The sequence below is a fragment of the Pedobacter gandavensis genome (genome assembly GCF_032678465.1).
Lineage (GTDB): Bacteria > Bacteroidota > Bacteroidia > Sphingobacteriales > Sphingobacteriaceae > Pedobacter > Pedobacter gandavensis_B.
The window spans coordinates 173,014-274,037 of record NZ_JAVTSK010000008.1 but is presented as its reverse complement, the minus strand read 5'-3'; the positions used below and the strand labels follow the sequence as shown (position 1 = coordinate 274,037).

Below are 101,024 nucleotides of genomic sequence, written 5' to 3'. Positions count from 1 at the left end.
TAATATAGACCCTATAATTGTATCTCATGCCTAACTGCATGTCACACAGCTGTAAAATACAAAAAACACTAGCGTAAAAGACTTACACACCATGCGCAGATCCTTTGGTGCTTTTAAACTGCCCTTATTAGGAATTTGGTGGTTACCGTCATTGCCTGATGATTCGCCTGTAGTTTCAAAGTCGGTTTCCCTGGTTTGCCGATAGTTCTTTGAACCAGTTGCCTCCTTAACATATAAAATTCCAGGTGGCCAAGTTTACCGCTAAGCCATTCATGGATGGCCATTTTTTAATACTACCATAACTTAAAAGCTATTAGTTTGATTAAACTCAGATGCACATTACATAACCATTACACAATATTTAAGCACTACATAAGCAGACAAGTCTCATTCAAAAGCACTAAATTAACAGGGGTTCGGATGGGGTTGGCATAGGGCTTATCACTCGATCAAAAATTTGAAATTTTTACGCGAAAAAATTCGGAAGCACTCTAACAGTCCTTCGGAATAAAAGAATTTAGATGAAGTAAAAAATAGACTTTATTAGGAAGCCATACAGGCGAAAGCCCTAGCAGCCTACTCATAACTCACGCTCAAAACTCCATTAAATCAAACACCATTCAGAGGTCAGTGCTTGCCCAATTATACAATTTAAGGGCGCTTTTAGATAAAAAGTACTACCGAATGATAACTAACGAATAACCGCACGATATCATCTGGATTCATTGCTCATCAGAAAATGAGTCTAAAAATCTTCTGATGAGCTATGAATCAAATTTTAGCAAAAAATGGATTTAAGGGATAATTTCAAATTCTTCTTTTAGCTTAATGTCTTCAGAAGAATGGCCAATCATTACACGGAACTTACCTGGTTCGACGTTCCAGTTCATGTCCTTATCAAGAATAGCAAGATCATCAGGATTCAACACAAATTTTACAGTTTTACGTTCTCCTGGCAAAAGAGTAACTCTTTCAAAGCCACGAAGGTCAGAGTCGTAAGTGGTTACGCTGCTCACCATATCTTTAAGATACAATTGAACTACATCATCACCTTTACGTTTTCCTGTATTTTGTACGTCAACACTAACCTGAATAACAGAGCCTGCCTGTTTCGTTCTTTGATTCACCTTAAGATTTGTGTATTCAAAAGTGGTGTAACTTAATCCATAGCCGAAGGGATATAAAGCACCGTTTACACTGGTTTTACCATATCCATTATTTCCACTACTTGGTTGTCCGGCTTGAGAAGCTGGCTTAAAAGGAAAATTATATTCCAGCTGACCAATTGACTTAGGAAAGGTAATGGGTAACTTACCGCCTGGGTTATAATCGCCAAACAAAGTTTCTGCGATAATATTTCCGCTTTGCGGACCAGGGAACCAGGCTTCTAATATTGCCGACAGATTTTTATTCTCCCAGTTTATAGTTAATGGTTGTCCATTGATCATCACCATCACAACTGGCTTACCTGTAGCATGCAAAGCCATTAACAATTGTAATTGTCGGCCAGGAAGATTTAAACCAGTCCTGGTCAGACTTTCCCCAACACGTTTCTCATCCTCACCAACTACAGCAATAATTACATCGGATAATTTCGCCTCTGCAACGGCAGCATCAATATCCGCCTGCTCTGCAGCAGATAATGGTGTTGGAATAATTTCACTTTCCGGCCAGGTAGGATCAATAATGTCACAACCTTTCATATAATTTACAATAGCTGCAGAACCCACATACTTTTTTAACCCGTCCAACACCGAAGTAATCGCATTATTTGAGGGGCCATACCTGCTGGTAGTATAATTTTTTTCCACTGCTAGGGGCCCAGTAACCATAATTCTCTTCAGATTTTTGAGTGCTAAGGGCAAGAGATTTCCTTCATTCTTAAGTAATATCAATGACTCTCTACTTAGCTGAGCAGAAAATGCTTCATCTTTTACAGTATGTACCAATTGGTCAGAGGCCTTGGTATTTTGCACATAAGGCTGATCAAAAAGTCCCAATCTAAATTTAACTCGCAATACATTTGCAACCCTTTCATCAATAGTTTTCATCGATACCCGGCCTTCTTTGATTAATGCTCTTAAAGGCATAATATACTCTTCAGGCATGGTAAAATTAGTCCTAACATCGAGGCCTGCCTCCACTACTTGTTTTACGGCTCCTTTATAATCGTCGACAACATGATGTTTGGAATAAATATACTCTACAGCTTCACTATCAGAAACTATATAACCTTTAAAACCATATTTCTCTCTTAACAATTCAGTTAAAAAATAATGGCTTCCTGTAATCGGCACCCCATCGTAGTCGTTATAACTACTCATTACACCCATTGGCGCTGCCTCTTGCACCACTCTTCTAAAGGGATATAAATGAATCTGGTGTAATTCTCTAGGCGCAACATGAGGATCAGTTCTTGCATTTCCATCTCTTCCACCTTTAGGGATACTATAGACTGCAAAATGTTTTAATGTTGCGGCAACACCATTTTCCTGAATACCGAGCACCATCTGTTTCCCAAGTTCGGCAATATGAAAAGGGTTTTCACCATAACACTCCACAACTCTTCCCCAGCGCTGATCTCTTGCAGGATCAAGAATTGGCGCATACACATTGGTATACCCCAATGCTTTTGCCTCTCTGCCAACAATGGAACCGGCTTCCCGAACCATAGCCTTATTCCACGTGCTGCCAATATTTATAGGTGCAGGTAATGGAGTTGCGCGATCATGACACAAACCGTGTATGGCTTCATTCGTGAAATCAACAGGGATTCCCATTCTGGTTTCTTCAATAAACCATTTTTGAAGGGTATTAATGGCATCAGCATGTCTACTGAATGGGAATGAATATTTTGTTTCTGCTTTTTTATTATAAGCCAGACTATTTAGTGCTTCGTCGATATTAGCGATGCCATCTTTCCAAACCTTAGTTTTCCATTCTGCAATAGGCATTTCATCTTTTAACACTCTTCCATAGCCATAAAGTGTGGCCATCTGACAAGTTTTCTCCTCCACATTCATTTGGGAGAGCAGATCAGCCACACGTTTTTCGATATCTTGGGTCGGATCTTCAAAGACATCTTTCTTCCCATTTTTATTAAAATCTATCCAGTTCTTCTTATAAATATTTTGATGTTGGGCTAATGCAATACTCTGTAGAGATAAGCATGTTGCAGCAAACATCAGCGTCTTTTTCATCATCATCGGCTATTATTATACTTGGTTCTAAATCCGACTAAATTAAAAGAATTAAGTGATTTGATACTAGCTATTCCTTCAATGATTTTGGCAATTCATTAAACCAAGTGTATACAATACTTTTTAAACCTTTTTCCTTTCAGCTTATTCTGTCCGCCAATGTTAACTAAATCGATGCTAATCCAATACTGCTCATATTTTTTTATCATTCTTTCAATATCATCAATTTTTAAAACAAGTCAACAGCAGGCTCTCTAACTTGAGCAGGCCGTCCAATTATTTCCTTCTTCCCAATAACCCGAATATCCATCTCAAAATCAACGTGGAATACCTATCTTTAATAGGTCCAATTACCTTACCCCCTATTTTTATAAAAAAACATTTGTTAAAATATGTTAAGGGTTTGACAGGATGAATCGCTTTACATAGCTTAGCGTCCTATTATTTTTAATTGACGTTATCGTATTATTAACTTATCTTTGCAGAATGTTTAAAATTAAACACGTATTACTATTAAGTTTCACCATTATAGCACTGACTATAGCGGGTTGCAAAAGCCAATTTGAAAAAATCAGATTGAGCAACGATGTAGCCAAGAAATATCAGGAGGCCATGAAGCTCTACAACAAAAAGAATTATTCGAAAGCGATTATTCTTTTTGAAGACCTTTCACAGAAATACAGAGGTAGAGCAGAAGCAGAAGACTTAAACTATTATTACGCCCTAACACTCTACAAATTAAAAGATTACACTACTGCTAGATATCAGTTTAAATCATTTGCCGATACTTATCCAACCAGTAAATACGCCGAAGAATGCAGATACCTTGGCGCTTACTGTTATTATTTGGATTCCCCAAAATCGTCTTTAGATCAGACGAATACCAAGTTAGCAATTGATGCATTACAATTGTTTATCAACTTTTATCCGAAAAGTGAACGCGTAGCAGATGCGAGTAAATATATTGCAGCATTACGTTCAAAATTAGAAACAAAAGCGTTTGACAATGCTAAATTATATTATGATTTAGGTGAATTTGATATTAGTAATTATAAATCAGCTGTAATCGCATTAAAAAACGCACAAATTGATTTCCCTGATATTAAATATGCAGAGGAAATGGATTTATTGATCGTAAAGTCTCAATACAACTATGCAAAAAACAGTATTGAAATCCGTCAGGAAGATCGTTATAATGAAGCCATTACTTACGCAGATGAGTTCATGAACTCTTATCCGGAAAGTAAAATGCTGGACGAAGCTAAAGCACTAAAAGCAGATAGCGAGGCTGGTATTGAAAATGCAAAACGTATCATTGCCGAATTCCAAAAGAATCAGGAAAAATATAAAGCCATGTTGGCGAAAGAAGCTAAGGCGGATAGTACCAATACTACAATTAAAACCCCCATCAAATAATGAACACGAATAAACCTGCTGTACCGAATACTACGGTTACTAGAAATGTTAATGATTTAGATCAGAAAACTGAGAATATCTATGAGTCTTTAGTAATTATTTCCAAAAGGGCTAATCAGATTTCTAACAACATTAAAGAAGAGTTACATGGTAAATTAGCTGAGTTTGCTTCTTCAAATGACAACCTAGAAGAGATTTTTGAAAACAGGGAACAAATCGAAATCAGTAAGCATTATGAGCGTATGCCTAAGCCTAGCTTAATTGCTATTGACGAGTTTCTTAATGATAAAATTTATTACAGGAACCCTGCTAAAGAGCAACAATAAGATCAGGCATAGGTATTCCACTGCATTCTTGCAATAAAAAACCATGCTAGAAAATAAAAACATTATTCTTGGCGTTTGCGGCAGCATTGCGGCATATAAATCAGCCATACTGGTTAGGTTACTGGTAAAGGCTGGCGCAAACGTTAAAGTTATCCTTACAGCCGATGCGGCTAATTTCATTACCCCGCTTACACTGGCTACCCTTTCAAAAAATCCTGTATATACTCAGTACTTCGATGCCGAAACCGGTGTATGGAGTAATCATGTGGAATTAGGTCTATGGGCTGATTTTATGTTGGTTGCCCCTGCAAGCGCCAATACCTTGGCAAAGATGGCTACAGGAATCTGCGATAATCTATTATCTGCAGTATACTTGTCTGCCAAATGCCGGGTTTTTGTAGCCCCTGCAATGGATTTGGACATGTGGAAACATGAGAGTACCCAACAGAACCTGGAAAAACTGCTTTCTTATGGAAATCAGGTTATTCCTCCTGGTGATGGAGAGCTAGCCAGTGGTTTATATGGAGCCGGCCGAATGGCTGAGCCTGAAGATATCCTTTCCTTTTTGAATGAAGCTGCAAAGAAAGAGCTTCCTTTATTAGGTAAAAAGGTACTCGTTACTGCTGGTCCAACCTACGAAGCAATTGATCCTGTCCGCTTTATTGGCAACCACTCTTCTGGAAAAATGGGATTTGCTATTGCGGATCTATTTGCATCCCTAGGTGCTGAGGTTACATTGATCACTGGTCCAACTGCTGAAAAAAGCATAGGTATTCTGAATAGAATAGATGTTGTGAGTGCGGCAGAAATGCTGAGTGCTTGTCAAAAGGTATTTCCCAAAACTGATATCACAATCATGAGTGCAGCTGTAGCAGATTATACTCCCCTGGTCGCTGCAGATCAAAAGATCAAGAAAAACAGTACTGAATTTAATCTGGAACTTAAAAAAACAACAGATATCCTGGCTACTTTGGGAGAGACTAAAACTGGCCAGCAGATTTTAGTCGGCTTTGCGCTAGAAACAGAAAATGAAGAAGCTTTTGCTAAAGCGAAACTTAGCAAAAAAAACCTGGATCTGATTGTGCTCAATTCACTTAATGATAAGGGTGCCGGATTTAAAGTGAACACCAATAAAATCACTATATTTAATAAGGCTGGGGAAAAGACTATTTTTGAGACTAAATCAAAAACAGAAGTGGCAAGGGATATTTGCAATGAAATCCTAAAACTCATGCATTAATGAAAAAACGCGCGCTACTTTTCTTTGTCTTTCTTGTTGTTTTAGTTCAGACTGTTGTGCATGCACAGGAACTGAATGTCCGGGTAACAATTGCTGCTCCAACAGTTCCAAACATCAACAAGCGGAATCTTGAGATCCTTCAAAATACCATTAGAGATTTTTTAAATAATAATAAATGGACGAATGAGACTTATCTGCCAAATGAGAGGATAGAAACCAATTTCGTAATCACGGTAACCGCATGGGATGGCGGATCTGCTTATAAAGCAGAAGCGCAAATTCAATCGAGCAGGCCTGTTTATGCTACGGCTTATAATAGCACCTTGTTGAACATTAGCGACAAAGATTTTGATTTCAATTACAATGAGGGATCGGCGTTAGACTATTCCGACCTCAATTTTATTTCCAACCTAAGTTCTTTACTTGGCTTCTATGCTCATACTATCATTGGCCTGGACAAGGATAGCTTTGGTTATTTGGGTGGAACACCATATTACATTAAAGCTCAAAATACATTAAATCTGGCACAAGCATCTGGAAATACGGGATGGAAGGCTGCTGATGGTCTAAGAAACAGGTATTGGCTAAATCAGAATTTACTGGACAACTCTTTCGAAGAGCTTAGAGGTTTTATCTTTAATTATCATTTTAATGGTCTGGATCGAATGCAACAAGATCAGGAAAAGGGTACAAAAAAGATTATCTCCTTTCTTACAGGCCTAACCAAAATGGACCGTCAAAAGATTGGATCCATTTTTCCGAATGTATATTTTGCTACGAAGGCTGATGAACTTGTAAACCTGCTCTCTCTTGGTAATCCTCAGGAACGAATCACCTCATATCAGCTTCTTTCTGAAATAGATCCTGGAAACCTCAATAAATACGAAGCCTTAAAGCCTGCCAAACAAGGTATGTAACAGCTTTTTATAAAAATTTATTTTTTTTCTATGATAAATTTTGTTTCTACGAATAGATTCGTACATTTGAATACGAAATGATTCGTAGATAAAGAGATATGAACCCATCAAGCCCACTAAAACCCACCGAAAGCGAGTTAGAGATCTTACAGATATTATGGGAGAAAGGCCATTGTACGGTAAGAGAAGTACATGAGATTCTGGAAAAGAATAAGGACTCTGGATATACCACGACTTTAAAGCTGATGCAGATCATGGCTGAAAAAGGTTTAGTGATTCGGGATACTTCTTCAAAAACACATATCTACAGAGCACAGGTTAATCAGGAGAAAACCGAGCAAGATCTGGTCAGTAAAATGATTGATAATGTATTCAATGGTTCCGCAGCAAGATTAGTGATGCAGGCTTTAGGCAACCATAGCGCGAGCAAAGATGAAATCGATTCTATAAAAAAATATCTGGACAATCTAAGCGATAAATAACACTAGCAACAATCACATTATGGAAGCAATTGTAAACAACCTGATCAAAGCAACCGGCTGGAGCATATTTCACTCTTTATGGCAGGGTGCCATCATTTATGGACTACTATTTTTAATTGTCATAGCTTTCCCAAAGCTTAGATCCCGTTTGAAACACAACCTGGCTTATGGTGCATTATGCCTGACCTTTATCTGCTTTTGCATTACTTTCTTTTCTATATTTAAACTTCCACAGGCCTATGGTACTCAACAAGCTGCAGAACTACTGATCAGCGAGAGCTACTATGAATATCTGAATAATATTCCCCAAAACATCAGTACTCGGGCAGAGCAGCTTTTCCCTTATTTAGTGGGAATATATGGGGTTGGCCTACTGTTTCAGTTGTTTATCTTACTTGCCGGTTATCAAAAGATGCAACAGCTTAAAAATTCAGTTCACGAAACTGTTCCTTTAGCATGGGCTACCATCTTCCAGGAAATGAGCAGCAAATTAAACCTACAACGTGAAATTGGCTTTTACCTTTCTGACAAGGTCAATGTTCCACTGGTTCTGGGATACTTTAAGCCGATTGTATTGTTCCCTATTGCTTTAGCAGCACAGCTGGATCTGAAACAAGTAGAGGCCATTTTAATTCATGAACTTTCTCACATTCGTAGAAATGACTACCTCTTAAACCTTATTAAAACCGGTATAGAAACCATTTTATTCTTTAATCCTTTCATCTGGCTCAGCGGCAGGTTCATCAATATAGAACGGGAACACGCCTGTGATGACCTGGTTGTACAGCTTACCGGGACGCCGGTGACCTATGCCCATGCCTTATTAAAGCTGGAAATTCTGAAAGATAAATCTGCTCCTACCCTTTCCATGGCAGCGACAGGAAAAAATCAACATTTGTATCAACGTATTAAAAGAATTACCGACATGAAAACGAATTATATGAATGCAAAGCAACAGTTCTTTGCGATCACGCTCACCATTATTACCGTAATTTCTTTGGCCTGGGTAAAACCATCTAAAGCTGAAAAAATAAATGCAGTATTGGCTACTGAGCACGCCGATATGGAAATTGCCGGTGTTGGTCTTAAATTCAAAAGGCAAGAGATTGTAGCATCGAAACCCGCTAAAGCTATAATAACTCAGACTGCTGATACTACGAAAAGGAAAAAATCTCCAAATGTCATAGTTGTAAAAAATCACAAAGGTCAGCAATCATATTACTATCCTGATAGTCTTGGTGCTGGTATTTTTATGCCTGATAGCGCAACTCAGGCGAGCCTTGCCTTTTTATCTTCACCTGAATGGAAGAAACAACAGGAAATTATCCTTGCAAATGCAGTAGAGATCAGAAAAAAATTCAATTCCCCAGAATGGAAGAAACAGCGGGAGAATATCCGTGCAAATGCGGAGGAGGTCAGAAAGCAATTTGATTCGCCAGAATGGAAGAAACAGCAAGAGAACATACTTGCAAATGCGGAGGAAATCAGAAAGAGGTTTAACAGCCCGGAATGGAAAAAACAACAGGAAGATATCCGTATAAAGGCAGAAGAGTTCAGGAAGCAATTTGATTCGCCGGAATGGAAGAAACAACAGGAGGAAATTCGCAAAAATGCTGCAGCAACTTCTGCTTATTATAATTCTCCTGAATTCAGGAAACAACTATCGGAAGCAAAAGAATTACAAAGTTCTCCTGAATACAAAGAATTACATAATAAATTTAACAGAGATGTTGAAGCTTTGAAGAAGAAAAAGGAGGCGGAAGCATCCGGGAAACCAAGTCACTAATTAAATTTCATGTACAAAATTGAAGGCAGCATATTTTTTGCTGCCTTTTTTATGGGGAAGAAAGCAAGCATCATTGCTTAAGATTTCCTATTTTAGCAGCGTATTATGCTACAGAAACTTTCCATCCGTAACTACGCTTTAATAGACAGTGTTGAGCTAAAACTCGACAAAGGTTTAAACATCATCACCGGGGAAACAGGTGCTGGTAAATCTATTATGCTCGGTGCCCTTTCTCTTATTTTGGGACAGCGCGCAGAAACCAGGTATTTCTTTAATCAAGAGAAGAAGTGCATCATAGAGGGACAGTTTCGACTGACTGATGATACCTTACATTCTTTGTTTGAAGAGAATGATATCGATTTTTATGAGGAAACTATTTTAAGAAGAGAGATCTCAACAGATGGTAAATCACGTGCATTTATCAACGATACCCCGGTTACCCTTGGCGTCATGAAACAGGTTGGGGAGAAATTAATTGATATCCATTCTCAACATGCGACCCTGGAAATCAACGATTCTGGATTCCAATTATCTGTGGTAGATACCTTGGCTAATCATCAGTCTCTCCTTTCAGAATACCGCAAAGGATATAAGCAATATAAAAAGCATTTACAACATCTTGCTGCCTTACAAACCGCAGCTGATGAAGCAAAAAGCAGGCAAGACTATGAGCAATTTCTTTTCAACGAACTAGAAAATGCGAACCTGAAAATTGATGAGCAAAGTTTGATGGAAATAGAACTTCAAACATTAAATAATGCAGAAAGTATCAAGAGAAGTTTGGTCAACGCTTACAATCTACTCTCTGATCAGGAAGCTTCTGCTTTGCCTATTTTGAAAGAGGTAGTAGTGCAATTTCAGGCAATAGAACGTTTTAATCCGGATTATGCGCTTTTAAATGAACGTTTACGTTCTGCATTGATCGAATTAAAGGACATCGCAGCAGAAACCTTAAATCTGGAAGAAAGTACTGTTTTTAATCCTTCCAGAATTGAAGAAATCAACAGCAGACTGGATGTTATCTATAGCCTACAACAAAAACATAAGGTCAATAGTATTGAAGAGTTGATGGGCATCCATCAGAAACTTTCTGATAATTTGAATAACCTATTGAGTAGTGATGAAGAAATTGACCGCTTAAATCAGGAAATTTTAGTTTTAAAGGAACAATTGGAGTTAATGGCAGCCACTTTATCTGCTGACCGTGATACTTCTATCATCGCGACTGAAAATCAGGTGGCGGCTGTATTGCAACTGGTAGGTATGCCTAATGCCAAGATTAAAATTGTAAAAACACCTTTAGAGGAGTTGAACAAAGATGGAAAAGATAATGTGGTGCTATTGTTTTCCGCGAATAGCGGTCAGCCACCGGCACCTGTAGGAAAGGTAGCTTCTGGTGGGGAACTTTCCAGACTCATGCTCGCTTTAAAATCTATTATGGCTAAACATACTGCTTTACCTACGCTGATCTTTGACGAAATCGATACTGGAATCTCCGGCGAAACTGCTCTTCGTGTAGGTGATGTCATTGGTGACCTGGAGAAAAATATGCAAGTCATGTGTATCACCCATCTTCCACAAATTGCTGCAAAAGGTGAGGCACATTATTTCGTATACAAAAACGAGAAAGGAGTCCGTCCAACGACAGGAATTCGCAGACTAGCTCCTGAAGAGCGTATCCATATTATTGCAGAAATGCTAAGTGGTAAGGATCCGGGGCTTCCGGCTATAGCCAATGCAAAAGAACTTTTAGGCTATTAAAAAGCTCGAAATCTACTTTTTTCTTCTTTCAAATTTATAATGCTTTAACTACATTAGTCCTATGACGATATGGTTACGCTTTTGTAGTTTATTTTTATTGATCGCTCTCAGTAGTTATGGCCAAAACAGCTTTAACATCTCCGGAACCATTAAAGATAAAACCGGCCAAGCTATCCCAGGTGCCGGTGTCTATTTAAGTAGTTATAAAACGGCCACCGTCACAAATAATGAGGGACAATTTATCCTGTCCAATCTTAAAGCGGGAAACTATGAAATACTAGTTGAGATGATGGGTTATCTCCCACTTAGCAAAAATGTCATCTTATCCGATAAATCCGTAAAAATTGATCTTGTATTAAAGGAAAACACCATACAACTTCAAGAGGTGATCATCAGATCGGATCCTAACCGGGAACGGTATATTAAGCTTTTCATTCAACAGTTTATTGGAATGACACCCAATGCGGAGCAATGTAAATTGTTAAACCCACAGGTGATTCAGACAGACTTTGATAAAGCCGCGAATGTACTAAAAGTAACCGCAAATGAATTTCTTATTATTGAGAATAAATCACTGGGCTACCGTATTAAATATATGCTGGAAAACTTTGAAAGAGATTTTAAGAATAATATCGTTTACTATTCAGGTCATCCCTATTTCGAAGATCTTCCTGGATCTAAGCGTAAAAAACAGGATTGGGATAAGAAAAGAGAGATTGCTTATCTGGGTTCTTCCCAACATTTTTTTCGCTCATTATACCAGGGGAGTAGTGTTGCAGATGGCTTTGTTATTTATAAACTTGAAAAAGTTCCCAATAGAAACAGGCTTCCGGATAGCCAGATCAATGAACATCTCAAACGACTTTTAAAACCAGGGAATCCTATTTCAAGAATGAATATGGTATATGGAATATCCCAAAAAGGCCCATCACCATTAAATGATTCTATTGCCTATTGGCGTAAACAGGAAGCTGTTCCAAAAACTATTGAAATTTTGAACAGGGCTGAGATAAAAACAGACACGCTCGTAAAATCAATTTACAAGAACATGAAGACGATTAACTTTAATGACGATCTTTATGTGATATACACCAATGAAAGGGAAACTAAAGAATATACAGAGCTTTCAGGTTTCGCTCTGAATCGCCCATTAGACATTCCAAATTACCAAATCTCACTCATTCATTTGCTTGAAGCACCAGTCCATTTTTATATGAATGGGGGAATACTGAACTCTAAATCGACTTTGATGAGTGGATTTTGGGCTTATGAAAAGATGGCGGATACCGTTCCAATGGATTACATACCACTGGCGAACAGAAAATAGCTGCTTGTTTTATACTAAAATTATTAGTAATTTTAACTAATGATTTTAGATCTAGATAAGGAAGATAATTACTTCAAAGGAAGGGGAGCGCAATTCAACCCACACAATAGATTTGCTAAGGATGATTATGTCAAAGCATATCAGGAAGGAATAGACGATTGGGAGGAGATTGATCAAAAAACCAGGTTTATTTTTGGTCAAAATAAGTCTATTGTTAATAAGGTCGACAGTCCTGATGTTGGAATGGCTTATTCTTTGAATCCTTATCAGGGATGTGAACATGGATGTACCTATTGCTACGCAAGAAATACTCATGAGTATTGGGGTTTTAGTGCTGGTCTTGATTTTGAGCGTAAGATTGTAGTTAAAAAGGATGCACCTCAGCTATTCAAAAAATTTTTAGAAAAGAAAGGTTGGGATGCTTCAGTCATTTCCCTTTCCGGAAATACCGATTGTTATCAACCTGCAGAGCGACAGTTTAAAATTACCAGGCAGTTACTGGAAATTGCTTTGGAATATAGACAGCCAATTGGTTTGATCACCAAAAACTCACTGATTCTTCGTGACATAGACATTTTAAAGGAAATGGCCCGATTAAATCTGTGTATGGTTTATGTGTCCATTAATAGTCTGAACGAGCAGCTAAGACAAAAGATGGAACCTAGGACAACCACTGCTAAACAAAGGCTAAAGGTAGTCGAGGAGATGAGCAAAGCTGGAATTCCTATGGGTGTCATGGTTGCTCCACTCATTCCAGGCTTAAGTGATCATGAGATCCCATCTATATTAAAATCGGTGGCCAATGCCGGCGCCCGTTCGGCAGGTTATACTGTGGTGAGACTTAACGGTGCAATTGGTAATATTTTTGAAGATTGGCTCCGTAAAAATTATCCGGATCGTTTTGACAAGGTATGGCACTTGATCCAGTCTTGTCATGGAGGAAATGTAAACGATAGTAGATTTGGAGAAAGGATAAAGGGTAATGGCAATATTGCAAAGCTGATTAATGACACCTTCAAACTTCATTGCCGTTTAAATCATCTGAATGAAAAACGTTTTGAACTGGACTCCGGATTATTTAAAGTTCCCGGAACCCAGTTTAGTTTATTTTAAACATATCATTTAATTTCTTCTAATGGAAGCCATACTATTAAGTTCAATAAAATCCCTTAAGCCAGAAAATTATCTACCTCTCGGTAGGCCTGAATCACACGGAGCTCCCCTTCTTTACCAGGTTTCGAATTTCCATGTTCCATCCCCATAACCCCTTTATATCCTTTTCCATGGATATGTTTAAATAAGTTCTTATAATTAATCTCACCAGTTGTTGGTTCTTTTCTACCTGGATTATCGCCGATCTGAATATAGGCGATTTCATCCCAACAACGGTCCATGTTAACGATCAGATTGCCTTCTGTTTTCTGCATGTGATAAATATCATAAAGGATTTTGCAGGAAGGACTGTTTACCGCTTTACATACGTTATAAGTCTCATGTGTCTGCTGAAGGAACAATTCCGGCGTATCGCTCAAGGTTTCCAATACCATAATCAGACCATGCGGTTCAAAGATCTCAGCCCCTGCTCTCATCGCATCAACTACATTTGCCATTTGATTTCCATAAGGCAGTCTGCGTTCGTAGAAGCCTGGAACTACAGTTAACCATTTTGCATGACAACGTTTAGCTGCTTCCACAGAACGTTTACAAGTGTCGACAAATTTATCTTTAAACTCTTTCTTACCTGTAGTAAGAGAGGTCTTCCAGTTGTCACCACCATCTACTACAAACACTCCCATGGTCATTCCTAATTTGGCCAACAGTTCTCCAATTTTTGTTTGCTCTTCCAGAGAGCGTCCCAGATAACCATTATCTTCAATAGACCTGAAGCCTTGATCGTACATAAAACGAATCTGATCCAAAAAATCTTTACCAGCACTATTGGCAAACATTCCCTGATGTGGTGCATAGTCCAGATTAAATGTTTTTCCCGCAAGTGTGTTATGAGGATCTCCCTTAGGAGTATCAGCAACTGCATTTACGGCTGACCCGGCAAAAACTGCACCGGTAGCTATAAAACTATTTCTTAAAAATTCTATTCTCTTCATGATTAGTATTTTAACAGCATATTTATTTTAAAATCATCTTTTTGAAGCCATTGGTTAAAGTATCTGCTACTGTTCCATCCTTCCTGTGATAAATCAGGTAGGCTTCCATTCCTTTCTTACTTTCAACGAAAGCCAGCGCTTCTTTCATAGTCATAGCCATTACAGCATTGTCATAGCCATCAGCTGTCATCGCATCTTTGGCAAAAATCGTAACACTAATCAATTGATTATCGAGTGGATAACCGGTTTTAGGATTGATCAGATGTGCAATCTTTCCTTTTCCACGCTGCAGGTATTTTCTATAGTTTCCCGAAGTAGTGACAGCACCTGTGCTAAAACTAAGTATATGTCTGATCTCCGGTTCATCAGTACTAGATGCTGCTGGTCCCTCAATACCAATCTTCATCACAGATCCATCTGGTTTTGGACCTTCCACTCTTAGTTCTCCTCCTATTTCGACAATAAAAGAGCGGATACCTTTTTTCAAAAGAAAATCTGCCACTACATCTACACTATATCCCTGTGCAATTCCGTTAAGATCTATCGTAATGCCAGGCTTTTTCTTTTTCAAGTAATTTCCCTGTAACTCCAGGTGATTCATTCCCACATTTTGCAATAACTCTTTTATTCTTGCGGCATCCGGAAAGTTGCTCACAGGTTTAGGGCCAAAGCCCCAGGCCTGTACTAAGGGTGCAACGGTTACATCAAATTTCCCATTTGTTTCCCGATGGACCTCAAATGACTTCCTTATAACCCTGGCAAAATGATCATCTATAAGCATTCCTTTTTTACTCAAATTAAATCGACTAATCTGAGAGTAAGGTTTATAAAGCGACATAGAAGAATCAATTTTTAGCAAAATGCTATCAACGGAAGCTTTGGTCACCACGCTATCATTAGCAAAATATTTGATGGAATAATCTGTTCCTTGCGCATAACCCTGAATGCTATACTGCTGCTGATCCTTTTGCTTTGCGAAAAGCATGACCAGCAGCGGTAAGAACAGCAAAGCCGATTTATGGACTACTGCCAAAGCAGATCCGGCTTAAATTATCTTAGATTTTCCCGGAGTTGGAATTGGATATAATCCATTTGCATCCGGCATCAGTTTTGGATTGGCGGTCCAGCTCAATTCATCAGGCATCAAACTGTTGTTAGCCTGTAAGGCCTCATCCCACTTTATTGTTTGTCCTGAATAGGTAGCATATCTACCAATGATGGCTGTGAAACAACTTTTAGCTCCACGCTCTGCATCAGCAAACTTATAGTCCCCTTTTGCGATTGCGGCAAATAATTCATCATGTTCTGTTTGGTAAGGATTTGCGTTTCCTTTTGTCGGGTGACTAAACATTTCTTTACCCTTCAAATCCCAGATCACACCATTGTTTCCTGCAGATAAGTAAGTACGTCCTTTAGTTCCCTGGAATGTTTCATCCACACGATTAGCAATACCTTCAAAATGGCGACATTGACTATAAATTACTGCACCATCCGCATAAGTTAATTCTACTGCATGGTTATCATAGATCTCTCCATAATCTTTCCCAGTTCTCCAGGCACGACTCCCTGTACCCTGAACCGAAACCGGATAGGCATTTTTAACCCAGTTGGCAATGTCAATATTATGTACATGTTGTTCTACAATGTGATCGCCACACAGCCAGTTGAAATAATACCAGTTTCTCATTTGATATTCCATTTCAGTTTGTTGTGGCTGGCGTTTTTTTACCCATACACCCCCACTATTCCAATATACCTGACCACTCATCACTTCACCAATAGCACCATCCTGGATGCGTTTCAAAGTTTCTCTGTAATTTGCCTGGTATCTACGTTGTAGTCCAACTACTACATTTAGTTTTTTCTTTTTAGCCAATTCTGCTGCTGCAAGAACTTTACGAACACCTGGTGCATCTACTGCCACTGGCTTTTCCATAAACACGTGTTTACCTTGTTTCACAGCTTCCTCAAAATGAGTTGGTCTGAAACCAGGAGGCGTTACCAATAACACTACATCTGCCAATGCAATCGCTTTCTGATAGCCATCAAAACCAACAAACCTCCGTTCTGCAGGTACATCAACCTTATCTTTAAACTTATCAGAAAGTACTTTATAACTATTGTCCATGCGATCCTGGAAAGCATCAGCCATGGCTACTAATTTAATATTTTGTTTAGTACTTAATGCCTGAAAAGCAGCACCAGTTCCGCGATCTCCACATCCAATCAATGCGATTTTAATAGTATCATCAGTTGAGGAATGACCTCCTGCGAAAGCAAATTGATTTAGCATGACACCACCTGTAACAAGGGCAGATGTTTTTAAAAAGTCCCGACGCTTGTCGCGTAATTCTTCATTGTTCATAGTTCGTTTGGTTTTTTATTTGGTTGTTAATATGTGAGTTCTATTTATTAATAATCAGCTATTACCGGTTTATTATAATAAGCTTCTATTTCTGCTTTTGAGGGAGCTATAACTGGTCTTACCAGACGCATTCCTATAAAAGGCGCTTCCGGAAACCACCAGTTACTTTTTGGAATTTGCGGATCCAATTGTTTCCATATTGGGTCTGAGGCCTGTCTGGCGGCAGAACGTAATTCTTTTGCGACATCATCATAAGATCCGCCACGAATCACATGCGCATAAAGCTGATTAGGTACAGCTACCGGATTTTTACTTTTCTCTCCATTTACACTAGCATAAAAATCAGGCTGGTATTGATCGTAAGTCCATTCTGCAACGTTACCATACATATCGTATAGTCCCCATTGATTAGGTTTCTTCTTTCCTACTTCATGGGTTTTACCTCCACTATTTTCTTTATACCAGGCATATTCTGCTAATTTAGAGGGCTCATTTCCAAATGCATAATCAGTAGCATTACCAGCTCTGCTGGCATATTCCCATTCTGCTTCAGTTGGCAGGCGATAAAACACACCAGTTCTGGCGTAAAGCCATTTACAATATTGAATGGCATTATAATTTGTCATCGCTAAGGCAGGATGATTTTCCTTTCCCATCCCAAAGGTCATGTCCAGGTAAGGCTTGGTGGGACGGGTAACCGCATCTACATTTGCCGGAACAGCCGTAGTACTATGTGCAGTTTCGTAATCTTTATATAGAAAAGGTTCATAAATATCCCAGGTTACTTCATAGGTACCCATCCAAAAGGGATCGATTGTTACTTTATGAAGTGGCATTTCATCTGCCTTTCCTTTTTTACTACCCATTTGGAATTCTCCACCAGGGATAGCGCGCATTTCAAAATTCAATTTAGTACCATCAATCTGTTGTTTATAGGATTGATGCTTCTCCTGAGCGGAGGACGAAAAAGCAGCTAATAAAAAAGGAACCGCTAATAATTTATTAAGTTTCATTTATAAAATTTTGATACAATTGATATTTTTAACCTGACCTATTTCATCTCTAAAATAGAAGCATTTACCTAGAATGCAAAATCTGAAGCTGCTTTAATTAAGAAAATGTGTTAAATACACACTAAGTTACGATCAATTCCTACTCAAGCGGGTGTTTATCCCCCTTTTTAAGAAAGTGTTTTTTTTACAATAAGAAATTAATATATTGTAGGATCAACGCCAAAACCAAACTCAAATGAAAATAAACGACCGTAGAAAATTTCTTAAAGATCTGGGCTTATTATCTGCCGCTGCAGGTCTGTCTTCTGTTTTACCTTTAGATAGTTTTGCTTTCGAAAAGAAAGAGTTTTTTCAGATTTCACTGGCAGAGTGGTCTTTTCATAAAGCACTCTTTGCTGGAAAACTAACCAATATGGATTTTCCATTAAAGGCTAAAAAGGAATTCGACATTCATATTGTGGAATATGTGAGTCCTTTCTTTAAAAAGAAAGAAACTGACAAAGCTTATTTAAAAGAGCTTAAAGACAGGACAGACAGCGAAGGCATTCAAAATCACCTGATCATGATCGATGGAGAAGGTAATTTAGGCGATCTGGATAACAAAGCCAGGTTGACAGCCGTAGAAAATCATTACAAATGGATTGACGCGGCGAAATATCTGGGTTGTAAAACCATTCGTGTCAATGCTGCTGGTAAAGGTACCGCTGATGAAGTGAAGGCTGCAGCAATTGATGGCCTTGGAAAACTAAGTGAATATGGAAAGAAACAAAAGATCAATGTGATTGTAGAAAATCATGGTGGTTATTCTTCAGATGGAAAATGGCTTTCCTCAGTAATTAAAGGAGTGAACAATCCTTATTGCGGTACTTTGCCAGATCTTGGAAATTTCAGAATCAGTGCAGATAAAGAATATGATAAATATTTGGGGGTACAGGAACTGATGCCTTTTGCAAAAGGGGTAAGTGCAAAAACACATGATTTCCTTCCTGATGGAGAGGAGAAAGACATTGATTATAACAAGATGTTTGACATTATCAAAGCTGCAAAATGGTCTGGAATAGTAGGTATAGAATATGAAGGCAGTGTCTTATCAGAAGATGAAGGTGTTAGAAAGACTAAAGAATTATTGGAAAAAGTAAAACGTAACTTTAAAAGTTAGGCTCCCGAAAGGCATTCACATTTAAAACAAGACCTGTGATCATATAAAAAAGCGGCTGTTTCCTTTCGGAGCAGCCGCTTTCTAGTGTGATAGAATCAGATCATCTAAACCAGTTTTCTGTACTTAATACGATGTGGTGTTACATCACCCAATCTTTTCTTACGATTTTCTTCATAATCACTATAGTTTCCTTCGAAGAAGTAGACCTGAGAATCTCCTTCAAAAGCAAGAATATGCGTACAAATACGGTCTAAGAACCATCGATCGTGACTGATTACAACTGCACATCCGCCAAAATTTTCCAATGCTTCTTCCAATGCTCTTAATGTATTAACGTCAATATCGTTGGTTGGCTCATCCAGTAGCAACACGTTTGCCCCTTTTTTCAATGTAATGGCCAAATGAACTCTATTTCGCTCTCCACCCGAAAGAACACCTACTTTTTTCTGCTGATCACCACCATTAAAGTTGAACTTAGAAACGTAAGCTCTTCCGCTCACTGCTTTATTTCCCAACTGAATGTTGTCTAAACCATCTGTGATGTTTTCATATACGGTCTTATCAGGATCCAAATCGTTGTGCATTTGATCCACATAACCTAAAGCTACAGTTTCACCTACGCGGAAAGTTCCACTGTCCGGTGTTTCCTGTTGTGTGATTAAGCGGAATAATGTGGTTTTACCTGCACCATTTGGACCTATAATACCAACAATACCTGCTGGTGGTAAAGAGAAACTTAGATTTTCAAACAACAACTTATCACCATAAGCTTTTGTAATGTTATTCGCTTCAATCACCACGTTACCTAATCTTGGTCCCGCAGGAATGAAAAGCTCTAATTTATCTTCTCTTTCTTTCGAATCTTCAGAAGCTAATTTATCATAGTTTGATAAACGTGCTTTAGATTTAGCATGTCTGGCTTTTGGTGCCATACGTACCCATTCCAACTCACGCTCCAATGTTTTCTGACGCTTACTTTCTGTCTTCTCTTCCTGAGCTAAACGTTTCGCTTTCTGATCTAACCATGAAGAATAATTTCCTTTCCATGGAATACCTTCTCCCCTGTCTAATTCCAGAATCCATCCAGCTACATTATCAAGGAAATACCTATCGTGAGTTACTGCGATTACTGTTCCTTTGTAATCTTTCAGGAACTGCTCCAACCAGTCGATACTTTCCGCATCCAAGTGATTCGTTGGCTCATCCAATAGCAATACATCAGGCTCCTGAAGCAGCAAACGGCACATCGCCACACGACGACGCTCACCTCCAGATAATACTCCAATTTTAGCCTCAGGATCCGGGCAACGTAAAGCATCCATTGCACGCTCTAGTTTATTGTCTAACTCCCAGGCATTACAGGCATCAATTTTATCCTGTAATTCTCCCTGCTTGGTCATTAGTTTATCCATTGCATCCGCATCTTCATAAACTTCAGGTAATCCAAACTGTTCATTAATCGACTCGTATTCTTTCAGGATCGCTGTAATTTCAGCTACACCTTCTTCTACAACCTCTCTAACAGTTTTATTTTCATCCAATATTGGCTCCTGAGCCAAATAGCCAACACTATATCCAGGAGAAAAAACGACTTCACCCTGGTAGGATTTGTCCAAACCAGCGATAATTTTCAAAAGAGAAGATTTACCTGATCCATTCAGACCAATAACGCCAATTTTGGCACCATAAAAGAAGGAAAGGTAAATGTTCTTTAGAACTTGCTTTTGGGGTGGATAAATCTTGTTTACCCCCGCCATTGAAAATATTATTTTTTCGTCTGACATGTTACTTATTATGTTTGATGCCTAAAAAAGGCGGTTTTTAATGATTAAATGTTTTTATGGAAAATAATTAAGACCTCAAGCAGCCTTATCATCCCTGCAAAGATAAGCATGAAATGGCCATTATAAAATTTGTTTAGCAGATATACAAACCATTCTTTACGACAACTTTATAAAAATCAGTACATCAAAACAGCTTACCGTTCCTAAAATAGGAGTTTATCCTCCAATAGTAATCATAGGAAGAGGTGCCGCAATGAATTCCGATAAATCTTCCCAACAGGTGATCCCACAACCAGCTGAAAATGACACAGAAAGCCTTCCTTAGGAATTTATAAAATCGTATATTTATGCTGACATATTTACTTGTGGGTTAGGAAAAGTGACCAATTAAGTCAGTATTTAGTAAGATTCATGAAATATCGGCAGTTCCAACATCTGTTTCCTTCCCTATGGCGTAATTGTTGATAAAATAAAAAAATCGGGGCTTGCCTTTTTATAAAACAAATTTTATAGTTTAGAGCATTCCCGATTTAGAAAGGTATATATGGAAGCTAAATTTTCTCCACAAGTAAAAGACGTGATATCTTTTAGCAGGGAAGAAGCCCTGAGATTAGGTCACGATTACATAGGCGCAGAACATCTTTTGTTGGGCCTAATTCGCGAAGGCGATGGTATGGCCATAAAGATATTAAAATCGCTGGGTGTAGATACTTCAAAACTACGTCGCTCGATAGAGGATTCAGTAAGAGGTACCTCCAGTGTAACAGTCAACCTAGGGAATATCCCATTGACTAAGCAAGCCGAAAAAGTTTTAAAAATCACTTATTTAGAGGCTAAGATCTTCAAAAGCGACCTGATCGGAACGGAACACCTGTTACTGTCCATCTTGCGCGACGACGATAATATCGCTTCTCAAATCTTATTGCAGTATAGCATCAATTACGAGATTTTCAAGCAGGAAGTTGAAGTGAATAAAAATGGTTTCAGAGATGAGACTCAAAATAGCGCATCAACGGGTGGTGATGATGATTATCGTGAGGAAGAAAGCTTCAGCAGTCCTAAAAAGGTTTCTGATATCAAATCAAAAACTCCGGTATTAGATAATTTCGGTAGAGATTTAACAAAAGCTGCAGAAGAAAATCGTTTGGACCCTATTGTTGGACGTGAAAAAGAAATTGAGCGTGTGTCTCAAATCTTATCCCGTCGTAAAAAGAACAACCCAATTTTAATAGGTGAACCAGGTGTAGGTAAATCTGCAATTGCTGAAGGTCTTGCTTTACGTATTGTTCAACGAAAAGTGTCCAGAGTACTGTTCAACAAACGTGTGGTTACTTTAGACCTTGCTTCTTTAGTAGCAGGTACAAAATACCGTGGTCAGTTTGAAGAACGTATGAAAGCGGTCATGAATGAACTGGAAAAATCGACAGATGTAATCCTTTTTATTGACGAAATCCATACGATTGTAGGTGCTGGTGGTGCTTCAGGCTCATTAGACGCATCAAATATGTTCAAACCTGCTTTGGCAAGGGGAGAAATACAATGTATTGGTGCCACTACATTAGATGAATACCGTCAATACATTGAAAAAGATGGTGCATTGGACCGTCGTTTCCAAAAGGTAATGATTGAACCTGCTACACCAGATGAAACCATTGAGATCCTGAATCGTATTAAAGAAAAATATGAAGATCACCATGGTGTGACCTATACGGATGAAGCGATTAATGCATGTGTGGCTTTAACTTCAAGGTATATTACTGACAGGTTCTTGCCGGATAAAGCGATTGATGCTTTAGATGAAGCTGGTTCAAGAGTTCATTTAACCAACATTCACGTCCCTGAAAACATTATTGAAATTGAAAACAAGATTGAAGAAATCAAGCTTGAAAAGAATAAAGTAGTCAAAAGCCAGAAATACGAAGAGGCGGCCAAACTACGAGATACTGAAAAGAATCTTTTAGAAGAGCTGGATCGTGCGAAAGCAGAATGGGAAGCAGATACAAAAACCAAACGTTATACCGTTACGGAAGATAACGTGGCAGAGGTTGTTTCTATGATGACTGGTATTCCATTGCAACGTGTAGGACAAACTGACAGTGCCAAACTGTTGAATATGTACGATACGGTGGCCACAAAAATTATCGGTCAGGATGAAGCAATTAAAAAGCTAACGAAAGCAATTCAACGTACCAGAGCAGGATTGAAAGATCCAAAAAAACCAATTGGTTCGTTCATATTCCTAGGTCCAACGGGTGTTGGTAAAACTGAATTGGCTAAGGAATTGGCGCGTTTCATGTTTGACAGTGATGATTCACTCATTCAGATCGACATGAGTGAGTACATGGAGAAATTTGCAGTATCCCGTTTAGTGGGAGCGCCTCCGGGATATGTAGGTTATGAAGAAGGTGGACAATTAACTGAAAAAGTACGTCGTAAGCCTTATGCTGTAATTCTGTTAGATGAGATTGAAAAAGCACATCCGGATGTCTTCAATATCTTATTGCAAGTACTCGATGAAGGTCAGTTAACAGATAGTCTTGGTCGTAAGGTAGATTTTAGAAACACGATCATTATTATGACTTCTAACATTGGTGCACGCCAATTGAAAGATTTCGGACAAGGTGTTGGTTTCTCTACTGCAGCTAAAACAAACCAGGTAGATGCACATTCAAGAGGTGTGATTGAGAACGCTTTAAAACGTGCCTTCGCTCCGGAATTCTTAAACCGCGTAGATGATGTGGTTGTTTTCAATACCTTAGGTAAAGATGAAATCTTCAAAATCATTGACATTGAGTTAAAGTCATTGTTTGGCCGTGTACATAATCTAGGTTATGAAGTGAAATTAACGGATAAAGCCAAAGACTTTATAGCAGACAAAGGCTTTGATATTAACTTCGGTGCAAGACCATTAAAACGTGCCATTCAGAAATATCTGGAAGATCCTATTGCTGAAGAAATCTTAAAAGGAGAGATCAATGATGGTGATACGCTTGAAATCGACTACAACAAGGAAGATGATCTGATTGTAGTAGAGAACAAAAGCCCAGGTAAGAAAAAGAAAAAAGAAGAAGGAAGTATAGAATAGTACTTTAGGCGGTAATACAAAAAAAAAGGGCCCTGACAAATTAACTGTCAGGGCCCTTTTTTTTATATTAACTGAACAAGAAATATCTATTCCTTCCCTATCCTCTGTTAAAAAAATTATAGAAATACAACAACTGATAACCTACTGCATTTTTCCAATAATCAAAATTATGTGCCCCTGGCCTGATGGTAAAATCATGTGGAATACCCTGAGAATTTAAGTTCTCATGCAATCTTTGATTGACAGTCAGAAAAAAATCATCCTTACCACAATCAATAATTAGTGCCAATTGATTCGGAACCAGGAGCTGGGTCAAATTTATGACACTGTTCTCTTTCCAACGATCGGGATATTCGGCATAACTACCCAGTCTTTTTGCAATGTCCCAATTACCTGGAAAAGGAGTAATGTCAACTCCACCGCTCATACTCCCTGCAGCAGCAAATACATCCTGATGTTTAAAAGCAAGATACAACGCACCATGTCCTCCCATACTGAGTCCGCTAATGGCACGCCCCTTCCTATCCTTAATTGTTTTATATTTACGATCAATCTGTGGGGGTAGTTCTAAACCAACATAAGTTTCATACTTCCATTTCGGATCCTCGGGACTATCAAAATACCAGCTGGACAAATTCCCATCAGGACATACCAATATCATTTGAAAATCGTCAGCATACTTTTTTAGGTTTGGTACATAAGTAATCCAGCCATCATAACTATCCCCATATCCATGTAAAAGGTATACAGTTGGAAAACTCTTTTTTTTCTGATAGTTTTCCGGCAAGATGACCACCGCTTTAATATTCTTTTTCATTGCAGTACTATAGGTCTGCAGGGTATCCACCCTTGCTGCGAGAGAGACAAGAGGAGTAAGCAGGTATAATAACCCTGCAATAAAAAAGTATTTTTTCATATTTTATGTTTATACCAATGCATTTGCAGCACCTACAAGCGCCGCATCCTCCCACATTTTACTTTGCCTGATGAGCACTGTTTTATCAGTAATTTTCACCTTCAGTGATTCAATAAAATGATCCCATGTTTTTGCTATATTACCACCAATCACCACCACTTGTGGTTTTTCCTGCGCAATAAAGTCATTCAGAAAAATGCTAAGATTATCTGAAAATTCTTCAAAAATTTCATTCTTCACTGCTATATCAGCTACCTCTAATAAAACTTCTACATTTTTAACTTCCTCTCCTGTAATTTCTTTATACTTTCTCAGGAACCAACGTGTAGATATATATTCTTCGGCAATACTATCCTTAAAAGGGTGGAAGGCCCAGTTCATATCCACAGTCACACCGCTTCCATTGCTTGTAGAGCCCAATCCGGTGCCTAATGTAATCCCTATTGCTCTTTCCATATCAGCAGCGGCTCCTGCCGCAAGTTCTCCTCTTAGAAAGGCTTCGGCATCATTAATGAATACAATATCTTCCTCAGCAATTTCCAAACGTTTGGCCAGAATTTCTTTTACATTTAGCCCATAAAGCGCATCATATTTTTCCTGATTCTGCATCATAGAAATCCCCTTCTCATAATCAAATGGCCCAGGCATCGCAATACCAATCTTAGTATTTTCACTATTCTCACGGAGAATCAATGAAGAAAGCACATTCAACCAGGATTGCAGAATTACCTCTGCACTATCTCTTGAAGCTACTCGTTCTCTTTTTAGTGTATTTTCAATTACCTTAAATGTATTTGCATCCACGTGAGCAGCAGTAATATGAGAGCCCCCTATATCCACACCTATATAAGGTAGTTTTGTTGAATTTGAATTCATTGTATTCGTTCTCTATTTTTTAAAATCTCAGCAAATTAAATAATTACTTTTAGATTATCTAATTGTTATTAAATAGTTTTAGCAGTTATTTTAAGCAAGATAATTTAAGGGCTTAACTGATAAAAAGTAAAACGTTTTTAAGCCTCTTTTAAGGATACACAGCGGGCAGATTCATCAATTGAGCAGCTAGCTATACCATAAAGAATATGAACAAAAAAACAGCCTGTCTTCTTAATGGAAAAGAAAACAAGCTGTTCACACCAATTTCGAAAGATCTAATTCTTCATAATTTTGAACTCCGTTCTTCTATTTAACTGATGTTCTATATGATTACATTTTACTCCATTGCTACATTTATTAATCAGCATCGTTTCACCATAACCTTTGGCCACAATACGGGAATGGTCAATTCCACGATCAATCAGGTATTGTGCCGCAGCATTCGCCCTCTTTTGAGATAGCCATTGATTGTACTGATCTGCTCCCCTACTGTCCGTATGAGATCCAAGCTCAATGGAAATCTCAGGATTCTCTTTTAGGATGGCCAGTAGTTTGTCCAGTTCTTTCGCCGCATCCGGTCTGATGTTTGACTTATCAAAATCATAATAAATATTCTTCAAAACATAAGTCTTACCTGGTTCAAATTTATCCTTCTTCAGAAAGGCTTGTAGGTTTAAAGTATCCGATTTAATCAATCCTTTGGTGCTTAAAGTTTTCATATCCTGGGTATAGCCAAGTTTACTAAAGGTCACTTTATATTCCTGATCTTTTGTTAAATCCATAAAGAAATTGCCATCCTGTCCAGTCACTATATCATTCAATTTATTTCCATCACGATCAGTCAGCACCACTGATACCTCATTTAAACGGGCTTTACTTTGTTGATCGAAAACCGTACCTGCTAAGGCCAGGATAATTACCGGAGGAGTTTCATCTGTGAAGCTATAAATGTCATCATCTCCAGCGCCCCCTTTTCTATTGGACGACAAGTATCCAAACTTACCATCCTTGGTAAACAAGAAAAAATCATCACTGGTAGAGTTAAGGGGAGATTTAAGGTTTTCTGATTTATTCCATTGATTTTTCGATCCAAATACACGATAGATATCATATCCCCCCATTCCAACCTTTCCCTTAGAGGCATAAAACAACTCTTCTTTCGGACCTATTGTAGGGAAAGCTTCTTCTTCTGCAGTATTAATTTCAGCACCACAATTTACAGGTTTGCCCCAGGTACCATCTGTTTGCAGCTCAGTAAACCAGATATCTGATTTACCAAATCCACCTGGCATATCAGAAGCAAAATAAAGCACCTTTGCATCCTTAGATAAGGCGGCATGCCCAAGAGAATAAGCCTTGACATCATTGTAAGGAAAAGGCTTTAAGTCCCATTTATCACCATTTTTTATTGCGATTAACAATTCCAGTCGGCGGGTATATAAACGATCTCCACCTTTTGTCTTATCAAGAGGAATAACTGCAGCTGGTGCCCTTGTAGCGATCGTTACAAATGCCAAATCTCCTGTATCGTTAAAAACAACCGGCCCCACATGATATTCTGTTTTTGCTGGTCTGTTTTCTTCTGTAACAATTTGAAACTCCCCTTTTAACTGTCCATCAGGACTTGCACTGAATAGTTTTAGCCAGGGATTGCCATTCCATTTATATAAATCATTGCCTTTGGTTTCTCTGGACACAGGACGATCAGAAGTAAATACCAATCCATCATTCCCATAGGGAGTTAAACCCCAATCGGCGGATTTAGTATTTAAGGAGGCTATATTTTTGATCTTAATAAGCTTTGGCATTTTTAACCACAATGCAGCACTATCACAAGATGCAATTTTTTGCAAGACCTCTTTGGGATTTCCGGAAAGATTGGCATACTTTAAGTACTCAGCTTTAGCGAGATCAAACTTCTCATTTCTTTGCAAAGCCTCTGCATAATAATAATGACTCAAAGGGTTGGCTTTAGGATACGCTACTACTTTTGCATACCATTTTTCGGCATCGTCATAATCATTCATCATCCTATAACAAGCTGCTAGTTTCTCCAATAATTTCACATCTGGATTCTTCCGCTCTGCCAGAGGCAGATACAACCTTGATGCAGGAAAATACTCATATCGCTCAAAAAACACATCTGCTTGTTGCTTCCTGCTCAACTGTTCCTGAGCCATGCTATGATTACCTAAAAATAATGTCAGTATTCCAATGATCAATAACCTGGTCATGAAACCATCTGGACTTTTAAATGCTATTCTGTTCATATCCATTTTTGCGACTTAGAAATAACGTGGACTTAATACCCTTGCTCTTTTTCCTGGGAAGCTCATACTGAGCGAAAACTCATGCGATCCACTTTGATAGCTGGAAAGTTTACTTGTTGTATAATCAAAAGAATAACCTAAACGGAATCGATTGCTCATTTGAAGCTCCACTATTCCGGCAATTGCATCACTCTGACTCAGTCCTTTCTGCAGGTTTTTCTTATCCCATAAAGTTACTCCGGTACGATAGGAAGCGCCCAACCAAACCACTTTACTAATCAACAAATAAGCGTTTAAATCTAAATTTGTAGGGCCTTTAAAATCTTCTTTTAGCATAAAACTAGGCTTCAGATCCAGTGACTCCGTTAAAGGAATCATGACTCCTCCGGTTAAATAGAGATGGCGTACCTGGCGTAGGACCTTATAATCTCCTTCCGTGGCGATCTCATCACTTCTCATCCCAGATAATAAATCCATCACAGAGGCCCCAATATAGAACTTCGGCGTATAAAAGTAGACGCCTACCCGCACATCAGGTCTCAATTTACTTTCGTTCCCTATCGGAATTACTCCATCTCCTAAATCGGTAGAAATGAATTTTGAACCATCAAGATTATATTGAGTGGCACCTGCACCAATACCGAAACTCAAACGCTTGGTATCTTCTGCATCTAATTGTAAGCGATAAGCATAATTTACATAAAAGGCGGAGGTATTCTGAGGACCAAGACGATCGGTTGATGCAATGAAGCCTAAACCCATTTTCTTTCTCTCAGAATCTATAATTCCATCAAAAGAGGCCGTTCCTGTTCGCGGTGCACCATCGATGCCAACCCATTGGGATCGAAAACTAAAATTTGCAGTCCAATCTTCTTTATAACCGGCGTAGGCTGGATTCACAGCTAAACCATTAAAAACATACTGACTGAACTGAATCGTCTGTTGTGCATATACACTGCTCATACCAAGTATAAGCAGTGATAATAAACCATATTTCTTTAAATCTCTCATTGAAGCGGATTCTTAATTGTTCTATCTTTTAATAAATAACCAACCTTTAACTGGCGTTGTCTGACCTGATTTCTCTCTTCTTAAGATGAGGTAATAATAGGTACCTTCATTCAGCTGACTACCATCCCAATCATTAGTATAGTTATCGGAGCGGTACACCTCATTGCCCCATCTGTTAAAGATCGACACCTGAGTTCCTGGATAATTCTCCAGTCCTTTGATTTTGAAAGTATCATTACTACCATCACCATTTGGCGTAATAATGTTCGGAACAATGAAATCAGCATTTTCAACTGTAGTCACAACCGAATTACTACTAACTTCCGGAGTTCCTATCGTAGACAATACTCTTGCTGTATTTTCCAATTTTCCCGTAAACGATTTAGAGACTGTACCTGTAATCGTCAGCACAATTTTATTCGCGGTTCCTGCAGGAAGATCTGCCACAAGATCTACCCGGTTGCCTGTACCAGTGCCACCAGAAATAACTTTCCCAGCACCCAGACCTTCAGATGTCCATTTTACATTTTGAACTTCTACAGGTACCAGATCGGTAATCGTTAATTGATCTGCATTACTTAGAGAAGTATTTGACACTGTGACCACATAAGTAATCGCCTCCCCGGATTTCAATTGCGCTGGACCAGTTTTACTGATGCTTAGTAGAGGTGTCTTGCTCACCACCGTTTCTACCGGAGGAGTCACTACTGCTGGATTACCTGGTTCTGCAGGTGTTGCAGTAGCAACATTACTCAATGAACCTGCAAAGCCCGCATCCAATGTACCAGTGATCGTAATCGTGATTTTATTTCCTGTACCTGCAACAATATCAGCTGTTACATTAACCGCATTACCTGTGCCGCTTGAACCGGCAGTTACTGCTGCAGTTCCGGAAGTACTACTTGTCCATTTTACATTACTAATTTGCGTAGGTACGTTATCAGTGATCACTGTTCCCCTGGCATTACTCAATCCAGTATTTCCAACTTCAATCACATAGGTAATATTTGCACCTGCAGTGATGGTAGCCGGACCTGTTTTGGTAATGGTGATTGCTGGTTTTCCAACTGTAACAGTAGTCACCGGAGGAGTCACTACGGCTGGGTTTCCTGGTTCTTTTGGTGTGACAGTTGCGATATTACTCAATGTACCTGAATAATTCGGATCTAATTTTCCAATTAGATCAATGGTGATTCCATCAGCATTACCCGAAGGAATGGTTGCCGTTACGTTCACCATATTTCCAGATCCAGTTTGTCCCATGCTAATGCTTGCCGCACCGCTAGCTACCGCCGTCCAGCTTACCCCGCTCAACTGCGAAGGAACAATATCGCTAATCACAGCATCCTGTGCAGTACCAGGTCCATTGTTGACCACTTTAATCTGGTATTTCATCATGCCACCTGTTGTAACTGATGCTGCACCTGTTTTAGTAATCTTCAAGGCAGATAAGTTTGTTACTGTAGTACTCACCTGCGCATTGATGACTGGTTTCCCCGGATCAGCAGAAGTAAGTGTTGCTTTATTGATTAATATTCCAGCATAGCTGGCGTTTACCTTACCACTGATGTTCACCAGAATGCTACCATTTGCAGGAACATTTACCAGCATTTCCAGGTCATTCACATTACCCGTAGCACCTGATGTAACACTGGCTCCACGGAGCGCGGTCGTATTCCATGAAACGTTATTTATTGCTGCATCCAGTACATCAGAAACTTTCAAACCAATGGCATCTGATGGTCCGGTATTATTAATAGTTAAAGTATAAGTTATTACTTCCCCTGAATTTAAAGTTCCAGGACCACTCTTCGCCAGACTTATACTTGCATTATTTACTATTGCAGTAGTCACAGTGTTAGAAATCACCGGGGGATTACCTGATTCGGAAGGAATAACTGTAGCGGTGTTGGTAATATTTCCTACAGAAGCACCCGATGGGACTAACCCGGTAATATTAACTGTAATTATACCGTTTCCGGCTGGAAGATCTGCTTTTAATGATAAGGCATTACCTTGTCCTGTAGCTCCGGAATTGATCACTGCAGCACCGGTTGAAGAACTCGTCCAACTCACATTTGTCAATTGTGCAGGAATCGCATCGCTAATTTCGGCATTTACTGCATTCCCTGGTCCAGTGTTATTAATGGTCAATGTATAATTAACACGCGTCCCAGCTTCCACGCTATTCGGACCTGATTTCACAATTTTTAATCCTGATTTATTCAGCACATTGGTACTGACAACTGCGGAAGTAACCACTGGATTACCGGATTCAGATGGTGTTACATTAGCCGAGTTCAGTATTATACCGCTGAAAGCCGGATCAATTGTTGCGTTAATCCTCAGTGTTATTTCATCATTTATACCTACCGGGATATCTGCATTTACCAGCACATTATTTCCTGTACCGCTTAATCCGGAATTAATCCTGGCATTACCCGTTGCGACTGCAGTCCAGCTTACTGCTTTCAGTTCTGCCGGAACAACATCTCTGATTTGTGCCTGAATGGCATTGCTCAATCCACTATTTCTCACTTTGATCGTATAACTGATCGCAGATCCAGAAACCGCATCCTGTGGACCAGCCTTACTAATTGTTAATCCAGAAATTGAACTGATGACCGTTTTCACTTCACTACTATTATTGAACAAATTAAAATCTGAGATGTCAACTGGCAAAGTAGCTGTGGCCACATTGCTAATAGTTCCGGAACGCACATTGGCGTTCACTTTACCATTAACGGTAATTAACACATAGTTTGAGCCACCAACAGGAACATCAGCATTCAGCAGAATTCCATTATTTGTACCGCTAGCTGCTCCATTGATCACTGCTGCGCCATTTGCCTGGGCTGACCAGCTAATCTGTTCAATTTCCAATGGCACATTGTCTTTAATGATCAATCCAACCACATCTCTAGGTCCCTGATTCGTTACTTTAATGGTATAAGTAATCGCTGATCCAGAAATACTTGCCTGAGGTCCTGTCTTTTCCACCTTAATATCCGTAGACTGATTTACTGCAGTCACCACCGAACTTTTACGTTCTCCATTGGCTGTCACCGTAACTGTATTTGTAAATACTGCTTTGGCTGTTGTTTTGACCGTACCAATTACCTTAATGGTTACTGCTGTGTTCGGATCAGCATCTGCAGGAATATCAGCAGAAGTAACAATTGCATTGGTTGTACCTGAAGTAAGGCCTGTTAATATTGCGCCACCAGCAGCAGATGCTGTCCAACTGGTTACGGCCACATCATCAGGGACTGGATCTGCAATCATTGCATTGACAATATTTCCTGCCCCACCATTTCTAATCACTATAGTATATTCGATAGGATCCCCAACATTTACTGTTGCCGGACCACTTTTTGAAACCTTCAATACAGGATCATTATTAATTATAGTAGGCACTGTACTGATATTTGAACTGAGATCAGGATCAATGATCAGGCTTCCTGCAGGGAAATAAGCAGTGGCTGTATTCGTAAATACAGTTTTATCCAGGTTATCTGCTTTTACTTTCCCCATGATCTGAATTAAAATCTCCGCATTTCCTGCCGGGATATTTCCAATCAGGTTGATGTCACCTGTACCGGATGCCTGACTCAAGGTAGCGCCGCCCTGAACCGTACTGGTCCATACCGAATTGGCTTCTAAATTTGGCGGAATCACATCTTTAATCAAGAGTCCGAGGGCATCACTTGGCCCATCATTTACGATACGCAAATTGTAGGTCATCATTTCTCCGACTGCAATATCAGCTGGTCCGGATTTAGTAATTCTTACATTGGCAATTCTACCGATGGAAGTCGTTACCGTGCTACTTGCCGGAGTAGGGTCTGTAACCCCTGCTTCCGGAACAGCTGTAGATGTATTAGTCAGACTTGTACCTGCAAAATCAGCATTCACTCTTCCAGATACCAGGATTTCTACACTAGCATTTCCTACAGGAATAGCCGCCGTCACATTTACATTTCCCGCCCCTGAAGCCGGACCACTAATCACCGCACCATTCTGACCGGTTGCCGTCCAATTTGACACGGTAAAACCTGCAGGTACATTATCTACAATGTTTGCTGCCACTGAATTACCTGGACCTGCATTGGTTACCTTAATCGTATAACTCATTTCCGAACCTGCAACTACTGCTGAAGGCCCTGTTTTCGTAATTTGAAGATCTGCAGTTTTAGTCACACCGGTCGTTACTTCTGTTGAAGTTACCGGAGGATTACCAGGTTCTGAAGGTGTAGCGGTAAAGCTATTTTTCAAAACTGTCCCTGTAAAGCCTGGATCTACAATTCCACTAATGGCTACCGTGATATAATTTCCGGCGCCAGCTGGGATATTCACATTTGGATTAACCGTACTTCCAGTACCTGCACCATTTGAAACTATAGTTGCACTGCCTGAACTGGTCGTATTCCAGCTCACATTATTAATGCCCGCAGGAACCACATCCTTAATTGCCAGGTTCAACGCATCTCCTGGTCCATCATTGTATACCTCTAAAGTATAATTGATGTTTTCACCAGCAGCAATCGTGGTTAATGCAGATTTCACTGCTCTAATATTTACGATATGGTCAACTGTAGTTGTAATTGTATTGGAATTTACCGGAGGATTACCTGCTTCAGATGGTGTTGCAATTGCCATATTACTCAAAGTTCCCGGCCCAGCTGAAGCTGGCACCTTTCCGGTGATGGTCACTAAAATCTGATTGGCAGAACCTGCAGGAATATCTCCGGTTACCAATACATTATTACCTGTACCCGAGGCACCTGCAGTTACTGAGGCTGATCCGTTTGTAGCGACTGACCAGCTTACTCCTGTTAATCCGGCAGGTACTGCATCTGTAATGTTTAATCCATAGGTATCAGATGGACCATTATTTCCTGCCAGTAAAGTATAAGTCACAGTCTGACCTGCCGAAATATTCGATGGGCCGGTTTTTACCAGGCTTACTGAAGATACGGAAGTAACGTTTGTAGTAACTGTTGAACTTGCAGGAGCAGTTCCTGCCTCTGCTGGAGTTATCGTTGCTACATTCGTCAATGCTGCGGTTGCAGCCGGACTTACTGTTCCTTTAATGGTCACCAATATGGTATTGGCAGCTCCCGCAGGAACGTGAACATTGATAGATAGATTATTGGTATTTCCTGTTGCGCCACTAACAATACTTGCTGCACCTTGTGCCACTGCCTGCCAGCTTACTCCGGTGATATTTGCCGGAATTACATCTGTAATCGTAGCATTATCTGAATTTGCCTTACCAGTATTACTGATACTTAGGGTATAAATAATCTCCTGACCAGCAGCAATGGTACCTGGCCCGTTTTTAGCAATTGCCAATACCGGAATTTTACTAATAGTGGCTGTACTTGATGCTTGAACTGGAACCGTTCCAGGTTCTGAAGGCGTAGCTGTTGCCGTATTTCTCAGGTTACCCTGGTAAGCAGGATCCACTGTTCCTCTTACAGTAATCGTGATCAGGTTAGCTGCCCCTGTAGGAATATCTGCATTTAAAATCAGCGTATTTCCAGTACCAGAACCACCAGAGTTGATCTGCGCAGCGCCTGAAGCAATACTTGTCCAACTCACGTTGCTCAATAACACAGGCACTGCATCAGTAATAGAAAGTGCCGTCGCGTTACTCAACCCTGTATTACCAGCAATGATCGTGTATACCACTTCTGATCCGGAGATCACCGCAGCCGGACCAGCCTTAGTTAAGGTAATTCCTGGTTTAGCATCTACGACTGTTTCTACCGGAGGCGTCACTACATTAGGGAAATTGCTCAGAGGTACTGCAATAGAAGCTACATTTTCCAATTCACCGGAGAAGGCTGGATTCACTGTTCCTGTTAAGGTAATTGTGATCTTATTGTTGACATTACCTGCCGGAATATTAGCTGTAAGCGACATCAAATTACCGGTACCTGTGCCACCATTAAGAATCGAGGCGGTACCTCCTGCAACTGAGGTCCAGCTTACATTTTGTATTTGTGATGGAACTTGATCCAGTAAGGTAACTCCGGAAGCATTACTCAACCCTGTATTCACCGCAGTGATCACATAATTAACTACTCCACCTGCTGTGGCAGTAGGCTGTCCGGTTTTAGTAATGACCACTACTGGTTTTTGATCGATATTTGTTTCTACCGGATTACTATTAACTGCTGGTAATCCAGACTCCGAAGGAGTAGCAATGGCTATATTGGTCACTTTTCCGCTGGCAGCAGCATTGATGGTTCCACTGATGCTGATAATGACCTTATTTCCAGCACCAGCAGGGATGTTTGCATTAAGCAACACATTTCCTGATCCGGAACCTGCACCGTTAATAGTACTTGTTCCTGCGGTACTTGCAGTCCAGCTTACATTTGTAATTGCTGGATCGATCTGATCGGTAATATTCAGATTCCTTGCATTACTTAAACCAGTATTGGCTACTTCCAGTACATAAGTAATGGCTCCGCCGGCAGTAGCCGAAGCAGGACCTGTTTTATTCAGCACAATTACGGGAACCTGATTAACTGTTGTTTCCACTGGTGGTGTAACTACCGGCGGAATTCCAGGCTCTTCAGGCGTAGCTGTAGCCGTATTACTTAAAGAACCTCCGTATGCCGGATCGACTGTGCCTTTCACAATAATGGTTATTTTATTTCCTGCCCCTGCTGGAATATTTCCGTTAAGCAACAGCGCATTACCGGCTCCCTGACCGCCACTATTGATACTAGCAGTACCAGAAATGCTACTGGTCCAGCTTACATTTTTAATATTTGGATCAATGGTATCCGAGATCACCAGGTTTTTGGCATCACTCAACCCGGTATTATTTGCCTCTATGGTGTAACTAATCTGACCACCGGCGCTTACTGTTGCCGAACCTGTTTTACTTAAATTGATCATCGGTTGTTGCGTAACCACTGTTTCTACAGGTGGTGTCACTACAGGAGGATTTCCTGGATCAGCCGGTGTCACTGTCGCAATATTACTCAATGTTCCTGCATAGGAAGCCAGAATTGTCCCTGTCACTTCAATAATGACCTCATTATGCTGACCAGCAGGGATATTCGCTTTCACACTTAAACTATTCCCGATACCATTTGCACCCTCTGTGATCACTGCTGCTCCTAAAGTCGTGGCAGTCCAGGTTACCGATTGCAACTGCACCGGAATCGCATCTGTAATTAAGGCATTCAGTGCAGCACTTGGCCCGTTATTGATCACCTTGATCTGATAAGTCATGACCTGACCTGCAACTGCAGTCGCTGTTGCACTTTTGCTGATTTGTAAATTGGTTAATCTACCCACCTCTGTTACTGCTGTTGCATTCACTGGCTGTTCATCAGCTTCCTGTGGGCTCAGTACAGCGGTATTGATGATCGTACCGGCGAACAATGGATCCACATTTCCATTTACATTGACCAGAATCGTTCCATTTAATGGAATATCAGCACTTAGATCGATGTTATTCCCATTCCCTATAGCACCTTGACTGATTAAGGCGCCACCAGCTACCGTACTTGTCCAGCTCACATTTTGAATCGCCGCAGGAACCACATCAGTTAATCTGGTTGCAATAGAATTTGAAGGACCTGTATTTTTAATGGCTAGGGTATAGGTAATATTTTCGCCGGCATTCAAGGTTGGAGGACCTGATTTCGTTAAACTGAGTGTGACGTCTTTCACAATTGAAGTGGTCACCTCATTAGAAGTAACCGTTGGATTATTGACATCCGGGATTGCCGCTGCAACAGAGGCCGTATTTGACACACTTGACAATTGGCTGTTTGCCGGAACATCTGCTAAAATGGTGACCACTAAATTACCCGAACCTGCAAGGAAATTTGCAGTAAGGGAAACCGGATTTACATTTCCTGTAGCTCCTGAGGTCACCACTGCACCAGGTGTAGTGGCAGTTGACCAACGTACATTGGTTAAGCCAGCCGGAATCTGATCGGTAATAATTGCGCCAACAGCATTACTAGGACCTGCATTGCTCAGCAACAACTGGTATTGCACAGTTGTACCTGCAGCCACACTTGAAGGCCCGGTTTTCACAATGCTCAATGCTGATTTATTCGTTACAGTAGTCGTTACACTCTGTGAGGTTACCGGAGGATTACCCGCTTCATTTGGTGTAGCTACTGCATTGTTGATCAATGCGCCAACAAAAGAAGGATCTATCGTTCCTTTTACCACAATTACCACTTCATTTCCTGCACCTGCCGGGATATCTGCTGTTACCGAAACTAAATTATTTCCTCCGGCAGTACCTGAAGCACCAGCGGTCACATTTGCAGTTCCGATTTGAGAAGAAGTCCAGCTTACATTTTTAATATTAGCAGGAACTGCATCCGTAATTACGGTACCTACAGCATTACTTGGTCCGGCATTGGCCAGGATGATTGTATAAGTAATTTCCGATCCTGCGATGGCATCGGCTGGTCCCATTTTACGAACCGACAAGCCAGATTTCGATGCTACTGTTGTAGCAGCAGCACTGGTATTATTAGTTAGATTAAAATCAGACACACCTGCCGGAAGTGTCACACTTGCGACATTGTTAATCACATTCACATTTGTAGCCGGATCAACCGTTCCCTGAATATTAATCAGGATATAATTCGCAGGATCCGCCTCAATTGATGCAGTAGTCTGAATATTGTTGGTATTTCCGTTTTGTGCACCTGTAATAGTAGCCGAACCAAAAGCAGTAGCCGTCCAACTGACATTCTGAATTACCGAAGGTACTACATCTGATATGCTGAGTCCAGCCACATTTATAGGTCCATCATTACCCACTTTAATCTGGTAACTAATTGGGGCACCTGCAAGAATACTCTGAGGACCATTTTTCTCAATGAATATATCGGTAGATTCATTTAATGCAGTGACCACCGCACTTTGTTTAACCCCGTTAGCCTCTACAGAAACTGTATTGGTAAAGCTGGACAAAGCCGTAGTTTTCACAATTCCCTGAATGGTCAGGGTAATGACCGAAGGGCTACCTCCAAATGTAGATGGAATATTACCATAAGTAATAATGGCATTGCCTATTCCGGAAACAGTTCCGTTTAGCTGTCCTTCTACAGATGCCCCATTGGATGCCACCGCCATCCAGCTGCTTACTGCCACTGAATTAGGAACCACATCTGTAATTGAAGCGTCCATAATATTGCTCAATCCATTATTTTTAACGGTGATCGTATAAGTAATCGGATCGCCAATGTTGATTTTACTTGGTCCACTTTTGGAAACCGCTAAATTCGTCTCCACAGTTATAGCGGTAGTCACTGAGCTCGTATTAGATCCCAGATCAGGATCTGTAACCTGACTTCCATTAGGGAAAAGAGCGGTGGCTGTGTTTACAAAGGCCCCTGTAGCTCCTGGATTCACAATTCCTCTGATGATCACATCTACCACACCTGTTTTAGAAGGAATATCAGCACTAAATGCTACAGATCCAGTTCCATTCACCGTATTATTAACTGAACCTCCATTTAAAGCTGCCCCTGTAGAGGCTGTAGCTGTCCAGCTCACATTGGTTATTGCTGAATTTCCTGGAAGCAAATCCCTGATCAGAATTCCAGGTGCAAAACTTGGCCCATCATTAACAATTCTCAAATTATAGGTAATTGGCTCACCAGCAGTAATATTCGCCGGACCTGATTTCACAATTCTCACATTGGCAGAGCGGCTGATTGCAGTATTCACGATGCTTAGTGCCGGACTTGGATCGGTGACACCAGCTTCCGGAGTTGCAGAGGCAACATTCGTCAGTACAGTGGAGTTGTAAGCAGGGTCTATTGTTCCGCTTACATTGATCGTTACTGTTCCGGAGTTGGACGGAATAGTGGCAAAAACACTGATGTTATTGTTGGTACCTGAAGCAGGGCTGCCAACATTAATCAAAGCTCCGTTTTGAGCTGTAGCTACCCAGGTAACTCCTGTGATGCCAGCAGGCAGCTGATCAACAATATTTACATTGTTGGCATTAGATGGCCCGGCATTGTTTACTGTAATGGTATAATTAATAATCCTACCAGCAATTGCAGTTGCCGGCCCCGTTTTTAAAATCTGGAGATCGGCTGTTTTATTAATCAGGGTAGTAGTGGTATTCGAAGACACCGTAGGATTACCCGGTTCCAAAGGATCAACTGTAAAGGTATTTACCAATTGTGTTCCAGTAAAATTAGGATCCACTTTACCAGTAACTGTTACCAAAATTACATTTCCAGTTCCCGCCGGTATATTAGCACGAATACTTAAAGAACTACCTGAACCCGTCCCACCCGAAATGATGGAAGCAGTTCCGCTGACATTGCTTGTCCAACTGGCATTGATGATGCCAGCGGGCAACTGATCTCCGATCAACATGTTCTGCGCATCACTAGGTCCTGTATTTTTGACTTCTAAGGTATAAGTGATGTTCTCTCCCGCCGAAAGTACCGCAGTTGCAGATTTAACCGCAGCAATAGTCACCCGTTTGTTGACTACAGTCGTAATTGTATTTGAATTTACCGGAGGCACACCAGGTTCAGTCGGACTTGCCTTCGCCACATTTGAGAAAGTAGTAGCTGTAGCATTAGATGGTAATAATCCCGTGATGGTTACCAGGATTCTGTTGCCCGTACCCGCAGCAATGTTTCCAATTACCGTTACACTATTACCTGTCCCTGTAGCCCCTGTGGTTACTGTTGCAGTACCTTCTGCCGCGGCGGTCCAGCTTACATTAGTTAAAGGAACCGGAATCGCATCAGTAATGTTCAGATTATTCGCATCGGAAGGCCCTGTATTTCCTGCAATTAACATATAGGTTACCAGCTGACCCGCGGCAATCTGAGATGGACCGGATTTAGATAATGTAATTCCCGGAACTGATTGTAAAGTAGTCGTCACGCTGGAACTCGAAGGATTGGCTCCGGATTCTGAAGGCGTTACTGTAGCCGTATTCACTAAAGTTCCCGTTGCAGCGGAATTCACATTTCCCTGAACATTTACTCTGATCACGTTATTGATTCCCGCCGGAATATTTGCATTGAAGGTCAATGCATTTGTATTTCCAGTGCTGCTTCCTATAATTGTGGCAGTACCTCCGGCATCCGCTGTAGCCGTCCAGCTTACATTTGTAATTCCTGCTGGAATCGCATCAGTAATGGTGGCATTGGTCGCATCTGCTGTTCCAGTATTGCTAATGGTCAAAGTATAATTGATCTGCTGACCTGCAGAAATTGTAGCTGGCCCTGTTTTTTGTATCGCCAATACCGGCGTTCTACTAATTGTAGTGGTACTGCTGGCTGATTTTACTACCGTTCCAGGCTCAGCCGGGCTGGCAGTAGCAGTATTGCTCAATGTACCGTTAAATGAAGAAGCCACCTTACCTTTTACAGTTAAAGTAATGGTATTATTGGCTCCTGAAGGAAGATCTGCATTCAGGCTGATTGCATTTCCAGTTCCTGATGCCGTGCCGTTAATCATTCCGGCTCCCCCAGCTACTGCCAACCAGGTTACGCCAGTAATTGTACCTGGTACCTGATCCGCAATCACCAATCCCCGGGCATCCGAAGTACTAAAATTATTTACGGTGATGGTATAAGTAATGTTCTGTCCGGCTACCAATGTTGCAGGGCCAGTCTTGGTGATGCTCAATTCTGGCTTACGCGATGCGATGGTCATCACCGAAGAACTCACTGCAACTGCAGTGCTCTCGGAAGGTGTAGCAGTAGCTGTATTCGTGAAATTATCCCCATATCCCGGATCCACCGTACCTCTGATGGTTAGGATCACTTTATTTGCGGCACCTGCCGGAATATTGGCGCTAACTGCTACATTATTCCCGATCCCCGTATCGCCACTAGCAATCAAGGCATTTCCACCTAGAGTTGAAGTCCAGGTTACATTTTTAATCACTGCAGGAACCAGATCTGCGATCTGCAAACCTACCGCATCTGAAGCACCTGTATTGGTAACAGTAACTGTATAGGTGATCTGCTGACCCGAAATTATCGTCGCTGGTCCCGTTTTCAAAATACTTAAAACCGGCAATCTGCTCGCCTGCGCTGTACTTGTCGCCGATTTTGCCACAGTTCCAGGCTCTGAAGGGCTCGCTGTTGCTGTATTGGCCAAAGAACCGGAGAAAGCAGAGCTTAGCCTTCCGGTTACATTGATGATAATTTTGTTCGCCGAGCCCGCCGGAAGGTTTCCGGTAACACTAATTGCATTAGCGGTTCCGTTTCCTGATCCGATCACTGAGGCCGAGCCTTCCGTACTGGTACTCCAGCTTAAATTGCTTAAATCTGCAGGTACGGCATCTGTAATCACTAAAGCTTTCGCATCTGCAGTACTGGTATTCGTTACTGTAATGGTATACGCGATTTGTTGTCCGGCGATTACCGTAGCAGGTCCTGTTTTTGTAATGGTCAATACCGGGGTTCTGCTTACCTGAGAAACTACGGTAGAACTAGATGAAATCCCACCTGCTTCTGAAGGCGTAGCGGTAGCGGTATTACTGATACTTCCACTAAATGATGGATCAACCGTCCCATTAATCGTCACCAAAATTGCATTGGCTGAACCTGTAGGTATATTTCCATTCAGGCTGATTAAATTTCCAGCGCCATCATTTGGACCAATAATCGTTGCGGAACCCTGAACAGTAGCATTCCATGTTACTGATTTTACATTAGCCGGAACTTCATCTAAAATATTTGCATTTAAAGCATCACTCAGTCCGTTATTACTGATTTTTAAGGTATAAACGATTGGACTTCCCGCCTGCGCATTTGCAGGACCATTTTTCAGCATCACCAAACCAGACTTACTGGAAATTGTGCTGACCACCGTATTTGAATTAACCGGTGGAACTGATTCTACAGGAGTTGCAGTGGCGGTATTGCTAAAGCTGCCAGTCGCAGAAGGCAATACAGTACCACTCACATTAATGACTACGGTATTACTTAAGCCAGCAGGTATGGTTGCATTAAAATCAATATTGTTTCCATTTCCAGTGCCACTGCCTGTAAAAGTAGCATTTCCAGTTTTATTTAGCGTCCAGTTCACATTCGAAATTTTCGAAGAAATCAGATCGGTAATACGGGTCCCAATGGCATCACTGCTACTGGTATTTTTTACGATGATTTTATAAGCAATGGCATCTCCTGCAATTACATTTGAAGGCCCGTCTTTTTCCAACAGGAGGACTGGTTTCCTATCCACCGGACTGGTTACTGTAGAAGTTGCGCCATCCGGATCAGGAATAACAGGTGAAGTTACGGTAACAGTATTCGACAGGCTGCCAGAATAATTGGCCGCTACCGTTCCATTCACATCTACGGTAATACTATTCCCGGTACCAAAGGCAATATCCCCTGTTAAGTTTACTGTATTTCCAGCAGAAGTATTTTGAGTCACTGCAGCCGTACCCATTGCATTTGCAGTAATAGATACTACTGAAATATCTGCAGGTACATTGTCTAGAAGTTTTAATCCGATTGCATCACTTGGTCCATTATTCGTGGCCAAAATGCGGTAAACAATCGGCTGACCAGCAATAAATGGTCCTGGTGTCAGTACGGATTTGCTAACTTTAATATCTGCAATTTGAGTGTAAGTAATTTTTACTTCGTCTGACGAGCTCGCACATGAACCATTAGTTACCGTCCAAACCAAGGTTGCTGTAGTTCCAGCTGCAATGGTCACCAGGGTATTTGCAGCAGTTGGCGTTGCAATAGTCGCCGTACTACCTGCTTTAACTGTCCATACTCCTGTTCCGGAGGTAGGTACATTGGCATTCATGGTAAATGAACCACTATTGTATTGCGTAATATCCTGTCCTGCGTTTGCCTGACTTGGGTTATCAAAGTTAGTGAGCACTATCGTACTTACTGAAGCCGGACAGCTACCGTTCCTGATGGTCCAGGATAGCGTGGCCGTTTTCCCTTTTGCTAGGACAACAGTTGTATTTGCCAGATTAACATTATTGATCACTGCCTGTCCGGATGTTACTGCCCAGGTACCAGTTCCTACAGTTGGCACATTTCCATTCAGCTGGAATAGATCTGTGGCACATTGTTGCTGATTTGGTCCTGCTACCGAAGGATCAGGTGGAAGGTCAATGACAATTGTTATGGACGGACTCACAGAAGTACACTGCCCTGACACCACCGTTCTACGGAACAGGCTGGTCACAGTAACAATACCGGGGCTAACATTAGCTGCATTCCCAGTAACCGGTGTCCAGGTATTTCCCCCATTTATACTTTTCTCCCAACTGTAAACATAAGTCCCGTTGCCACCAGTAGGTATAGCACCGGTAATCACACCTGGATCAGTTGCTCCGCAAAAAGCAGATACTGCAGGGGTAACGATTGTGTTTCCAACAATTGCCGGAGTCACAGTAACCGAAACCGCTGTCGTATTTACTGGTCCGCAGCCTGAAGCTGCTGAGCTAACGATTCTGCGGTAATAGGTGGTTTGAGTAATGGGACTGGTTGCAGAATAACTAATCTGGGTAGCTCCCGGAATGTCCGCAAAACCAGTAGTTGCACTGCTGGTACTCTTTTGCCATTGGTAAGCATAAATTTGATCGCCACCAGTAGCAGGAGTTAATTCATTGAACGTGGCTGGTGTACCAGTTGAGCAAAAACTTTGTGCATTACCAATCGTACCCGCTGTAAGTACCGGATTTACAGTAAACTTAATCACGTTACTGATATTAGCCACTGTACAAGCTCCGGATGTAGCTGTACGACGATACCAGGTGGATACTGTAATTGCCCCCGGATCATAATTTACGCCGGTAGCTGCTGCAATATTTGTATAGGTGACATTATCTGTACTAGACTGCCACTGATAAACCGGAGTTCCAGTCCCCCCAAGTGCAGTGGAACCGGTCATCAAACCTGGATCTCCTGAACCACAAATCGCCAGATTGGATGGCGGAACAATGGTATTCGAACTGATTATAGGTTGAACCGTAATAGTGACAACGTTGCTGGTATTTAAACAAGCTCCCCCGGTTACATTCCTGCGGTATGCAGTAGTTGTAGTTAAAGCCGGTGGCGTATAGTTCGCCTGTGTGTTCGTTCCAGTAGCAGCAGTCCAGGCTCCACCATTTTCACTCTGCTCCCAGCTGTAAGTAAACACATTGGATCCCCCAGTGGGAACTGCCCCTTGAATGGGACCTGGTACAGTACCTGAGCAGATGGTTTGATTGGCAGTGATCGTATTCCCTGTAATGACAGGTTGAACGACCACATTAATCGTAGCCATTGGCCCTTCACAGGTACCATTACTGGAAGTGACATAGTAACTGGTTGTCCCTGCTGTAGTCGTAGAAGGTGTAGGTGCGATGGAACTTCCCATTCCTCCAACAGGAACGGTGTACCATTTTAAATTGCTGCCAGTTGCTGTAAGCGGAGATGCTGTTGCACCCAAACAATAATTTACGGTCGCATTAGCCGTAGTTGGCGCCCCTGGTACAGCATAAGTCAGCACACTAGCAATATTATTGCTCAAATCTGAATCTAATGCATAGAAAACCGCGGCCTGATTTGTCCATGGCCCTCCCGCAGAAGGTCCTACAGCTTTTATAATAATTGGTGGGTAGGCAAAGCCTGAAGCCAATGGATCAGCAATTGTCCTGGTGAAATTATATACACCGGCGGTCAAAGTAACCGTCCATCCGGTACCAACAGGTGTACCCACAACACTGAATCCAGCTGGAGGTGCATATCTGACTGTAATTAGACCAACTGTTGAAGTGGCCCCCTGATTGATCACGCTATAATTAAAAGTATTCCCACCTGGCACATAACAAGTATTGTCTACCGTCCCTGAAATTGCCAGATCAACATTTTGCTTCAGGACATTCGTAGAAACCGTATAGTAATTATTTGTTAAATCTGTATCGGTAATCCCCGTGGGTGATGGATCAACTCCGACCGAATTTTTTATAATGCTATTGTTATAGTTGGTATTCAAGGTACCCTTGATGGTAAAGCTACTGGTGGTATTCGCTGCCATATTCAAGGTGGCATTGAAAGGATTGGTACCTCCTGCTACTGCAGTTCCATTTGTATAGCCAGGAGCGGTATTTCCTGCATTACCGTTGTTATTAAAGGTGATGCTGTTAATGGTAAAATCGGCTGATGTGAGCAGCACATTATTTGAATTCCTGATGGTATCGGCCAATTTCAATCCGGCAATCCCCGCAGGAGTAGAATTGGTGACATTGACGGTATAAGTTAAATCCTCACCTGCAAGTGCGCTGGATTTATCTACCGCTTTGTCGACCCTTACCCCCCCAGGAGTAGTAATGATTACGTTTCTTACCTCATGGTTATTTACAGAGCCCCCCGTGGAACCTGCAAATCCCAGCTTCAGATTGGCTGGTGGTGGTGTAGCCATGGTATAAGGACCTAAAATTGTCGCAAAATTACCATTCAAAGAGGTTTTCATCTTCACTGTAATCTGATATTTGCCGTTATCTACGCCCCCAACAATAGGCAAAATTTCAATTTGAACCCTCCTGTAAAAAATCGTAGGGTCAGGCCTCGAAACTACTGCAGTAGGATAATCTACACCACCAGTAACTACCGCACTGGTCAGATACTTGTAGTTTTCTGCTTGAGAACCTCTCATAGAGATTCTATCTGGCCATAATGTTCCGGTATTGGTGGTTACTCCTCCGGTTCTTCCCTCACCTGGATTGGAGAAATTACCATATTCATCTAAACCAATCCCAACATATCCTCCTACTACTCCCGCATGGTCATTTGCACCGCCGGTTGAAATGGGTGCATATCCCAGGGAACCACCTCTTCCTCCAATAGAATTAGCCTTTGTGGCATCATAAAGGAATACGGAGAAACCATCTGCAGCAGCAAGTCCAACAACAATTCTACGCCAGTCCGTATATTCGAAATCTACCAACACCCCTAAAGTAGAAGGGAAGGATTGGTTTACATAGCCAAATCCAAGTTTATTGGTAGAATCAGGAGTTAATCTTAACCAACCATTATTCACCGGATCCTCTTTTCCAGAAGTAAGTTTTGCATTTCCTCCAATGGTAATGTTACCTGTAGAAGATCCTTTGAAATTTTCCGTAATGGTAAACTGAGCACTGGCTTGCTGAGCCGAGACAGCGGAAATGATAAACAGCAATAAGATCCAAACCTTAGGCTTAAACAGTTGTGCGCTGAATAGAGTAGAAAAAAGCAGGCACAATGAACGGAAGAAAATGTTTCCTTTTGAAAAACTGGATGCAGAGCGTTTGAGAATCGCTGAGATTCCTGCGAGCGGTAAAGATTTAACCATAAAGAAGGGTATAATAAATAAAGGTATTCTACGTTATAAATAACCAAAGGTTATCCCGAGCCCTCACAATTTACATTCCATACTACTGGAAATCCCAGCTCCCCTAAGGCATCGATTCAGTGGTTATCCATTCCAATATACAAAAAAAAGTCATTTTTTATAGGAAGGGCAATAAGGCTATATGCCAGAATATTGCTAAAATCAACCAAACGCTGCTATAACACCTAGGGATAAAAATTTACAAATACAGATATAAATCAACGTTTAAACACCAATAAAAGCTTTTTTTGGTAAAAAAAAACCCTGGAAGAAAATTAATTCTCCCAGGGTTTAACACGAAATAGTTTTATTTTAATTTTCGGAATTTTCTGTCGGCTTAGGCGCTCTCGGACCTCTTTTATAGATGACCAAGCCATTTAAAAAGTTTCTTAGAATCTGGTCGCCACATGGCTTAAAATTTGGATGATCATCGCTTCTGAAAAACGAACCAAGCTCACTTTTAGTGATTTTAAAGTTCACCAATTCCATAATTTTGATGATATCATCATTTGTGAGTTCCAGCGCTACGCGCAATTTCTTAAAAATATCGTTATTGCTCATTATTTTAAACTTTATGTATTAAATTCAGATCAATATTTAATTTTGTCGACTTACATCGCCACTTCAATCTTAACCTTTTTGTTTTTAATCTTTTCATTGGCTAAAGCAGAAAGCACCCTACCTACCATGTTTCTTTTTACAGCTACATACGAGGCGGTGTCCTTCACTTCAATCAAGCCTACATCGTCTTTTTCAAGTCCGCCTTTTTTCAGCAACAAACCAACAATATCAATTTTATTGACCTTATCTTTTTTACCTGCGGCGATGTATAAAGTTTGCCACTGGCTATCCTTTGGCAGTGCAAAATTTCCTTTTAAATTTTCTGTTTCAATATCTGCTTTCAGGAAAGGGTACTTTTCATCATCAGCAATCACCAGATAAGCCGTTCCTTTCGCATTCATACGTGCAGTACGTCCGTTACGGTGCAAAAATGCATCTTCTGTATATGGCAATTGGTAATGGATGATGCACTCCACCTCGGGAATATCCAGACCACGGGAAGCAAGATCTGTGGTGATCAGGATTTTAATACTTCCATTCCTAAATTTTAGCAAGGCCCGCTCACGCTCATCCTGTTCCATCCCACCATGAAAGATATCATGCGCCAAATCCTTGTCGATCAATAAATCACTAATCCTGTCTACTGTCTCCCTGTGGTTACAGAAAATCAATGTTGTCTTATGACCAATCTTACAAATCAGTTGAAACAAAGTATCCAGTTTATCCGCAGCAGTAGTCAGCACCTTCTTCAATTTCAGATCCGGGGCTACTTTCACATCTTTCAGGAAATCAATCTCTACTGCATTTTTTACACCAGTAAAATCAGGAATCTGCTCCATTGCCGTAGCAGAGGTCAGAATTCTTTGTTTCAGGGAAAGCAATTTCGCGATGATATAGGCCATGTCTTGCTGGAAACCAAATTCCAATGCCTTATCGAATTCGTCCAATACTAAAGTGTGAATTGGAGATTCATCAAAATTCTCATGGCGTAAATGATACGCAATTCTACCTGGAGTACCAATCAGTACTGCCGGTGGTTGTTCTAAATTATTTCGTTCTGTTTTAACAGGGTGCCCCCCATAACAGCAGTTCACTTTAAAACCAGTTCCCATCTGCTTGAATACCTGCTCAATTTGTAAAGCAAGTTCACGGGAAGGTACCAGTACTAAAGCCTGCACTCCTTTTACATTTGCATTGAGGTTGTTCAATAGAGGAAACAAAAAGCCTAATGTTTTACCAGAACCTGTAGGTGCCAATAAAACCACATCACTTCCTTTTCCGGTTGCCGCAAGTGATGCCTGTTGCATCTCGTTCAAAGAAGTAATTTTTAATTTCTCCAGTATCTTTTCTACCATAATGCCACAAAGATAAGGGAATTAAGCCAGTAAACGTCAGGAGGAACAAATAGGAAATATAAAATCAGGGTTAAAATTTCAAATATTTCCTTCTCAAATGCTTCATAGAACTGTTCATTTTCCGATCCAGTATCATCAACATCTTTCCTCGCCTGTAAATCCAGGAGGTCATTTTATGATTTGCTTTTTTGAGTGGTTCATAGACCTGCTCTTCTATTTTTTCCCGATAATCATAAGGAGCCAGACTTTGTTGTAATAAATAAAACTCATTCATCAATTCTGCTTTCATAGTACTCTTATTTAGGTAAATAATCGATTCTTCTAAGATCAGGAGTCTTTCTTGTTATAAGAAACGCTCATCAACTGGTCATATTATAACAAAAATGGAGAAAAACGGTTTTCAATTTAAGCTAAGCTCAAAATTTTCAGCGCCTTACAAAAAAAGCCCTTAAAAAGGCCATAGCAGCTTTTAAAAGCAATCTCTTAATTCTTCAGCGAGCTTCCATGCTAAGTAACAAAGTACAACCTGTTGACAACTAGCATATTGTTAACAATTTAAGCACATTATATTAATGATTTTTTAAATAAATAGCAGTATTTTTAATAAACCTGAATACGGGTTGTTTAATTAACACCATTTAACGTATGACCTGGAAGAAATTTAGCGGCGAAGTGATTCACTCGTCCATCTTAGAAGAAGTAGAACAAGCCATCATCAGGGAGACTGAGAAAGGCTTCCATCTCAAGGTCTGTATCGGTACAGACTCACAAGTAAAAGGGGCACTTACTGATTTCGCCACAGTAATAGTACTCTTACGCGAAAACCATGGAGGCTTCATGTACATTCATCAGGAAAAAACAGCACAAAAAATGAGCATCAAGGAAAGAATGCTTGTGGAAGTACAAAAATCTATTGAAACCGCCTACTCGGTTTGCGATTTACTGGACTTGTATGATGTGGATCTGGAAGTTCATGCGGATATCAATACCAATCCGATGTTCAAATCAAACAAAGCATTGAACGAGGCGATGGGCTATATCCTCAGCATGGGATTTATTTTCAAAGCAAAACCAGAAGCTTTTGCCAGCTCCACCTGTGCAGATAAAATGGTGCACTAGTTACCATTTTTGATCTTTTGTTCTTTGTACCGGAGCCACTTTAGCGGCAGGAACAATTATTGCCGCATCCAGTAGCATCCCTTTCTTTAATTCCTCTCCAAATAACAGCGCCTCTCTAGCTGTCGCTTTTAGATAAAACTCCCATTCTGCTGCATTTAATTTTCCTGGTTTTAGCTCTAAAGGACTGCCGATTGGAGTACTGGGTACAAAATTACCATAGCGATCCCTTTGATAAGGAATGAAGCTAAAATCAGTTAACCAGAAGCGGTACTTTCCATCTTTAAAATCAAGATACAATTGATAGCGAACTTCTCCCGATGGACGGGTCAAGACGAATGCCGTTTTATTGAGGATCAGTTTCCCTTTTCCACTGAGGACTGAATCTTTTTCTGAAAGCAGCATTTTTGCACTTTTAAGGTTTTTAAAATAGGCTTGAGCATTTTTCTTCAATTCCTCTTCGGTTTTTCCTTTCTGCGTGACGACCTCATAATAAACATACTTTCCCCTTTCATCAATAGAAAATCCTAGCTCCTGAGCCTGTTCCGCTTCTGCTTTTCTGATTTCAGCTGTTTGCCTTTCCTGTCCAAAAACTACCGAACAAGCTATAAAACTCCATAACCAGATTATTAATAATTTCATAAGCCAAAATCTTTAACGAAAGAAGGCTGTTTAAGCAAGCCCTAAATCACACAAACCTGGTTTAAACAACCTCTTTCTATATTTAAATTAACGGAGACTAGAAAGCATACACCGCAGCCAAAGCAAATTGAGAAGCATTCCGGGATGGATTAAGGTTTTTCTTTAGAAAGTGATCGGATGAACTGTCATCAAAACGAACCTCTGGAATAAATGTCAACCCTCCGGCTTTCACATTTGCAGAAAGTGTTAACGCAGTAATGTGTTCATCACTAGCTCCGGCTGTCCCTTTCCAATTAAAATACTCTCCCCTTAAACCTAAAGAAAAAGCAGAAGTAAAAGCGTTTTGCACATACAACGCTCCTCCACTATAACCTCCCCCATCTTTGCTCACTGAATAATCCGCAGCATTCAGCCCAAGTTTCAGCTTTTCCGTCAGCTGATAAGCGGTAGTTAAATCCAATATGGTTCCTGTTCCAACTGCTCCTGCAGATTTCCCCGACAATACATTCAGGTAGGCAGTCCAGCCTTCAACCGGACTTAAGGTCAATTGTCCACCAACATGAGAAACCCCATTCAGGTCTTTATATACATTCCAATCGTTAAACAAACCCAGCATCAAACTCAGCTTAGCCGAAAAAGCATAACTTCCTTTAATACCTGCATTCTGGAAAGGTCCGCTGGTAAACAAATAGGAAGTAGAATAATTGTAATTTCCTGTCGGCGAAATTACCTCATAGCCAATAAAGGTGCCCATATACCCAGCCGTTACGGTAAACTTATCTGTAAAAGCATATGCCGCATATAGATTTTGAATGTGAAATGAATTGTCGTCAGTTCCATCTCCATTGACCAGGGATTGATATTGTCCTCGTGGTCCAAAAGACAACTCTCCCACAAATGAAGCTTTTCCAGTTGTTTTCTTCAGCGCCAGATCTATCATCCCTAAGGAGATAGAATTCTGGTCGCTCGCAAAGCTGGTTCCGATATTAGCTTGTTTCGCAAAATCATACTTATAATAGGTATCGACAGATCCGGAAATCTGCAAAGGGGCTTCCTGAGCATATGAAAAGGAAGCGAAGGACAGTGATGCAGTGGTGAAAATTGATCTTAGTTTCATGGTTTGGTTGGTTTGAGGTATAGAATCAATAATGGGTTAAAGCATTTGTACTGGGGGAATTGACTACATAGGCAAAAATATTTTTATGAAAAACTGATTGGCTTTGATTAATCTACACTATCGATTTCTACACCTGTTGCAGCAACGATCAAGGTACCCTGAAAATATTTTTCATCATGCTGACTCGCATCAAGACCAGCTTCTTCTTCCTCGGAAGTCACACGGATGGGCTGGATCACATTGATGAATTTGAAGATCAGGAAGGACACCACGAAACTGAAAAGTGCAACAATCAATACCCCTTTCAATTGTGTGAAGAAAAATGCAGGATTTCCATAAAGTAAACCATCTACTCCTGCAGCGTTCACCGTTTTGGTGGCAAACACGCCAGTTAGCAACATCCCAACAATACCACCTACACCATGACAAGGGAATACATCTAAAGTATCATCTAAACTGGTTTTTGATTTCCAAACTACTGCAAGGTTAGAAACGACAGCAGCGGCAGCACCAATAAAGATACTGGAAGGAATACTTACAAAACCTGCACCTGGTGTGATGGCCACTAAACCCACCACTGCCCCTATGCAAAAACCCAGGACTGAAGGTTTTTTACCTCTGGCCACATCGAAGAACATCCATGATAAACCTGCTGCACCTGCAGCGATATTGGTGGTCGCAAAAGCAGATACCGCTAAACTATTCGCTCCCAATGCAGAACCTGCGTTAAAACCAAACCAGCCAAACCATAATAAACCGGTACCAATCAATACATAAGGAATATTGGCAGGAGGAACTTCCTGATGGTCCTGGTGACTCCTTCTTCTTTTCAACACCAATGCACCTGCCAAAGCAGCCATACCCGCCGAAATGTGAACTACCGTACCACCTGCAAAATCGAGCACCCCCATTTTAAACAGGATACCTTCCGGATGCCAGGTCCAATGTGCCAATGGTGAATACACAAATAAGGCAAATAAGAAGATAAATAAGATATAGGAAGTGAAACGGATACGTTCTGCAACCGCACCTACCACCAAACCAGGGGTGATGATCGCAAACATCAGTTGAAAAAGTGCAAATAAGGTCAATGGAATGGTTGGGGCCAGGCTCCATGAAGGTCCGGAATTCACCCCCTTAAAGAATAAATAGGTTAATGGATTCCCGATTATTCCGTTGATACTATCCCCAAAAGCCAGACTAAAGCTTACTGTTACCCAAAGTACACTAATGACTCCTGCGGCAACCACACTCTTAATCATAGTAGAAAGTACATTTTTACGGTGAACCATCCCTCCATAGAAGAAAGCAAGGCCCGGAGTCATCAAAAATACCAGAGCAGTTGCTACTAAAATGAATGCAATGTCGGAAGTATTGTATTTTCCCTCATCAAAATTCGGATGAAGGGGTACAAAAAGGGCTAAAATTGCAATTATTGCTAAAACTGCAAAGGGTCCCACCTGTTTTAATAAAATTTTGGCCATGATTCTCTGTTTTTTAATATTTATAATTGATTTTAATGGTATTTTTTCATAAAACTAGTCAATAATTAGAATTTCAAGAAAGAAAATCACAATAAAATCTAAAAAATAATAACAAAACCAAAGAAAATCAGATTAAAACCATTAAAAAATCAAAATAAATAGCTTTATTTTATAATAAAATCATAAATAACAAACAAAAAGCATAGATAAAATTGAAAAATCAAAAAATAATAGACCAAAAAAGCAAAAAACACATAAAAATTAAATGTTTCATAGATCTTTAAGAGATAAAATCTAAAAACTGGGGAATTTCGTATCTTTAGTCAGCCATGAAAGCCTACCAATTGAATTTTAGTCAGCAGTTACCAATTAGTCTTGAAGAAGCATGGGATTTTTTCTCTTCTCCGATGAATTTAGCGAAGATCACTCCCGCTAAAATGGCATTTCAGGTAACTTCCGGACCACAAATACAGGAAAAAATATATCCTGGAATGATCATTACCTATAAAGTCAGTCCGGTATTAGGCATCAAACTGAACTGGATGACAGAAATCACCCAGGTAAAAGAGCTGCAGTATTTTATAGACGAGCAGCGTTTTGGTCCATATCAATTCTGGCACCACCAACACCACTTCACTGCGATAGATGGAGGTGTAGAAATGAAAGATCTATTAACCTACGGCATGCCTTTGGGCATATTTGGAAGAATGGCCAATACTGTATTTGTTGCAGCACAACTGCAACAAATCTTTGAGTTTAGAAAAAAGAAGGTGATTGAACTTTTTGGAGATTATCCCTCCATAGGAACATAAGCAGAACCTTGCACCACCCCTCTGCGTTCAATTTCTTTATCAATATAAGTCTGGATCGCAGATTTATTCAGGCCCCAGTTTGGAGCAATCAATAAATCCCAGTCAGAGATACCAAATAAACGTTGAATCACCACATCAGGACGCAACAATGGAATTGCCTTGCAAAGGAAATCCGTGTATTCTTCTAAACTAAAAAGTTTAAAAGGTTCTTTTTTATATTTTACCCCCATAATAGATCCTTCAACAATATGAAGGTGGTGGAATTTTACAAATTTGATTTTAGGGAATTTATTGATTTCATGGATATATTGCAACATCATTTCTTCTGTTTCCCATGGGAAACCAAAAATAGTATGCACACAAAGATCCAGCTTAGAATTGTCCAGCAATTTAACTGCTGCTACAAATTCCCCATGACTGCAGCCGCGGTTGATCTGATTCAGGGTTTCGTCGTAAATAGACTCCATTCCCATTTCCAAATCCACATCAAAACGGTCTGAATAACTTTCTAAAAGTGCCACTTTTTCTGCGTCAATACAATCCGGACGGGTACCTACAGAAAAACCAACTACATCTTCCGTGTTGATGGACAGTGCTTCGTCATACATCATTTTCAGATAATGAACCGGCGCATAAGTATTGGTATTTGGCTGAAAATAAACAATGAATTTGTCTGCCTTATAAAAGTTTTTCCCTCTTTCTATCCCTTGCTCCAACTGCTCGCGGATCGTAGGTAGCTTTCTGGAAAGCTCTGGCGTAAATGAATCTACGTTACAATAGGTACAACCACCATAGCCTTTGCTGCCATCGCGATTCGGACAAGTGAAACCACCATCAACGATTACTTTGAATACACGCTGTCCCTTGTACTTCTCTTTCAAGTGCGTTCCGTAATTATTATATCCCTTTATTCCTAAGTCCAGTAGAGTTCCCAATTGCTTTAAATTTTCACAAAAGTACGGCTTTTATTTTTAATACCTTTTCTAAGGCGCCAGGGAATTTTTATGTTTAGCTCCCAATGAATTTAAGCAGGGTTTTAAATTAAAGTTTTTGACTGACCGCTTCAAAATCCGTAACATTGACTATTCTATAAATATCAGTCATGATAAAAGCCTTAGATCTTCACCGGAAATCCAGTTTGTTTAGTTATAGAAATATGCTGTTCCTCCTTATACTGTCTTTTTCTCTATCCTGTAAGAAAAGTAGCTCCATAGATTACAATGAAAATCCAGATAATTTTCAGAAGATCTTCCTGCAGTTTTGGGACAAAATGAATAACCAATATGTATTTTGGGATAAGGAGCAGACCGACTGGGATTTGGTATATAAAGAATATAAACCTCTTTTTGAAAAACTAGGCAACAGTGAGGCCGACAAGCAAAAAGCTGCCGATTATTTTAAACAGATGACGGCTAACCTGATCGACAACCATTACAGCATCACCTTCAATGAAGGGGTATTAAAGGGCTTAGTCCTTAATCCGGCATATGACCGTAAATCCAAAGAAAAGGACTTCCATCAAAAGTACAATTACGATGCTGTTGTTAGATCCTATTTAGATGAAGGTTATTTAACTGGAAAAGGAGAAATTACCGAATCCGGCATTCCTATCAACCTCACTTCGGGTACCATCAATAAAAACCTACTCTATTTCCATTGCAACTTTTTTGGACTTAAAGCATCCTATGATTCGAAGGGCGGAAAAGCCAAAGAAATTTTAAACTATTTCTTTTCTCAATTAAAAGCATCATCCATTCCAATCAAGGGTATTATTCTTGATCTGAGAGGTAACACTGGCGGAAATATAGTAGATCTGAATTTCTTTGCCGGGAAATTAGTGAATCAGGACCGCACATTTGGCTATACCAGGGGGAAAACGGGATTAGGAAAATTAAACTACTTACCATGGCAGGAATCCAAACTAAAACACGACACCGATTATCAGGTACAGGTTCCAATCATACTACTGGCGGATAGCTTTTCCGCCTCACTCAGTGAAATCATGATGCTCGCATTAAAGTCGGATCAAAACCTCATCATTGGGGAACAAACCTTTGGTGCCACCGGACCAATCTCCAATGCTGAGATTTTCAACTCCGGACCTTTTGATATCGGCAGCTTTCTAAGTGTAAAAACCTCAGCCGTAGAATTCAAAGGTATTGATGGCAAATTTTATGAAAATGTGGGCATTAGCCCTGACATCATGGTTCCATTTAACCTGAGTAATTTAGCTGCGGGAAAAGATAATCAACTAGAATTAGCCATCAAAACTTTCCAATAGGCAATGATCCATAAAAAACAATTTTACCTGCTGATGTTCTTTATAGCCCTGCTGAGCAACAGCGCAAATGCGCAATTGACTTTAGGTGCTGATGCCGGGATCAGTTATAACCGACTGCAGTTTAAAAGTAACAATCCGGACCTCAAACTTTCAAAAAAAACCGGATACATGGTCAATATCAATATAGATCAAAAGCTCAGCCCGGGATTTGCGGTTAGCGTATCACCAGGTCTCATCCAAAAAAATTATTCCGTCATGAATAAGGTCAACATTTATCAAAATATAAATAACACTTACCTTCAGCTTCCTCTAAGCTTAAAATACGAGATGGAATTATTCAGGCGTTTGCAACTATCCGGAAATTTAGGCCTTTATTATGCTTATTGGTTAGAAAGTAATATCAATGGAATTGCAGCCAATGTCTTTAATGTCTCCAATAACCCGGAAGGTGAAGAATTGATCAACCTGGAATCAATCAACTCGAAATATAAATTTAATTCGCAACAGGATCAGCGATCAGAATTTGGATGGATGGCTAAAATTGGGCTCAACTACAGGCTATTTAAAAATATTTCAGGTATGATCAATGGACATTTTTATCAATCCATGACTGATCAGCAAAAACAAAAAAATGAAATACTATCTGCAAAGTACAACCAAACCTTTGCCACAACCATCGGTTTGGCTTATCATCTAAAATAACATTTATTTATCTACCCGCATCTCTTCAATCTCCTTCATATACTTAGAGAAAACCTGTAAATAATTTAATTCAACGTGTGCCGGGCGGAAGACAAATTCCTTAAAATCTTCCAGGTCATTCACTGTAAAACCCATTCTAACGAAAAGTTCCTGGTCTGATGGCCAATCCTGCAAGCTAACTTTCTTCTCTCCTATCTTCCGGTAAAGCGCTAATCCATAGGAGAAATCTTTATACTCAGCAGTCTTCCTGAAATTTTGAAAAAAGTCTACCAAAGTCCGGTACGTCGCAGGTTTTCCGGCACGTACTTCCTGAAGCAGTAACATCCCCAACATATTGCCTTTCAGGAAAGCACTATCCACAGGATTAAAATCACCGCAGTGTTTTAAGATTTCGATATCCCGCAATAAAGCCTCGCTCTTTTCCCCCGATTTATGTCTCACGAAATAAGGCTCCTGATCCAGGATCTTTTCACAATCGAGCTTTTCCTGGGCAAAGATCGGAAGACCAATGAATGTGAGCAGCAACAAACTCCATATTCCTTTACCACTAAACCGGTTCAATTTTCTCATTCAGCTCCCTTTTTTTTCAAAGATATAAAATACCAATTGCGTCAGTCCCAATTCCCGAGACTAATTTACAGGGAAAGCCAGATTTAAAGCAGCGGAATAGGTCGGGACATGCGATTCAATTTTAAAAAATTTTTGAAAGAATTTCACAGGAGGTTGCCAGGGCCATTCTTCGAAAAATTGCGCAAAAAGCCCAACTAAAATTTCAATAAAGATTCAAATTTTATATTAAAGACAGCAGTTGTTTTATAAGAAAACATTTGATTACTTTTTGTTTAATTGTATCTTAGTACAGATCAATTCCGATCAAGTAAAACTATTCATCATGGCAAAATGTACAATAAGTCCTTATGGGCATCCTTCGGGAAAAATTGGAAACATCGTTTATTATATGTTAAAAGGACAACCTGTGTGCCGACTTGTGGGTACGCCAGGAAAACCTAGCGTCAAACAAATGGCCAATCGCCAGGCAATGTCTGTGGTTATGCAATTCATCAAACCTATGACTGATTTCATCAATATCAGTTTTAAACGGGAGGCAGAAGGAAGCATCCGAAACCCACACAATCTGGCCATTTCCTATAATAAAAAACAGGCTTTAACTGGGGAATACCCCAATATTAAGGTAGATTATACCAAAGTGATACTCAGTAATGGGAGCCTTGAAATGGCAAAAAATCTGCAACTGATAAAAGGAAAAGAAGGCTTGAATTTAAGCTGGGATTCCAGTATTGGGGATAATGCTGCTCCAGACGATTCCCTAATGGTGTTGGTAAGCCACCCTACAAGAAAGAAAGCCAGTACTTACCTCAATGCAGCCAGAAGAACAGATGGCAGCTGTTTTCTTCCCCTGGACAAGGAATGGATGCTACAAGAACAGATGGAAGTTTATGTCTGTTTTAAATCTGCGAATGAAAAGTTAATTTCCAACAGTGCTTATGTCGGAAACCTCAATGGAGAGCCGGAAAGCAAGTCAGAAATAGCTGAAAAAGAAAATTATAAAGCAGTAAAAGCCCGTTTTGATCAGGTCGCAGCGGATTATGCGAAAAAAAGCACAGGGTATACTGATGGTGTCCTGGGATCCAAAGCTTTTCGGCAACTCAAAAAAGAATATGAGGTTCTAAAAGTTAAACTGGCACATCTACCGGGTAAACCCTCTTGAAAAACTTTCTGAAAATCCAATCAAGCCTCTAAAATTTGAGGAATCTGAGCAGTAAAAACGAAACAATAAACCTATAAACCAATTGGTTAGTGAAAAATATTTATCAAAATATTTGCGCAATCAAATGATTGCATATATATTTATACTATATTTTTCATTATGATCATTAGAAGAGATGTATTCCAGGCCATAGCCGATCCAACCCGCAGGCAAATTATTGAAAAAGTTGCCGGCGGGCCCATGAATCTAAATGCCATCGCTGAAAGCTTTGAAAGCAGTCGGCAGGCCATATCCAAGCACATTCAAATCCTAACCGAATGTGGCCTGATTGTGGTGACACAGAAAGGAAGAGAAAGGTATTGTGAGCTTCAATTGGAACAACTTGATGAAGTGAGCGATTGGGTTACCGCATCTAAGAAACAATGGCTACATCGATTTGAAAAACTTGACCATTATTTACAAGATTTAAAAACAAAAAACCAAGACGATGGAAATCAGTAAAAACAAAGAAAAGGAGTTGTTCATTACACATCTTTTTGATGCCCCGGTTGAAATGGTATTTCAGGCCTGGACAAATCCTGAGCAACTGACTAAATGGTATGCACCAGATGGTTGCAGCATCACTTACAAAAATCTTGAACTCAAAGAAAACGGGAGCTTTCATTCCTGTATCCATGACCCTGTCCATGGACCGTGTTGGGTTAAGGGCCAATATCTGGAAGTAAAATCACCGGAAAGACTGGTTTTCTCAATGACCTTGAGCAATGAAGCTGGCGATACCTTAGCGGCAACTGAGGCAGGAAAACCCGGAGACTGGCCTCTGGAAATTATCACGACGGTATCTTTTAGTCCTGTTGGAAAGCAAACCAAACTTACGCTTCATCAAAGTGTACCTGAAGCTTCGGCTAAAGAAAATGGTGCGTACCAAAGCTGGATCAAAATGTTCCATAAACTGGAAGTCCTGATCAGTCAATAACATCCCTATATATAAAAAACCGGGCTGGCCTTTGCCAGCCCGGTAAAAGGGAAATTGAAAACGAGAATTGATTTATTTAAGAAAAATCTTTCTTAGCGCGTTATTGTTGACATCGATGAAGTAGATATTGCCTTCAGTGTCCAGGATCATATCTCCCATATTGCCCACTTTGGCATCTGTAAATGCACCATCAAGTATTGCCCCTTGTGCAAACTTCACTAAAGTACTTACCTCTTTGGTTTGAAGATTCAGTTTACGAACTGCATTTGCTCCGGCATCGGCAATAATAAGGTTACCTAAACCATCAGCGGTCATCGATTTGATATTTAGGAACATGGCATTTCTGCCGATACCATCGGCATAGCCCCAGGTTCCACCAGCAATTGAATTGAGGTTTTGATTGGTTTTGAGGTCATACCCATCTACTGCAAAACCTTCGTAATACACTTTGTAAAGTATATTATTAAATACTGCCGGGCGAGCCTCATCCAGGAAAGATAAAAGATTAAGTTTGGTTCTTAAGCCCTCTTTATTGATTCTCCAACCCCCGTTAAATGAACCCAGTACATACAATATCCCCTGCTCATCAAATGATATTTTATTCACTGAACCAAGTCCGAATGCAAAATTGCTAACTTCTCCTTGCGGGCTGATTTTCCGAATATTTCCATTTCCTTCACTCAGGAACAAGTTCCCCTCATTGTCGATATCCATTCCGGGGTTGGTTCCAAAGGCGAACAGCGCATCAGCACCATTTCCATTTTTATTTCCGGATTGCCCCACTGGACTACCTGCAAATAAAGTCACCGTTCCATTGGGCGTAATTTTCTTAATGCGGTGATGTCCTACCTCCAACACAAATATATTACCCTGACGGTCTATCGCCAGACTACTGGTACGGCCATTATTGAGCGACAATGAAGTATTTCCGGGTCCACCTGCAATGGTCACAATTCCTGCCCGGTTAAAGTTCATTGGTGCAATCGCTTCTGCTCCATTGTTATTCACTTTAAGCGGGCCTGTACTTAAACCAACTGGCGCTTTAACTACAATACTGGTTTCTGTAGCTGAAACAACCGTTCCCGGCAATCCGTTAAAGGTCACTATATTTTGGGTCGCATTAGGATTAAAGCCTGTTCCGTTAATGGTAATGACACTTCCGGCAAGCCCGTTTTCTGGACTTAACTTGTTGATTCCTAAAGCCTGGTCTTTAAATTCCGGACCTGTCACGACCTGTTCATTCACACTAAGGCTGATTTTACCATTTCCGGTATTTCCTGGAAGCAGTAATGTTATTTTAGATCCTGTGACAGAACTTAAGGCCAGCACTTTTCCATTAATGGTTACTTTGTTCTCTTCTGTTATGGCACTAAAGTTTGTACCTGTGATGGTCATGACTGAGCCAGCCGGACCACTTAAAGGTGTAACTCCTACAATAGTTGGAGGAGGTACTACGGTAAACACCGGACCTGTAATTTTTTGCTGGTTAATGGTCACCGATAAAGGACCTGTTTTCACTTCTTCAGGTGCTACAACCACCAGATAACCAGCTGTTGCTTCTTTTACCAATGCCGCTTTACCATTGAAATCTACATAATTGCCTTCGGCTATTTCTTCGAAGCCTTCCCCAGAAATACGCACCAGCGTTCCCTTTCCACCGGTTAAAGGTCTGATGCCCGAAATCGCCTGATATTTGAAGGTTTGTCCGCTGGCCTCTTTTCCATCTACTTTCACTTTGACGGTACCTGTCCCTACTGCTTCAGGCACTTCTACGACTAATAAAGTATCAGAGGCACTCACCACTAAACTGACTTTATTGTTGATAAAAACTTCTGCCGGACCGGCTACACTGCTAAATCCTGCGCCGGATATTCGAATATGTGCTCCTGCAGCACCATTGGCCGGACTAATGTGCTGCAGGCTCAAATTCTGAAAGGTATAGGTGCCAATCTTCAACGTTTCACCATTCATCTTCAACAGCAGCTCACCAGTACTTCCTTTTAAAGGTGCCCGCAATACCACTGCAGTAGCAGTTGCGCTAACCACATCGGCAGCTGTTCCTGCAAAAGTGGCGCTGATTTCAGCTAAATTACCAGAAAAACCGGTTCCTTCGATGGTCACCAGCGTCCCCTGATTCCCACTATTAGGATAATAATCGGTTACTTTCAGTGGTATTTTAGCCACTTCTACCTTATCCTTTTTACAGGCTGTAATTGTCAGCAGTAATAAACTGAAGACAATTGGGTAAACTTTTAGTTTAGCCAGACCTTTTTTTATGCTGTTATTTAAATGTTGCTTCATCATCATTTATTAAAAAGTATACCTTAAACCAAACTGCACCTGACTTCTTGATCCATAATAATCAATACTATATGGCTTTCCTGGCGCATTAAATTCATACAATGGATATCCTCCCGCATTTTGGGAAGCTGGGAATAGCACTGGTGTTAAGCCAACACTTGAGGTAGAGTTGAAAGTATTTGGCGAGAAATATTGAATGCCCCAGTTTTTGCTGATCAGGTTAGTAAGGTTCATCACATCGGCAGTCAGCGTAATGAATTGCTTTTTATCTGCAGCCACAAACAAATCATGAGAAATGTGAAGATCGGCCTGAATATTCCATGGCGTACGCCCTTTATTTCTTTCGGTAAACTGTCCTCTTCTACTGCTCAGGTATTCATCTGCATCCACAAAGGCGTTAAACTGATCTGCCTGCTGAACTGCTGTAATGGTATTCCCGGCAAGGATTCTATCCTGAAAGTAGTGGATGGCTTCCCCAGGCTCCGGGATAAAAGCCAAGCTCAGCTGTTGGGGTAGGCCCTGGATACTGTTATTTACGATTCCATAGGTAAATGGACTCCCCGATTGTGCACTAAAAAATAAAGAAATGTTTGTTTTACCAGCATTTCGCCAGTCTTTCAGATAACTAATGGTACTCACAATTCGGTGTCTGATGTCAAAATTGCTATTGGCCAGACCTGGATTATTAGGAACCAGCGACTGGTTTAACTGCCAGTTGGACTCCATAGAGTTACGCACACCATTTGACAAATCTTTCGACTGACCGTAAGTATACGCCACTGAAGCTTGCAAAACTGTTGCGATGTTTTTGCTGATCGTTCCAGTGAGACTATAACGATATCCTTTGCTGGTATTACTCAAAAGATAAGTATTTGAGAAACGAGGATCTACTGTACCACTGTAAACAGGTTGCTGGCGTTGCTTGTCATAAGCATAATACACCGGATTGTCCTGTACATTGAGTTGCTGAAACAATACATCCTTTACATTTTTAGTATAGATGGCTTCCAGACTGAATTTCCATTGATCAGCTGTACTGTAATCCATCCCAAAGCTCGTTCTCCATACCTGAGGCATCACGAAACCATTGTCAATTAGATCAATTTGTGTTTTACCACTATTCGGGTTATTGATCACTGCCCCATTTTGCTGGATGAAATCGGCAATTCCATTTGGTCCGCCAGCTAATGGGTTGCTGCCTGGTACAAATGGTTTCTGATCTGCTTTCTGGTCGAAGCCACCAAAGCGATCACCGGTGTTATAAAAAGCATAAGCCAGCCATGCCATTGGGATTCTACCTGTAAACAAACCGCTACCACCGCGTAAGATCAAAGATTGATCGCCCATCCAATCGTAGCGGAAACCTACTCTTGGGGAAAGCTGGACTTTATTCAGGAAATGATTGGTAATGCGTCTTAAAGGGGTATAAGTATAAGTAGTTCCAAAATAGGGATCTTCCAGTGCTGTTCTTGTTTTATCGCTTAGTTCTGGTCTTTCCGGCAAATAAGTCATATCGGCACGAAGTCCAGGAATCACTTTTAACTTATCAGAAACGCGGATTTCATCCTGAAAATATGCACTATAAAGATTTACATTAAACTTTGCTGAAGGATGATGGAGCAGGTAATCCCGGTTATTATTTTCATATCCGTAAGCCCCACGAACACGGTAAGGGTTATTATTTAAGTAATCTTCAATGCTTAAATAATCGACTCTACCATTCCAGGCATTTACAAAGCCGTAACTGATGTTGTAAAATTCGTTGTGCGTACCAAAAGTCAGCGTGTGTTTCCCTAAATTCCAGTTTAGATTACCGGTCAGTTCCAGTGTCCGCTGTTTCATATTGAAGATACTCGCTTCACGGTCGGTACCTAAATATATGGTCGTTCCTGGCGTCCTTCCTGCAATTTGTACTTGTGGTAAACCCGGATCACTCAATGGATCTCTGGAGTCATTGACCATCGTATAACCAGCCAATAAGTTTCCTGAAAGTTGATTATTGAACCTGCTTTTCAACTCAGCAACTGTAGAACTTTGGTTATTTTTCTGCAAAAAGCCCATGCTGCTGAATCTGAAATCCTGCTGGTCCCGATCCATATGCGTGGCTTCGGAGATGATGGTATTGTTGCGAATGGCCAACTGGTGCTGATCGTTGATGTTCCAGTCAAGCCGGTTAAAGAATTTATGTGATTTTGAATAGGTATTGAATTGTCCTGCTGTACCTGCCTGGACAAAATTTGCTTCGCTAATCGCTTTGGCATCGCTGGCACTTAGGATATTCGCTGTTTCCGGGGAACCGGCCAATAGCTGGGATGGATCTCTCCTTTTGGTGATTTCCTCGTTACTAAAGAAGAAGAGCTTGTTTTTAATGATGGGAAATCCAATGCGAAAGCCGGTTTGGTAATCATAGAAATCTTTGTTCATTTTACCCAGACTACCCACTTTATCCTTACCGGTTAAAGTCGCATTCCGGCCGAAGCCATAAACAGAACCGTTCAGTGTATTTGTACCGCTGCGCGTCACGGCATTAACCGAACCGCCGGTAAAGTTCCCTATTTTCACATCATAAGGGGCTAAATAAACCTGCATATCTTCGATCGCATCCAGAGATACAGGATTTGTTCTGGTAGAACTTCCTGCCATTCCTGATGTACCTGATTGTCCTCCTAAAGAAGGACTAAATCCGATGGCATCATTATTAATGGCACCATCAATAGTGACGTTATTGTATCGAAAATTACTCCCTCCGAAGCTATTGTCTTTACTGGATTGCGGCACTAACCTGGTCACATCAGTAATACTTCTGGACACAGTGGGCATATTTTTGAGCTGCTCGGCACTGATGTTTTTTCCTGCGCCATAAGTACTGGCCTGTGCAGCTCTTTTTGTGGCCTGTATGCTCACTTCTCCGAGTTGTTGTACCTGATCTGCTAATGCAAAATTCAGAAGTATAGCTGAACCCAGGCGAATGGTAATGGCTTCTTTCCTATCGGTTTTCATACTGATCATGAGAGCTTCCACACTATAAGGCCCTCCAATCCTAAGGTTAGGCAGGTAATAACGTCCTTTAGCATCAGCGGAAGTTGCATATCTGGTTCCGGAAGGCTGATGAATGGCCACTACTGATGCTCCTGGTAAAGGTGCTCCAGCGGCATCATAGACCGTCCCGTTAAGGGTTCCGCTCGTTTCCTGTCCCAAGACTGCGAAAGGAAGCATCAGCAGCAGGAACATACTTATCTTTTTGAATATTTTATATAAAATCATTTCTGAATTCTTAATTGTTAAATTACTGGGTAATCTTCAATACGCCATTAATGGTATGCAGTACCCCATTTCCCGTCAGCACGTCTTTTTTTGTCAGCGTAATCATGGCAGTATTTCCGGTTCCTTTTAATTGAATTCCACTGAAGTTTCCCGAAACGGCAGGATCTGGAATCAATTGCAACTGGACAGAGTTTCCATCTAACATGGCTTGTTCGCTTTTTCCTGTAGCACCAGTGCTCAATATATAATCGTATACAAAGCGACGGTCGCTTAAAACATGGTACTTCAGCAGGGCTGCAAGCGCAGCAGGATCTGCATTGTTAATTTCTTCCAGCGAAGAAAGTCCATACTGGCTCATGGCGTTATTATCGGCTGCAAAAATGGTGTATGGCCCTTTGCCATTCAGCAATGTTGTTAATCCTGCTCTTTGAATAGCCTGATAAAAAAGGCTCAGGTTCCTGTCGGAAGCCATAGATTCCAGAATCAGCTCATGGCTATAGGGTTCCAGCAGCTGATTCACTACCTGGATCAAGCCATTGGACGCTTTAATATTTTGCGCCAGCACCCGGGATCCATTCACAGTCAGGATGGTATCTGGTCCTTTTACCCAATGGGTTACAAATATTTTCCCTCCATTAGCAGAACGGATTTCCTGGTTAAAAAGAAAGGGCAGTTTATTCAGTTCATACCTTCCATTTAGCACATGGTAATTCATGATGGCAGAGATTCTGGCAGGATCAGCACTAAGAATAGCCACCGGATCCGCGAAGCCTGCTTTCTTAAAGGCATCATCTGAGGCTGCGATCACCGTGAAAGGCCCATTCTCCTGTAGCTGTGATTTTAAGCCGCTGCGGACCAATCCGGTATTGAAAATAGAAAGGTTAAAGTTATCGGCAATTACCGCAGCAATCTTATTGTTATCCTGGCCGGTAATGGTCTTATCCTCCTTCTTACAACTGGTCAATGAAATGCTCATTGCCAGCAGTGGTAAAAGGAAATATTTAATATTTTTCATTGTGTTTAATTTAGGTCTAAATGTTATTCCCGGCATTACAATTTGAATCCCCTGGGCAGAATGAGTCGGTCTACAATGTGAACTGGCCCCATCAGCGTATTGATGTCTCCTTCAATAATTTTTGCTGGCGGATAATCTGATCCTTTAACTTTTACGGTCACCTGCCCAGCTTCCTTACCAAAATCCAGCGGCATAATGTAAGGCGATACAAATGAGGTAAAACCAGCGGTAACCAGGGTATAATCTGACAGCAACACATTATTGAGGTCGTTCGTATAAAAATTACTGATGTTCTTTACTCCTCCACCGTAACTTGGATCATAGGGTGCAAAGCTGGTTCCCCAGCGATGATAACCAATTAGCGTATCTGTGGCAAAACCTCCTTTAACAGAATAGGTATCCCAATCGACATAGGGCAATGGATTCCTGTTGTTGAGTTCCATGAGCTCATCTACGGTTTCAAAACCTGCCTGATGGAAAGCATCATCTGTGATCGCAAAAATGGAACTGAAAGTGATGTTGTAATAACCAATATCGGCGACCACCATTCCATCTTTGAAGTTCCGTTGAATGATGTAAGAAGTCAGTTCCTGGTACCAGGCATCAGCCCGTTCATTCAGTTCCAGATACATACCAAAACGCCCGTCTTCCTCCAATACCTGAAGAATGGTTTTTCGGGGTTGATGTAAAACCTTATTAATCGGCCATAAAACTCCATTTTTTGTTTGGGTAGGTGTAAATTCTCCTGCAGCCTTACCATTGATAAAAAGCGATTTTCCAGCTAATTTGAGCGCCTGGATATAGAAATAAGGATCAAAAAGGGAAGCACCGGAGATCACTGGCTTTACCTTGAGAAAAGAATTCTGCAGCAAGCTTTTTGCCATAAAATTATCTTCCCGACCGATGAAATCATCCGGATTATAGTTCCCGGTTAGCACATGGTACAAAAGAATACTATCCAGCAAAGCTGGTTCAGTCTGTTTGATTTTTTCCAGCGTCAGGCCATCAGCAATAAAGGCTTCATCGGTAGGCACCAAAACGGTAAATGGTGTTTTGTCGTTTTTTTCCTTCAGGATTTTATCCAGGTTACTCCGTTCCCATGCTGCTTTAAAAATAGTATAGGGACTAGCGGTAATCGCTTGTTTCAGACTGGTATTAATTTCGGAGTAAGGGACCTTTTCGCCTTCTGGCTCTGGCATAAATTCTTCTTTCCTGCAGGATGCTAATAAAACAAGGAGGAAGCAAAGTGTCAGTATATGGTTCAGTTTCATCTGTATCATCTTTAGATATATCAATTTTTTAAGGCTTGTTCGGGCATTAACAATAAACCCTGGGCATCGTGTACAATTCCGTTATTGCAGAGGTTATCCGTTAAGCCAGGAACTGGTAATTGAATTACCCCGTATTGATCATAAGGATATTGTTCTGCGGTTCTGAGCCCAACCGTTCCTGTGACCGCCTTGGTATAGAAATTACTTACTGTAGATAAACTGATTACCCAATTGTCTCCATCAACTTTTCTTACCATGAACTGTTCTTTATTATTGACTTTGAAAACCTCAAAATCCGAGAGAAAAAAGTGTTTCTTCTCCAATACATAGGCACCAAACAGGCGGGAACCATAATATTCCTGAGGATTCATAGCCTGTATGCTGGCTTCGGTGATTTCTGCCGCTTCAAAGAATTCGTTTCTAATGGCAAATACAGTGTATGGTCCAGAGCTTGCAAGCTTATCCCAAAGACCAAACTTCTTTAATCCAGCCACAAAAATGCGGTACTGAGGCCTTTTAACCAGCCAATCCTGCACCGTACTTTTCGGATTATTCTTCATCACTTTATTGAGCATATGCAAAGTCCCATTGGCCAAAGGCACATCTTTTTTAATGACAGTGGAACCGTCGAAATACAGGTCGTTGGTAGGAAAGTCGCTGTTTCCAACCGCATATCCCGCCATTGATGCAAACACTTCCGTGCCAGCCATGGTCAGGTAACGTACATCTACACCATTGTGTGGCACATCATCAAATAGCAATCTTTCATTGAGGATATGGCGTTCCACCAATCCTTTTAAACTGTCCGGATTCATTTTATCCAGGTCTGAAGGACGCTGAATGCCAACCGCCTTAAATGCTTCGTCGTTGGGCACCAATAAGGTAAATGGTCCAGTTGTTTTTAACTTTTCAAGCAGTCCGGATTTCTCTACTGCGGCATAGAAAAGTGTCATTTCATAGTTGTTTTTTATGAAATCCGCCGCCGTTCTAAAATTTTCATTCTCCTTTTCAATTTCCAGGTCATCGTGTTTACAAGACTGGAAAACCATTAGCAAAACCGGAATCAGGAGCAGTATAATTTTTATATATTTTCGAGTGTTCATGGATTTGTTTAATAAATAGGTGCTGGATATTTCCGCTGAATGGTAGTCAGATACACATTACCATTGACGATTTCTATGGTATTTACCGTAGCAAAAGACCGGGGGTTGTATTTACCGGAATGGATATTGACAATCATATTTGGGAGTTGAGCCGCATTATCATTCCCTTGTAAATGTGATTTTCCGTCCCTCATGCAGTTGATGGGTGCCCAGTTTTGATCCGTATCCATATTGAAGGATTCATAAGGATTATTTTCCGGATTCATACCCAGCGCCATTAAGTCAAAACGTTGCCAGATATTGGTATAAATGCCATCGGATTTTGGATCTGCAAAAAGCGGGAAACTGTAGTACTTACTCACTTCCAGCACTTCAGAATTTCGGGTTAACCTACCCATAAACTTACTGGTACGGCCGTAAACCGGCTTGAGCATGTTGAGGTCGCTCGTATATAAAGAACTGAAAATGTTCATATTTTCTCTGATGCCGAACCTTAGGGCTCCCGATTTTTCATAACCGGTTTTTACAGCATCATCTGCTTGTTCAAAACCTTTAGCAGACATATTGTAGAAATTAACATAGACCAGTGAATCCGATAAAGAGAGCTTTTGAAAATTCTCCTTTCTCAGGTATATCCCGTTTTTCTTGGTGTCGAAATTCTTCTGTAAGACATGAAGGGTATAGATTTCTTTGGAATCCAGCACCATAGTGGTGTCTATAAGGACATTCTTTTTTAATTTACTATCCAGATTAAAGAAAGGGACGTTGTTTACAGGCCTGAACATAAATACGACACGATGTTTACCCGAAGGAATCTGTGCCCAGCTGCTCAGGTCGAAACCATTTAAAACCGGGCCTACCAATACATTTTCCTTACCTGGATATTCCGGATTTTTATACGACAGGTTACTACCTACATGCGAAGGATATGGTGGTGCATAAGGTTCCCTCTGGTCAAGAAAATCTCCGGTAATCGCCGCTTTTACCGGCATCCCATCTGCATCCATTTCTGGATCGATCAGCATGGTTAAAAAAGGGACAGCTTCATCTTTATTGTTCAGTCCGATCGCATAATTCAGGTTATTGAACACCCTTAAATAGGCAGGGTCTTCTATTTTTGCGTAATCTACTTTACTACATCCGCAAAGGAACAGCAGGAGGATGGCAGCGCAGTATAAAAAAGGTTGTAATCTTAATTTTGGCATAAGAAGGGCTATTTACTGTGTTTGACAATGATCATTCTGGCATTTCCAGTAGAATTTTCTGAAGATTTTGTATTTCCTATGAGTGCGATGGTGTAAAACCCAGGTTCATGATTGGGCAGTTCTCCTCGAACATAGAGTTCTGGTCTGGCGATCAGGTCTCTTCCACTGAGTATAGGAATGTCACTGGCCCAGGTTCCTGGAACTACATTAGGCAAGGAGCGAAAAGCCATAATCTGATAGGGTTTAGCCTCTGTATAGGGTCTTACATAGGGATATTCCACAGGTACTACACCTGGTCTCAGGTTATTTACTGCAGTAGTGTTGAAACCAAATACACTTGGAAATGCCTGGGCATTATTGGTGGTTAATGTCAGGTAAGGCATATTCGGGCAAAGGTTCAGGAAACGGATGGCAAAAGGAAAATCCTGTTTCCTTCTCAGATAGGAGGCATCATCTGTCGCAGGATCTACATAAACACCACTCAAATCATTCGCCACAGTGGCAATACTGGCTTTTCCATTTACATCAGGATATACCCAGAAAGTATGATTGGTATTCGCGTCCAGTTTAAAAGTACTTGTGGCAATTACTGCTCCTGCAGCATTTTTTGCTTCCACCTGATAATTTCCAATCAACAAACGTTCCTCTTCTGTATGTGCGGAATAGTCTATCGCTTTATCCAGAACCTTCCCGTTTAGACTGATTTGCAAGCCATTAATTCCGGGCATAGCATTTACGGCCTGTAATCTTCCATAGCTCAGGTTTACCGGATCAGCGATGTCGTTAATGATCCTGAATCCATTCTGAAACCCGGTTACTGTTTCTCCAGGATTTCCACTTAAATAAGGAATGGTAAATAAACGGGCAGCAATTACAATGGTATAAACGCCACCAGGCGCATAAGTTTTAATTGGCGCATAGGTTAGCGTGGTACCAAAAATGGTTGAAGTTGCGGCATTCAACACATCAGGTCCTACTCCTGGAACCTGGATCCCGTGTTGGTTGAGTACCTTGAACTGAACGGTGCCATAAGGAACCTCTATATATTCCGAATACTGACCAGGTTGAATGTTATTGGTTTTTGAACTTACCGCTGTTCCATCTGCCCAGGTCAGGCTCATTGGTCCCAATAGGTTTTCCATACTTTGGCTGGGAAGCACAGTAGCTGCAAGGTTCAGTATCCTGATTTTAAAACTGGATGGATTTACAGGACCTGCCACGGACCTTGGCACTTTAACGAAATCTGGCTGACCGCTTACCTCAAAATCCTTGGTTGGCAGCAGGTAATAATCCAGGGCTTCCTTGATTTCTTCCTGAACATCAAGGATTAATGGTTTACCTTCCATAGCATAACTTCTTGTTTCCAGCAGTATTTTTGCTGCACCATTATTTAAAAGCTGCTGAGGGATAGACCAGGTAGTACCTAATCTTCCATTATCCGGGAAGAAGAGTGTACCCGGATATTTACCTGCCAATGGATCATTCACCCCCCTAACCACATAATTGGTCAGCGTATCTCCATTTACCTGTACCTGATTATAACCTGCAAGGTTTACAATTCTTAGAGAAGAGCTCTTTCGAGTATCAGTTACTGCCCGGTTATCGTATTCAAAATCTGTTTTCTCCTTTTTACAGGCCATAGTAGCAAATAGCAGGAAAAACAGGCTGTATTTTTTCAATTCTTTCATTGTTAAAACAAATTATAAGTGAATCCCATCATAAATTCGCTACCTCTTTTATAGCTCCGGTTCAGGTATTCATTGCCATACCAGGTACCACCGGTTCCAGGATTGGCATACACCGTTTTGATGGATGGATTAAGGAGATTTTTCATATACCCTTTGAAAGTGACGTGTTTGAGTACGCGCTGACTGAACACAAAATCCAGAAAAGGTACAGGTCGGGTATATAAATCCGGCTCTCCGGTCAGGTTGATCTGCACCAACCTTTCTCCTACCATATTGAAAGTGCCGGTAAGGCTGGTTCCTGAGCGCTTGTTATTATAATTCAACCAGCCATTCAAAGAGTAAGGTGCCTGTTCAAACAAAGGGCTGTTTTTTGGCGTATGTCTATCCAGGGAACGATTGGCTTCCAGTCGTTCTGCAGATTTCCTGATCTCACTTTGTGCGAGTAATAAGTTGGAACCGATGAAGAAGTTCTTGAGTGGATCCCAGATTAAGCCCAGGTCTTTTACAATTTCCAGCTCCAATCCCCATACTTTACCAATATTCGGATCATTTTCAAACCTGATGGTTGGGTACTCTGGATAAGTTGCTGCCAATCCACCGGTTTGAAGACTGAATACTTTGTACAACTGGTTTTCAATACGCTTACCAAACAAGGAAACTGCGATCACCTCTCCATTATTCGGGAAATATTCCCATCTGAAATCCAGATTCTGCGTATGTTGATTGATCAAATTTGGATTACCAACTACCAGCCCCATCTGGAAAGCATCAAACTCAAATACATTGGTAATTTCTCTGAGTTCCGGTCTGGCCAGGGTAGTGTTATAACCTGCCCTGAAATTCATTTTGTTATGCAGGTTATAGGTGGCATTTAGAGAATAGTATGGTTTGTAGCCTACTTTGTAAACGGAATTCGGACTGGTCAGCGACAATGGAATTCTTGTTCCTCCAGCTCCTGGTGCAGTTAAAGCGGGATCCAGGAATACACCAGAAGTATCTACTGCAGATTGGATATTGGTAGATTCAAAACGTACACCACCAGTTAATCTTAAATCTTTGGTAACTTTTAGGTCAACCATCGCATAAGCAGCCTTGGTTTCAAAGAATCCGGTGTAGTTGTTGGGCGACTTCTGACTATTGTACAAAAAACCGCCAACTGGTGGCGCTCCTTCTCCAGTACCTCCTGCCATTGGCCGGATTCCAATGACTTCTGAACTCACCAGTCGATCTAAATTACCTTCCACACGATAGAGTGGCAAAGAACCCATAGAAGAAAAATTCGAACCAGGTAGGAAAAGTACGTTCTCCATAAAATTACGATCACGGTTCAGGTAATTGAATCCTGTTTTGAACTCCTGTTTTTCTCCAAAAAGTTTAAAAGGAATACTCAGATCTGCTTTGTAATTGTAATTCGTTTCATCCAGATTGCGGTAACGTCTTCCGTTCGGTTCAGCCTGGATGATGCCATAGGCACCAAATCCGTTCACATATCCAGAAGAAAGCGCATACAAATGATCTGTATACACATATTCTCCATTGGAATTAGCCGGATCTGTAGAGGGTTTTGTATAATAAGCACCTCCTCTTGGCCTATAATCCGCCAGTGTTACAAAACGGTAATCCGGATCATTTTGTCCGGCTTTTGAACTGGCCACATTATAACTCAAAACCGGGCTGTATTCTCCTTTCAGAAATTTATGTTCTCCCTGAAGATTGAAGGTATTCAGCGTACGGTAGGACTGTTTTAAAGAATAAATGGTACTATTTACCTCCCCAGGTAAGCCGGTATACTCATATCTGCCAAACATATTAGTGGCTTGTGTTTCTCCACCCCAACTGCCCAGGTACTGTACACTGATCTCATGTTGCGGATTGAAACGGTAGGTTAAACCTAATAAGGTTCCATAGTTCAGCGTTTCTATACCCGTATTTTCTTTATAGGTCTGGTACTTACCCATAAACAAACTGTTTGGCGTGATGTAGTTGGGGATATTCCTGGGGCTGCTGACTTGCGGATTTCCGGTGACTACCCCCTGGTAAATACTATATTGCTGAATGTCTCCCCCCGAAATATCTGTAGTCCGACGGTAGTAATTTGCCCCTGCAATGACACCCAGTTTGTGCTTTTTAAACAGGGTATAACTGTTTCCAAAAGTTGCAGAATACAATTGGTTGAGTGGTGATTGTTTGTAGCCAGTGGTCAGGACAGGATCGAAACCTTGCATAATGCGATTGATTCTATTCACTTCCTGCCTCATTTCCGGACTGTAACCGCTATTGGCAATCATGTTCTGAATCTGAGGCAAGCCTCCTTTATACTGTTTAGCGAGGTTTAGAAAGTCCTGGGAAAGATTTTTCTTGTTGATTTTCTCAGCCAAAAAGCCCATATCGCTATTGTAAAAACTATTGTGCTGGCCACCGATACCTATATTGGAATTGAATCCAGACTGGATGACCATATCGAAGACCATGCTATCAGGAACAGATTTTGTTTTCAGCTCCACAATCCCCGCAGCAGCATCTGCTGGTTTATCAGGGGTTACGGTTTTGTAAATCGTGATGTTGTCTAACAGGGAAGCCGGGACCAGATCCAAGGGAATCGAACTCCGATCCGGATCAGAAGAGGCTAAACGAACGCCATTCAACTGTCCGATCACACTTCTATCCCCTAAACCACGAATGGCTACGTATTTATCATCGGTGATGGTCACGCCGGAAACCCGCTGTAAAGCCTGGGTAGTGGTAATACTTCCGGTACGCTCCATTTGTACGGCAGAAATACCATCCTGAACGATGGCTGATTTTTTTCGTTCATTCAGAACTGCGGCTTCGGTATTCGCTTTTCTTCTGGCCTGAACAGTTACTTCGCTCAGCTGTGTAGAAGAAGCGGAAAGACTGATAAATAATGCTTTAGTTTGTGCATCTACTTTCATTTCCCTCGACTGATACCCCATATAAGAGATCACTAGAATCCCTCCATTTTCGGGAATACTGATCCGAAAGGCTCCATTTACATCTGAAGAAACTGCATTATTAGTCCCTTTTAATTTGATACTTACCCCAATTAAGGTTTCCTTGCTTTTCTGATCGCTGATGGTTCCGGTAATGATAATCGGGACAGGTTTACTATCCACTACAACATATCCTTCGACCAGTTTAAATTGCAAATCTGTATTGGCAAGCAGTTTATTGATGGCTTCTCTGACACTGATCTGATTGGCTACCAGACTGACTGGTTTTTTTACCTTTTGCATGGATTGCTCCCTCAGTGAGAAACGGATATTCCCTTCCTTACCGATGGCAGACAGCCCCTGTGCCAGTGTCACCTTTTCTAGTCGCAGGCTTATTTTATGATCAAGATCCTGACTCTTTACATTGCTGGCCAACAAGACACTTATAAAAGTAAGCTGAACCGCAATGAGGATAAAAGAGCATTTCATAATAAATCGAATTGAAGGATATAGTTTTAATCCTTTTTGCATATTTTTGAACATTACTGGTTAATTCGCTGCGAGGCGATGATCTGTGAAAAATTCCGTCACTGTTTACAGCGGCGGGTTGATTTAAACCGTTAGGACGTCGAAATCATACGGTTTATAGACATTAAATTCGTTCCCTGCTCTTCAGAGTAGGGAATGTTTTTTTGTAGACAATCTTACATAGCTATCCTTTCCTGCTTTTTTGTTTTAATAAATCTGTACTTTCCTTGTATTTTCGTCAATGCGATAATTGAAATGACCGGTTGCCGCCAGTACTTTCATGATTTTATGAAGTGGAACATCCGCTTTTAAAGTCACCGAGATCTTTTCCTTTTCTTTTGTTTTATTTTCAAAACTGAAGCTCACATTGTACCAGCGTTCTAAGGTGCTGCTGATTTCTTTGAGCGATTGCTGATGAAAGCTAAGCCGGGCATCCTTCCAGGAATTGATTTCTTCTGGGGAAACCTGGCCGTTGTTTACTTTACCCTGATGGTAGCTGATGGTTTGTCCGGGGCTTAGGAGGGCCAATTGCTCCATTTCCTTTCCTTCATATTGATCCACCCTAACCTTTCCGGTAGCCACTGCTACAATTAATGCCTGGTTCCTGAAAGCTTCAATCTTAAATGAAGTACCCAGCACCCGTGTTTGAATTGTGCCAGTCTGTACAATAAATGGTTGATTTGGATTGCGGTTAACCTCGAAGAAAGCCTCTCCTTCCAATTTTACCGTTCTGGATTTGCTTGTAAATTGCTCAGGAAAAATCAGCTTACTTGCTGCACCAAGAAAAACACGGGATCCATCTGGCAAAACCACTTTAGAACGTTGTCCTTTTGCATTGTTCAGTTCACGCATAGCAACCTGCTCCTTTACCAGAGTTTTTTTTGAAGGAAGAATTTGGTAGATGCCCAGGCCCAGGATCATCAATGCCAACACCGCGGCGTAACGGAAATAGCCAGGTCTAAGGATTGATTTATGAATCGATTCCTGAACGGCTTTGCGCTCTAATGCCTCAGCTTCATTCGTTTCCAGCTTTTGATAGAATTTATGTAATTGCAGGTCTATTTCATTAGATGAGTGTCCGCCCTCTTCCGAAAAGCCTGTCCATTTTTCAGAAAGCACTTGATCAAATAGTTCCGATGCCTCAGGCAATGACATCAGTATTTTCAATTCTTCTAACTCTTTCCCTGTACATTCCTGCTGGATGTATTTTCTGATCAGGTGTTTATTTTTGTATGCTTGGTCCATTCTTGTTGTCCTTCAACTACGATAACACGCTTATTGAAGGACACCACCTATCAAAAGGAAAAAAAACTAAATGATTTTAAAAGGGTGATATATCCCATTTGAGACAAGTAGTCTTACTCAATTATTATTAATAAATGAGGATAGCCCTACACGAGGATTAGGGATTTCAAGGACTGTGATCGTAATTTTAACAAACCATGAGGATATACACAAATTATCTGATTATCAGTATTGTGATAAAAATCAGCGTAAGGTCTGCATGCTCTTTCAGCTGTTGCCGGAAGAAATGAAGAGAAGCCACCATATAGTTTTCTACAGTATTTACAGAAAGGTCCATATCCCTGGCAATCTCTGCGTAGGTCATATTTTCTTCTCTACTCATTTGATAGACCTTTCTTCGCTGAGGACTCAGCTCGTTTAACTTTTGCTGATACATATGATCCAATTCCTTACACTGCAGTTCATGGTCGGCCGGGCGGGATGCTGGAATTCCTGTTTCAGTGATTTGCTCCAGGGGTATAGTACTCAGGATTTTTTTTCTATAATGATTGTATATGGCGTTTTTGATGGAACGATAAAGGTAGCCCTTTAGGTCATTTACTATCGTTATCTCTCCTTTCTTTTTCCAAAGACCTAGCATTACATCCATCGTGAGCTCTTCTGCCACAGCTGCCTCTTTTACATTTTTTAAGGCATAGCCATATAAGGGACTATAGTAACGTTTGAACAATACGTTATAAGCCATCGTATTCCCCTGACTATACTTTTCCAATAAAATTTTATCCCCTAATGCGTTAAATGTTTTCGACATACTGATATGAAAGAAACTCTTCGGAGCAAAAATAGCAGGTACAACCCGAGGGTATATTAAGGGAATATTAACTTATAGAGAAGACTTTAAACTTCTGAAGCAAGAGGATCTTGAGCAGAGCAGGAGCGAACAGAAGCACTAACTAACATAGAATAACACAGTTACAAAACTCAAGCAAGGAGATCTATTTACATATAGACATCAGAGTATCTATATGTAAATGATCTTTAACATCAATAAATCTTTACATACAAATACCAATATATTTTAATATCAAAACACACTGATATTAAAATATATTGACATAAACACAGCTCCTTTACCGCAAAATTTTACTTAGTAAGGAGCTAATTCTGCTACAGAACTCCTGAATTAACCTGATATTTGTATTTAAGAAAAATACCTATACTAGCTATGCAGCACCTGAGCACCCAAACCTTTGTCAATGATTTTACAGCAGCTTTTGATGGAGACCAAAGCGGCGATCCGCAGCCTCGTCAAACTCCTGGAGTTTTATACAGCAAGGTTTTACCAAGCCCGGTAAGGGAGCCTAAATTATTGGCATGGACCGCAGATCTTGCTGCCGAACTGGGTATCAGTGACCCTGACCAAAACGACCTGAACATACTTGCTGGAAATGCGGTGAATCCAACGATGAAACCATATGCTGCTTGCTATGCCGGGCATCAGTTTGGAAACTGGGCAGGTCAATTGGGTGACGGCAGGGCAATTACCCTTGGCGAATGGCCAGTAGCTGATGGCAAATCATGGGAACTGCAATTAAAAGGAGCTGGTCTTACCCCCTATTCCCGCAGAGCGGATGGTAGAGCGGTACTAAGATCCTCGGTTAGGGAATACCTGATGAGTGAAGCCATGTATCATTTGGGTGTACCCACTACCAGGGCCTTAAGTCTGGTGGCAACAGGAGATGCGGTGAGAAGAGATATGTTTTATGATGGCCGCCCTGCAGATGAACCTGGAGCTATCGTGATGCGCACAGCACCAAGCTTTTTACGCTTTGGTAATTTCGAAATGTTATCTGCCAGAAAAGAATATGATCATTTACAGCAACTTGTGGACTGGACAATTGAGCGGTTCTATCCAGAGCTGACAGGAGCTGACAAAACCTTACAATGGTTTAAAAAGGTGATGGAAAACACGGCAACGATGGTAGTTGAATGGCTTAGAGTGGGTTTTGTGCATGGTGTAATGAATACCGACAATATGTCTATTCTTGGTTTAACCATCGATTACGGACCTTATTCTTTCTTAGATGCTTACGACCTGAACTTTAGTCCGAATACCACTGATCATCCCGGACTTCGTTATGCCTATGGCAAACAACATTCTGTAGCGTACTGGAACCTGACTTGCCTGGCCAATGCAATTTCACCTTTATTTGAAGATCCAAAACCCTTAATTAGTACTGTAGAAAGCTTTGGTCCTATCTTTTATGAAAAGTTCTACGCCATGAAGGCAGGTAAACTGGGTTTAGATCAGGTCACAGAAGAAGAGGTTCAGCTTATCGACAACATGGAAAACTTATTGGCTGCAATTCAACCAGATATGACGATTTTCTATCAATTATTAGCAGATTTACCAGAAGATTTAAATGATAGTACAGGAATTTACAATTATCTCCAGCCATCATTCTACCATGTTTTAACAACAGCTGAGCAAGACTTACTTTATAAAAATATACTTGCATATCAGCATCGTATTGCGAGAAACAAGATTTCAGGAACAGAATCCAGCGCTGTAATGAAAGCCAATAACCCAAGGTTCATCCTGAGGAACTTTCTATTATATGAAGCGATCCAGGAATTAGAGAAGGGCTCTGATCTGCTTTTCAAAAAACTTCAAAAAGCTTTACAAACTCCCTACAGCAGGGAGCATGATGAGTTTTTTGCCTTAAGACCACAATGGGCAAATGAACAGCCTGGTAGCGCTACCCTATCCTGTAGCTCTTAATATGCAAATACATTACAGCAATACACCTTGTTAAATAGGAACATACTTCATTAACTCATAGAGGGAAAAGAAATCCCTTTGATCTTTCTGAATAATTCTACCGCATAGATATCCGTCATTCCGGAAATAAAATCAAGTACACTTTGAATTTTCGAATAGGTATCTGTTTTCTGGGTTAAAAACTGTTTTGGAATCAATTCCACCAATTTCTTATGGTATTTTGATTGGTTTCCTAAATAAGCAGGGATGAATTCTTCCAGTAGACCAGCCATTACTTTATAACCTGCTACTTCAATCTGAACCACTGAAGCATAATTGTAAATCTTTTTATAGGAAACCTGTTCAATTTCTTTCATAATGGAGAGAAATGGTTGTTCTATGGCATCCATCAGACTTTGGTTAAAATCACCATTTAAAATGGTTTCCTGCTGCTCATAAAAGACATTGGAACATAAACCGATAAGTGTACTGATCGATTTCGCCCTCATCAGGGTAATTTTAGCATCGTCATCTTCTATTGTTGCTAAACGCGCAGGTAGTTTAGGATCATTACACAAGGGCATCAACAGGCTTTCCACTTCTTCATAAGAAAGGATTTTAAGTCGATGGGCATCTTCCAGATCAATGATATTGTAACAGATATCATCTGCAGCCTCTACCAGATAAACCAATGGATGACGCTTATATACCAGCGGTTCGTCCTGTACTTTGATCAGCTCCATTTCTGTAGCAATCTTTTCAAAACCGCTTTGTTCCGATTGAAAGAAGCCATATTTTTTCGTGAAGATATTCGCTTTGTTATGTCCGGCAAGAGCAGCACAAGGATATTTAGCAATCGCAGCTAAAGTGGCATAGGTCAACGCGAAACCTCCGGTACCTTTTCCAGCAAAAGGATGGGTCAGGATCCTCAATGCGTTTGCATTTCCTTCAAAGTTAATCAGGTCTTCCCATTGGGCTTTGCTTACCTGCTGCTGATAGGCTTTGCCATCACCATTCGTAAAATAATAAGAAATTGCAGATTCTCCGGAATGTCCAAAGGCCGGATTCCCCAAATCATGCGCCAAACAAGCAGAAGCTATAATGTTTCCAATTTCACATAACAGCGGACAATTTTCATCTACATTTGGATTTTGTTCTTTAAATCTGTTATAAAATATCGTTCCTAAAGAGCGGCCCACACTGGCTACTTCCAGACTATGCGTCAGGCGATTGTGCACAAACACACTGCCCGGTAATGGAAATACCTGAGTCTTGTTCTGCAGCCTTCGGAAGGGTGAAGAAAAAATAATACGGTCGTAATCTCTTTGAAATTCTGACCTGGCTTCTTTTTGATTTCCAGCAAACCTGTCTTCATTTCCCCAACGTTTTGCCGACAATAATTTTTCCCAATTCATATAATGGATTAAATAGTATGCGCTTTAGCATTAAACTTGATACAATGGTAAAGGTAACAATGGGCTGATTAATGGCTATATTTACGGTTAATTTTTTTGCTAATGACACACAAAACCAACCTTATTTTAGCTTTATTGCTTACCCTAACCCTTTCTTGCAAAACAAAAAAGACCATCGTCACGCCCCCTGCTCCAGTCGCACAAGGTAGCGACAAAGAACTTGATAAAATGAAAAAAGATTTGCCTGATGATCAGATTGAACGTACAGATGGTGGAATCAAGTTTACATTTAGTTCGGAAGTTTTATTCCCTACCAACTCTTCCTATCTGACAGAAGCAGCAAAAAAGAGAATTGCCAATGTTGCCAATGTCATCAAAGATGAGCAAGCGAATCACATCCGCGTAGAAGGACACTCTGATAAAACAGGAACTGCAACTTATAACCAGTGGTTATCAGAAAAACGTGCAGTATCTGTAAAAAACTTCCTGATTAGCCAGGGAATTGCTGCAAACCGAATCAAAACTTTCGGTTTTGGAGACACCAAACCGGTGGCCGACAATACGACAAAAGAAGGAAGATTACAAAACAGAAGAGTAGAAATTACCCTGTTAAAACCATAAGGTTCTATTGAACACCTGAACTCCTAGCGCCGGAGGATTCTCCTCCGGCTCCATGCTTTCCGATAAAAAGCTCTTTCTTATTCCCCTGAATACTTTAAGTTTACAACTTTGAATACTTAGTTTTCAATTTTCAAACGTTTTGTTAAAACATTTGGATTATTGAAAATATGTTTATAGTTTTAAAGTAAGGAACATGAGTAAGAAAGAACTGGTAAAACAAAAGATCGGAAGATCAGCCATGCAATGCTTTGCAAAATTCGGATTGGATAAGACCACACTTGATGATATTGCCCAGGCAGTTGGACTCAATAAAGCATCGCTATATTATTACTACAAGAACAAAGAAGACATATTCATTGAGGTAGCGCTGAAAGAAGGTGAAGATTTTATTAATTCTTTACAGGAAGCCACACTACTCAAAGAGGGGATTGAAAACCGAATTGCTTTTTATCTGGAATCCAGATTTAATTATTACAAGAATGTCCTGAATATGAACCGCGTTTCTGTGGATACGCTGAATAAAATCTTACCTCGTTTCTTTGAACTGTACAATGCCCTGATGAAGAGGGAGAAAATATTTGTAACCCAGTTACTGGGAAAAGCTGTTGAGGATGGAGAAGTGAATATGACGGATTTGGAAAACACGGCTTCCGTTTTGATCAATCTTACTGATGCTTTGAAACATAGTGTAGAGCAACAGGCCATTTTAAAGGGAGAAACGGAGATTGATTATACGCAGAGTCTCCAGGATATTCAATTTCTGGTTACGCTGATATTTAAAGGGATAAAAAATAGAACTGCTATAAACACATAGTTCATCAAGATTAGCGCTGATCAACATGGAAGTTCTATTTGAGTAAGGGTGCTTGCACCAGTTTACGTTGATTTTTTTTTAAGAGAACCAAAACCAACCAAATATGAACAAGATCATGTTACTCAGCGTGATGCTTTATTTCTTTATGCCCAATTCCATATGGGCACAAAGCCTGATCAAGGGAAGCATTAAAAACAATGTGACAAAAGAACCCGCTTATGCGGTTTCTGTACGCATCAAAAACGGTACAGAAGGGACGTATACTGATGACCGCGGAAGGTTTCAACTGAAAACTTCCAAAAAACTACCCCTTACCCTACTCATTTCTTCAATTGGTTTTGAACCCAAAGAGGTCACCGTTCAAAGTTTCTCTGAAAATCTGGATATTAGTATTGAACCGGCATCTATGCTTGGACAGGAGGTAGTCGTTTCTGCCAGTCGAACGGTACAAAAGAAGCTGGCCTCCCCGGTCACAATTGAGCAAATCAGTACAAAAGATATTGTCAACTCTCCACAACTAAACTACATGGATATGATCCAGGGCCTTAAAGGTGTGGATGTAACCGTATCCAGTATCGGTTTTACCAGTATTTCCACAAGAGGTTTCAATACCAGTGGTAATACCAATTTTACGCAGATTGTAGATGGAATGGACAATCAGGCACCTGGCCTGAATTTCCCCCTAGGCTCCGCCATCAGTTTAACACAACTGGACGTAGATAACATAGAGGTTCTTTCCGGTGCTTCTTCTGCCCTATATGGCTCAAGAGGATTAAATGGTACAATGGTTATGACTGGCAAAAATCCTTTTAAATATCAGGGTTTAAGTGTGCTGGTGACCCAAGGTGTGAACCATGTAAACAATAAACACCATAATGATCCTGTACCTGCTTCTCCTTATTACGACTGGACAATTCGTTATGCAAAGAAAGTAAATGAAAAGTTCGCCTTTAAAGTAAATGCGCAATATACACAAGCCAAAGACTGGGTAGCCAATAACATGGACAATAAAAACGGTCCTGGTAATGCCTTAACCGATCCTAATTATGATGGTATAAATATGTATGGTAGTGCAACCAATGCCAATATTAATCCATTTCTGGAAGCAGCATTAGCAGGCAACCCCGATCTTGCTCCTTTAATTGAACCCCTTCTCACCAAACAAAACTATGTGGCCAGAACAGGATATCCTGAATATGGCTATCTGGACAATAAAGCCAAGCTATTTAAAGCGAATGCAGAATTAAGGTATAAATTCAATTCCAGATTGGAAGGTATTGTTTCCGGCACCTATGGAACAGGAAATGTAGTGTATACGAATGATACCAGGTATCAATTAAAGGGATTTAAAGTTGGTCAGTACCGTGCAGAGCTAAGAAGTGATAATTGGTTTGTTCGGGCCTATACCACTTCTGAAAACTCAGGACGCACCATCATTGCTGGTCCCACTGCACAATTGATCAATGAAGCATGGAAAACCAGCTATGACGGAGCAATGGGTGGTTGGTACCCTGAATATACAGAAGGGCTGATTACTGCACTTGCAGGTGGTGCTTCATTCCTGGATGCCAATCTTGCAGCCCGTAGTTTTGCTGATCGAGGTCGGCCTGATGTAGGATCCCCACGATTTAATCATTTAAAAGACAGCATCAGCGGCACGCCAATCTCTGAGGGAGGAACATTATTTTTAGACCGTAGCAAGCTTTACAATGCAGAAGCACAATACAATTTCGCAGAGGAAATTAAGTTTATGAGTGTGATTGCAGGTGTCAATTGGCGTTTGTATAGTCTGAATAGTAAAAACACACTTTTCCCGGATAAAAACAAACCGATTAATGTGAAAGAATACAGTGCATATGTCCAATTGGCTAAAAAGGTATTGGATGATAAGCTAAGTTTGAGTACTTCCTTCCGTTACGATAAGAACACCTTATTCACTGATCCAAAGATCACCTCCAGAGCTTCAGCAGTATATGAAGTTGCCAAAGAAAATTTTATCCGCTTCTCTTATCAGAATGCCTATAGTTTCCCATCCAATATCCAGGCTTTACAAAGCACACTTAATGGGGTCAACAGTTATTCTTCAGGGGGATCGTCTTTACTGTTAAACGGAACTTATGAATTTGACAAATACCCACCTTATACTTTGGAAAGTGTTGATAAATACCGTGAAACAGGTGATGCGAGTGTTTTAGAACGTTTCCATTACAATGACATTAAACCTCAATCCGTAAATGCTTTCGAATTAGGTTATGCGGCATTGATTGGTAAAAGAGTGATTTTTGATGTTCTTGGTTATTTCTCTACCTGGAAAAACTTCATCGGCTATGCCAATGTAGCCAATACGCCAGGAACGAATGACGTTACCGCCTTTAATGACCAAAGTACGTATGCAAAATACAATATTGCTTTTAATGGTGGACAAACGGTTAACACCTATGGATATGCTGCCAGTGTCAGTGTAGATCTTGGGTATAATTTTCTGGCCAAAGTGAACTATTTTTCTGATCATCTGAAAAATAAAAACAACAGTCAGGTGAACAACTTCAATACGCCAAACTACCATGTCAATCTGGAGTTTGGAAACAGCGGTTTTGGAAAGAGACAAGTATGGTCGTTCAACACCAGTCTACGCTATAAACCAGGTTATTTATATGCGGTTTCAGGTGGCCTTGCTACAGGAAATGTACCTAGCTCAGCAGTAATCGATGCACAGGTAAGTTATAAAATAATAAAAGCCCGCTCTGGCATCAGATTAGGCGCAACCAATATCACCAATAAATACTACTCTACCGGTATTGCCAATCCAAATATAGGAGCTGTTTATTATGTGACCTATGCTTATAATATTTTTTAATCACTAACCAAAAAGAACCAAATATGAAACCATCCATCCGCGCAGTATTCCTCCTATTCCTGGTTGCAGGATTATGGAGTTCCTGTACTCAAAAATCGGGCCCGCAGAGCCAGTATAAGACCATCCTGACCTTTAATCCAGGCGAAGAAGCTAAGATTGAAGAGGCCTTCTTATCCCTAAAAGATAGCACCAGTATCCTGCTGAAAGCGGGAAAATACAAATTTGATAACCTGAGCATTGCACAGGTGAATCATATTTTGATACAAGGTGAGGGCTATGATAAAACATTCCTTGATTTCTCCGGTCAGACTCAGGGTGGTGAAGGTATCCGGGTCACTGATGTGAAAGGCTTTACCATTGATGCGATGACCATTAAAGATTCTAAAGGTGACCTTTTGAAGATTAATAAAAGTCGGGATGTAACCGTAACCAACCTACATGCCGTTTGGAGCAAAGCAGATTCTACCAGCGGGGGCTATGCAATATATCCGGTGATGTGTAAAAATGTATTGATCGAAAACTGTTATACAGAAGGCTCTTCTGATGCTGGTATTTATGTAGGACAGACGGATAGTGCTATTGTTAGAAAATGTAAAGCAGCTAAAAACGTGGCGGGTTGTGAGATTGAAAACACGTCGAATGCTCAGGTGTATGACAACGAATTCTACAACAATACTGCTGGTTTCTTAATTTTTGATTTACCTGATCTTTCGAAAAGAGGTGGTCATGTAAAGGTGTACAACAACAATATTCACGACAATAACTTTAGAAATTTTGCAAAAGCCGGAAGTTTTGGAACCACATGGGGTGTAGGTAATGCTTCACCTGGTAGCGGAGTCATTATCCTGGCGGCATCCGACATAGAGATTTACAACAATAAGATTGTCAATAACAATACTTCTTCCATCACCATTGCCTCCGGTTTTGCCGTAGATGAAAAAGCAGGAGAAAAAATAAATGCCAATTACTCTCCTATTCCTAAAAACGTAAATATCCACGACAATACGATAGAAATGGGGCCGGCTTTTCCGAAACCTGCTTATGAACATCGTATTGGTCAGCTGTTGGTGGCTACTGAAGCTCAATTGAATAAACTGGATCCTACGCGCAAGAATAAAAGAATTCCTTTGATTATGTATGATGGAATTACCAGCAATATACTAACTAAAGGCACCGCACTGAACCCGGATTCAATCTGTATCAAACAGCCCGGCGACAATGTTTTCGTGAATGCAGATTTTCTAAATATTGCAAATCCTGCAAATTGGAAACCCAATACAAATATTAGCCCATTCCAATGTAAATAAACAATGCGAAAAACCTATATTTTTGGCTCCCTTATCCTGTTTGGCATTCTTTTATCAGTGCTGACGGAACAGGGATGCAAAAACAAAGCGACTGCAACCGCAGCAACAGATTTTCAGTTTAAAGAAAAGCTGTCTGATTACGGATTTTTTAAAGGTAGGCTGAATGAATTAAAACCGGATTCGGGTATCATTCATTATGAGCTAAGCACCCCATTGTTCACTGATTATGCGATTAAAGATCGTTTTATCGTTCTACCCCTGGGAACTAAGATCAAGTACACCGCCGATGGTGCATTGGATTTCCCAGATTCCACCATTATCGTTAAAAACTTTGCCTATACAAATTTAGAGCATAAAAAAATCATGATTGAGACCAGGTTATTGGTTAAAGACCCGAAAGATAAAAACTGGAAGGTGATGAATTATTTGTGGAACAAAGAGCAAACTGATGCAAAGAAACATATTGTTGGCGCGAAAGTTCCTATTACCTTATTAGATGATAAAGGAAAAAAATATTTCACCAATTACCAGGTTCCAAACACCAATGATTGTAAACGTTGCCATATTAAAGATGGGGTTTTAACACCAATTGGTCCGAAAGCCAGGAATCTGAACTTTACCATCCAAGGCAAGTCGGTCAATCAGCTAACCGACTGGGCTGCTCATGGCCAGTTAACAGGTTTACCGGAGCTGAGTAAAGTACATCAGTTACCAGTATGGACAGATACTAAACACTTTACGTTAGACCAAAGGGCTAGGGCTTATCTGGACATCAACTGTGCGCATTGCCATACTAAAGGTGGAGATGCTTACAATACGGGGCTATTTTTGGACTATACAGAGCAAAACCCGGATCACCTGGGCTTTAAAAAAGCACCTGTATCCGCTGGTGGTGGTGCTGGTGGATTGGATTATGATATTATTCCTGGAAATGCGGATCAATCGATTCTATATTACCGGATGAACAGTACAGAACCTGGAACCGCCATGCCAGAACTTGCGCGTACCTTAACGCATAAAGAAGGGGTCGCATTGATCAGAGAATGGATCAATAGTATGCCAAAAACTAAGTAAAAAACAAAAGCCCTGACATCCATCGGGGCTTTTGTATCAACTAAACCTAAACTTATAAATACTAACCAAATATTTATAGCGCAAATCTAAGGTCGCTTTGTAAAGTTCAGGTTAAGAATATATGATCTATAAAGTTTTATTTCTTTTCAGGAATTTCTTGAAGAACTTGTAATAAGTACCTCCAGAATTTCTGTACAGAAGAGATCTTCACACACTCATCCGGAGAATGGGCACCATGGATTGTAGGTCCAAACGAAATCATATCCATACCTGGAAGATGGGCACCTAAAATGCCACATTCTAATCCCGCATGACAAGCATTCACATTTGGTTCAGCATTAAATGTAGTCTGGTATAGTTTCGTCATTAACCTTAAAATATCAGAATCTGCATTTGGTTTCCATCCTGGGTAATCTCCGCTACGGGAAACATCACAGCCCATATTTTCCAACGCTGCACCTACTGCAAAGGCAACGTCGTCTTTAGTACTTTCCACACTGCTACGTTGCAAGGATTGTGTAATGAACTCACCACCTTTAATGATCACTCTGGCCAGGTTTGAAGAAGCTTCTACCAGGTCTTTAATATCCGGACTCATCCTGAATACACCATTTGGCAAAGCATAAACCGCATTCACGATTTTTACGAAATCCAATTGTGTCATTCCAAATTTAGGAAGCTCAGTTTCTTCGATGCTGATGTTCATCGCTGTTTCAATACTTTTGTATTCTTCTTTTATTACGGCAGAAAAATCTGTGAAGCAAGATAAGAAAGCCTCTTTTTGTGAGATAGGAACTGCAACGACAGCTCTGGATTCGCGGGGGATTGCATTTCTTAAACTTCCACCATCCACAGCACACAACTGCAGATCTGAAGCCTTAAGTACGGCATTAAATATGCGGTTCATCAGTTTATTGGCATTCCCTCTACCTTTATGGATATCCATACCAGAATGGCCACCTAATAAACCTTTAACGGTGATTTGGAAAGCCAAATGATCATTAGCAACAGGAATTTGTTGATAGTGATAAATGCTGTTCGTATCAATTCCACCTGCACAGCCGATGGTCAATTCATCATCCTCTTCTGTATCCAGATTCAATAAAATAGTACCAGTAAAATTTGAAGGGTCTAATTCTTTAGCGCCGGTCATACCGGTTTCCTCATCAATGGTAAACATTGCCTCAATAGCCGGGTGTACGATAGTTGAAGAAGCAAGGATCGCCATAATGGTGGCCACACCGATGCCATTATCCGCTCCTAATGTTGTTCCATTCGCACGTACCCAGTCGCCATCCACAAACATTTCGATTCCTTGTGTAGCGAAGTCGAAATTACGGTCGCCATTTTTTTGATGAACCATATCCAGGTGAGATTGCATAATCACCGTTTGCCTGTTTTCCATTCCAGGAGTAGCCGGTTTTTTGATCACTACATTACCTGTCTTGTCCTGAATGGTTTCCAGTCCTAAGCTGTGGCCATATTGAACCATGAATTCAATCACGCGTTCTTCTTTTTTTGAAGCACGAGGTACTGCATTCAAAGCAGCAAAATTACTCCAAAGTTCCTGAGGTTCTAAATTTTTGACTTCCATTAAATCTCTTTGTTATTTGAAGCAAAGCTAGAAAAACTAGATTGATATTCCTGAAAAGTTCCCAATGAAAGTCAAGCGCATAAAAAAAGACCGTACCGGCGTTTGAAACAACCGGCACAGCCTTCAGATATTAAACAAGGTTTGTTTTACTAATAGCCTGGATTTTGTACCAGAATGGTATTCTTATTCATTTCATCTCTGCTGAAAGGCCTGAAATAGATTTTATCTAACCATACACGATTTTCCTGAGCAGTCTCAATAGTCGGGGTGTAGGTGTAATTATAGATGGTAGGGTCGTAATGATATTTCGTTGCCAAAGTTTTACCTGGTTTAAATTTACCTGTCACTTTGATATAAGTGGTTTTTCTACCCAGCGTTTCTTTAGCAATCAACCATCGCCTTGCATCATGGTAACGTTGTTCTTCATACACCATTTCAATTCTACGTTCATGACGGTAAGCAGATCTTAATCCTGCCTGATCTGTTGCAGTTACTGCAGGCATACCAGCTCTGAAACGGATTCTATTCAACCAGAGGGTAGCTTCAGGCAATTGGTTCAGTTCTATACTCGCTTCGATGTAATTCATCACGGCTTCAGTGTACCTAAAGAATGGCCATGGTACAAACTGAGGCATGGAAGCATCTACAATATTTGGATCCGGATCGATAAATTTATGTGTATAATAACCAGTCCAGCTACCATTCCAGTTTTCAATCGGGCCAGAGCGTGTATCTAAACCTTTATAATCGGTTAATTTACCATTCACAATCAGGTCGTACTCGCCAGTCTGAATCTGATTGGCAGGATCAATATCGCCCACCACCTTATCTCTTGGTTTCCAACCCGCAGCATCATACAAAACGGTAGCATAAAAGCGTGGATCACGATTCAGGTAAGGATTTGATTTTTGAACCGGATTATTCCAGCTAAATTTTGTCCCATCTGTCATTTCATAATCGTCCACTAGTTCACCAATTGGGGTATTCCCTGCCCAGTTTCGATATCCATTCGGCCCATTTGCCCTGCCATAACGCATGTCGCTACGGTCAACAAAATACCTTGCCAGGATAAGCTCTGTATTTGCGGAAGCATCTATCCCTGCCGCTTTACTTCCACCCCCCATCGCAATACTTTTATAGTTCAAACGACCTTCTTCTAAAGTTACCGGAGCTGCAAGGTCTAATTTATAACCTCTTCCAAGATCCATGACGGCTTTTGCAGCATCCTGAGCCGCTTTATATCTTAGCGCCTGATCATTGTCGTCGTAAGCTAATAATGGAAGTACTTCAGGACTAGTAGCCTGTCCTGCGATTTCCAGTCTTGATAATCCTACCTTGGTATGTAAATCACTTGCAGCATAAATGAGTACTCTGGATTTTAATGCCAAAGCAGCCAAAGCACTACTTCGTCCTTTTTCCATATTGGTTCCCAGTAATAACCGCTGTGCATCTTCACAATCTTTTATGATAAAGTCAGTACACTCTTTATAAGATGATCTTTTGATCTTAAAATCGTCGGTGAGTGCATAAACTTTAGTCACCAAAGGAACACCTCCATAATACCTCAATAACTGATGGTAAAAATAGGCTCGCATAAAATGTGCTTCTCCCAATAGTCTATTTTTCAAGGCCTGATCAGTCAGCCCATTATTTGTACCTCCTAATCTTTCGATAGTCATATTGCAGGCACGAATCCGGTTGTACATTTTCACATATTTCCAGGTATCGTCTACCCAACCCAAAGTTGAAGGATTAATAGTGCTGGAATTTACCAGGTCAATCCCTCTATTAGGATGTGTAAACAAAGACTCGTCTGTTACTGAGGACAGCATTTGTTCTGAAAAACCACCGTCATTAAAGCCCGAGTAAATATCAGTGACGAAAGCGGTTGCTAAGGCCCCATCTTTCCAGATCAATTCAGAAGAAATCTTATCTGGTGGATCTACGGTAAGGAAATCTTTTTTACAACCTGAGATCAGGACAGCCATTATCGCAATTGTGAGTATATATTTATTTCTGATTATTGATTTCATCGTTCTATATTTTTTGTGTTCCTTATCAGGATTCCATTAAAAAGTAACTTTAGCACCAGCACTGATTACCCTTGCCTGTGGATAATATTGTGCACTGGAATTTGTCGACTCCGGATCCCAGATTTTAATCTTATCCAGAGTAAACAGGTTCAGCCCACTTACATAAAAGCGGAAGCCTTTTAATCCTAATTTTTCACTGGTTTTATCCGATAATGAATAACCTAACTCTACGTTTTTTAAACGCACATAATTATTGCTTCGAATCCAATAAGTATTATTGGAAGCATTATTGGAGTCGGTATAATAAGTCTTACCACGATTGGATAAACGCGGATTTTCAGAACTTGGGTTATCAATTGTCCATCTGTTTTTATAAGACCATTCCAGGAAATTACCGATATCACCAGACTCTGTTAATCCTACAATCTGAACACCACCAGTAGCTCCCTGTACCAACACAGAAAGATCGAAGTTTTTATATTGCAGATTAAAATTCATACCTCCCGTAAAAGTCGGCGTGCTGGTTTGATCCAGCCTGATCTTGTCATCTGCATTAATTTTCCCATCACCATTTCTATCCTGGAATTTCATATCACCAGGCAATATGGTTGGGGTAATTGCACTGTAGTTGATCTGGTTGGCATCAATCTCTGCCTGATCTTTAAACACACCGGAATAAATGTAAGCAAGCTGTGTTCCCGTTGGGCGACCTGTGGAGCGCTGCCATTCTGGTGCTCCTGGTGTTTCATCCCAATATACAATCTTATTCTTGGCATACCCCCCGTTTACACTTACGCCATAGCCCAATTCTCCTACCTGGTCATTGTAGCTCAGCTTAAATTCAAAACCGCGATTGTCTACTTTCCCTAAATTAACCGGAGGCAATTTTTCAGAAATCCCTGAACTTTCTGGTATAGAATTGCCTCTGCTGATCAGGATTTTTGTTCTTTTATTATAGAAATAATCAAATTCTAAGGCCAGTTTATTGTCCAGGAAAGAAGCATCCAAACCTAGATTCAGGTTATTCGCCACTTCCCATGTAAAGTCTGGATTGGGAACACTGGCTTCAAATATTGTTTGGGTAAATTTGTCGTTGATGACATAATTAGAAAAGCCAGCTAAACTCAGGTACTGATACTCCGCCAATGCGCTTCCATTATAAGCTTCCGCTCCCATTTGACCCCAGGAGCCTCTAAGTTTCAAATTACTGACAAAGCCTACATTTTCTTTGAAGAATTTCTCTTCAGACATACGCCATCCTAAAGACACGCCGGGAAAGAATCCAAAACGTTTGTTTGGCGGAAAGATATAGGATCCGTCTACTCTCCATAGAAATTCAGCCAGATATTTTTCTTTATAGTTATAGCCTACGCGGCCGAAATAGCTTAAACGAGCTCTTTTAAATAGATTATTGGGTGCATCAGTTGGGTTACCAACTGTCTGCTCCTGATCGCTACCTGCCAATAGTTCTTGCAAGGCTGTGGAAATAAAATACCTTCTTGAAGCATTAAATCCATCATTGTTTACTTTTTCGCTGGTCATGCCCGCCATTAAGGCCAATGAATGCTCGCCGAACTTTTTGTCATAGTTCAACATGGAGGTTAAATTAATAGCCAATTGACCACCTGCCGTTTCAGCTAGGCTTGGATCTTTACGTTCTGAACTAACTGTACCAACCAGCAATGGTGTTTTTCCATCTGCTTCGAAAGAAGTTTTATCCCATGAATAAAGCGTCCAAGGCGTTTGCCATCTCTTTGCACGGCCTGAAAACTTATCAATAGAAGCCATTCCAGTAAATTTTAACCCTTCCACACCAGGAATTTTAATGTCTACTTTACCTGTCGTTTGAAAATAATCTCTGGTATCTTTCAGGTAACCTGTTTGATCAGTGGTGGTAACATAAGGATTATATCCGAATTCAATTGCTGGTCCTGGTAATCCATTTGGCCAGACTTCCATCTCTGTAGGTTTTCCACGCATGATCATCCTGAAGATATCCCCTGCACCAACAGTAGGGAAATTTCTCAATTCCTCTCTTGCAGTTACCCCTAATGAAGTGGTGATGTATTTATTCAGGTTAGCTTCAAGATTCACCCTCATATCATACTGCTTATAACCTGTAGCAGATTTTTTATAATATCCATCCTGATCCAGATACCCCATAGAAACCAGGTATCTGATGTTTTCTGCTCCTCCTGTCAGCTGGATATTGTGTCTTTGCTGAGGCGACCAGTTTTTCAAGGTAGTTTTGAACCAATCTGTATTTGGATAGCGTAAGGGATCTGAACCATCGCGAAATGCCTGCATTTCATCAGGACGATATGCAGCAGTCAGCTTCGTATTATTGTCTGTTCTCTGATATTCCCCATTATTTTTTATGGCCTGCCATGCGGCACTCCATTGATTTACCGGCAAATCAGATCCAAAGATTTTAAGTTCATTTAAGATCTCTGCATATTGCACCGAATTGGCCATTTTTGGCGTACGTGTAGGCTGTTGTAAACCATAGGAATAGTCATAAGAAAACTGCGGTTTTCCTGTTTTACCTTGTTTAGTGGTTACAAGAATTACTCCATTTGCTGCTCTGGAACCATAAATAGCTGCAGAAGCATCCTTCAATACCGAAACACTTTCTATATCATTTGGATTTAAACGTTCCAATCCTCCTGCCCTGTTTGGCACCCCATCAATTACAATCAATGCATCATTATTTCCTAAGGAATTTACCCCACGGATACGGATCGAAGAACCGTCATATCCCGGCTCACCACTGGATTGAATGGCGGTTACCCCTGGCATCCTACCTGCTAATGAGTTGGAAAGGTTTGCTGTAGGTGATTTTGCCAGTTCAGAACCTTTCACAGAGGCAATCGCACCTGAAACCACTGCTTTCTTTTGCGTACCATAACCTACCACTACAATTTCTGAAAGGTCTTCTGCCTTTTCTGACATGGTTACATTAATGATAGGTCTGTTATTTACTTGGATTTCCTGGGTTACATAGCCCATGTAGGTAAAAACAAGTGTTCCATTGTCAGGAACCTTAATACTATACTTTCCGTTTTGATCTGTCATGGTACCCTGAGTCCCCCCTTTAAGTTTCACACTCACTCCCGGGACACCACCTCCTGTAGCATCAGTAACCGTTCCTTTAACGATCACCTCTGCCATTTCCGAAGCTTGGGTACGGATGACAACCAATTGGTTTTCCAAAGTCTGAAACTTTAATCCGGTCCCTTCTAAGAAAAATTTCAAGGCATCCAGAACCTGGATATCGCTTTCTACCATCGTAATACTTTTATTCAGGGGCAGGTCGGCCTCACTATATAAAAGTCTGAAATTTCCTTTCTTTTGGAGGATACTCAATGCATCCTTTAATTTCACCTTTTTCAGGTCGAGATTGACCTTATTGTATTGTGAATAAGTAGCTGCCGAAACTTGCAGACACAAGACGAACGACAAAACAAAGCTCCAGTTTAACATCAATAGAATTTTTTTTCGGGAAAATCCGGCACATAGAACTTTATTGCACAGTTCTTTTTTTTTCATAGATTTGTCAATTTCAAAGTTAAAAATCTGATAATGGTAGTTTTAACTACCGCTTGAAGGTTGGGAAAGGGGGAAAATGTTGGCGCATTTACTCCCTTTTTTTTAGTAAATAATTACGTCATCTGTTTTTAGTTTAAAGTGAAATGGTTTGATTAATTGCATGGCGGTTAAAGCCTCTTTAATATTTTCGTTTTTCAGAACCCCGGTAAAGCGATAACTTTTAGGAATATTGGGGCCAAGCTCAATGCTCACATTAAACCAGCGCTCTAAACGTGGTTTTAAATCTTGCAGAGATTCATTTTGAAATACCAGTATATTGTCTTTCCAGGAAGTTTCTTCAATATAATCAGATCCGGCAATGTGCAGAGGCACAACTGGGTCAACGATAAGATCAAGAGGAACGTCTGTTTCCTGATTTCCATTTTTGTTGAGCTCATATTTCTGCTGCTTGGCCGTAGCAAACTTTTCTGAAGGCTTAAGAATAACCTTTTTCGCTGGCTGATCATTCATAGACAATTCTATTGAGCCACGTAATAGCGTCGCTTCTGTCGCCTCATCTTTTGCATAGGCCTTTACATTGAATGCAGTTCCCAATACTTTTACAGAAAGCTGCTTGGTCTGCACAAGAAAAGGTTTGTTCCGGTGATGAGCAACATCAAAAAATGCTTCTCCTACCAGGTAAACTAATCTTTGTGCTTTCTCATTCAGATGGCTGTCATAAGAAAGACTACTTTCAGCGTTAAGCCATACCAGAGTACCATCAGGAAGTAGAATCTTTTTACGGGTTCCTTTACCACTGAAGACCTGAGTATCAAATTCACTGTTATTATTTTTCAGATAGAAAAAGGAAGCCATTGCGATGATACAAATTCCACAGGCCACACCAAAAAGAGCAATATGAGTTTTAAACCAGGTGCCAAGTTTAACTACTTTACCTTCGGGGATGAGTTCTGTTCTTGTAGTTGGTGAGGATATCGGAGTTTGAGCGCTTATGACTTTTGATGATGTCGGATCCAGATCAGTTTTGGAATTCTCGGAGTTGAATCCAAGCTCCTCCCTAAATTTCAGCTCATGTGCCTGATAAAACGCATCCAGTTCATGCTCATCCATTCCCGTCATTTCCTCTTTTTGAGCCCAGATTTCAGCAACAACTTCGTCAAAATACAGTGCGTCTGGCAAAGAAGTAAGGAGTTCTCTTAATTCTTCCAATTCATGTACTGTAGCCTCATTGGCCTGTTTACGTGCCAACAGTTCTATGATTCTGTTATTATCCATAAGGATGGTTCGTTCTGAAGTTTATATTGGTTGTAGGTATAGGACAATATTTTTCAGGAAACTCCCTAGTCTAATCGCAAAAAAATAAAAATAAATTACTGTAACTGAATTTCCATCTGTAAAACCATGGCCAGTTTTTTCAATGCCGTTACCAAATGTGCGTCAACCGTTTTAACCGAAATATTTAATAGAGTAGCGGTTTCTTTATAGCTTAGACCGTCTTCTTTGATGAGCTTAAACACCATTTTACACTTATCCGGGAGTGATTGTGTTGCCTGTTCCAATCTTTTCTTTAGTTCCTCATTGATTAGCAATTGCTCAGGATTTAAAGAGTCTAGTACTACTTCAATCTCGACATCATCAATAGAAACCAACTCATGTCTGGCATGCTTATTCAAAACGTTTAAAGATAGATTTCTTGCAATCACCAAGGCATAAACCTTCACATTCTCCAATTCAGGTAAACTTTTTCTATTTTTCCACAGCGTAATCATCACATCGCTAGCCACCTCCTCTGATAATTCCTTAGATTTTAGCAAACAATAACTAAAGCGGTACAAAACAGGAAATAAATATTTGAAGAATTGCTTATAAGCGCTTTCGCTATCATACAAGGCAATGTGACTAATCAGGCTATTTAAGTCGGGTGAATGTTTGGACATTGTGGTTTGGTTTGATTAATTCAAATGTAACAATTTAACTATACCATCCAAATCTTTCTATATTTACACAAAATAGAACTTTCTGAGTTTAAAACTGTTACTATAGGTAATCTATAGTGTTATTTGTACATTAACAAGGAAATTATTAAATGTATAAACAAGCCATTTTATTTTATAAAACAAGCTGGCCTGGACTAATATTGCTGGTCATCTTCGGTTTCTCTTTGTGTTTAGGTTTCTTCAAAGCTGCCGCCCCCGATTTATTTTACGAAAAAGAAAGCGGAACAATTGACACCGCAAAAATTGGAATGGGTTATTATCAAAACAACCATACCCTTTCTCTAAAACTACCTGAAAACGAAAGTCTGCTGGAACAGGAATATCCCATGTGGTGGTATGCTCCCCACCCGACGGCCAGGGATTTAAAATCGGGCACAGAAATCACCTTTTACAAAAAGAAGGGCAGTGCCCGTTTTTATGGAATCAGTACAGCCAAAAACACGATTCAGCCCGCATGGTTTGATATTTTAACCAGATATTTTAACTCAAGACTTCCCTTAGTACTAATGATTAGCTGTCTGATTTTGATCTCCGTATACCACTTTCAGGAACTAATTAAAAATACCTGGCTATGGTTTCCTTATGCAACAGGAATTCTGGTACTCCTGTTTTTCTGGGGGTATTTAAATGTGATCATCGCCCTGATACTTGGAACAATTGTATTGAAGTACATCCTGAAAAAAAGACAAAACGGGATGGTCAGTCAGCCAGAAATAATCTAATCCAGATGGGATTATAACCACCCGGACGCTATTCCTGTAACAGGCCAAACCCAAGACCGGACTCAGGCATTTTTTCTGTAAAACAGGAGCTACTTAAATTAAGTTGCCTCAAATTACACTTATCAAGAACAAGCCGAATTCAGAAGAAAATCAAAGGACAACTTATTGATTTGGAAGTATTTTGCAATTAACGTAATTTTGTAACTGCACAAATGGGGAAAAGATAAGTACTATTTACATGAGGATGAGGAAAGAGAAAATGCCTGTATTTGCACAGGTAATGTATGGTACGGTAATCAGCTTAAGCTTTTTCAGATTGGCATTAGAAATTCCTGGCAATTTAAGAATGGCTAGTTCTTATGACGAGTTCATCATTTTTTTCACAAGCCCATCCTTTTTCAAATTATTATTCCTAATTCTGAGCCTCTTGCTAATTTTACAAGAGTGGGTAATGCAAGAACAGGTAAAACAGTCTAAAAATCAAAGTTTATGGCGACAATTCCCTCAACTGCTTGCTTTGTTTTGTGTCTCACAGCTCTTTGTTTCCTTGGAAACCTTACACCTGAAATATTGGTATGCAGCTGCACTTGGCTATACACTCAGTAATGCCATCTACTTCTTTTTGATCAATAAGGAGAAAAATCGAGCTATAAATGCAGTTCATTACGTCAGATATCTAATCCAGATTTTCTTACTGGAAATATTTTTCTTTATCATTCCAAACGATTTCATCTGGACATTTTACCTGATAGCGGTTTTACTTAGCGCTTACTTACTGATATTCTTCTCCTGGTTAACCAGGATTCTTATTTTGTACTTTCAACTACAGGAAACTTCCGAAAAACCAAATCCTGGATATCGTACTGTTTTAGAGCCTGAAAACTAAATAAACTGATTTAAGATCAGCACCCCCAAAAGTCCAATCACCGCAACCAGGGTTTCCATCACCGACCAGGACCGAATCGTTTCTTTGATACTCAGGTTAAAATATTCTTTAAACATCCAGAATCCGGGGTCATTCACATGAGAAAACATCAGGCTTCCCGCCCCAATAGAAAGCACCATCAATTCAGGATTTACATTAGAATTGATCATCAGAGGGGCAATAATTCCTGCTGCGGTTAGACCTGCCACCGTGGCTGAACCCAGACATACACGGATCACAGCGGCAATCAGCCAACCTAAAAACAAAGGCTCTATAGACCATGCGGCCAATACATTTCCGATTTCCACGCTCATCCCACTGTCCGAAAGGATCTGTTTCAGCGCTCCTGAGCCTGCAATAATCAATAGAATCATCGCAATATCTTTTACAGCCTCCCCATAAATCGTCATCACCTCCTTCATACTTTTCCCCATCTTAATTCCTAATGTAAAAGTGGTTAGACACAAGGTCAACAGCATGACAATTGAAGGTTCGGCTAAAAATCCAGCTAAGCTTGTCACCGAAGAAAAATCTTTAAACAATAAGACACAAAGGGTAGTAATCGCCATTACAATGACAGGCAATAACGCAGAGATAAAGCTATTCCAGGCACCAGGAAGCTGTTCTTCAGGCAAATCTTCGGATTGAAATGTTTTCAAAGGCACAGCCACAATGTTTTTTAATGTCCTGGCATACAACGGACCGGCAATCACAATTGCAGGAATGGCTAATAAAATCCCATAAAACATTGTCATGCCCATATTGGCATGAAACTGAAGCACCAGGGCAGCAGGAGAAGGGTGCGGTGGTAAAAAACCGTGAGTGACCGATAAAGCAGCCAGCATAGGTAAACCAAGATAAACTGCTGGCAATTTGTATTTGTAAACTACTGAGAAAATCAATGGCACCATCAATACAAAACCAACATTGTAAAACAATGGGATCCCTATAATAAAACCAGTGGTCATCAACCCCCATTGGATGTACCTGGCTCCAAAAACCTTCATCATGACCGAGGCGATTTTTTGTGCTGCTCCGCTTGCGGCAACCAGTTTACCCAACATTGCACCAAACACAATGACCATCACCAATGAGCCCAGGATGTCTCCTACACCCTTTTGTAAAGATTTAGTAATACCAGATAAAGGAATCCCTAACAACAATCCCGCAAGGATGGATACCAGTAAAAAAGCAATGAAAGCATTTACTTTTCCCCAGGTGGTCAACAAAACAAGCAACAGAATACAGCCTACAACAATAAATATGGTCATGAATAAAGAATTTTAATTGATGATAATTTCGTCTGCCATCAGCCAGGCCTTTTCTCCTTCTCCGTATCCTCCTTTTGGAATTGTTCCAATATTTTCCCCGATTACTCTCACATACCTGATTTCTTCCTTTGGAAACCGGGCACGCACTTTATTGATTCCGTTAATATCGAAATTTTCTTGTGTATATACTTCCTTAAAATCCTTCCCATCAATGGATACCATAAAACGTAGCTGCTTTGGCGCCCACATACGCTGCCAATGGTAGTTGAGTAAATTAATACCAATGGCAGATACTTCTGTTAGTTTTCCTAAATCGATTACTGCATCCAAATCTTTCCCACTGAAACCTAACCATTGACTATCATTAAAACGATGGTGACCGACCAGCCCATTTAATAACAGATTTGCAGGAAAATTATATTTTCCAGTTGCTGTATTTTTAAGCGTGATTTCTTTATATAGGCCAAGGTGATGTTGGAAATACTGATTAAATATCCTTCCGATAGCATGATTACCAATAAATAACTGCGCATTTAATTCCAGTGTATGATCTAAGGAAATAGGCCCTTCGTAAAGTTTACTGGCTGGCGATGGTTTGGTTCCATCTATTGTGTATCTGATGACTGCATTTGGCAAAGTACTTTTTAAAGAAATGCTGATCGCATTTCCATTTCTAAAATCTGCGGTAATCTCATCAAAATAGGGGTAGTAATTAACTTCTTTCTTTTTAAGTAGTGCTTCCTGATGACGCAATTTCTTCAAAAACCAGGTATAGTCCTTTTTACCTTTTTCCGACCAGCCAATTTCGGATACGGCTAATGCGCGAGGGAAAACCATATATTCCAGATGCTTCTCGTCGCTCATATATTCGGTCCAGACCCCAGCCTGAATTCCCTTAATATAACTCGCTTCATCCTTGCTTAGTGCATCAGGTACAGGTTCATAAGCATATACCTTTGATAGCGGAGTGTAGTTACCGGCAGCTACAGGCTCATTTTTATTTAGGCTTTGATAATAATCCAGATAAAGCAGGTTTTCTGGCGTCATGATGACTTCATAACCTGCTTTCGCTGCAGCAATGCCACTCTGCTCTCCTCTCCAGTTCATAATGGTGGTATTTTTTGAAATTCCCCCTTCTAATACTTCATCCCAACCAATGGCCTTTTTATTCTTACTGGCGAGGTAACGTTCTATGCGGTTCATGAAATAACCCTGAAGTTCATGCTCATCTTTCAGACCTTCAGTTTTAATACGTTGCTGGCACTTTGGACAATTTTTCCATTTTAATTTAGGGCATTCATCCCCTCCAATATGTACATAAGCATATGGAAACAGGCTGATGACTTCGTCCAGAACATCTTCCATAAACTTATAAACCTCTTCATTTCCTGCGCAAAAAACATCATCAAACACTCCCCAGAACCGGGCAGTCTGATAAGGTCCTCCAGTACATCCCAATTCCGGATAGGCAGCCAGGGCGGCGAGCGCATGGCCCGGCATTTCAATCTCGGGCAATACATTTACATATTTAGAACCCGCATAAGCTACTATTTCCTTAATCTGCTCCTGCGTATAATATCCTCCATACTTCTTGCCATCAAAAGTATGGGGCGTTTCTTTTTTATGGCCAATAATTGTTCCCGATCGCCATGCAGCCACAGATTGCAGCCTCGGATATTTTTTTATTTCTATTCGCCAACCTTGGTCTTCTGTGAGGTGCCAGTGAAAAATATTGAATTTATAAAGCGCAAGCAGGTCGATAAACTTCTTTAGGAAATCAACAGAATAGAAATGTCGGCCTACATCCAGATGCATCCCTCTATAATTGAATCGGGGATAATCCCTGATTTCCCCCTGAGGAACTGAAAGTATGTTTTTGGAAGAACGGTGTAATAACTGTATCAACGATTGTATTCCATAAAATACACCGGAAGGGTCATGACCTATAATAGAAATCTGATCTTTTTGGATCAAAAGCTGATACCCACTTTTCTCTTTTACTTTTATCGAGTCCATCGTTAACACCAGTTTTTGTTTATTAAAGGCTTCCTTTCTTCCGGATTTAACTGATAAAGCATGATCACCCTCCATCATTAAAGGAAGTAAATAGCCCGTATAAGAACGAATGGCCTCATTGAGCAAGGAGGCATTAGCCGATAAAGATTCGGGATAAATTATGATACTCTCAGGATGAATATCCATTTCCTGTCCAGTACTTTTGGCATACACTGGTTCAGGAATCACCTTAAATAATGAATCCTGAGCATGTAGAACCATACTTGAAAATAGTAATACTAAAGCCAATGGCCATCTAAAGAAAAACTTTAAATAT

63 protein-coding genes (1 of these 63 running past the window's edge) are annotated in these 101,024 nt (G+C 40.5%); 26 read left to right on the top strand and 37 right to left on the bottom strand.

Annotation, left to right across the window (positions count from 1 at the left end):
* Window positions 1–794 precede the first annotated feature (794 nt).
* The gene (locus tag R2Q94_RS16190; RefSeq protein WP_316822508.1) at window positions 795–3,206 is read right to left on the bottom strand and encodes a glycoside hydrolase family 3 N-terminal domain-containing protein; all 2,412 of its coding nucleotides are present in this window, start codon (window positions 3,204–3,206) and stop codon (window positions 795–797) included.
* Window positions 3,207–3,686: 480 nt separating this feature from the next.
* Here R2Q94_RS16190 and R2Q94_RS16185 point away from each other — a divergent pair, with 480 nt between their 5' ends.
* From R2Q94_RS16185 to R2Q94_RS16145, 9 genes are all read left to right on the top strand, one after another.
* Window positions 3,687–4,616, top strand: a complete 930-nt coding sequence (locus R2Q94_RS16185; RefSeq protein WP_316822507.1) for an outer membrane protein assembly factor BamD — start codon at window positions 3,687–3,689, stop codon at window positions 4,614–4,616.
* Entirely contained in the window at window positions 4,616–4,942 is a 327-nt protein-coding gene (locus R2Q94_RS16180; RefSeq protein WP_062550173.1) for a DNA-directed RNA polymerase subunit omega, read from the top strand. Before R2Q94_RS16185 ends, R2Q94_RS16180 begins: the two co-directional genes overlap by 1 nt.
* A gap of 43 nt (window positions 4,943–4,985) precedes the next feature.
* The gene (coaBC, locus tag R2Q94_RS16175; RefSeq protein ID WP_316822506.1) at window positions 4,986–6,182 is read left to right on the top strand and encodes a bifunctional phosphopantothenoylcysteine decarboxylase/phosphopantothenate--cysteine ligase CoaBC; all 1,197 of its coding nucleotides are present in this window, start codon (window positions 4,986–4,988) and stop codon (window positions 6,180–6,182) included.
* Window positions 6,182–7,099: a DUF4835 family protein gene (locus R2Q94_RS16170; RefSeq protein ID WP_316822505.1), complete on the top strand. Its 918-nt coding sequence runs from the start codon at window positions 6,182–6,184 to the stop codon at window positions 7,097–7,099. The genes coaBC and R2Q94_RS16170 overlap by 1 nt, the downstream gene beginning before the upstream one ends.
* A 98-nt stretch (window positions 7,100–7,197) precedes the next feature.
* A complete protein-coding gene (locus tag R2Q94_RS16165) occupies window positions 7,198–7,581 on the top strand; it encodes a BlaI/MecI/CopY family transcriptional regulator (RefSeq protein ID WP_316822504.1) in 384 nt (127 codons plus the stop codon).
* A gap of 19 nt (window positions 7,582–7,600) precedes the next feature.
* Window positions 7,601–9,367, top strand: coding sequence for a M56 family metallopeptidase (locus tag R2Q94_RS16160; RefSeq protein WP_316822503.1), 1,767 nt, complete (start codon window positions 7,601–7,603; stop codon window positions 9,365–9,367).
* A gap of 105 nt (window positions 9,368–9,472) precedes the next feature.
* Window positions 9,473–11,128 carry a DNA repair protein RecN gene (recN, locus tag R2Q94_RS16155; protein ID WP_316822502.1) on the top strand — a complete coding sequence of 552 codons (1,656 nt, stop codon included), beginning with the start codon at window positions 9,473–9,475 and terminating at the stop codon, window positions 11,126–11,128.
* A 61-nt stretch (window positions 11,129–11,189) separates the two neighbouring features.
* Entirely contained in the window at window positions 11,190–12,455 is a 1,266-nt protein-coding gene (locus R2Q94_RS16150; protein WP_316822501.1) for a carboxypeptidase-like regulatory domain-containing protein, read from the top strand.
* Window positions 12,456–12,494: 39 nt separating this feature from the next.
* Entirely contained in the window at window positions 12,495–13,568 is a 1,074-nt protein-coding gene (locus R2Q94_RS16145; protein WP_316822500.1) for a PA0069 family radical SAM protein, read from the top strand.
* Between the two features lie 56 nt (window positions 13,569–13,624).
* On the opposite strand, the gene R2Q94_RS16140 is transcribed toward R2Q94_RS16145, so the two are convergent.
* From R2Q94_RS16140 to R2Q94_RS16125, 4 genes are read right to left on the bottom strand one after another with little or no spacing between them, the layout of a single operon-like run.
* Window positions 13,625–14,560 (bottom strand): hydroxypyruvate isomerase family protein, encoded by a 936-nt coding sequence (locus R2Q94_RS16140; protein WP_316822499.1) that lies wholly within the window; start codon window positions 14,558–14,560, stop codon window positions 13,625–13,627.
* Window positions 14,561–14,582: 22 nt separating this feature from the next.
* A complete protein-coding gene (locus tag R2Q94_RS16135) occupies window positions 14,583–15,593 on the bottom strand; it encodes an FAD:protein FMN transferase (protein WP_316822498.1) in 1,011 nt (336 codons plus the stop codon).
* Between the two features lie 12 nt (window positions 15,594–15,605).
* Window positions 15,606–16,925 carry a Gfo/Idh/MocA family oxidoreductase gene (locus R2Q94_RS16130; RefSeq protein WP_316822497.1) on the bottom strand — a complete coding sequence of 440 codons (1,320 nt, stop codon included), beginning with the start codon at window positions 16,923–16,925 and terminating at the stop codon, window positions 15,606–15,608.
* Window positions 16,926–16,972: 47 nt separating this feature from the next.
* Window positions 16,973–17,938 carry a formylglycine-generating enzyme family protein gene (locus tag R2Q94_RS16125; RefSeq protein ID WP_316822496.1) on the bottom strand — a complete coding sequence of 322 codons (966 nt, stop codon included), beginning with the start codon at window positions 17,936–17,938 and terminating at the stop codon, window positions 16,973–16,975.
* A 235-nt stretch (window positions 17,939–18,173) separates the two neighbouring features.
* On the opposite strand from R2Q94_RS16125, the gene R2Q94_RS16120 reads away from it, so the two are divergent.
* Window positions 18,174–19,097 carry a TIM barrel protein gene (locus R2Q94_RS16120; protein ID WP_316822495.1) on the top strand — a complete coding sequence of 308 codons (924 nt, stop codon included), beginning with the start codon at window positions 18,174–18,176 and terminating at the stop codon, window positions 19,095–19,097.
* A gap of 104 nt (window positions 19,098–19,201) precedes the next feature.
* On the opposite strand, the gene ettA is transcribed toward R2Q94_RS16120, so the two are convergent.
* Window positions 19,202–20,881, bottom strand: a complete 1,680-nt coding sequence (gene ettA, locus R2Q94_RS16115) for an energy-dependent translational throttle protein EttA (RefSeq protein ID WP_316822494.1) — start codon at window positions 20,879–20,881, stop codon at window positions 19,202–19,204.
* A gap of 544 nt (window positions 20,882–21,425) precedes the next feature.
* Between ettA and R2Q94_RS16110 the strand changes: the two genes are divergently transcribed.
* Window positions 21,426–23,966: an ATP-dependent Clp protease ATP-binding subunit gene (locus tag R2Q94_RS16110; protein ID WP_316822493.1), complete on the top strand. Its 2,541-nt coding sequence runs from the start codon at window positions 21,426–21,428 to the stop codon at window positions 23,964–23,966.
* A 97-nt stretch (window positions 23,967–24,063) separates the two neighbouring features.
* Here the strand turns inward: R2Q94_RS16110 and R2Q94_RS16105 are convergent, their stop codons facing one another.
* From R2Q94_RS16105 to R2Q94_RS16070, 8 genes are all read right to left on the bottom strand, one after another.
* The gene (locus R2Q94_RS16105; RefSeq protein ID WP_316822492.1) at window positions 24,064–24,882 is read right to left on the bottom strand and encodes an alpha/beta hydrolase family protein; all 819 of its coding nucleotides are present in this window, start codon (window positions 24,880–24,882) and stop codon (window positions 24,064–24,066) included.
* Window positions 24,883–24,891: 9 nt separating this feature from the next.
* Window positions 24,892–25,758 (bottom strand): ROK family protein, encoded by an 867-nt coding sequence (locus R2Q94_RS16100; protein ID WP_316822491.1) that lies wholly within the window; start codon window positions 25,756–25,758, stop codon window positions 24,892–24,894.
* Between the two features lie 275 nt (window positions 25,759–26,033).
* Window positions 26,034–28,028: an OmpA family protein gene (locus R2Q94_RS16095; protein WP_316822490.1), complete on the bottom strand. Its 1,995-nt coding sequence runs from the start codon at window positions 28,026–28,028 to the stop codon at window positions 26,034–26,036.
* A 15-nt stretch (window positions 28,029–28,043) separates the two neighbouring features.
* A complete protein-coding gene (locus R2Q94_RS16090; RefSeq protein WP_316822489.1) occupies window positions 28,044–29,039 on the bottom strand; it encodes a type IX secretion system membrane protein PorP/SprF in 996 nt (331 codons plus the stop codon).
* 21 nt (window positions 29,040–29,060) lie between these two features.
* Window positions 29,061–46,367 carry a gliding motility-associated C-terminal domain-containing protein gene (locus R2Q94_RS16085; RefSeq protein ID WP_316822488.1) on the bottom strand — a complete coding sequence of 5,769 codons (17,307 nt, stop codon included), beginning with the start codon at window positions 46,365–46,367 and terminating at the stop codon, window positions 29,061–29,063.
* Window positions 46,368–46,718: 351 nt separating this feature from the next.
* A complete protein-coding gene (locus R2Q94_RS16080) occupies window positions 46,719–46,967 on the bottom strand; it encodes a DUF1456 family protein (RefSeq protein WP_316822487.1) in 249 nt (82 codons plus the stop codon).
* A 50-nt stretch (window positions 46,968–47,017) separates the two neighbouring features.
* Window positions 47,018–48,325 carry a DEAD/DEAH box helicase gene (locus tag R2Q94_RS16075; protein WP_410478558.1) on the bottom strand — a complete coding sequence of 436 codons (1,308 nt, stop codon included), beginning with the start codon at window positions 48,323–48,325 and terminating at the stop codon, window positions 47,018–47,020.
* A 67-nt stretch (window positions 48,326–48,392) separates the two neighbouring features.
* Window positions 48,393–48,611, bottom strand: a complete 219-nt coding sequence (locus R2Q94_RS16070; RefSeq protein WP_316822485.1) for a hypothetical protein — start codon at window positions 48,609–48,611, stop codon at window positions 48,393–48,395.
* Between the two features lie 356 nt (window positions 48,612–48,967).
* On the opposite strand from R2Q94_RS16070, the gene R2Q94_RS16065 reads away from it, so the two are divergent.
* Window positions 48,968–49,441, top strand: coding sequence for a ribonuclease H-like YkuK family protein (locus R2Q94_RS16065; RefSeq protein WP_316822484.1), 474 nt, complete (start codon window positions 48,968–48,970; stop codon window positions 49,439–49,441).
* On the opposite strand, the gene R2Q94_RS16060 is transcribed toward R2Q94_RS16065, so the two are convergent.
* The 3 genes from R2Q94_RS16060 to R2Q94_RS16050 all read right to left on the bottom strand — a co-directional run bounded on the left by R2Q94_RS16060 (window position 49,442) and on the right by R2Q94_RS16050 (window position 52,681).
* Entirely contained in the window at window positions 49,442–50,080 is a 639-nt protein-coding gene (locus R2Q94_RS16060; protein ID WP_316822483.1) for a DUF4468 domain-containing protein, read from the bottom strand.
* A gap of 97 nt (window positions 50,081–50,177) precedes the next feature.
* Window positions 50,178–51,197 carry a porin gene (locus R2Q94_RS16055; protein ID WP_316822482.1) on the bottom strand — a complete coding sequence of 340 codons (1,020 nt, stop codon included), beginning with the start codon at window positions 51,195–51,197 and terminating at the stop codon, window positions 50,178–50,180.
* A 107-nt stretch (window positions 51,198–51,304) separates the two neighbouring features.
* The gene (locus R2Q94_RS16050; protein WP_316822481.1) at window positions 51,305–52,681 is read right to left on the bottom strand and encodes an ammonium transporter; all 1,377 of its coding nucleotides are present in this window, start codon (window positions 52,679–52,681) and stop codon (window positions 51,305–51,307) included.
* 329 nt (window positions 52,682–53,010) lie between these two features.
* Here R2Q94_RS16050 and R2Q94_RS16045 point away from each other — a divergent pair, with 329 nt between their 5' ends.
* Window positions 53,011–53,493, top strand: a complete 483-nt coding sequence (locus R2Q94_RS16045) for an SRPBCC family protein (RefSeq protein WP_316822480.1) — start codon at window positions 53,011–53,013, stop codon at window positions 53,491–53,493.
* Here the strand turns inward: R2Q94_RS16045 and R2Q94_RS16040 are convergent.
* Window positions 53,472–54,428 (bottom strand): TIGR01212 family radical SAM protein, encoded by a 957-nt coding sequence (locus tag R2Q94_RS16040; protein ID WP_316822479.1) that lies wholly within the window; start codon window positions 54,426–54,428, stop codon window positions 53,472–53,474. The two genes, R2Q94_RS16045 and R2Q94_RS16040, sit on opposite strands and share 22 nt — an antisense overlap.
* Window positions 54,429–54,595: 167 nt before the next feature.
* On the opposite strand from R2Q94_RS16040, the gene R2Q94_RS16035 reads away from it, so the two are divergent.
* The gene (locus R2Q94_RS16035) at window positions 54,596–55,774 is read left to right on the top strand and encodes a S41 family peptidase (protein ID WP_316822478.1); all 1,179 of its coding nucleotides are present in this window, start codon (window positions 54,596–54,598) and stop codon (window positions 55,772–55,774) included.
* A 3-nt stretch (window positions 55,775–55,777) separates the two neighbouring features.
* Window positions 55,778–56,476 (top strand): porin family protein, encoded by a 699-nt coding sequence (locus R2Q94_RS16030; protein ID WP_316822477.1) that lies wholly within the window; start codon window positions 55,778–55,780, stop codon window positions 56,474–56,476.
* Window positions 56,477–56,479: 3 nt separating this feature from the next.
* Here the strand turns inward: R2Q94_RS16030 and R2Q94_RS16025 are convergent, their stop codons facing one another.
* Window positions 56,480–57,046, bottom strand: a complete 567-nt coding sequence (locus R2Q94_RS16025) for a hypothetical protein (RefSeq protein ID WP_316822476.1) — start codon at window positions 57,044–57,046, stop codon at window positions 56,480–56,482.
* Window positions 57,047–57,368: 322 nt separating this feature from the next.
* Between R2Q94_RS16025 and R2Q94_RS16020 the strand changes: the two genes are divergently transcribed.
* From R2Q94_RS16020 to R2Q94_RS16010, 3 genes are all read left to right on the top strand, one after another.
* Window positions 57,369–58,205, top strand: a complete 837-nt coding sequence (locus tag R2Q94_RS16020) for a DUF6266 family protein (protein WP_316822475.1) — start codon at window positions 57,369–57,371, stop codon at window positions 58,203–58,205.
* A 159-nt stretch (window positions 58,206–58,364) separates the two neighbouring features.
* Complete coding sequence (locus R2Q94_RS16015) at window positions 58,365–58,706, top strand: metalloregulator ArsR/SmtB family transcription factor (RefSeq protein WP_316822474.1); 342 nt, start codon at window positions 58,365–58,367, stop codon at window positions 58,704–58,706.
* Entirely contained in the window at window positions 58,693–59,181 is a 489-nt protein-coding gene (locus R2Q94_RS16010) for an SRPBCC domain-containing protein (protein WP_316822473.1), read from the top strand. The genes R2Q94_RS16015 and R2Q94_RS16010 overlap by 14 nt, the downstream gene beginning before the upstream one ends.
* 72 nt (window positions 59,182–59,253) lie before the next feature.
* Here R2Q94_RS16010 and R2Q94_RS16005 read toward each other — a convergent pair whose 3' ends face one another.
* From R2Q94_RS16005 to R2Q94_RS15960, 10 genes are all read right to left on the bottom strand, one after another.
* Window positions 59,254–61,482, bottom strand: a complete 2,229-nt coding sequence (locus tag R2Q94_RS16005; protein ID WP_316822472.1) for an IPT/TIG domain-containing protein — start codon at window positions 61,480–61,482, stop codon at window positions 59,254–59,256.
* Between the two features lie 9 nt (window positions 61,483–61,491).
* Window positions 61,492–64,746 (bottom strand): TonB-dependent receptor, encoded by a 3,255-nt coding sequence (locus tag R2Q94_RS16000; protein WP_316822471.1) that lies wholly within the window; start codon window positions 64,744–64,746, stop codon window positions 61,492–61,494.
* Window positions 64,747–64,768: 22 nt separating this feature from the next.
* Complete coding sequence (locus tag R2Q94_RS15995; RefSeq protein ID WP_316822470.1) at window positions 64,769–65,761, bottom strand: fasciclin domain-containing protein; 993 nt, start codon at window positions 65,759–65,761, stop codon at window positions 64,769–64,771.
* A gap of 35 nt (window positions 65,762–65,796) precedes the next feature.
* Entirely contained in the window at window positions 65,797–67,032 is a 1,236-nt protein-coding gene (locus R2Q94_RS15990) for a fasciclin domain-containing protein (RefSeq protein WP_316822469.1), read from the bottom strand.
* A 20-nt stretch (window positions 67,033–67,052) separates the two neighbouring features.
* The gene (locus R2Q94_RS15985) at window positions 67,053–68,135 is read right to left on the bottom strand and encodes a fasciclin domain-containing protein (RefSeq protein ID WP_316822468.1); all 1,083 of its coding nucleotides are present in this window, start codon (window positions 68,133–68,135) and stop codon (window positions 67,053–67,055) included.
* Window positions 68,136–68,143: 8 nt separating this feature from the next.
* The gene (locus R2Q94_RS15980; RefSeq protein ID WP_316822467.1) at window positions 68,144–69,340 is read right to left on the bottom strand and encodes a hypothetical protein; all 1,197 of its coding nucleotides are present in this window, start codon (window positions 69,338–69,340) and stop codon (window positions 68,144–68,146) included.
* Between the two features lie 8 nt (window positions 69,341–69,348).
* The gene (locus tag R2Q94_RS15975) at window positions 69,349–71,028 is read right to left on the bottom strand and encodes a DUF4397 domain-containing protein (RefSeq protein ID WP_316822466.1); all 1,680 of its coding nucleotides are present in this window, start codon (window positions 71,026–71,028) and stop codon (window positions 69,349–69,351) included.
* A 2-nt stretch (window positions 71,029–71,030) separates the two neighbouring features.
* Window positions 71,031–74,468, bottom strand: coding sequence for a TonB-dependent receptor (locus R2Q94_RS15970; RefSeq protein ID WP_316822465.1), 3,438 nt, complete (start codon window positions 74,466–74,468; stop codon window positions 71,031–71,033).
* Between the two features lie 246 nt (window positions 74,469–74,714).
* Entirely contained in the window at window positions 74,715–75,752 is a 1,038-nt protein-coding gene (locus R2Q94_RS15965; RefSeq protein WP_316822464.1) for a FecR family protein, read from the bottom strand.
* A gap of 214 nt (window positions 75,753–75,966) precedes the next feature.
* Entirely contained in the window at window positions 75,967–76,563 is a 597-nt protein-coding gene (locus R2Q94_RS15960; protein WP_316822463.1) for an RNA polymerase sigma-70 factor, read from the bottom strand.
* Window positions 76,564–76,977: 414 nt separating this feature from the next.
* Here R2Q94_RS15960 and R2Q94_RS15955 point away from each other — a divergent pair, with 414 nt between their 5' ends.
* Window positions 76,978–78,534 carry a protein adenylyltransferase SelO gene (locus R2Q94_RS15955; protein WP_316822462.1) on the top strand — a complete coding sequence of 519 codons (1,557 nt, stop codon included), beginning with the start codon at window positions 76,978–76,980 and terminating at the stop codon, window positions 78,532–78,534.
* A 50-nt stretch (window positions 78,535–78,584) separates the two neighbouring features.
* Here the strand turns inward: R2Q94_RS15955 and R2Q94_RS15950 are convergent, their stop codons facing one another.
* Window positions 78,585–79,928, bottom strand: a complete 1,344-nt coding sequence (locus R2Q94_RS15950; RefSeq protein ID WP_316822461.1) for a deoxyguanosinetriphosphate triphosphohydrolase — start codon at window positions 79,926–79,928, stop codon at window positions 78,585–78,587.
* Between the two features lie 102 nt (window positions 79,929–80,030).
* Here R2Q94_RS15950 and R2Q94_RS15945 point away from each other — a divergent pair, with 102 nt between their 5' ends.
* The 5 genes from R2Q94_RS15945 to R2Q94_RS15925 all read left to right on the top strand — a co-directional run bounded on the left by R2Q94_RS15945 (window position 80,031) and on the right by R2Q94_RS15925 (window position 86,601).
* Complete coding sequence (locus R2Q94_RS15945) at window positions 80,031–80,549, top strand: OmpA family protein (RefSeq protein ID WP_316822460.1); 519 nt, start codon at window positions 80,031–80,033, stop codon at window positions 80,547–80,549.
* A gap of 193 nt (window positions 80,550–80,742) precedes the next feature.
* The gene (locus tag R2Q94_RS15940; RefSeq protein WP_316822459.1) at window positions 80,743–81,363 is read left to right on the top strand and encodes a TetR/AcrR family transcriptional regulator; all 621 of its coding nucleotides are present in this window, start codon (window positions 80,743–80,745) and stop codon (window positions 81,361–81,363) included.
* 103 nt (window positions 81,364–81,466) lie between these two features.
* On the top strand, window positions 81,467–84,220 hold the full coding sequence (locus tag R2Q94_RS15935) for a TonB-dependent receptor (RefSeq protein WP_316822458.1): 2,754 nt from the start codon (window positions 81,467–81,469) through the stop codon (window positions 84,218–84,220).
* Window positions 84,221–84,243: 23 nt separating this feature from the next.
* On the top strand, window positions 84,244–85,527 hold the full coding sequence (locus R2Q94_RS15930; RefSeq protein ID WP_316822457.1) for a parallel beta-helix domain-containing protein: 1,284 nt from the start codon (window positions 84,244–84,246) through the stop codon (window positions 85,525–85,527).
* Between the two features lie 3 nt (window positions 85,528–85,530).
* Window positions 85,531–86,601: an SO2930 family diheme c-type cytochrome gene (locus R2Q94_RS15925; RefSeq protein ID WP_316822456.1), complete on the top strand. Its 1,071-nt coding sequence runs from the start codon at window positions 85,531–85,533 to the stop codon at window positions 86,599–86,601.
* Window positions 86,602–86,737: 136 nt separating this feature from the next.
* On the opposite strand, the gene R2Q94_RS15920 is transcribed toward R2Q94_RS15925, so the two are convergent.
* The 5 genes from R2Q94_RS15920 to R2Q94_RS15900 form a co-directional block, all read right to left on the bottom strand.
* On the bottom strand, window positions 86,738–88,195 hold the full coding sequence (locus R2Q94_RS15920; protein ID WP_316822455.1) for an aminoacyl-histidine dipeptidase: 1,458 nt from the start codon (window positions 88,193–88,195) through the stop codon (window positions 86,738–86,740).
* A 149-nt stretch (window positions 88,196–88,344) separates the two neighbouring features.
* Window positions 88,345–90,228: a RagB/SusD family nutrient uptake outer membrane protein gene (locus R2Q94_RS15915; protein ID WP_316822454.1), complete on the bottom strand. Its 1,884-nt coding sequence runs from the start codon at window positions 90,226–90,228 to the stop codon at window positions 88,345–88,347.
* A 36-nt stretch (window positions 90,229–90,264) separates the two neighbouring features.
* Complete coding sequence (locus tag R2Q94_RS15910; RefSeq protein WP_316822453.1) at window positions 90,265–93,777, bottom strand: TonB-dependent receptor; 3,513 nt, start codon at window positions 93,775–93,777, stop codon at window positions 90,265–90,267.
* A 102-nt stretch (window positions 93,778–93,879) separates the two neighbouring features.
* Window positions 93,880–95,052: a FecR family protein gene (locus R2Q94_RS15905; protein WP_316822452.1), complete on the bottom strand. Its 1,173-nt coding sequence runs from the start codon at window positions 95,050–95,052 to the stop codon at window positions 93,880–93,882.
* Between the two features lie 95 nt (window positions 95,053–95,147).
* The gene (locus R2Q94_RS15900) at window positions 95,148–95,714 is read right to left on the bottom strand and encodes an RNA polymerase sigma-70 factor (protein WP_316822451.1); all 567 of its coding nucleotides are present in this window, start codon (window positions 95,712–95,714) and stop codon (window positions 95,148–95,150) included.
* 149 nt (window positions 95,715–95,863) lie between these two features.
* Here R2Q94_RS15900 and R2Q94_RS15895 point away from each other — a divergent pair, with 149 nt between their 5' ends.
* The gene (locus tag R2Q94_RS15895; RefSeq protein ID WP_316822450.1) at window positions 95,864–96,496 is read left to right on the top strand and encodes a hypothetical protein; all 633 of its coding nucleotides are present in this window, start codon (window positions 95,864–95,866) and stop codon (window positions 96,494–96,496) included.
* A gap of 244 nt (window positions 96,497–96,740) precedes the next feature.
* Window positions 96,741–97,382, top strand: a complete 642-nt coding sequence (locus tag R2Q94_RS15890) for a hypothetical protein (RefSeq protein WP_316822449.1) — start codon at window positions 96,741–96,743, stop codon at window positions 97,380–97,382.
* Here R2Q94_RS15890 and R2Q94_RS15885 read toward each other — a convergent pair.
* Both R2Q94_RS15885 and R2Q94_RS15880 read right to left on the bottom strand, forming a co-directional pair.
* Window positions 97,379–98,692 (bottom strand): gluconate:H+ symporter, encoded by a 1,314-nt coding sequence (locus R2Q94_RS15885; RefSeq protein WP_316822448.1) that lies wholly within the window; start codon window positions 98,690–98,692, stop codon window positions 97,379–97,381. The two genes, R2Q94_RS15890 and R2Q94_RS15885, sit on opposite strands and share 4 nt — an antisense overlap.
* A gap of 12 nt (window positions 98,693–98,704) precedes the next feature.
* Window positions 98,705–101,024, bottom strand: the 3' portion of a protein-coding gene (locus tag R2Q94_RS15880; protein WP_316822447.1) for a family 20 glycosylhydrolase. It continues 56 nt past the right edge of the window; only the last 2,320 of its 2,376 coding nucleotides appear in the window; the start codon falls outside the window, past its right edge; the stop codon is at window positions 98,705–98,707.

Bases quoted from the DNA above. Each gene is read 5' to 3' on its own strand.
- R2Q94_RS16190 (WP_316822508.1), bottom strand. From the start codon at position 3,206: ATGATGATGAAAAAGACGCTGATGTTTGCTGCAACATGCTTATCTCTA.
- R2Q94_RS16185 (WP_316822507.1), top strand. From the start codon at position 3,687: ATGTTTAAAATTAAACACGTATTACTATTAAGTTTCACCATTATAGCA.
- R2Q94_RS16180 (WP_062550173.1), top strand. From the start codon at position 4,616: ATGAACACGAATAAACCTGCTGTACCGAATACTACGGTTACTAGAAAT.
- coaBC (WP_316822506.1), top strand. From the start codon at position 4,986: ATGCTAGAAAATAAAAACATTATTCTTGGCGTTTGCGGCAGCATTGCG.
- R2Q94_RS16170 (WP_316822505.1), top strand. From the start codon at position 6,182: ATGAAAAAACGCGCGCTACTTTTCTTTGTCTTTCTTGTTGTTTTAGTT.
- R2Q94_RS16165 (WP_316822504.1), top strand. From the start codon at position 7,198: ATGAACCCATCAAGCCCACTAAAACCCACCGAAAGCGAGTTAGAGATC.
- R2Q94_RS16160 (WP_316822503.1), top strand. From the start codon at position 7,601: ATGGAAGCAATTGTAAACAACCTGATCAAAGCAACCGGCTGGAGCATA.
- recN (WP_316822502.1), top strand. From the start codon at position 9,473: ATGCTACAGAAACTTTCCATCCGTAACTACGCTTTAATAGACAGTGTT.
- R2Q94_RS16150 (WP_316822501.1), top strand. From the start codon at position 11,190: ATGACGATATGGTTACGCTTTTGTAGTTTATTTTTATTGATCGCTCTC.
- R2Q94_RS16145 (WP_316822500.1), top strand. From the start codon at position 12,495: ATGATTTTAGATCTAGATAAGGAAGATAATTACTTCAAAGGAAGGGGA.
- R2Q94_RS16140 (WP_316822499.1), bottom strand. From the start codon at position 14,560: ATGAAGAGAATAGAATTTTTAAGAAATAGTTTTATAGCTACCGGTGCA.
- R2Q94_RS16130 (WP_316822497.1), bottom strand. From the start codon at position 16,925: ATGAACAATGAAGAATTACGCGACAAGCGTCGGGACTTTTTAAAAACA.
- R2Q94_RS16125 (WP_316822496.1), bottom strand. From the start codon at position 17,938: ATGAAACTTAATAAATTATTAGCGGTTCCTTTTTTATTAGCTGCTTTT.
- R2Q94_RS16120 (WP_316822495.1), top strand. From the start codon at position 18,174: ATGAAAATAAACGACCGTAGAAAATTTCTTAAAGATCTGGGCTTATTA.
- ettA (WP_316822494.1), bottom strand. From the start codon at position 20,881: ATGTCAGACGAAAAAATAATATTTTCAATGGCGGGGGTAAACAAGATT.
- R2Q94_RS16110 (WP_316822493.1), top strand. From the start codon at position 21,426: ATGGAAGCTAAATTTTCTCCACAAGTAAAAGACGTGATATCTTTTAGC.
- R2Q94_RS16105 (WP_316822492.1), bottom strand. From the start codon at position 24,882: ATGAAAAAATACTTTTTTATTGCAGGGTTATTATACCTGCTTACTCCT.
- R2Q94_RS16100 (WP_316822491.1), bottom strand. From the start codon at position 25,758: ATGAATTCAAATTCAACAAAACTACCTTATATAGGTGTGGATATAGGG.
- R2Q94_RS16095 (WP_316822490.1), bottom strand. From the start codon at position 28,028: ATGAACAGAATAGCATTTAAAAGTCCAGATGGTTTCATGACCAGGTTA.
- R2Q94_RS16090 (WP_316822489.1), bottom strand. From the start codon at position 29,039: ATGAGAGATTTAAAGAAATATGGTTTATTATCACTGCTTATACTTGGT.
- R2Q94_RS16085 (WP_316822488.1), bottom strand. From the start codon at position 46,367: ATGGTTAAATCTTTACCGCTCGCAGGAATCTCAGCGATTCTCAAACGC.
- R2Q94_RS16080 (WP_316822487.1), bottom strand. From the start codon at position 46,967: ATGAGCAATAACGATATTTTTAAGAAATTGCGCGTAGCGCTGGAACTC.
- R2Q94_RS16070 (WP_316822485.1), bottom strand. From the start codon at position 48,611: ATGAAAGCAGAATTGATGAATGAGTTTTATTTATTACAACAAAGTCTG.
- R2Q94_RS16065 (WP_316822484.1), top strand. From the start codon at position 48,968: ATGACCTGGAAGAAATTTAGCGGCGAAGTGATTCACTCGTCCATCTTA.
- R2Q94_RS16060 (WP_316822483.1), bottom strand. From the start codon at position 50,080: ATGAAATTATTAATAATCTGGTTATGGAGTTTTATAGCTTGTTCGGTA.
- R2Q94_RS16055 (WP_316822482.1), bottom strand. From the start codon at position 51,197: ATGAAACTAAGATCAATTTTCACCACTGCATCACTGTCCTTCGCTTCC.
- R2Q94_RS16050 (WP_316822481.1), bottom strand. From the start codon at position 52,681: ATGGCCAAAATTTTATTAAAACAGGTGGGACCCTTTGCAGTTTTAGCA.
- R2Q94_RS16045 (WP_316822480.1), top strand. From the start codon at position 53,011: ATGAAAGCCTACCAATTGAATTTTAGTCAGCAGTTACCAATTAGTCTT.
- R2Q94_RS16035 (WP_316822478.1), top strand. From the start codon at position 54,596: ATGATAAAAGCCTTAGATCTTCACCGGAAATCCAGTTTGTTTAGTTAT.
- R2Q94_RS16030 (WP_316822477.1), top strand. From the start codon at position 55,778: ATGATCCATAAAAAACAATTTTACCTGCTGATGTTCTTTATAGCCCTG.
- R2Q94_RS16025 (WP_316822476.1), bottom strand. From the start codon at position 57,046: ATGAGAAAATTGAACCGGTTTAGTGGTAAAGGAATATGGAGTTTGTTG.
- R2Q94_RS16020 (WP_316822475.1), top strand. From the start codon at position 57,369: ATGGCAAAATGTACAATAAGTCCTTATGGGCATCCTTCGGGAAAAATT.
- R2Q94_RS16015 (WP_316822474.1), top strand. From the start codon at position 58,365: ATGATCATTAGAAGAGATGTATTCCAGGCCATAGCCGATCCAACCCGC.
- R2Q94_RS16010 (WP_316822473.1), top strand. From the start codon at position 58,693: ATGGAAATCAGTAAAAACAAAGAAAAGGAGTTGTTCATTACACATCTT.
- R2Q94_RS16005 (WP_316822472.1), bottom strand. From the start codon at position 61,482: ATGAAGCAACATTTAAATAACAGCATAAAAAAAGGTCTGGCTAAACTA.
- R2Q94_RS16000 (WP_316822471.1), bottom strand. From the start codon at position 64,746: ATGATTTTATATAAAATATTCAAAAAGATAAGTATGTTCCTGCTGCTG.
- R2Q94_RS15995 (WP_316822470.1), bottom strand. From the start codon at position 65,761: ATGAAAAATATTAAATATTTCCTTTTACCACTGCTGGCAATGAGCATT.
- R2Q94_RS15990 (WP_316822469.1), bottom strand. From the start codon at position 67,032: ATGAAACTGAACCATATACTGACACTTTGCTTCCTCCTTGTTTTATTA.
- R2Q94_RS15985 (WP_316822468.1), bottom strand. From the start codon at position 68,135: ATGAACACTCGAAAATATATAAAAATTATACTGCTCCTGATTCCGGTT.
- R2Q94_RS15980 (WP_316822467.1), bottom strand. From the start codon at position 69,340: ATGCCAAAATTAAGATTACAACCTTTTTTATACTGCGCTGCCATCCTC.
- R2Q94_RS15975 (WP_316822466.1), bottom strand. From the start codon at position 71,028: ATGAAAGAATTGAAAAAATACAGCCTGTTTTTCCTGCTATTTGCTACT.
- R2Q94_RS15970 (WP_316822465.1), bottom strand. From the start codon at position 74,468: ATGAAATGCTCTTTTATCCTCATTGCGGTTCAGCTTACTTTTATAAGT.
- R2Q94_RS15965 (WP_316822464.1), bottom strand. From the start codon at position 75,752: ATGGACCAAGCATACAAAAATAAACACCTGATCAGAAAATACATCCAG.
- R2Q94_RS15960 (WP_316822463.1), bottom strand. From the start codon at position 76,563: ATGTCGAAAACATTTAACGCATTAGGGGATAAAATTTTATTGGAAAAG.
- R2Q94_RS15955 (WP_316822462.1), top strand. From the start codon at position 76,978: ATGCAGCACCTGAGCACCCAAACCTTTGTCAATGATTTTACAGCAGCT.
- R2Q94_RS15950 (WP_316822461.1), bottom strand. From the start codon at position 79,928: ATGAATTGGGAAAAATTATTGTCGGCAAAACGTTGGGGAAATGAAGAC.
- R2Q94_RS15945 (WP_316822460.1), top strand. From the start codon at position 80,031: ATGACACACAAAACCAACCTTATTTTAGCTTTATTGCTTACCCTAACC.
- R2Q94_RS15940 (WP_316822459.1), top strand. From the start codon at position 80,743: ATGAGTAAGAAAGAACTGGTAAAACAAAAGATCGGAAGATCAGCCATG.
- R2Q94_RS15935 (WP_316822458.1), top strand. From the start codon at position 81,467: ATGAACAAGATCATGTTACTCAGCGTGATGCTTTATTTCTTTATGCCC.
- R2Q94_RS15930 (WP_316822457.1), top strand. From the start codon at position 84,244: ATGAAACCATCCATCCGCGCAGTATTCCTCCTATTCCTGGTTGCAGGA.
- R2Q94_RS15925 (WP_316822456.1), top strand. From the start codon at position 85,531: ATGCGAAAAACCTATATTTTTGGCTCCCTTATCCTGTTTGGCATTCTT.
- R2Q94_RS15920 (WP_316822455.1), bottom strand. From the start codon at position 88,195: ATGGAAGTCAAAAATTTAGAACCTCAGGAACTTTGGAGTAATTTTGCT.
- R2Q94_RS15915 (WP_316822454.1), bottom strand. From the start codon at position 90,228: ATGAAATCAATAATCAGAAATAAATATATACTCACAATTGCGATAATG.
- R2Q94_RS15910 (WP_316822453.1), bottom strand. From the start codon at position 93,777: ATGAAAAAAAAAGAACTGTGCAATAAAGTTCTATGTGCCGGATTTTCC.
- R2Q94_RS15905 (WP_316822452.1), bottom strand. From the start codon at position 95,052: ATGGATAATAACAGAATCATAGAACTGTTGGCACGTAAACAGGCCAAT.
- R2Q94_RS15900 (WP_316822451.1), bottom strand. From the start codon at position 95,714: ATGTCCAAACATTCACCCGACTTAAATAGCCTGATTAGTCACATTGCC.
- R2Q94_RS15895 (WP_316822450.1), top strand. From the start codon at position 95,864: ATGTATAAACAAGCCATTTTATTTTATAAAACAAGCTGGCCTGGACTA.
- R2Q94_RS15890 (WP_316822449.1), top strand. From the start codon at position 96,741: ATGAGGAAAGAGAAAATGCCTGTATTTGCACAGGTAATGTATGGTACG.
- R2Q94_RS15885 (WP_316822448.1), bottom strand. From the start codon at position 98,692: ATGACCATATTTATTGTTGTAGGCTGTATTCTGTTGCTTGTTTTGTTG.